Below are 115343 nucleotides of genomic sequence, written 5' to 3'. Positions count from 1 at the left end.
GCAGCAGCGGGGAGCCGATTCCGACCGCACAGGCGCCCGCGCCCAGGTAGTCCCGCGCCTCGTCGATGCCGACGCCGCCGACGGCGACGAGGGGGATGTCGGGCAGGGGCGCTCGCAGTTGGCGCAGGTGGGCGGGGCCGCCCGTGCTCGCGGGGAACAGCTTGACGGCGGCGGCCCCGGCCCGCCACGCCTGGGACACCTCGGTCGGTGTCCAGGCCCCCGGGTAGCACGGGACATCCCGGTTCGCCGCGTCGCGGACGACGTCGGTGTCCACGACGGGGGCGACCAGGAATTCCGCTCCCGCCGCCAGGGCGTCCCTGGCCTGGTCGCCGGTGATCACGGTGCCCGCGCCGACCGCTACGGCGGGGCCGAGTTCCGACCGGACGGCGGCCAGCGCGTCGAGCGCCCCGGCGGTGGTCAGGGTGATCTCCAGGCAGGTGACGCCGCCTGCCGCGAGCGCCCGGGCCACGGCGGGCAGTCCTGCGGCGTCGGCCGACCTCAGAATGGCCATGACCCGTGTCCGGCCGAGCTGCGGAGTGAGGGCGGGACGCTCGGTCATGACCCCACCGCCGTGGGGGAGATGAGGATTCCCTGGGTGTCGGTCATGCGGTTCCTTTGCTGGCGGGGTGCGTCGGTGACGCGGATCGGAGGTGCGTCGGCAGGGCGGACCGGCCGGTTGCGGCGGTGAGGGTGGCTCAGCGGGTGCGTCGGTGGGGGTGGGTCACTTGAGTCCGGAGGTGGCGGCGCCGGTGACGAAGCCCCGCTGCACGATGAGGAACAACGCCAGCACCGGGACGACGTACATCACCGCGCCCGCGGCGACCAGGTTCCCGAGCGGTGCGCCGTGCGCGTTGTGGTAGCCGTAGGCGAGCTTGACCGCGAGCGTGGTGTGGGTGTCGTCCAGCAGCAGGGCGGGCGCGATGTAGTCGCCCCAGGTCCAGCTGAAGGACAGGATCAGGCTGGTGGCGATGACCGGCCAGGACTGCGGCAGGAAGATCCGCCAGAAGATGCGGATCTGCCCGCAGCCGTCCACGATCGCTGCCTCCTCCAGCTCCTTGGGCATGTTCGAGAAGAACTGCCGGAACAGGAAGATCAGGTACGGGGCTCCGCACAGGCCCCACAGCACCCACGGCACATAGGTGTTGGTGAGGTGCATCTTGGCGAACAGCAGATAGGTCGGGATGAGGGTGAGAACCTGCGGCAGCATCATCGTGGACAGCAGGACGGAGAAGATCAGCCGCTTGCCGGGCGCGTTGAGACGGGCGAAGCCGTACCCCGCCCACGCCGAGGCCAGGGTGACCAGGACGGCGTAGAGGGTGGCGATCGTCAGGGAGTTGCGGGCGTAGCCGAGGTAGTCGATCTGGGTCAGGGCGTCCCGGAAGTTGCTGAAACTGGGGTGGTGCGGCCACCAGTGGATGGGCAGCGCGCGCAGCTCCGAGGGATCCTTCAGGGCGGTGTCCAGCAGCCAGCCGAACGGGCCGAGGAAGAGGACGAGGGCGCCGACCAGCAGCATGTAGACGGCACTTCTGCGGGGGAACACCATCACTTGCCTCCGATCGTGCGCGGCCGGGACGGCTTGTCCGACTCCGGGGCGACGGAGTAGAAGACCGCGCCCCTGCTGAGCCTGAAGACGAGGAAGGTGACCGCGATGATGATCAGGAACAGCACCCAGAGCATCGCGGAGGCGTATCCGTAACGACCGTTGGCGAAGTACTGGGCGAACACGTGGATCATGAACAGGTAGTTGCCCTCGGGTACGGCCGTGACGCCCCTGGGGGTGGGGTCGAGGGAGATCAGCAGCGGCAGGAAGCTCTGCACGGCGGCGATGATGCCCGTGATGACCTGGAAGAACAGCACAGGGGAGAGCATCGGCAGGGTGATCTTGGTAAAGGACTGCCAGGTGTTCGCCCCGTCCATGCGGGCGGCCTCGTGGAGCTCTTTGGGGATTTCCTGGAGCCCCGCCAGCGAGATGATCATGGCGTTGCCGGCGCCCCACAGGGTCAGGGTGATCAGGACCCAGCGGGCGTAGGGGTCCATCAGCCAGCTGACGCCGTCGAGGCGCAGGGCGTCCAGGACGCCGTTGGCGGCGCCCGAGTCCCGGTCGAAGATGAGCTTGAAGGTGAGGGCGGCACCCACGGGCGGGACGACCGCGGGCAGGTACAGCAGGGTGCGGAACAGCCCGCGGGCCCGGATCGGCTGGTTGACCAGCACGGCGAGCAACAGCCCCGCCGCGATGGTCAGCGGCACGGTGACAGCGGTGAAGACGCCGGTACGGGCCAGGGAGGACATCGTCTCCGGGTCGCTGAGAACCTCCCGGTAGTTGTCCAGGCCGACGAAGCGGGAGTTGTTCGACAGTCCGTCGGCGTTGGTCAGGCTCAGCCACAGGGCGTAGCCGAGCGGGAAGGCCGTCAGGGTGAGGAAGCCCAGCACCCAGGGTCCGGCGAACACGTAGAAGGAGAGGGCCCGGCGGGTGGTCAGCGAGCGGGCTCTGCGACCGGCGTGTCGGCCGGCGCGGGGCCCGGGCCGGGCGGCCGTCTCCCCGGAGGGAGACTGCGCGCCCGGTACGGTGATCTGATCGGTGCTCACCCCACGAGCTCCTTGCCCTGGGCGAGCTGCTCGTTCATCCGGGAGTTGAGCTGGTCGGCGACCTTGCCCGCGGACGTCCCGGACTTCACGGCACCGGGAAGCACCTTGTTGAGCACGCCCTCCAGCGCGGCCTGCTGGGCGTACGGGGTGAAGCTGAGCACCGAAAAGTGCGGCAGTTCCTGCTCCTGCACCTTGAACGCCTGCTTCTGGAAGGCGTTGGTCTGAGGCATCTTCGAGCGCAGAGAGGTCAGCGAGGGGATGCCCCATCCGCTGGCGGCCCGCTCCTGCGCGGGCTTGCCGCCGAAGTACCACTCGAAGAACTTCCAGGCCGCGTCCTTGTTCTTGGCGTCCCTCGGGATCCAGAAGCCGGTGGCGCCGAAGCAGGAACTGACGCGGTTGCCGCCGAGCTGCGGCGCGGGCGCGAAGCGGGAGACGCCGGCGAGCTTGGGGTCGGCGCCGATCAGCCCGCCGAACCAGTAGCCGTTGCAGCTCATCGCCATCCGGTTGGCCTGGTAGGTGGGGCCGTCCCAGCCGTCCGGGTTGGGGTTGACGACGCTGGGGCCTATGTCGGCCTTCGCGTAGTCCAGGTACCACTGCAGTGCCTTGCGCGCCTCCGGGGAGGAGAAGTCCACCGTGGCCAGATCCTCGGCGAACAGGCTGCCGCCGGCGGAGGCGGTCATGCCCATGAGCTGCGGGAAGACACCCATGCCGGTGGCGTTCAGGCCGTACACCTTGACCTTGCCCAGGCGGCGCTTGACCAGCTTCTTGCCGAGGTCCAGCCACTCGTCGCAGGAGATCGGTTCGGTCGCACTGAGCGTGTCCAGCTTGGCGGCCTCGAACAGGTCGGTGCGGTACCAGAACATGGAGTCCTGGGAGTAGTCCTTGGCCATGCCGTAGCGCGGTCCGGCGCCCTGCTTCTTGCCGTCGTAGCGCCACACGTCGTTGACCGGGTCGAGGTCGGAGGGCTTCAGCACCGAGCTCTTGGCGAAGTACGGGTCCAGGTCCGTCATCAGGCCGCGGGCGGCGAAGTAGGGGGTCTCGGTGGCGCCGAAGCCGCGGACGACGTCCGGCGCGTTCTTCGCCGCCAGCATGGCGTTCAGCTTGGTGGCGTCCCAGATGATGACGTTGATGTTCATCCCCAGCGCCTCTTCGGCGGCCTTGAGGGTCTTCTTGTCCCACTCGTTCTCGACCGTCATGACGGTGAGCGTCGTCTTACCGCTACCGGATCCGCTCGCGCCGGTGCCGGCCGAGCCGGCGCAGGCGGACAGACCGGTCGCGGCGAGCGCGGTTCCGGCGGAGACGGCGAGGAAGCGCCGTCTGTCGAGAGAGGTCGTCGTCGACATGGGCATGCTGATGGGCCTTTCGTGGCGGGGCGTACGCGGCTACGGGACGTACGACGGGGTCCATTTGCGGCATGAGGGGATGCCGCGACGAGCGGACGTGAGGAACACGGCGGCCGGTGGAACACCGGCTCGCTCGGCAGCCCGTGTTGCTGCCCTGGACCGAGCGCGTCCGTCTGCGTGGACGAGTGCGTGCTCCGGTCCGGCGAACCGCGGGTGCGACGGTGGTCGCGTCGGCGGTGGGCTCGGGGTGCCCTTCGACCAGCTGACTCTGTGTCAGGTTTGGCCGATAGCTAGCAGTGCGGCTATGCCCGGTTTCTGGTGCTCTGGTTAGTTCTAGCGCTTATTTCCGTCTGAGGAAACCGGTTGACTGAAACTTTCGCGAACGTTAAGTTGCGTTTCCAGAAAGTGTCAAGAGGTACTTCCAAGTCACTCTCGGCCCGCGTCAGGGGGCCAGGAGGCGACATCTACCGAAGAGGGGGGCCCGTGCCGGAACAACCCGTCCGTGCCAGGCTCGTGGATGTGGCGCACGCGGCCGGAGTCTCGAAGGCCACCGTGTCCAAGGTGCTCAACGGCCGGCAGGACCTGTCCGTGCGGCCGGAGACACGCCGACGCGTCCATGAGGCCGCCGAGGAGCTCGGCTACCGGCCCCATTCCGGGGCCCGGGCCCTGGCCGGAGCCAGCACCCACGCGCTGGCCCTGCTGATCCCCGCCCTCGCCAACCCCACGTACGTCACCATCGCCCGCGGCGCCTATCAGCGTGCCCGCGAGCTGGGCTACCTCTCCCTGCTGGCGGAGGACTTCGACGGGCAGGAGGCCGACGACTCCTTCAACGACCTGGTGCAGGAGGGCAGGGTCGACGGACTGCTCATCGCCTCGGCCCGCCCCGGCCACCCCCTGCTGGACACCCTGAACCACAGTCCGGTCCCCCACGTGTTCCTCAACCGCTCCGTGGAGGGGTCCGGCCGCAACGTCACCATGGATGTCGCCCGCTCCAGCGTGACCGCGCTCGACCACCTGTACGGGCTCGGTCATCGCAGGGTCGGCCACATCGCGGGTCCCGCAGGGATCACCCCCAGCGAGGTCCGCAAGCAGGCGTTCCAGCGCCACGCCGAGGCCCTGGTACTGGACGCGGCTCCGATCGCGTCCGGGGACTTTACCGAGGACGGCGGCGGCTCCGCCGCGCGGGAGCTGCTGCGTCCCGCCGCCGGCAGTGCGCACCCGCCGGTCACCGCGCTCTACACCAGCTCGCTCGCCCAGGCGATAGGCGCCATGGCCGCGATCAGAAACCTCGGCCTCCGGATCCCGGAGGACGTCTCGGTGGTCGGCAACGACGACCTGCCCGTGGCCGCACACCTCCATCCCCCGCTGACCACCGTCGCGATGCCCCTGTACGAGCTGGGGACCGCTGCCGTGGACGCCTTGGTCGCCACCATCGAGGGCAGGCCGGTGGGAGACGTCGTCGTACCGACCGAGCCGCGGCTGGTGCTGCGCGGCTCCACGGCCAGACCCGCGGAACCAGGAGGAACGCCATGACCGTTGCCGCCGCACCGGCACGTTTCACCGGCCGGACGGCCCTGCTCACCGGGGCCGGCTCCGGCATCGGGGCGGCCACCGCCCGCCGACTGGCGGCCGAGGGGGCGTCCGTCCTCGTCACCGACGTGGACGCCGATGCCGCCCGGCGCGTGGCCGAGGGCATCCGCGCGGACGGCGGGCGGGCCCGGGACCGGCCCCTCGACGTGACCTCCCCGAGTCAGTGGGCCGCGGCCGTCGCCGAGGCCGAGTCCTGGACCGGGCGCCTCGATGTGCTCCACCTCAACGTGGGCCGCAACCTACCCGGAGCGGCGCACGAACTCGACGACGCCGCCTGGCACGACCAACTGCGGCTCTGCCTCGACTCGGTGTTCTACGGCGTCCGGGCCGGGGTGCCCCTCCTCGGGACGGTCACCGGCGCGGTGGTGATCACCTCGTCCGTGCACGCGGCCATCGGCTTCAAGGGCTTCCCCGCCTACGCCGCGGCCAAGGGCGGGATCGACGCCCTGGTACGCCAGTTGGCCGTCGAGTACGGAGGCCGGATCAGGTTCAACTCCGTCCTGCCCGGAGCCGTGGTGACCGCCCTGTGGGCCGACGCACCCGCGGAGTACAAAGCGCAGACCATCGCGCGCACGCCGGTCGGCCGGCTCGGTGCCCCCGAGGACATCGCCGCCGCCGTGGCCTACCTCGCCTCCGAGGACGCCTCCTTCGTCACCGGGCAGAACCTGCTCGTGGACGGCGGTCGCAGCATCAGCTCCCAGGAGTAGGCCCGGGGCCTCGGCTGATGGGGCCCACACCCCTGCCCCTGCCTGAGCCTGAGCCTGAGCCTGAGCCTCCGCACTCCTCGCACGCGGGCTTCCCGCGAACCAACGCCCCTTTCGTCCCGGCGAGCGGACAGTTTCCCGCGCCCGCTTTCGACCACGCCCCCCACCCCAGCCCTCAGCCCAGCCATCGAGCCGTACACAGCACAGGACCCGGAGGTCCATCACATGAAGATCACTGGATACGAACTCTTTCTCGTCGAACCGCGCTGGCTGTTCCTGCGCGTCGACACCGACGAGGGAATCTCCGGCTGGGGTGAGCCCATAGTCGAGGGCAAGGCCCACACCGTCGCCCGTTGTGTCGAGGAGATGTTCGACTACCTGCTCGGCCAGGACCCCGCCCGCATCGAGGAACACTGGCAGGTGCTCGCCAAGAGCGGCTTCTACCGCGGCGGAGTCGTCCTGAACAGCGCCCTGGCGGGAATCGACCAGGCATTGTGGGACATCGCGGGCAAGACTCACGGCGTCCCGGTCCACCAGCTCCTCGGCGGCCACGTACGCGACCGGGTCCGCGTCTACGGCTGGGTCGGCGGCGAAACCCCTGAGGAGCTGGCCGAATCGGCCGCAGAGCAGGTCGCCAAGGGCATGACGGCGGTCAAGCTGAACCCCTGCGGCCAGCTGGAGCCGCTCGCCACGCCCGCCGCGATCAACGCCATCGTGGACGGAGTGGCCGCGGTCCGCGAGGCCATCGGGCCGGAGCGTGATCTGGCGCTGGACTTCCACGGCCGGTTCAGCGGGGCGATGTCCCGTCGCGTCCTGCCCCATCTGGAGCCGCTTCTGCCGCTCTTCGTCGAAGAGCCCGTGCTTCCGGAGTTCTCCCGGGACCTCGGCGCCGTGGTGCGTTCCACATCCATCCCCATCGCCACCGGCGAACGGCTGTACTCGCGCTGGGACTTCCGCTCGGTGCTCTCCGACGGCATCGCCGTGGCCCAGCCCGACATCAGCCACGCCGGAGGAATCTCCGAGAGCCGCCGCATCGCCGCGATGGCCGAGGCGTACGACGTCCTGGTGGCACCGCACTGCCCGCTGGGCCCCATCGCCCTCGCGGCGAGTCTGCAGCTCGACTTCGCGATCCCCAACTTCCTCATCCAGGAACAGGCACTTGGCATCGGCTACGGCGACAGCAGCGGACTGCTGGACTACCTCGCCGACACGACGCCCTTCACGTTCCGCGACGGCTACATCGACCGCCCCACCGCGCCCGGTCTCGGCATCACCATCGACGAGGACGCGGTCCGGGCCGCCGCCGAACGAGGCCACCGCTGGCGCAATCCGGTCTGGCGCAACACGGACGGCTCACTGGCCTCCTGGTAGCCCGGCACAGGCTCCGGCCGGATGTCGCATCGCGCGCCTCCGGCCCCTGGCCCACGCCCGGCAGGTGCCGAGCCGTGGTCGAGGGACGTGGGGGCCGACCTGTGCGGTTGGCCTCGGCGGCCCACAGCCCACCTGGTAGCACAGGCTTGCCATCCGGCACTGGGACGTCTTCCGATTCGGCGCCGACCGGCTGTGGGGTGACGTTGTTCCATCCGCGATGCGCGATGCCCGGTGATGATGTCTGGCGAAGCCGGACGGGACGCAGGTCGATCGGCGAGCCGGTCCCCGCCGCCAGGGGCACCTCCACCCTTACTGTCAGTCGAGGGTGGTGGTGGCGCCGGACGGCGACCAGTGGGGCGTGTCGATCGGTGAGTAGTACGTGTCCTTCTCATCCAGGCGCTCCATCCGGCGTCCGGAGTGCTCCTGGAGCACCGCAGGGTCGAGCGGTGGCACGAACGCGTTGTTCACCAGGGTGTATTCGGCGGCGAGTCGTCCCACCGGAGCGATGGCACCGAAGTCGATCCGGCCGCCCACATAGAGGTCGTCCCTGATGTAGAAGCGCACCACATTGCCCCAGACGGCGTTGTTGAGTCCGTCGGGCGAGGAGAAGATGTGCTCGACGGTGCACTCGAACGCGACGGGCGCTCCCTTGATGCGGGGCGGGCGGACGGCCTCGGACGGCTCCTTCTCCAGCCCGACCGCGTCGAACTCGTCGACGTCGGGCTCGAACTCGAAGGCGCTGCGGTTCAACCCCTCGATCTGCGGCAGGGTGGCCATGTTTGTCACGAACTCGCCGGTGTCACGGATGTTGACGAAGCTGTCCTTGAGCGTGGCGCCGTCCGAGCGCGGCTGGAACGACAGCGAGATCCGGGGCGGCTTGCGTCCGACGACCGTGAAGAAGGAGATGGGGGCCAGGTTGCCCACACTCTCGGTGAACACGGTGCTCACCCAGGCGATGGGGCGGGGAATGACAGAGCCGATGAGCAGCATGTAGGCGGACTTCGCGTCCAGGTCCGCGGAATCGATGATCATGTGGTGTCCTCTGGCTGGCGGCGGGTGAGGGGGAGTGGGGGGATCAGCGGCCCTTGAAGGGGAGGACGGGCCGGGGGCGGCCCTCTTTGAGGGCCTTGGCGGCGGAGGCCAGGCCGTTCTTGACGTCCTCGGTCTCGAAGAGCGGGACGGCGAGGTCGAACAGGTGCTGGTCGGCGGCCGGGATGCCGCCTGTGGCCCAGGCGCGCAGCAACGCCTTGTGCACGACGTGCGCCCGGGTGGGGCCCTGGGCGATGCTCCGGGCGAAGGCCTCTGCCTCGGTGCGCAGTTCGGCGTCGGGGACGACGCGGTTGATGACCCCGGCGTCGGCCATGACCGAGGCGGGTACCTGCTCGGAGGTCAGTGCCCATTCGAAGGCGCGGGCCCGGCCGGCCCGTTCGGCCACGCGGTGGATGCCGCCGAGGAGGGTGACGATGCCGAGCGACTGCTCGGGATGGCCGAAGCGGGCGCTCTCGGCGGCGAGGATGATGTCGGCGCGCAGCGCGAGTTCGAACCCGCCGCCGAAGCACAGTCCCTGGACTGCGGCCACGACTGGTAGGGGAAGCTGTTCGAACCGGTTGATCGCCGCCCTGGAAGCCGCCCTGTGTCGTCCGGCCGCTGTACGCGCTGCCCACCGAGCGTTCTACCGCCGCCGAGCAGGCCGCACCGGTACGGGACACCGTCTTCGAGGTCGACCTGCGGCGCACGGGACGCACGGTCACGGTCACCCTGGGCGTCTCGGTGCTGGAGGCGGTACGCAGGGCCGGGGCGGAGGTGCTCGCCTCCTGTGAGCAGGGTACGTGCGGAAGGTGCCTCACCCCGGTCCTGGAAGGCCGTCCCGATCACCGCGACTCGCGCCTCGCCGATCACCAGAGGGCCGCGAAAGACTGCATGTTCCTGTGCGTGTCCCGCTCCTGCGGCGACCGCCTGACCCTCGACCTTGTGAGGACCCTGAGACCTCTGCGAGGCCGTCCGGTGGCAATCTGCTCGCTCTCTACGGCGCTGTGAAGAGCATCGGGAAGCGCAGGCCCAGCCACGGTTTGCGGCCCCAGACGACGACCTTGGCGCGGGCCATGACGGTGGGGGCGGTCCAGCGGCCCAGGGCGAGGAGGAGGAAGGCGACGGGGTCGATGGCTATCGTGCAATCGGGGCGCCTGGGCGGGGTGTCGGTGACCGTGGGCACGCCGTCCGCGAAGGTGACGGCGAAGCGGTCGCGGCCGATCCGCAACAGATAGCACGCATGGTGGCCGGCCGCGCCGGGGTTCACTACACGCGGCATGGCCAGTCGTATGAAGGGCAGGGTGAACGCGACCACTTCCCGGTCGACCATGTGCGGCCCGCGCAGCGCGACCGCGATGTCGTATCCGTGCCCGAGCAGGTGCGTGAGCAGGTACGAGCCCAGGGTGGCCCTGTCCATCGGCCCCATCGGCGTCAGCACCGCCTCCCGCGGACTGCAACCGGCCGCGGCCGCGACGAAGGCCCGGGCCCTGTCCGCGATCTCCGCGCCGAGGACCGCCGGATCCCGCTGCGGGAAGACGGCCAGAGCCGCACGGTTGGCCGCCGCGAGACCGCTCGGCGTCCCATCGCCGTACGGACGGTCCTCGCCCGCCCCGATGTCCGCCATCAGCTTCCCTGCCAGCGCGAGGTGCGCCGCCGCCTCCCCCACCGTCCACTCCGCGCCAGGCAACGGCGTCCGCGGGTCGGCTCCCGCCTCCAGCAGCACCGCGATCCGGTCGGCAGTGGCGACAATGGCCTCCTCGGGTGTCATGAGCACGATCGTGTACGCAGTCGGACGTCCTGTCCAGTGCCTTGTCGGTCCCGCTCCCCGCCTGGCCTGAAGAACCACTACTGACCTTTTCGGATTGTCTTCGGGCGTCTGAGGCAAGGGTCGGACCAGTTTCGGTGAGGCAGTCGTCGATGAGTTCGGGATGGCGCTGGATGTGGGCGAGGCCTCGGCGGATGGTACGGGCGAGGTGGTCGGGATCGCTGAATGCGGTGTTGGCCATCCACCCGCGCCGTAACAGGGACCAGACACCTTCCACCGGGTTCAAGTCCGGGCTGCAGGACGGAAGTTGGACGATGGTGGGTCAGTCGTGGTCGACTGCGTACTTCCTCATCCCGGCGGCACGATGGGTGTTCAAATCGTCCCGGACGACAACGATCGGGGCGCCGAGTTGCAGGTGCGCGCGGACCAGGAGGTTGCGGTAGTCCTGCCAGGCGAAACTCTTGCGTGCTCCTTTGAGGGGCGAGTGGAAGCGGGGCCGGTAGATCAGCCGAACCCGTCGCCGGGCCGGTAGCAGCACGGCGCGGCGACGGAGATCCGCCGCCGGGAGCGTCCCCGCGCTCTCACCACGGGAGTCTGCCCGCGCCGGCCCCGGGTGGGGGCGGGCGGCGTCATCGCGAATCCGGCCTCGTCCTCCAGGACGATCCAGGCCACGAGCGCCGCCGCGGTCCTTTCACCTGCGGAGGACAGCGAGAACGGGGTCACGCCCAAGCCGGTGGTCACTTCCTGACGGTGCACCCTCACTGATTCCTTCCGCCCTTGCCATGAGGAAACCGAGCGGTTTACAGTGGTCTGCGTGAGGATTGTTGAACGATCCTCCTGTCGCTCGTTTGTCGCGTATTGCGCTTGGACCGTGAAGGGGACCGATGTGAACAGGAACGAGATGAGCGTGCCCCGCTCCGTCCAAGAGGCGGTTCACGCCTGCGCCGTCCGGGCGACGCAGGGCTCGGCGGCCTTGGCCCGGGCGTCGGACGTGGAGATCGACACCGCGCTGCGGGCCATGGCGCAGCGGCTGCACACGGCAGGCGACGTGCTGACAGCGGCGAATCAGGAGGACCTGCGATCGGCCGCCTCGAGCGGGATGTCGGCGGCACTGCAGGATCGCCTGCGGCTGACCGGCCCGCGGCTGGGGGACATGGCCGCGGCGTTGCGCACGCTGGCGGACGTGCCGCACGAGCCGCGGGACACCGTCCTCGAGGAGCGTCCCGACGGCCTGGTCCTGCTGGAGCGCCGCCGCCCGGTGGGTGTCATCGGCGCGAACTTCGAGGCGCGCCCGAATGTGACACTCGACGTCGCCTCCCAGTTCCTCAAGTCCCGCAACGGCGGGGTACTGCGCACCGGTTCGGCGGCCCTGCGCTCCTCCCAGGCCTTGATCACTCACGTGATCACGCCCTCTCTCGCCGACGCGGGACTGAACCCGGACGCCATCCAGCTGGTGCCGAGCGAGGACCGAGCCGCGGCATACGCGCTGGTGTCGCTGCCCGAGACCGTCCCCCTGGTCATCCTGCGCGGCAGCGGCGACAGCACCCGAGAACTCGGCCGAGAGGCCGCCCGGCACGGTGTGCGCACGCTGGCCCACGCGGACGGCGGCGGTGTGCTCTATGTGGCCCGGGACGCCGACGAGAAGCTGGTGCACGAGTTGGTCACCAGCAGCCTGGACCGGCTGGGCGTCTGCAACCGGCTCAATCTGCTCCTCATCGACCGGGCTGTCCACGACAAGCTGCTGCCGGGCATTGTGAAGACCCTCGAAGACCTGGGTATTACGGCATCGCTACCGCCGCACGCCCACGCGCGCGGTTACGAGTGGTCTCTGGACTCCGAGCATGCGGCAACGGTGACGATCGACGAGGCGGACGGACCTGTTCAAGCCGCACGGATCGCCAACGAGGAGACCTCCGGCCTGGCCGCCGCCATCGCCACCCACGACCCGGACACCGCAGCCCAGTTCATGGACGCCTACGGTGGCTCAGGCGTCTTCTGGAACTCCACCACCCGCCTCCTCGACGGCTTCAAGCTCCTGCGCCTGCCGGAAACCGGCATCAACATCGACCGCGTCCCCGGCCCCCGCGGCCCCGTCACCTACCGAGACCTCTACCTGCGCCAGTACGTCGTGCGACCCGCGGCGTCCATGCACAGTTGAGCCGACGCCGCATCTAGGCGCGGCCAATGGCCTCGTCGTGCTTCATGTCGCCGGCACGCCGGCTGTTCTGTCCCCGAGACCCGGACGCCGCACCGCAACCCGCACCTCCCCAAGCACTACAGCCAACCGCCGATGTCATGGCCGACCGTGCCAAGTGGCGGGTGAACGTGGCCGCCATGTTCCGGAAGCGCTCCGCGAGGGAGAGAGGTGGCAGTCACCCGCCTGGAAAGGCGGTTCCAGCAGCAGCCGGAACCGCCTCCATTTCACGAGCCGGTTGAGACCGCGACCGGGTCGAGGTGCGTGCGGAACCACGACAGCGCGGCGCCGCTGGATTCCTCGAAGTGCACCTTGTAGGCGTCGAAGTGGCCGCCGGGCAGCAGCACCAGCTCTTTCGGGGACAACGCTCGCTCGAAGGCGGCCAGTTGGAGGTCGGCCGGGACCACCGTCTCGCCGGACGAGCGTGGTCTCGGTCATGGTCAGCGTGTGGCCGGCCTTCAGCCGCACGGCGGTCGGATCGGACACGGTCCTGGAGAGCCGCCGCCCGCGCATCTCGGGCCACTGGGAGGCGAGTTGCACGCCGTACGCCGTGGGGAACCACACCCGGGTCCGTCCGGCGGGCGGCAGGGTGATGCGGTCGACCAGACCCTCAACGCGCAGCCGGGCCAGCCGCCGCCGGGTCTGCTCGATACGCGCAGAGGGAGCGATCACCCGGTGCATCTTCTCGGTGGTGGCCATCCGGTACCGCGCCGGCACCCCCAGCGGGGATTTTCAGCCATGCCCCTACAACGTCGCGGCACGGAAAGGTACTTCCGTACAGGAGGACCCGTCTGACATCTTGCATCCACCACTCGTTTCGTACGGCCCGGCCGGTGCCATCAGCACGGTCGGGCCGTCTTCGGAGGACGCATTGATACCCCACATATCCAGCCGGTCCAGACGCACGCTGGTGCTGGCGGCCACGCTCGGCGCCGCCCTCGTGTTCGGCGCCCCGGGCGCCCTCGCGGGCACGCTCCCCGTCGTTCCCTCCACCGCGCCGGCCGCCAAGGCCCACGCTCCGGCCGCCACGCCGGCTTCCCAGAGTGCGGCCTGGGTGGCCGGCACGCGTGCCTACCTCGTGATCACCGCCCCCGGTGACAGTTCGGCGGTCCGCTCCGCGATCGAGGCCAACGGCGGCACCGTCTTTTCGAACTTCGACGCCATCGGCGTGATCGTCGCCCACTCGACGTCCAGCACATTCGCCGCCACCATGCGCGGCGTCGCCGGCGTGCAGCAGGTCGGCGCCACGCGCACCTCGGACGTCCCGGCCGACGCCTACACGCCGGCACTCCCGGCAAATCCGGCCCAGGCCTCGACCCCGGCCGGAGAACCGGTCCGCGCCGACATGAGCCAGATCAAGGCCGACCAGGCCTGGGCCGTGAACCCGGGCTCCGCCTCCGTCACGGTCGGCGTCCTGGACACCGGTGTGGATGACCAGCACCAGGACCTGGCGCCCAACTTCGACGCGGCTGACTCGGTCTCCTGCGCCTACGGCAAGCCCGACACCCGTGCCGGCGCCTGGCGGGACGTCGACACGCACGGCACCCACGTAGCGGGCACCATCGCCGCGGCCAAGAACGGTAAGGGCGTCGTCGGCGTGGCACCCGGGGTGAAGATCGCCGCGGTCCGGGTCGCCGAGCCGGGCAACGCCTTCTTCTTCGCCGAGAACACCATCTGCGGCTTCGTCTGGGCCGGTGACCACGGCTTCAAGGTCACCAACAACAGCTATTACACGGACCCGTGGCAGTTCAACTGCCCGGACAACATCGACCAGGCCGCCATCATCGAGGGCGTCAAGCGCGCCCAGGAGTACGCCGAGGGCAAGGGCTCCCTCCAGATCGCCGCCGCGGGCAACGAGAACTACGACCTCGCCCACAAGACGACCGACTCCGCGAGCCCGAACGACTCGACGCCGGTCACCCGCACCATCACCAACGCCTGCCTCGACATCCCGACCGAACTGCCGGGCGTGGTCACGGTCGCGGCCAACGGCACGGGCGTCACCAAGGCCTCGTTCTCCAACTACGGGCAGGGCGTCATCGACGTCGCGGCGCCGGGCAGCAGCGTGTACTCCACCGTCCCCGGCGGTGGCTACGGCAGCAAGAGCGGCACCTCGATGGCCACCCCGCACGTGGTCGGCGTGGCGGCACTCATCGCCAGCGCCAACCCGGGCATCACTCCGGCGGAGATCCGCGCCAAGCTGGCCGCCCAGGCCAACGACATCGCCTGCCCCTCGGACAGCCGCTGCACGGGCACGACGGCCAACAACTCGTTCTTCGGCGAGGGACAGACCGACGCTCTCAGGGCCGTCGGGACCACCCCGCCGCCCGGCACGTACTTCGAGAACCTCGCGGACTTCACCATCAACGACAACGCGACCGTGGAGAGCCCGATCGCTGTCACCGGCGTGACCGGCAACGCCCCGGCCACGCTCAAGGTGGGTGTGGACATCAAGCACACCTACATCGGTGACCTCAAGGTCGACCTGGTGGCGCCGGACGGCACCGTCTACACGCTGCACAACCACACCGGCGGCAGCGCCGACAACATCGCCCAGACCTACACCGTGAACGCCTCCTCGGAGGTCGCGAACGGCACCTGGAAGCTGCGCGTCAACGACAACGCCGCCTCCGACACAGGCAAGATCGACGCCTGGAACCTGACCTTCTAGCGCAGGGCCCGGCAACGCCCGCGTACAGCACGCACTGCGCCGGCGACAACTCCCCGCCCGCGGCCGCGGACAAGGCGGGCTGCGGTCTGTTCGGCCAGGGCTGCGAACTGCTGGGCGGCAGAGGGCATATGGGCCTCGGCGGCGGTGTACGCCGCGGTCGGGGCCCCCATGCCGGAGGCGTCCAGGAAGGCCGCGGACGGCCTGGGGCCGGTGTCCAGCTCACCGTGCGCCTCCCTGAGGAGCAGCAGGGCCGTGGTCGCGCTGACCGTACGGGCAGCGGGGCCGCGGCTGCGCGCGCCGCGGCCCCGAGGAGTACCAGCCGGCTCGAGCGGCGTGCCGCCGTCCCGGCCCGCGGAGGCGGCCTCGCCGCGGGAGGCCTACGCCTTGCGGTTGGCCAGCTCTCAGGGGCACGACGCAAAGACAACGTGGGCGAGGAGATCGGTGCCCTGGAAGACCCGGATGCCCATCAGGCCGCACCCGCCAGGGAGGCCGCCGGGTGCAGGGTGGCGTACTCCAGGGGCGCCGACGGGTCGATGGACAGGTCCAGCGGGGCGGGCTGCGTCCCGGCGCGTACGAGGAGGTCGCCGACGGCGGCGATCATCGCGCCGTTGTCCGTGCACAGCGACAGCGGCGGCACGCGCAGCTCGACGCCCGCCTCCCGGCAGCGTTCCTCGGCGAGCGACCGCACCCGGGAGTTCGCGGCGACCCCGCCGACCACAACCAGTGTGCCGACCCCGTGCTCGACGCAGGCCGCCACTGCCTTGCGGGTGAGTACGTCGGCGACCGCCTCCTGGAGCGAGGCCGCGCCGTCGGCGACCGGAAGCTCGCGGCCGGTGTGTCCCTCGGCCCAGCGCGCGGCGGCGGTCTTCAGTCCGGAGAAGGAGAAGGCGTACCGCTGATCGGGCGAGCCGGTCAGCGGGCGGGGGAAGGGGACCGCGCGCGGATCGCCCGCGCGGGCCGCCCGGTCGATGGCCGGACCGCCGGGATACGGCAGCCCGAAGACCCGCGCGACCTTGTCGAAGCACTCCCCGGCCGCGTCGTCGAGGGTGTCGCCGAGATGGGCGATCGGGTCACGGGCGAGGTCACGGACGAGGAGGAGAGAGGTGTGGCCGCCGGAGACGATCAGCACCATGCAGGGGCGGGCAGCGGACCGTGCTCCAGGGTGTCGGCGGCGACATGACCGGCGAGGTGGTGGACGCCGTACAGCGGGACCCCGAGCGCGTACGCGACGGTCTTCGCCCCGGCCAACCCCACCTGGGGCGCCCCCGCCAGGCCCGGCCCGGTGGTCGCCGCGACCGCGCCGACGTCGGCCAGGCGCAGCCCGGCGTCGTCCAGAGCCCGCTGGATCACCGGCCGTACGGCGTGCACGTGCGCGCGGGGGGCGATCTCGGGCACGACGCCGCCGAAGCGGACGTGCTCGTCCATGCTCGACGCCACCGCATGGCCCAGCAGCCGCCCGTCCCGGACCAAGCCCCGCGCCGGTCTCGTCACAGGACGACTCGATGCCCAGCACGATCGGAGAGCCCACACCAACCCCTTCCTGCACTAAATAAGCTATTGCGAGTAGTATGCAATAAAGGGTGGGTGATGGGTGCCCGAACGGAGGTGCAGGTCACCGCCGCCTCTGGGTCCTGCACGGCATTGCCGGGCGGCTGTTGGAGGCGGAGTCGCGGGGCCTGTGGGGGAAGCCCGAACCGGCGGTGCTGGAGGGGCTGCGGCAGGTGTACCTGGAGACGGAGGGGGGCCTGGAGGGCGGCGAGTGAGGCAGTCGCCCGCCGCCCGCCCCTATTACATGTAACTTGCAATAGCAGATCTATTGCAAGAAGAGTGGGCGCTGCGCGACACTGTGACGCGGGCGCGGGGCTTGTCCTGCCTGACACGTCCGATCCGCGGATGCCGCCCCGCGCCCCTTGTCGAGCTGCGGACCTGCCCCCTCATCCCTACAAATCGGTCTCGATCCCTGCCGGTGCTTGGGTACGGATCGTCGTCGGGCAATCATGTGGCAATGCGCCGGCCGCTCAGCCTCCACACCCCCGAGTGGTTCACGGCCGACGATTCGTCCCTGAACGTCGCGCTCGTGTACCCGATGCAGGGGCCTGCCGGGATCTTCGGTCCCGCCTGCGAGGCGTGCGCGCGGCTGGCCGCCGAGGAGATCAACAAGGCCGGCGGGGTACTGGGCAAGGAGCTGAAGCTGCTGGAGGTCGACGGCGGCGCCGAACCGCAGAAGGTCGCCGAGGAGGTCGAGGCCCTGGTGGCGACCGGCGCGGTGCACGGCGTCACCGGCTGGCATATCTCCTCGGTCCGGCAGGCGGTGGCGCCGCGCATCGCTCACCTGGTGCCGTACGTCTACACCGCTCTCTATGAGGGCGGGGAACGGACCGACGGCGTCTTCATGACCAGCGAGACGCCCGACTGGCAGCTGCTGCCCGCCATGCGGCTGCTCGCCGAGACGCGGCGGGTGCGCCGGTGGTTCGTCGTCGGCAACAACTACGTCTGGCCCCGGCGCACCGCCCGGGCCGCCCGCCGCTACGCCCGCGCGTTCCGGGGCGGACGGGTCTGCGGCGAGGCGTACCTGCCGCTGGGCGCCGAGGACTTCCGTGACGTGCTGCGGCGCATCGAGCACGCGGACGCGGACGGTGTGCTGATGCTCCTGGTCGGCAGTGACGCGGTCCGCTTCAACCGCGCCTTCGCCGCCTTCGGCCTCGACCAGCGGTGCCTCAGGCTGAGCACCCTGATGGACGAGAACATGCTGATGGCCAGCGGGCCGGAGGCGACCGGCGACCTTTACAGCACGGCCGGATTCTTCGCCTCACTGGCCAACCAGGACACCCTGGACTTCCACGGTCAGTACGCCGACCGCTTCGGCGTCGACGCTCCAGCCCCCGGCAGCCTTGGCGAATCCTGCTACGAGGGCGTGCTGCTGCTCGCCTCGCTCATAGAACGGGCCCGGACCGTGGACGTCTCGGCGATCTCGGCCACCGCTGAGACCGTCTCCTACGAAGGGCCGCGCGGCCTGCTCCGCCTCCACGACCGGCATGTCCGCCAGCGCATCTACCTCGCGGAGGCGGACGGCCTCGACTTCAACGTGCTCGCCCAACTGCGCGCTCCCCACGACCTGTCGTGACCTTGGCCGGACCGGTGGTGTCCCGGCCCTCCAGAGCCTCGGCCAGCCGGACGAGCAGGCCGTTCAGCTCCTCGTCCGGGAGCAGCTGCTCCAAGTCCCCCCAGTCGGCCCGCACTTCACGGACCATCACCTGCCAACGCTGCACGCCCCGTGGGGTGAGGTGGGCCAGGACGCGGCGGCGGTCGGCGGGGTCGACACGGCGGTAGACCAGGTTCTGGTCGACGAGCTGGTCGACCAGCTTGGTGAGGCTCGGCGCCGGCAGGAAGGCATGGTCGGCGAGGGCCGTCATGTTGTGTCCCTGCCCGTCGGAGAGCAGGTCGAGAACCCGCCACGCCTCCACCGAGCAGTCGAACTCGTCCAGTACGGACTGCACTCGGCGCACGGCGAGACGTTCGGCCCGTGTCAGCAGGTAGAGCAGTTCTTGGGGCCGTCTCGCCATCGCGCTCCTCCACTCGTGCTCGTCGGCTGGTGCCCGAGCCTACCGTCGATCACCGGGAACTTGACAAGGGGAACCAGGAAAACTGATCCTTTCCGCAGGAAGCATTAATTGCCGTTGCTGTGACGCCGCCAAGCAGGCGTCTCCAGCAGCGGCTTCTTTATGTTTTACCCGCCATTTTACTTTCGCTGGAAACTATCCCTCAATTGCTCCGAAACGCGGTTGAAACAGTTTCCTCGCAGGCTGTGGTCGCACTTCAGCGAACAGCCCGGACGCCACCCCGGAACGGCTGGGGACCGTGCGTCAAAGCCGCCGCCCTGAAGCGCGTCACATTCATTCCCTCCCGATGCTCCTCGTCGGAGCTCTTCCGCTCTTTCACATCGCCCTTCGGGGCAAGGAGGTTTTGTATGTCCGGGCTCAGCATCAGCAGACGCGGTCTCCTGGCCGGTATTTCGGCCGTCGGTGCGTCCGCCGCCCTCAGCGCCTGCGGCGCCAAGACGGGCGACAGCACGTCCACCGGTTCCGGCGCCAAGGCGGACACGTCCGGCGACACGGTCAAGGTCGGTCTGCTGAACTCGCTCTCGGGCACGATGGCGATCAGTGAAGTGACCGTCCACAACGCGCTGTTGCTCGCGGTCAAGGAGATCAACGCCGCCGGCGGTGTGCTGGGCAAGAAGCTGAAGCCCATCAGCCAGGACGGCGCCTCCGACTGGCCGACCTTCGCCGAGAAGGCCGAGGCCCTGATCACCGACGAAAAGGTCGTGGCCACCTTCGGCTGCTGGACCTCCGCCAGCCGTAAGGCCGTCAAGCCGGTCTTCGAGCGGTACAAGTCGCTGCTGTTCTACCCCGTGCAGTACGAGGGACTTGAGGAGTCGCCGTACATCTTCTACATCGGCGCGACCACCAACCAGCAGATCGTCCCGGCCCTCGACTACCTCAAGAAGCAGGGCCTGACCAAGCTCTACCTGGTCGGCAGCGACTACGTCTTCCCGCGCACCGCCAACAAGATCATCAAGGCGTACGCGAAGGCCAACGGCATGGAGGTCGTGGGTGAGGACTACGCGCCGCTGGGCTCCACGGAGTTCGGCACCATCACCAACAAGGTCAAGGACGCCGGCGCGGACGCGGTGTTCAACACCCTCAACGGCGACAGCAACGTGGCCTTCTTCAAGGAGTACAAGTCCGCGGGCCTGACCGCGAAGAGCCTGCCGGTGCTGTCGGTCTCCATCGCCGAGGAGGAGGTGAAGAGCATCGGCACCCAGTACCTGGAAGACCAGCTGACCGCCTGGAACTACTACGAGACCACCCCGGGCGCGGCGAACACGAAGTTCGTTGCGGCGTACCAGGCGGCGTACGGCAAGGACAAGCCGACCTCCGACCCGATGGAGGCCGCCTACATCTCCGTCTACCTGTGGAAGGAGATGGTCGAGAAGGCGGGCTCGTTCGACGTGGCGAAGGTGAAGGCCGCCTCGGACGGCATCGAACTCGACGCCCCCGAGGGCAAGGTCACCGTCGACGGCGCCACCCAGCACGTCTACAAGACCGCCCGGATCGGCAAGGTCGGCTCCGACGGCCTGATCACCGAGGTCTGGAACTCCGGCAAGCCGATCAAGCCGGACCCGTACCTCAAGGGCTACTCCTGGGCCTCCGGCCTCTCCTGAGCCACACCCTCACCGGCGGACCCGGCCCCGTCACGGGGCCGGGTCACGCCCATGGCAAGCCCGCACCCGCGCACGCACTCCCGTCCCCGACCCGGAGCCGCTCCATGACGGTCATCCTCAACCAGTCCTTCACCGGCATCAGCATCGGTGCCGTCCTCCTGCTCATCGCGCTCGGCCTGACCCTGACCTTCGGTCAGATGGGCGTGATCAACATGGCGCACGGCGAGTTCATCATGGCCGGCGCCTACACGACGTACGTCCTGCAGAAGTCCATTAGCAGCGCCGGTGTCTCGCTGCTGGTCGCGCTGCCGGTCGCCTTCCTGGTCGCCGGTGCCATGGGCGTGCTGCTGGAGTGGCTGCTCATCCGGCGCCTCTACGTCCGGCCGCTGGACACGCTGCTGGTCACCTGGGGCGTCTCGCTGATGCTCCAGCAGCTCGCCCGTGACATCTTCGGCGCCCCCAACGTGCAGACCACGGCCCCCGACCTACTCACCGGCAACATCTCGCTGGGCGGCGGCATCACCTTCGCCAACAGCCGGCTGTTCATCCTCGGCCTCGCCCTGCTGAGCGTCCTCGCCCTCACTGTGATCCTGCGGTTCACCCCGCTGGGCCGTCGCATCCGGGCGGTTGTCCAGAACCGGGACCTCGCCGAGGTGTCCGGCATCGCCACCGGCCAGGTCGACCGGCTGACCTTCTTCATCGGCTCGGGCCTCGCGGGCGTGGCCGGCGTCGCGCTCACCCTCGTCGGCCCGATCGGCCCGACGATGGGCACCAACTACATCGTCGACGCCTTCCTGGTCGTCGTCGTGGGCGGCATCGGACGGCTCAAGGGCAGCGTGATCACCGCCTTCGCGCTCGGCGTGCTGCAGTCGGTCCTGGAGTACTCGACGACGGTCAGCGTCGCGAAGGTCATGGTGCTCGTGGCGATCGTCGCCTTCCTCCAGTGGCGACCCCAGGGCCTGTACACACTGCGCACCCGGAGCCTGGCATGACGACGACCACGACCACCGTCACGGCGCCCCCCGTGTCCCTGCTGGAACGCCTCCGGGTGCCCGGCGGCTTCGTCCTGGGCGCCGTCCTCCTACTCGGCGTCGCACCCGTCGCCCTCTCCGACTTCCGCCTCTCCCTCCTTGCGAAGTACCTGTGCTACGCGATCGTGGCCATCGGCGTCAGCCTGGCCTGGGGCCGGGGCGGACTCATGGTGCTCGGCCAGGGCGTCTTCTTCGGCCTCGGCGGCTACGCCATGGCCATGCACCTCAAGCTCACCGACGCCGCCGCGACCGGCGAGACACTGCCCGACTTCATGCAGCTCTACGGCACCGGCGACGCCCTGCCCTGGTGGTGGAAACCCTTCGCCAACCCGGCGTTCGCGCTCGCCATGACGGTCCTGCTGCCGATGGCGGTTGCCGCGGTGCTCGGCTTCTTCGTCTTCCAACGCCGGGTGAAGGGCGCCTACTTCGCGATCCTCAGCCAGGCCCTGGCCGCCGCCCTGGCCATCTGGCTGATCGGCCAGCAGGCCACCACCGGCGGCACCAACGGCCTGACCGACATCCAGGGTTTCTTCGGCTACTCACTGGACGACCCGGTCAACCAGCGGATGGTGTACTTCGTCATCGCCGCCGTCCTGCTCCTGCTGATGGCTCTGGCCCGGCAGCTGTTCGTCAGCCGCTACGGCGAACTCCTCATCGCCGTACGGGACTCCGAGGAGCGGGTCCGCTTCCTCGGCTACAACCCGGCCAACGTCAAGCTCGTCGCCTACGTCGTCGCCGCCGGCATGGCGGGCCTGGCCGGGGCCCTGTTCGTCCCGGCGGTCGGCATCATCTCGCCAGCCTTGATCGGGATCGTGCCATCCATCGGCTTCGTCATCGGCGCTGCGGTCGGCGGGCGGGCCTCGCTGGTGGGCGCGGTGCTCGGGGCGATCGCGGTGGCCTGGGCGCAGAGCACGCTCTCGGACGCCTTCCCCGCCGCGTGGACCTACCTCCAGGGCCTGCTGTTCGTCGTGGCGGTCGGCTTCCTGCCCGGCGGCCTCGCCTCCCTGTGGGCCGTCCTGCGCAAGCGCCGCACCCGTACCGGTACTCCTGCGACTGGAGAGACAGCATGAGCGGCGAGGGACTGACCGTCCGTGACCTGCGGGTCACCTTCGACGGGTTCACAGCCGTCGACGGCGTCGACCTGGACATCCGCCCCGGCGACCTGCGCTTCCTCATCGGCCCGAACGGCGCCGGCAAGACAACCCTCGTCGACGCGGTCACCGGCCTGGTCAAGGCGACCGGCTCGGTCCGCTTCGGCGACCAGGACCTGCTGGGCAAGCCCGTGCAGAAGATCGCACGGCTGGGCATCGGCCGTACGTTCCAGACGGCCACCGTCTTCGAGGAGCTGACCGTCCTGCAGAACCTCGACATCGCCGCAGGCGCCGGACGGGGCGTGTGGACGATGCTGCGACGACGCAAGGACATCCCCGAGCCGGTCGCGAAGGCCCTGGAGACCACCGGACTGACCGAGCTGCGCGACCGCCCGGCGGGCGTCCTCGCCCACGGGCAGAAGCAGTGGCTGGAGATCGGCATGCTGCTCGTCCAGGACGTGAAACTCCTCCTCCTCGACGAGCCCGTCGCCGGCATGAGCCACGACGAACGCGAGGCCACCGGCGAGCTGTTGCAACGGGTGAGCGAGGACCACACGGTCGTCGTCATCGAGCACGACATGGACTTCATGCGCTCCTTCGCACGCAGCGTCAGCGTCCTGCACGTCGGCAAGGTCCTCAGCGAGGGCTCGGTCGCCGAGGTCCAGGCCGACCCCCGCGTCCAGGAGGTCTACCTCGGGCGTGCCTCCGAACCCTCGGTATCCGAATCCGCCCCCGCCACCGCTGTGGCCGTCGCCGAGGAGGCGTGAGACCCATGCTGGAACTGAGCAGCGTCCAGGCCGGATATGACCGCACCACGGTGCTGCACCGCGTCACGGTCTCGGTCCCGAAGGACGGCGTCGCCACCGTCCTGGGCCACAACGGCGCCGGAAAGAGCACCCTGCTGCGCGCCGCCATGGGCCTGATCAAACCGAAGAGCGGCACCATCCTGCTCGACGGCGAGGACATCACCCGCCTCGTCCCGCACCAGCGCGTCGCCCGCGGCATGGCCTACGTCCCGCAGGGCCAGCAGTCCTTCCCGCACCTGACCGCCGCCGAGAACCTCCAACTCGTCGCCGACGGCCGCGCGGACGGCAAGGAGGCCATCGCCGAGGCCCTGGACCTCTTCCCCGTGCTGCGCGAGCTGTCCGGCCGCCGCGCCGGACTGCTCTCCGGCGGCCAGCGCCAGCAACTCGCCATCGCCCGCGCACTGATCACCCGTCCGAGACTCCTCCTCCTCGACGAACCCACCGAGGGCATCCAGCCCTCCGTCGTCGCCGAGATCGAGGAGACGATCCTCGCCCTGACCCGGCGCGGCGGACTGTCCGTCCTCCTCGTCGAACAGCACGTCGGCTTCGCGATGCGCGCGGCCCAGCACTACTACGTGCTGGAGGCGGGCCGAGTGACGTCCTCCGGCGAGGGCGGAACGGGCGCCGAACAGACCGTGAGGGCCGCGCTCAGCGTGTGAGAGCCGGTCCAGCCGGTCACTGAAACGGGCCCGCGACGGCGAGACTTCGGTCTCCGTCGGGGGCCCGTTCGCCGTGCGGGCACGGCAGCGGATGAGGCTCAGGTGCTGCACGGGGCGCATCGGCCGTAGACCATCAGCGACCCCGAGGCGTCCGGACGTAGCCGGGTCAGCTCCTCGATGCTGCCCACCGCCCCCGTCAGGCGCTCGTGGGGGAGGGCCGCCACCTGACCGCAGTCCTGACAGACGACGTGGTGGTGCGGGTTCCCCCGGACGCAGTAGCGCGTCGGGCCGGGTCCGTGCACGGCGTGGGTCAGGCCGACCGTAGTGAGAGTCTCCAGGGTGCGGTAGATCGTGGTGGGGTGGACGGCAGGCCCCGTCCGGCTCAGCTCCTCCCACGCCTCCGCGACGGAGAGGTGACGGGCAGAAGCGGCGAACAGCGCCACTATCTGCACGCGGCCCGGCGTGCAGCGCAGCCCGTGCCGCCGCAACAGATCACGGGGGTTATGCCGGTGCTGTCACGCCGTCGCGAACCGTCGACGTGCCCCCGCTCACCTCGCTGCCCCTTTCGGAGTGCCGAATCCCGGCGAAGAGAAGGTCGATCATTGCTTCGCTGAGGTCTGTGGCGGCTCTGCTGCACCCCGTTGCCGCATCGCGCAACGCGGGGTCGATGAACTGGAGGGGTCGTCGCTCAGGGCGTCGGCCGCTTCGTGGAGGAGCCTGTTGACTCGGCCGCTGACAACGAAGAAATCCTGAGTGCGCAGCGTTTTGATCCAGTCGGCGTATGGAGGCAACACGTCCAAGATCCGCGCGGCCCCACACTCACGCCCCGCCATTCCCCGGCACCCGGCAGCCTGAGCCTTCACCACCACCCAGGCGGCACACCGCCACCGGGACGAGGGAGAGAGTGCGCGTGCCCGACACCGACCGCCTGTACGCCCTGTCCAGCGCCTACAACAACCCCTGGTGGCCCAACGACCCCGGCCCCGGGCTGCTGATCAACGACGCGGTCGTGGCGATGCGGTGGTACCTGACAAACGAGCGGGAGGAAAACCTCGCCGTGACCGGGCACGTCAGCCACGACGACGGCACCACCTGGCAGCCCCTGCTCCCCAGCGAGCTCCTGGCTGACGCCGAGCGTGCCGTCGAGCGCGCGGCAGTGACCTCCGGCGACGAGCCGCGGCGAACCGCAGCTCTGCTGCGGGACGCGCTGATCGCCGAAGCCGCCGACTGGCTCGACCACCGCCTCCGGTACGTGCAGCCTGACGACCCCTTCCCCTACCCGCCCGCGACGCCCACCCTGCTCTCATGGCAGCGCGGCGGCCAGATCTGGGCCCTCGCCCTGGGCAAGGTCCCTCCCGAAGAGGTCCTGACGCACCTCATGGCTTCGTTCACGTCCCGCGACAGCACTTGTGTATGAGTTTGGACGGCAGTTTGTGATCAATGCAGCCGGAGATGTTCACGAGAAACGACGGCACTGCGGTATCGACGTGACGCGCGTACCTCGCAAGACCTGGCCCCGGTCAGATGGCCCGGCCCTTCGCTGGCAGCAGCGCCAGTACCGCAACGACGGCCCGATGGTCCGTACCCGGCAGGGTGCGCTCGCCGACGGAGATCCCCACCAAGCCGGAGCCGTGCAGGACGTGGTCCAGTTGGATCATAGGTGGGACGAGGGCATGGCCGACGGGCCATGTGCGGGCCCATCCGTGGCCGAGTTCGGCGTGGGTATCCGTGAGGCCGGCCGCCAGCAGCCTTCGCATCGGGGTGTGGTCGAGGGAAGCGTTGAAGTCGCCCAAAAATACGGCGTCCGGGCCGCTGCGCCGGGCCATGGAGGTAAGGGCAGTCATGTCTCGCGTCCAGCGCTTCGCGTCTCCGAGTGGGTAGTAGGTGTGAACCGCCACGAGCTGTACCCTGCGCCCGCCGACTGCGACCTCGGCGGTGGTCTGGGGCCAGGCGGTATCGACCTGCGTCGTGCCGGCGTGAGACAGCGGGTGCCGTGAGTAGATCGAGGAGTCGTATTCGGGGTGGAGTTCTTGGTACGGCATCAGCGCACCCAGGCCCGCCTTGTCGAGCGCGTCCACACCGTCCGACGGCATTTGCTCGACAGCCAGCACATCGATCCGCTCGGTGCGGACCAGTTCCACCAATGCACGGGGATCGGCGCCGCCGACATTGGCGTTGATGGTGGCGACACGCAGCTCAACTGAGTCCGACGGCACATGTCGGCTTGCAGGTACGAACCGTGGTACCAGCAGCGCCAGGTGGGCGACCACCAGAGCCGCGACGACGGCCAAAGCCCATCGCGACCGTAGGGCAGAAACGGCGACCATCACGCCCAGCACCAGCACACCGAGAACGGCCGAATAGGGAAAGAGGACCATGGGCATCGCGAGCGGCGTTCCCGCGTCGAGTCCCGTCAGCCGAACGACGAGCAGCGCGGCGGGTGCGGCAAGCACGATGCCACAACCCAGCAGCCCCCACGCTCGCCCGCGCCGGCCGCGTGTCCGCCGCCGGTCCGCGGTACGCGGGGCGTCAGTAATAGTGCACGTCATTCGTCCCCACCCTGGAATCGTGCCCGGCGAGATGATCGTGATCACCGGTTCCCGGTACGGGGACGTCGGCACGGGCGCGCACGGTTCCGGGTGCCGACGGCTGCCAGGCACTATCGCCAGAGCATCCCGATGCCGCCCTGGCAAGTACCCCCGTGCTGTCAAAACTCGTGAACACCACCCGACCGTGGCTCGGGGCGCCTCCCAAACCCGTGAACAGCTGACGTCACGACTCGTGAATAAGACGTCGTCTCATTTGGCGAGTCTGCGGTAGCAGATGAGGCTGCAGGCAATGGCGGTGAAGGCCAGGAAGTGTTCGGCCTTGCGTTCGTAGCGGCGGTGCAGACGGCGGCAGCCGCCCAGCCATGACATCGTGCGCTCGATAGTCCAACGGTGTCGGCCGAGTCGCGTGGAGGACTCGATGCCCTTGCGGGCGATGCGGTGCCGGATACCTCGCTTGCGTAGCCATCGGCGCAGGTGGTCGTAGTCGTAGCCTTTGTCCGCGTGCAGCTTGGCCGGCCGGCGTCTGCGCGGGCCGCGGCGGGAGCGGATCGGCGGGATGCCGCGCACCAGCGGCTCGAGTGCCTGGCTGTCATGCAGGTTCGCGCCGGAGATCCCGACCGAGAGGGGTAAACCGGTCCGCTCGGTGATCAAGTGGACCTTCGAGCCCTTCTTGCCCCGGTCTACAGGATTCGGACCTGTCAGGTCCCCCCTTTCAGGGCCCGCATGTTCACCGAGTCGATCGCGCAACGTGACCAGTCCAACTCTCCGCGCGAGCCCAGTTCGTCGAGGATGACGCGGTGCAGCTTCGCCCAGACCCGGGCGGCGGTCCACTCGGTGAAGCGCCGGTGCGCGGTCGGCCCCGAGGGGCCGAAGACCGGCGGCAACTGCCGCCAGGTGCAACCCGTCGTGGCCACGAAGATGATCGCGGCCAGCACCTCACGATCCCCGTACCGCCGCCGACCGCCGCCCTGCGGCCGCGATGGAGCAGGCGGGACCACCCACTGGAACAGTTCCCACAACTCGTCCGGCACCATGCGCTCGACCATCACCACATCGTGCAGACTACCCAGCACTCCAAATGAGACGACGTCTTAGTCGCAGGTCAGCAGGGCTTCCCAGGCTGGGAAACACGAGCTTCCCAAGCTGAGAGCTTTGAGGGGTGAATACCCTCCGGCGTTGTCTTCACGGACCGGCCGTCGCGGCCTGCTCTGGCCGACGACACCGGCAGCGTGGCTGAGGCCAGTGGGGGTGCAGCGAGACACACGCGCGCCCGGTCGGGCGGCCGACCCACCGCTGTGGCTGGCTGTCGTCGGCTGAGGCTCAGACGGGCCGCATCGGAAGTGCCCCGCCGTCAGTTGAACGCGGGCCTGCACCGATTGAAGTTCCGGCGGGCGTGGGCGCCTGAAGGGCGGTCCTGAACATGCCGAGCTCGGTTCGGAGATGGCCATCGCAGGCGCGTCGGTCGGGATTTAGACGTCGTCTCATTTGGAGTGCTGGGTAGTCTGCACGATGTGGTGATGGTCGAGCGCATGGTGCCGGACGAGTTGTGGGAACTGTTCCAGTGGGTGGTCCCGCCTGCTCCATCGCGGCCGCAGGGCGGCGGTCGGCGGCGGTACGGGGATCGTGAGGTGCTGGCCGCGATCATCTTCGTGGCCACGACGGGTTGCACCTGGCGGCAGTTGCCGCCGGTCTTCGGCCCCTCGGGGCCGACCGCGCACCGGCGCTTCACCGAGTGGACCGCCGCCCGGGTCTGGGCGAAGCTGCACCGCGTCATCCTCGACGAACTGGGCTCGCGCGGAGAGTTGGACTGGTCACGTTGCGCGATCGACTCGGTGAACATGCGGGCCCTGAAAGGGGGGACCTGACAGGTCCGAATCCTGTAGACCGGGGCAAGAAGGGCTCGAAGGTCCACTTGATCACCGAGCGGACCGGTTTACCCCTCTCGGTCGGGATCTCCGGCGCGAACCTGCATGACAGCCAGGCACTCGAGCCGCTGGTGCGCGGCATCCCGCCGATCCGCTCCCGCCGCGGCCCGCGCAGACGCCGGCCGGCCAAGCTGCACGCGGACAAAGGCTACGACTACGACCACCTGCGCCGATGGCTACGCAAGCGAGGTATCCGGCACCGCATCGCCCGCAAGGGCATCGAGTCCTCCACGCGACTCGGCCGACACCGTTGGACTATCGAGCGCACGATGTCATGGCTGGGCGGCTGCCGCCGTCTGCACCGCCGCTACGAACGCAAGGCCGAACACTTCCTGGCCTTCACCGCCATTGCCTGCAGCCTCATCTGCTACCGCAGACTCGCCAAATGAGACGACGTCTAAAGCCAGCGTACTGTCCCGAGCCGACGATCCATCCCGACGAACCGCTGCCAGTGGTCGTCGAGCGGGTGCTCCGTTCGTCGGTCCCGCCCGATGAAGCTCCTGCGCTGACATGTCGTGTATGCGGAAACCGGGACAACACCAGCGCCTGGCACGACGGCGTCTTCCGGATCCATCAGCTGTGCAGGGAATGCGGGGTCAGCCTCGCGGTGCAGCGGGCCGACGCGCCCGACCCGCTGTTGGCGGCCGATCACGCCCGGCAGTGGAAGGAAATCTGGAGGCTGCGCAATGAATCTCCTCGCCACCCGAGCTGAGTTTCGGCACGGGGGCGGCATCACTGTGGGGTGAGAATCCGTGCTCGGAGGAGTGTGAAGGATGCGCGGCCGTACATGCTCCGAGCTGGAGTTCCGCACCGTGAAGCCGGACCTGGTGGCCGAGTTCGCCGCCGTCTCCGCCGTCGACGCCGGCCGCTACCGCCACCCGGTCCGTTTCGTACGGCTGCGCGACGACCTCACCCCGCACGAGATGCCGCCCTTCACCACCTGACCGCCTTCACGGACGAGGATCCCTCGCAGACCACGGCTTCTTCCCTGCGGGCTACGGGTGGGCCCCGCCGCCGGTCGCGGGCACCGGTGTCCCCGGCGGGGTGAAGGCGGCGAGCACCGTGGCCGTGATGTGGCCGGCGGCGCGGTCGGAGGTCAGGCGGCCGGCGCGGATCTCCTCTGCGGCGCTGTGCATGACCGCGTGCAGGACATTGACCATCCAGGCGATGGGCAGGTCGGTGCGGAAGACCCCCTCGGCACGACCGCGGGCGACCAGCGCCTCGACCCGGGCGGCGGGCCCGGCATGCAGTTCGAGGATGCGCCCGGCGGACAGCTCCCGCTGCGCGGCGGCGAGCAGCGCCCGCGCCTGGTCCACCAGGTGCCAGCCAGCCTCGATGTACCGGGCCAGGGCGAGCCTCGGGTCACCGGCCATATCCACCGTGTCCAGGACTTCGTTGCCCCGGTCGAGCGCGCGGCTCATCGCCGCGTCGACGACCTCCGCCCGGGAGGCGAAATGGCCATACAGCGTCACCCGGCCCACGCCGGCGGCCCGCGCGATCTCGCTCAGGCTCGCTTCCGGGTTCCGCCCGAGGCATTCGGCGGCGGCCTGCACGATCGCCTCGATGCTGCGCAGCGCGTCGGCGCGCTTGGTAGTTGTGGGGTTCTTGCTCGCCATGCGCCCACCTTACCTCGCTAAGCCGTACACACCTGTTTGGCTTATACCCCCGGGGCGTATAACGTGAACAGCCTTGTACGAGTTATCGAGGAGGGGTGAGCGTCATGAGCGACACGGAATCCACCACCACCCGGGCGCCGGATGCACCGCATCCGCTGCGCTGGACGGCCCTGGGACTGCTGGGGCTGGCCCAGTTGATGCTGATCCTCGACATCACGGTCGTCGCGATCGCCCTGCCGGACATGGGCGCCGAACTGGGCCTGAACCGCGCGGCCTTGACCTGGGTGGTCAGCGGCTACGCCCTCACGTTCGGGAGCATGATGCTGCTCGGCGGCCGGGCCGCGGACCTGTTCGGGCCCAAGCGGGTTGTCCTGGCCGGGCTCGCCGTGTTCACCGCCGCGTCCCTGGCCGCCGGACTCGCCACCGGCGCCCCGCTGCTGCTCGCCGCGCGAATCGCCCAGGGGGCGGGGGCCGCGCTGCTCTCGCCCGCCGCGCTGTCGGTGGTGGTGCGGCTGTTCGACGGCGAGGAGCGCAACCGGGCGCTGGGTATCTGGTCGGCGCTCGGCGGCGGAGGTGCCGCCCTCGGGGTGCTGCTGGGCGGGCTGATCACGGCGGGGCCGGGTTGGGCTTGGGTCTTCTTCGTCAACGTCCCGGTCGGCCTGGTCGTCCTCGTCTCGCTCGCCCGGATCCTGCCCCACCTGCCCCGCGCGGGCACCGGCTCCCTCGACATACCCGGCGCTGTCCTGGTCGCCGCCGCGACCGGCGCCCTCATCTACGCCCTGATCCGTGCCGGTGACCATGGCTGGCTCGACCTGGTCACCGTGGCCCTGGCCTTCGCTGCGGCAGCCGGCTACGCGGCCTTCGCTCTGTGGCAGCGCCGGGCGGCGGCACCGCTGATGGACCTGCGGCTGCTTACCCGGCGGCCGGTGGTGGCGGGCACCTTCGTCATTGCCGTCACGACGGCGCTGATGGTGGGGGCCTTCTTCCTCGGCTCTTTCTACCTGCAGAACCTTCGGGGCCACGGGGCGCTGATGACCGGGGTGCTGTTCCTGCCGGTGGCGCTGCTGACCATGGCCGCGGCCGCAGCCGCCGGCCGCGTGATCGGCTCGCTGGGAGCCCGGCTGCTGGCGGTGATCTCCCTGGCCGTGGCGGCCGCCGGGTTCCTCGTGCCGGTGCTGTGGTCCGGAACGGCCGCGATGGTGACCGGGGTGAGCCTGGCCGCGGCGGGACTGGGCGGCCTGTTCGTGGTCGCCTCAGTCACCGCCCTCGCCAGCGTCGCCTCCCACGAGGCCGGGGTCGCGTCGGGCATCGTGAGCACCTTCCACGAGTTCGGCGCCTCCGCCGGCGCGGCGGCCGTCTCCAGCGCCGCCGCCACGAGTATCGCCGCCCGCACCGGTGCCCAGAGCGCCTCCGGCTTCGACGACGCGTTTCTCGTCGCCACCGGCCTGGCCGCCGTCTCCGCTGTCATCGTCTGGTGGCTGATCCCCGCCAAACAGCAGTAAGCCCAGGCCACACGCCGGATCCCACCCACAGCGAAGCGGGCACACCACCCGCCCCTGGACGTGCTCACGGAAGGCACACGATGAACGTCGCACAGCGCCGGCTGCTGACGGCCGGTATCACCACAGCCTGCATCGGCGCGGCCCTGGGGGCAGCCTTGTGGATCGGCGGCCCCCAACAAGACGGCGGCGAGGGGCAGACCAGTCGGAAGGAAGCGGTCGCCGAACGCGGCCGGTCAGTGATGCCCTTCGACCTCGAAGAGACCACCCACCACTTCACCCCGACCGACACAGGCGGCGTCCAGGACGTCGTCGCCGACCAGCCCGACGACGACAAGCAGATCGCCCTCATCCGCACCCACCTGAAGCAGGAGGCCAAGGCATTCGCCCAGGGTGACTTCGGCGACCCCGCCCAGATCCACGGCGACAGCATGCCGGGACTGGCCGCACTGGCGGAGGGCTACGAGCGCGTCGAAGTCCGCTACAAGGAGCGGTCCGACGGAGCCACCCTGACGTACACCACCGACGAGCCCGCCTTGGTCGACGCCCTGCATGACTGGTTCGAAGCCCAGCTCAGCGACCACGGCGACCACGCCGAAACCGGCCACTGACCCACCAGCCGAACACCATGGCAACCTCTTCACCGCACACGACGCACGATCGGAAGTGGACAGCGTGAACGACCCGTACGAGTTGAGCGTCGGGGTACCCTCCGTCGAGGTCTTCCGCCGCCTGCGCACCGACGCCGGCCTCTCCGACAAAGACCCCGAAGCGGTCGCGCACGCCCTGCCGAACACATGGCACGGGGTGGTCCTCCACCACGAAGGGGAGCCTGTCGGCATGGGACGGATCATCGGGGACGGCGGCACCGCCTTCCAGATCGTCGACATGTGCGTCAACCCCGCCCACCAAGGCCGCGGTTTCGGCAAGCGCATCATGGCCGCGCTCACCGAGGAACTGGAACGCCGGGCGCCCGCCACCGCCTACGTCTCACTGATCGCCGACGGCCCGGCCCGCTTCCTCTACGAGAAGTTCGGCTTCGCCGACACCGCCACCCACGATTCGATCGGCATGTACCGCGTCATCAGCAAACCCCCTGGGGCCGGCCGATCACAGGCGCAGCCCTAGACGTTGCCGGCCCCGTGATCGCGGCTCCCACCGGGCCTACCCGTCCGGTGACCGCGCTGGCCGGGCGAGGGCACCGCACCCCCGCCCGGCCGATCGTGAACATCTCGTTGCAGGTCACCTCGCTGTCCTGCGAGGCGTTGATACTGGCCAGGCGAGCAACGGGCAGGGGGCGACGGTGGACTGGACAGTGCCAGCAGGCCTGGTCGCCGGGCTGCTGATCGCGACCGTGACCGCACCGGTCGGCGTGTCCGGCGCAGTGTTCCTCCTCCCGGTCCAGCTGAGCGTCTTCGGCGTGCCCAACCCGGCCGTCACCCCGACGAACCTGCTGTTCAACGTCGTCGCCGGACCCGGCGCCCTGTGGCGCTACCGCAACGACGGCGCCCTGCGCGGCGGCCTCGCCCGGCGCCTGGTGCTGGGCACCCTGCCCGGCGTCGTCATCGGCGCCGCCCTCCGCGTCTTCGCCCTCCCCGGCCCCGGCGTCTTCCGCCTCCTGATCGCCGCACTGCTGCTGCCACTCGGCCTGTGGCTGTGCCTGCGCACCCTCATCCCGTCCCGACACCGGCCTTCGCCCACAGGCGAGTTGGCCCCGCGCACCCTGACCGGCCTCGCCCTGGCGGTCGGCGTAGTCGGCGGCATCTACGGTATCGGCGGCGGCTCCCTCCTGGGCCCGATCCTCGTCGGCCGCGGCCTGCCCGTCGCCCGTGTGGCGCCGGCCGCGCTCGCCGCCACCTTCGCCACGTCCCTCGTCGGCGCCGCAACCTATGCGCTGCTGTCCCTCGTCAGCCCCGGAGACGTCGCCCCCGATTGGGGGCTCGGACTCGCCTGCGGCACCGGCGGCCTGATCGGCGGCTACCTCGGCGCCCGCCTCCAACCCCGCCTGCCCGAACGCGCCCTACGCCTCCTCCTCGGCACCCTCGCCACTGCCCTCGGGGCCCTGTACGCAGCCCAGACCCTGACCTGAGCACCCGGCTGCGGATCACGAACGAGGGGCTCCCCAAGCGGAGTTCGCTATGGACAACGGACAAGAAGAAGCCCCGTCCATAACTTGATCTCGTAAGCCCACGACGGACCCTTCGGCAGCTGCGTCACGGGCCGCGCGAGGGCGACGTTCACCGGCCACTCCACCCCCTCAGCCCGCGCCTTCGGGACCCCGGCCGCCTGCTGGCGTACTCCCGCACGGCCAGCAGGCGGCCCGGGCGGCACAGCTGTTGCGGTACAGCTCGCGCCGCCGCACGGCGCGAGCCCGGCCGCGCAGCGCGACCGGGCCCTGAAGTGGTCTGTGGTGTTCTCGACTCTCTGCTGAGCGTCTCGCCGAACCGCCCGGCTGTCATCACCCACACGGGCGGCGCTCGCTCACACCGCGGCGGCCTCCTTCTCCTGACGGGGTTGTCTTGGGGTGTTTGCCCTGGTGGGAGGTCGGCGGTGGCTGATTCGCCGAGAGAAGGCTGTGCATGATCAGCATCACCTGTGTTGGCTGGAACCTTTCTTCTGGTTGGCCTGTTCACGGCATATTCACAGCAGCTACTGCCCACGTTCGCTGATCCAATTCAGGAACGAGTCATTCGGTTTCCGTGCTGGGGAGCGCGGTCGACCCTGCCCTGATGCCGACGGTCTGTACATGTGAGCCGCGGCCCGCGCGTTGACGCGGTCCGCATGGGGCGGGGGGTTCGAGTGGCTGCTCGGCGCGCGCGTTTTGTCTCGGTCGGCCTTGCGAGGGGCCGCCCGGGTGTGCCGGGCCGGGCCGGGGTGATGGAGCGCGTGAGCGGGATTGAGGACCGCCTCGCCCGTGTCGAGCACGAGCTGTATCCCAACAGCGGTGGGAGCCTGCGGGACGCCGTCGACCTGGCGAATGCACGGCTCGCGCAGCTCCTGCCGGACGAGGAGGAGCCGACCGCTCCGCCGGGCGCGGCCCCCGCGTCCCCTTGATCGAACGCCCGCCCACCGCTCCGGGGCGGGCGTTCTGCTGTCTTTGTGATGCTGAGGGCATAACGCCTGATCCGGACCTTGATGCATTCTTCGCCCGGCTGCCGCAGAAGTCGCCGACCGAGATGTGGGCGGAGCTGGACGCCGCGCGCCGGGCGGCCGAAGCGGCGCCGCCGCCCGAGCCGAGCATCATTCCTATGCCTGACTACCCGTACGGCTTCGGGCACCCGCTGTCAGGGACGATTCGCTTCTCGTGTCACTCGGCTGCGGCTGGCACCATGACGAGAATCCGAGCCGCGAGCCGGTCGCGCCGTTCTTCGTGCCCCTGGACCCGGCAAAGCTCGACGAGGCGCTCACCGCGCAGGCGAACGCCCGCCATGAGGTGTTCCGCAGACGCGTCGAGGCACCGATCACCGAGCACTATGCGACCACCCACCCGGGTCTGGAGCCAGGCGATGTCAGACCCGGTTCGTAGGGTGACGGAGTCCACGAGTTGATGCTGCTACTCGGATGACCCTGACGCCCCGCCCGGCCTGGAAATCGGGCGGGGTGTCGCCGTCTACGCGGCTTGTACGACGTCGTCGCGGAAGACCTCGGCCCACTCGACGAGGAGCCGGGCGTAGGCCTCGGTGCGCTCGTCCCCGGCGGGCTCGTCCATGAGTCGGCGGATGCGTTCGTTGACCTGGTCGAGGGCAGGCGTCATCCGGCCGTGAGGCCAGAGGGAGTGGGGCATGGGTCCACGGTACGGCGAGGCACTGACACCGGGGCCCAGCCGCCGTGTTCTATTTTGCGTTCGAGCGCGACATCGCCGCCCGTCGCCCATGAGGAAGAGGGGCACACCCGATGGCCACGCCCGCGCCCCCGATCACCGAGCCGGACCCCTCGGCGCTGACGTCCAGTGGCGACCAGGTCGGCCCTTGCACGGTGTGCCACCGGAAGACCCGGCGGTACGGACACGGCGGATGCCCGCTGTGCTCCTACTGCTTCGCGGACGCGTCGGCGAAGTGGGGGCGGGCGTGAGGCAGAAAGCCTCCGCCGCCTGACCGCTCACCCGGAGACGGCGGCGGCCCGCCCCCCATGGGGTGGGCCGCTCGGTTGGCGCCGGTCAGCGGCTGGCGCCGTCCGGCCACACGATGCGCACCGGTACACCGGTCCGCTCGGCGTACGCGACCGCATCCGCTGTTCCGCCGTACCCCCGGGCTGGTTTCCCGTCCCACACCGCAATGAGCTCGTCGACGAGGCCCACAAGGATTTCACTGCCGGCCTGGTGCGCCTCAGAGGTGGACTCGGTCATGCCGGTCTCGTGGACGTCGGCCGCGCTGCTGTACAGCTCGTCATAGACGGGGTGGTGCCACTCCGGGAGGCTCTCGCGGTACTCGGTGGCGGGTAGGACAACTTCGAGCTGTCCGCCGTGCTTCAGTACCGCTTGGGCGAACCAGGCATCGGGGCCGTCGGCGATGCACGACACGGCCGTTAGATCGTCGGCGGCAAAGCCGTGTACGGCCTCAACGAGCATCGCGCGCACCCGTTGCTCTACTTCCTTGCTGAGTCCGCGGTGGCCGGTGATCCCTACGCGCATGCCGTGATCCCCTCTCCTACAGGTAGACGTCGTGGAGGCGGTCGTCGAAGTCCCGCACCATCTTGGGTGGTGAGGCGGTTGTGAGGGTACGGCGCACGGCGCGGGCGCGCTCCACGATTCGCCCGGACCGGTACGTCAGGCCGGCATCGAGGGCGCGCGAGGCGAGGGCGAACGCGGCCTCCACCCTGCCGGCGGCGAGGTAACCGGCGGCGATGTCCAGTACCAGCAGGGCGCGTTGCTTGGCGTGGCCGGTGGCCAGGGCTTCTACGTCATCGCTGATCACCCAGTCCGAGAGGCCGAGCCGTGCGCCGCACGTCACCCGGCAGGCGGCCACCTTGTCCGGGGTGAAGGAGAACACCCACGGCCAGGGAGGAGGCTCCTCGGATGCCTTCAGGGCCTCTGCCCCGGCCCGGCTCGCGGTCAGGGCTTTGTCGGCCGCCCGTCGGTCTCCGGCTGCCGCGTGGCCGAGCGCTTCGACGCTGGCGAGCCACGCATCCGCGACGGCCGGACGCCGGTCGCCGAGCGCGCGCCGTGCCCGGCGGGCGAGGTTGAGTGCCTCCACACCGTTTCCGGCGTGTGCCTCGAACTGGGCGAGCGTGCCGGTCTGGTAGGCGGCGAGCAAGGGGTTACCGGCCGACTTGGCGGCCTTGATCGCTGCGCCGTACCAGGAACGGGCGGAGCCGTTGTCGCCCTTGTCCCACGCGAGTCAGCCCGCGAAGGAGGCAGCTTCGCTGCCCACTGCTGCCAGCCGTGTCCGGTCGCCGTCGCTGTTCGCGGATCGGGTGATGCTCTGGATGAGCCGGATGTGAGACTCGACGGTGTCGTACAGGTCGCGGGACGGGGTGGAGCCGTCGAGCCGTCTGTAGGCGCTGGTGGACAGGCGCAGGGCGGCGGCCTGCCCGCCGCCACCGTCGGTGGCATCAGCGGCAGGAGTAGGAGATATGACCGGGGTCGCCGCGGCTGCGACGACCCCGCCTAGAAGAGTCCTGCGGTGCATGTCGTCTGACCCGTCTTTCACCTGCAATCGGGTCAACCCGGTACCACTTCGAGCTGGCCGAAGGCGGATGGATCGAAGGCTTCCCCCACGGACGCGTGATCGTCCGCCGCAGCGGTTCGCACAAGCCCATCCGCACCTTCACGCTCACCGCCCGCACCAGCCGCAAGGCCATCGCCCGGTTCGTCAGCTCCCTGTGATCCGCGCGCCAGCACGCCGCGCCGATCGGCCCCGTACCCCGGACAGCCGCTCCGGAGTGCGGGGCCGCCCGCATGCCCGCCCGCGAATATGCTCCGTCGCGGTCGTGTTCTTGCCCGCCTAGGACCTGTCCGGCCGGTCAAGTCGCAGGAAACCTCGGTGCCTGGCCAGTGCCGGTGTGCGTGCCACACCCCGCGTCTGCGGCATGATCGGCCGGACAGGTCCCTAGGTGGACCATGTCCTGGGCCACGTGCTCTACGGCACGGTGAAGGACCTGCGGGAACTGGGCGCCTTCGTGAGCTTTGCAACGAGCTCTACCACCGCCTCGAAGGGCTGATCGAGGACCCCGGCCCGACCCGGAACGTCACCATCCGGGTGCTCATCCCCGACTTCGCCCAGGCCATGACGGTCGCGTCGAGGGTCGGCGAGAGGGGTGTCCCCGTGGACGCCCCCCTCGAAGGGGCCGAGGACTCCAAGGCCCTCATCGCCACGTGGAACAGGCACCCCGACAATCTCTGGACGCCGGCCGCACCCCCGCCTGAACCGTGCCCCGGCCGCCGTAGGCTCCCCTTCATGAGGGACGTGAGCGGGACCGGGCTGCGTGAGCTGAAGAGGCGGCGGATGTATCAGGAGGTGTCGGAGATCGCCGTTCGGCTCTTCCTGGAGCGGGGGTTCGACGCGGTGTCCGTCGCCGAGGTGGCCGCCGCGGCCGAGATCTCCAAGCCGACGCTCTTCCGGTACTTCCCGTCGAAGGAGGACCTGGTCCTGCACCAGATCGCCGACCACGAGGAGGAGTCCGCCCGGGTCGTCGTCGCGCGGGAGGAGGGGGTCGGGCCCCTTCCCGCCCTGCGCCGGCACTTCCTCGCCGGGCTCGCCGCCTGCGATCCCGTCACCGGGCTCAACGACCATCCGGCCGTCCGCGCCTTCTACGACATGCTCTACGGCACCCCTTCCCTCGTCGCCCGTCTCCACGGCTACCTGGAGCGCTCGGAGACGGCCCTGGCGGAGGTGCTCGGCGGCGGTCTCGACGCCCGACTGGCAGCCGGCCAGATCATCGCCGTACGGCGGATCCTCGCGGAGGAGAACTGGCGGCGGATCGTGGCGGGGGAGGCGGTGGAGGACGTACGGCGGGACGCGGAGGCGGCGGCTGAGCGGGCGTTCGCGGTGCTGGAGGCGGGGCTGCCGGGTCTCCGCCGAGCGTAACTCGGTAAAAGATGTAACTCAGTTACGGATTTTGCCCTTGCCGTATGACGTCCGCCGATCCCACCGCCCGCGAGGACCTCACCGCCGCCCTGCACCGCGAACGCGCCCACCACGACGTCTGCCGTGCCGCCCTCGCCGCGATGATCGAGGGCGCCGATCAGCAGGTGGTCGTCGGGGAGGACGTCTCCGCGTCCGGGGCGGACGCCGAGGTTCTCGGGTACGGGTTGCGCAGCCGCGCCAAGGAACTGCACGAGCTGCCCGAGGGGCCGTTGTTCTTCGGGCGGCTGGACTTCGTGGGGCAGGGCCCCGGGCATCACATCGGCCGGCTCCGGATCAGCACGCACCCCGCCGCCCCGCCCCTCGTCGTCGACTGGCGCGCCCCTGTCTCCCGTGCTTTCTACCAGGCCGGCACCCACGACCCCCAGGGCGTCGCGATCCGCCGCCGCTTCGGCTGGGCCATCGCCCGCCGCGTCCGCTTCGGCTCGCTCACGGTGCTCGGCGACCTCGCGCAGGGCACCACCCCCTGGGCCGCCCGCTCCTGGCCGCTCCAACTGGCCCACCTGGGCAAGCCGGACGCGACGGTCGTCCCGCTGACCGTCGGCTTCCGCGTCCCCGGCGCGGTCCTCGCCCTCGCCGACCGCCTCCTCGACCGCCTCGGCACCGACGTACCCCGCGCCCGTTCGCTCCGCCGCGACGGCGCCCTGCGCATCCGCCACGCGGACGGCGCCGCCGACCCGGTCGCCACCGTCGTACGGGAGGCGCTCGCGCACGAGGGTTCGGTAGGGGGCGTGGCCGCGGACGCCGAGGCGTCCCGTGTGCGCGAGGCCCTCGACGCAGCCGGTCTCACCCCCTCCCCGCGGATCACCGTCATCCCCGCCACCCTCGTCAAGGGCCTGGAGTACGACCATGTCGTCGCCGTCGAGCCGGCGGCCATCGCGGAGGCCGAGCCGCGCGGCCTAAACCGGCCGTACGTCGTCCTGACCCGCGCGGTGTCCCGGCTGGACGTGGTGCACGCCCGCGCGCTTCCCTGGTGACGTACGGGACGCCCGGGGCTGATGTGACGTAGGTCACCGGAACTCGCCTGCTCCGACAGTCAGTTCATAACGTGACCACAGATATGCGAACCCGGGTGCGAACCGGAGATCCGAACGCGTTTGCGGAACTCTTCGACGACCATGCCCGCGCCGTGTACAACCACGCCTTCAGGCTGACCGCCGACTGGTCCGCGGCCGAGGACGTCATGTCGACGACGTTCATGGAGGCGTGGCGGCGCCGTGCGTCGGTCGAGGCCGAAGGGGGTTCGCTGCGGCCCTGGCTGCTGGGTATCGCCACCAACGTGGCCCGCGCCCAGTACCGCAGCAACCGGCGCTACCGGAACGCCGCGAGCGCGGCAGCCGCCGCGAACGCCGCGGACGAGCACGTCGAGGACCACGCCGAGGAGACCGCAGGCCGGCTGGACGACCGGCGCCGCATCAGCGCCACGCTCACCGCGCTCAGTTCGCTCAAGCGCCCCGAACGCGAGGTCCTGACCCTGTGCCTGTGCGAGGGCATGGAGTACGCCGAGGCCGCCCGCGCCCTCGGCATCCCCGTCGGCACCGTCCGCTCCCGGCTGTCCCGCGCCCGCGGCAAGCTGCGAAAACTCGCCGACGCGGAACTGCTCAGAAAAAAAAGCGAACTCAGCGGGAAAAAAATGGAACTCACCCGCACAGACCGGCAGATAACAGGTGATCGCGGATACGTGATCCGGTCCGCACAGGAAGGAAACCGATGAACGCCAACCCCTCCCAGCCGCACCCGGCTGAGTGGACGGAGACCCAGGACCTCCTGCCCTCCGTCGAGCGGGATCTGCCGGCGGGCCGCCACCAGTTCCACAAGGAGCACATGATGGCCCAGATCCACGAAGACCTCCGCGGCAGCCGCACCCCCGGCCCGCAGCGGCAGCGCAACCCGTTCCTGCGCCGCGCGATCCTGGTGCCCGCCGCCGCCTTCGCCGTGGCCGGCGCGGTCGTGGCCGGCCTCGCCCTGTCCGGCGGCAACGGAGACGGCGGCAAGACCGCCGTGGCCACCGGCCCCGCCCTGACCACCCAGATCGGCGCCGCCGACGCCAAGGGCGCCCCCCAACTGCTCGACCGCATCTCGCTCGCCGCCGCCGACACCTCCGGACCGACGGCGCACGACGGCCAGTACATCTACATCGCCTCGAAGGTGGCCAGCACCCACTCCAGGACCGTCGACGACAAGACCACGATCGTCAGCAAGGAGCTGCACTCCCGTCAGGTCTGGGTGTCCACCGACGGGAAGGACGGCTGGCTGATCGAGAAGGGCGAGGAGGACATCACCCTGGCCGGGGACACCCCGCTCACCGGGGCGTACGACAGCCTGGTCAAGCTGCCCACCGACCCCGACGTACTGCTGAAGCAGATCTACAAGGAGTCGGACGCCGTCCGGGACCCCGAAGTCCCCCGCGACCAGGCGGCCTTCGTCGCCATCGGCGATCTGCTGAACGAGAGCTACCCGCCCGCGGACGTGGCCGTCGCCCTGTACAAGGCCGCCGCCAAGATCCCGGGGGTCGTCGCGGTGGACGACGCGGTCGACGCCTTGGGCCGCCACGGGGTCGCCATCGCGCGGCAGAACGACACCGACGGCCAGCGCACCGAGTGGATCTTCGACAAGAAGACCCTCCAGTTGCTCGGCGACCGCACCGTCCAGGTCAAGGCCGAAAAGGACGGGGAGTTCAAGCCCGGCACCGTCCTGTTCACCTCCGCGATCACCCAGCGCGCGGTCGTCGACGCCAACAAGCAGGTCCCCGGGAAGGCGAGCTGACGTGCGCCTCGGTTCCTCTTCGGCGGCGCTGGCCGCCCTGCTGGTCGCGGGAGTGATGACGGGCGTCTCGGTGTCGGCCACCGGCTCCGGCCTCGGCGTGCGGACCGCCGCGGCGGCCACCGCCGCCCGGCCGGACACCGGCTCCCCGGCCCGGTACGTCACCCTCGTCACCGGCGACCGGGTCCAACTGGATGCCCGGGGCCAGGTGACCGGCGTCCGGCGGGCCCCTGGCCGTGGACACGTCCCGTTGTCCGTTCGCCGCCTCGGCGACGACCAGTACGTCATCCCCGCCGACGCCGCCGCCCTCATCGGCCAAGGCGTCCTGGACAAGCGGCTGTTCGACGTCAGCGGTCTGATACGGGCCGGCTACGACGACACCCGGCGCGGCACACTCCCCCTGATCGTGTCGTACGAGGGGAAGGCCGCCCAGCGCAGGAACACCCAAAGGTCGCTGCTCGCGGACGGACAAGGGGCCGTCACCGTCCGCCGTGAACTGCCCAGCGTGGACGGCGCCGCGCTCAGCGTCCGCAAGGAGGAGGCCGAGGGCACCTGGCAGGCCCTCACATCCGCACAGGGCGTCGAACGGGTCTGGCTGGACGGCCGGTTCAAAGCGGCTGCTGCTCAGGGTGACAGTGACAAGGTCAGCGACAACGTCATGCGGATCGGCGCGCCGACCGCCTGGAACGCCGGGTACGACGGCAAGGGCGTCAAGGTCGCCGTCCTGGACACCGGCATCGACACCACGCACCCGGACCTCGCCTCGGTGGTGACGGAGTCGAAGGACTTCAGCGGCACCGGCAGCACGGACGACAGGGTCGGCCACGGCACGCACGTCGCGGCGACGGTGGCCGGCTCGGGCGCCAGATCCGACGGCCTCTACAAGGGCGTCGCACCGGGCGCGCGGCTCCTCAACGCCAAGGTGCTGAACGACGACGGCGAGGGCACCGACTCCAGCGTCATCGCCGGCCTGGAGTGGGCCGCCGCGCAGGGCGCCGAGGTGGCCAACCTCAGCCTCGGCCAGACGGACGCCCCGGGGGCAGACCCGGTGGAGACGGCCGTGAACGCCCTCTCCGAGAGCACCGGCATGCTCACCGTCGCCGCGGCCGGCAACGAGGGCCCGGGCGCCGGGACCGTCGGCTCCCCGGGCGCCGCGGAGTCGGCGCTCACCGTGGGAGCGGTCGACGGCGAGGACCGGATCGCCGAGTTCTCCAGCATCGGCCCGACCGCCGACAGCGCGCTGAAGCCGGACCTCACCGCGCCGGGCGTCGACATCGTCGCGGCGAAGGCGGCGAACGGCGTTTTGGGCGACCCGGCCGCCGACGGCTACGTCTCCATGTCCGGTACGTCGATGGCGACACCGCATGCCGCGGGCGCCGCCGCGATCCTGGCGCAACGGCACCCGGACTGGACGGGGGCGCGGATCAAGCAGGCACTCACCGCGTCCACCACGCCGACCGCCGGCCTGACCGGCTACCAGCAGGGCACCGGCAGGCTCGACGTGGCCCGGGCGCTCGTCCAGAGCGTGGTCGGCGAGCAGATGTCGGTGTCCTTCGGCAAGCAGCTGTGGCCCCACACCGACGACCGGCCGGCCACCCGGCGGGTCACCTACCGCAACGACGGCGACCGCCCCGTCACCCTGGACCTGACGGCCACCGCGACCGGCCCCGGGGGCAGCACCGCCCCCGACGGCATGTTCACGCTCAGCACACGGCAGCTCACCGTCCCCGCGGGCGGCACCGCGAGCGTCGACCTCACCTCGGACACCCGCACCGAGGCGGCGGACGGCGCGTACTCGGGCACGGTCGCCGCCACCGCGCAGGGCGACGGCGACGGCAGGTCCGTGCGGACCTCCTTCGGCGTGATCCGCGAGGCGGAGGCGTACGAGCTCACCCTGAAGTTCCTCGACCGTGGCGGCAAGCCCGTCAGCTCGCCGCTGACCGAGATCATCGGCTACTCGGGTGAGTACGAGACCAATGTCCTGGAGGACTCCCAGCAGATCGCCAAGGGCGTCTACAAGGTGCGCGTCCCGCGCGGCGACTACGTCCTGGACACGCTGATCGGCGACGGCGCCAGCGAGGGCACCTCGGCGCTCGTCCGGCCGAAGCTCTCGCTCACCGAGGACACCACGGTCACCTTCGACGCCCGTAAGACCAAGCCGGTCCGGATCACCGCCCCCGGCGGCGCGAAGATGTCGGCCGGCTACCTCAACTACCGCATGGACACCGGCGGCACCCGCTACAACACCACCCTCCTGTTCTCGGACTCCTTCACCGACCTGCGCACCGCGAGCCTGGGCCCGGCGCCCGCCGCGGGGAGGCTCAGCACCCAGCTCAGCGGCCTGTGGCAGAAGGGCAGCACCACCTACAACCTGCTCTACAACCTGCCCGACCGCTTCCCCACCGGCTACCAGCACACGGCGCGGATGAGCGAACTGGCCCTGCTGAAGCGGAACATCGGCTCCTCCGTCGCCCACCGCAAGGGTTCCGTCAACGCCCTGTGGTACGGCCCCGAGCTGGGGCTGGGCACGATCAGCGACCCGTTCCCGCTGCCGACGACGGCGAAGACGTACGTCACCACGCCCAAGGGCTTCCGGTGGACGGTCAACGTCGGCCAGCTGAACGCCGCCGGTGAAGAGACCGACGTTTTCTACGACGACCAACGGGTGTCCTACCGGGCGGGCCGGACGTACGAGTCGACGTACAACGTCGGCGTCTTCAGCCCCATGGTCGGCCAGGGGTGGGGCGCGCAGCGGGTCGGCGACACCCTCGACCTGTGTGTCCCCGACCTCGTCGACGGCGCCGGACACCCCGCGTCCTCCGTCGCCGCACGGCACACGACGGTCACCGCGGGCGGCCGTACCCTGCTCGACAACGACGGCGACCTCTGCCAGACGGTGGAGAACCTCCCGGCGGCGTCCACCCGCTACACGATCCGCACGGACCTGACCCGCCCGGCCACGGTCGTCGGCACCACCAGCCGTCTGACCGCGGCCTGGACCTTCACCTCGAAGCAGCCCGCCCAGCCGGCCGACTCGAAGGCGATGCCCCTCTCCACCGTCCGCTTCCACCCGAAGCTGACCCCGGTCGGCACGGCCCGCGCCGGCCACCGCACCACGGTCCCCCTCTCCATCGAGGGCCCGGCCGCCGCCCACCTCAAGTCCCTCGCGGTGAAGGTCTCCTACAACGGCGGAACGACCTGGTCCAACGCCCCGGTCACCACCAGGAACGCCAAGAAGACCCTCACCCTGACCCACCCGAAGACGGCCAGGTCGGTCTCCTTGAAGGCCACCCTGACCGACACCACCGGCAACACGTACACGGTGACGATCCTGAAGGCATACCTCCTGACATAGGTCCTCCCGTAGGTTCCATGGCATGGCTGACGAACCTGACGAATGCTTCGGGAATCCACGCCTCGCCGAGATCTACGACGCCCTCGACCCCGATCGCGGCGACCTCGACCCCTACCTCCGGATGGCGGAGGGGGTCGGGGCTCGCCGCGTTCTGGACATCGGCTGCGGGACCGGTGTCCTCGCGCTGCTGCTGGCCGACCGCGGCATCGAGGTCGTCGGCGTCGATCCCGCCGGGGCCTCCCTCGACGGGCGCTGTCACGTTGTTGGGTGGGTAGGTGTCTGATGGCGTCGCGCGTGGTGCAGCTCGGTTCCGGGCTGTGCTCAGGCAGCGTTGGCGAGGCCGGCGACGCCGGTGATCTGCTCCCAGATTGCGAAGCGGATGCTCATCTCGGCTCGGTGGGCGGCAGCGGTCATCAGGTGTCGGCGGGGCCGGAAGTGGGGCGAGATACCGCTGAACGCGGACAGGAACCGCTGGGCCCCGCCCACTGAGCGGAAGCCCTTCATCGCCCGTTCGCGCTGTCCGGTGGGCTGGGTGGCTGTTCTCGGCTCGGTTGTTGAGGTACTTCGACTGCCGGTGCTCGACGGAGGGCATGACCTCGCGGTGGGCGGCGCCGTAGGAGCGGAGCTTGTCGGTGACGATCACCCGCGGCACCGCGTGCGTCTTCTTCATCAGGCGGCGGAAGAAGCGCCTGGCCGCGGCCTTGTCCCGCCGGTTCTGCACCAGGATGTCCAGCACGATGCCGTCCTGGTCGACGGCCCGCCACAGGTACTTCTGTTCTCCATTGATCTTGATGAAGACCTCGTCCAGGTGCCATTTGTCACCAGGCCGGAGCTGCCGGCGGCGCAGCGCGCCTGCGTACCGCTGCCCGAACTTGGCGCACCAGCGGCGCACCGTCTCGTACGAGACGACGATCCCGCGCTCGAGCATCAGCTCCTCGACCTCGCGGAACGACAGCGGGAAGCGGAAGTACAGCCACACGCAGTGGGAGATGACCTCGACCGGGTACCGGTGCCCCTTGTACGACGGCGACACGGTCCCCACGGACAGCCCCCTCCAGCACGATCAACCAGAGAAGATCATCCCACCCGGCTAACCAACGTGACAGCGCCCTCCCGACGGCGGCCGAGGACCGCCACCGCACGCTCCCTCTTCGGGGAACGCGCGTGCGGTCGCCCGGCCGATGCCGGTGCCGGATCCCATGACCAGGATGACCTGGCCTTGGTAGGGGTAGGTGGTTCAGGCGATCACGACTGCAGCGACTCCTGGAGGGCCGCGGCGGCGGCCTTGAGTACTTCGGCTGCCACGGCGACACCCTCGACGGGGCCGAGTTCGGTGTCCTCGTGCTCGATGTTGACCATCATGTCCGGGTCGACCTCGTGCAGGGCGCGTAGGAACTCGGTCCAGTAGGCGACGTCATGGCCCTTGCCGAGGGCGACGAAGTCCCACGCGGATGCCTTGGGCCACTCGTTGGCCCACTCGTCGCCGCCGAGGTTGGTGCGAGGCTCCTCGGGCGACAGACGGCGGAAGCTGTTGTCGAGCACGCCGTTGAGTGCTGCGTGTTCGGGGTTGATGCGGACGTCCTTGGCGGCGGCGTGGAAGACGAGTTCGCCGAGGTGGCGGACGACCGCGACGGGGTCCATCTGCTGCCAGAACAGGTGCGAGGCGTCCAGTTCGACGCCCACGTGGGTCGCGCCGGTGAGGTCGATGAGCTTGTGCACGTCGGCGGAGTTGAACACGACGTTCTGCGGGTGCAGTTCGAGGGCGACCTTGACGTCGTGGTCACGGGCGAGCCGGTCGGTCTCGCGCCAGAAGTCGGCGACGATCTTCCACTGGTGGTCCAGCACGTCCAGGGCCGCGGAGTTCCATGCGTTGACGATCCAGTTCGGGCGGGTGGCGCCGGGCTCGCCGCCGGGCAGACCCGACATGGTCACGAGGCGGTGCTGTCCGAGCCGTTCGGCCAGGCGGATGGAGCGGCGGATGTCCTCGGCGTGCTTTTCACCGATGACCGGGTTCGGGTGGAGTGGGTTGCCGTTGGCGTTCAGGCCGGCGATGGAGACGCCGGTGCCCTCGAAGAGACCGAGGAAGTCGTCCCGGGCGGTGTCACTGACGAGGATGTCGTCGAACTTCGGTACATGCACGGCGGGCAGGAAGCCACCGGTGTTGATCTCTATGCCCGTCAGGCCCAGGTCGGCGATGACTTTGATCGCCTCCGGAAGCGGCCGGTCGTGCAGGATCGCGTTGTACAGTCCCAGCTTCATTTCGTAATTCCTCGGTCCTTCTCGATGATGACGGTGGTGCCGCTGACGAGGGCGGAGGAGCTCGTGCGAGCTCCCGCGTACGCAGGGCTGTGCCTGGCGTATACGGCACGGGTGGTGGGCAGCCCTGCAGTGGCGGTTCTCCTGCCGGAGAGCTGAACGGAAGGGGGCAAGCCGAGCCGACCTCACTGGACGGTGACGGCCTGTCCGCCGGCGTCGGCGGAGGCGACGATCGCATCGATGACGCGCAGGTTGTGCAGCCCGTCGGCAAGGGTGGGGCAGGACGGCAGCCCGTTCAGACCTGCGATCTGCTCCAGGAAGGCCCGGGCCTGCCAGACGAAGAACTCGTGCTGGCCGTGACCCACGCTGGGAAAGTCCATGGGCAGACCACCGGCGATGTAGGGGTGGCCGGGGCCGACCACGGTGCGCCGGTAGCCGTCCACAGGGGCGGAGGCCGCCGAGTCCACGATGGTGAACTCTGCGGGACGTGACAGTTCGAAGGTGGCCGCGCCGCCCTTCGTGAACACCTCGAAGCCGAGGGAGTTGGCCAGACCGCGGGCGATTCGTGAGACGGAGAAGGTGCCGACGGCGCCGGAGGCGAAGGTCGCGGTGAAGGTGGCTATGTCGTCGTTCTCGACGAGCTCGCGTTCCTGGCTCACCTGTACGTCGGCCGAGTGGCCCACCGCGGTGCCCAGTGGCAGAGGTCGCTCGTGCACCTGGGTGGAGAGCACGGCGCCCTGAACGCTCTGCACCGGACCGCAGAAGTACTCGCCGAGATCGATGAGGTGGCTGCCGATGTCGGACAGTGCCCCGGAGCCGGGTCCGCCCCGGTAACGCCAGCTCATCGGTGCCTCGGGGTTGTGGCCGTAGTCGCACCAGTAGTGTCCGTTGAAGTGTTGTACCGGCCCGAGCGTGCCCTCCCGCACCTGCTGCCGGATGGCGTTGATGGCGGGGGAGCGGCGGAAGGTAAAGCCTGTGGCCGCCACCAGGCCGGTGCCTTCGGCCGCCGCCACCATGGCCTGCGCGTCTGCCACACTCGGCGCGAGCGGCTTCTCGCACAGCACGTGCTTGCCCGCCGCCAGCAGGGCTTCGACGATCTCGCGGTGCAGGTGGTTGGCGACCACGACGCTGACCGCGTCGATGTCGTCGGCCTCGACGATTGCCCGCCAGTCGGTCTCGGCCCGCTCGTAGCCGTAGCGGCGGGCGGCGTCCTGGGCGAAGGGCTCATGGGCGTCGGCGACAGCGACCAGGCGGATCCCGGGCAGCCCGTCGCCGTACAGCGTCGAGGCCTGTCTGTAGCCGTTGAGGTGGGCCCGGCCTGCCATTCCGGCCCCGATGACCGCCACCCCGATCGGTCGTGTGCTCATGGTGATTCCTCTCCGGCGCGCCGTTGTGCCGTGACTAGGGGGATGGGGACCGAGCGTCGTGGGCGCGGGTTTCACCTCGGGATCTACCAGCCAAGACCTCGTTTAAAGCGCTTTAAGCACTGGTACTATCGGCGGCGTTACGGGCGTATGTCAAGCGGTGCCGTAAATCCACGGGAGACCGCGTGGGCGACTTTGGCCCGGCTGCCCCCGCAGGCCTGGACGGCGCGATACCGCGTCCCCGATCGGAGGACGTCACCGCGTGCGTCCACCGTCCTGCCCCAGCCGCCGGTGCTGTGGCCGGCCCGTCGTTTCGAGGGCTGCAGGATCACCGGTGCCAACTCGACGTCGTGTGCGGTGCTGGACGGCGACGGTGTCGACCGGGCCGTCGACGCCCTGGTGGGCCTCGGTAATCGTGCGGTCGCCACGGCAGCTGGAGCGAGGTTGTCATCGCCGCCGACCGTCGCCGCGGATACCGGAGCGCCATGCGCCGCCACGGCCTCGTCTCGCTGACCGGGATCCTCCATGGTGCCAATGAGGAATCCGGCAGCGGGGCCGGGTCGGCATCCCGTCGGCGGACGGCGCTCTGTCGGCCGACGTCGTGACGCTCCATGACCGGAGTGCTCTGGCCTCGCTGACTGCCTTCCGGCGGGCGGAGGAGAGGTTCCCGGCGCCGGTCCGTCGCGGGCTGCGGTGCTCTTGTCCCCGCTGTGCTGCTTCATCCGACCGCGGTCGGCCAGAATGCCGAGGAGCAGGCCCCGTCAGGCCGTCATCGCCGTGGTCGTACGCCTTGATCGGGGTGGTATCGCGTCCCGCGAGACATCTTGCCTCCTCCCTCCTCCTGCGTGGAACCACATCGCAGCCGCGCTGATCGGGCGAACCGCTTGGTGCGTTCCGGCCACCGCCGGCCGCCGGCCGCGTGGGCGCCAAATGTGTGCCCTATGCAGCCTTTTGCGGTCAGTGGTGGCACAGTGTGCACTCTTCCGCGAAAAGACCCTTGACACGTTTCGGAAACACAAGCATGCTCTGGCCATCACTTAAAGCGATTTAAAAGATCACGAATACGAATCCGCACTCACCAATCCGTCCGGCGTTGCCGTGATCGCCGCAGCACCCTCCTGGCGAGCTCTTCCGTCGCTCGCCCATGCCTGTAAGCCCAATCACGCGAATACCCGGTACTGCGGACGTGCCCGGTCTTCCCCGCGCAATCGCGCGCCCCGGTTCGTACGCGTCACCGTCGCACCACCACCCCGAGACATGCCTGGCCTCGCTCACACGCGCCTCGGCATCACTCAAAGGAGCACCCCGCACATGGATCACACCCAGTCCCGGCGACTGCTCGGTCGCCGTCCTGCCCGAAGAGCTCTGACCGCGGTGAGCCTGCTCGCCGTCATGGCGGTCGCCACGACCGGATGCGCCAGCGGTAAGGCCTCGGGCGGCGATGGCGACCAGTCGTCCGCGCCTGCCGAGGGCGGATCGACGTCCGCCGCGAAGAACGGCAAGAACGCCATCTACGTCATAGGCGGCAAGCCCGACGACCCGTTCTGGTCCGCGGTCAAGCGGGGCGGCGAAGACGCGGCGAAGCTCGTGAAGTCCGGCGGCGGTTCTGTGACATTCCTCGGCCCCAAGACGTACGACAACCTCGGCCCGGACGCCGCCAAGCTGACGCTCACCGCGCTGTCGCAGAACCCGTCGGCGATCGTCGTACCGGACTGGGTGCCCGAGAACCAGGACGACGCGATCAAGCAGGCCGTGAAGCAGGGCGTGCCCGTCTTCATCTACAACGCGGGCGGTGTCGACGCGGCCGAGAAGACCGGGTCGCTCAAGTACATCGGATCGGACGACTACGAGGCCGGCAAGGCCGGTGGCGCCAAGTTCGCCGAAGAAGGCGCGAAGAACATCCTGTGCGTCAACACCGTGCCCGGCGCGGCGAATTCGGAGGCCCGCTGCGACGGCATCGCCGACGGTGCCAAGAGCAACGGGGCCAAGTCCAAGCAACTGCCCCTGCCCTCCTCCAACTTCGGCAACCCCTCCGCGGTGACCCAGGCCATCAAGGGCGCCCTGCTGAAGGACGACACCATTGACGCCCTCGTGACGATCGGCGTCCAGGACGCGGACAGCGCGGCCGCCGCGATCGACCAGGCGAGCGCCGCCGACAAAGTGAAGCTGGGCACCTTCGACCTCTCGGACAGCCAGCTCAACCGGATCAAGGCCGGCAAGCAGCTGTTCGCCATCGACCAGCAGCCTTACCTACAGGGCTTCTACGCGGTGTCGATAGCCAACCAGTACCTGTCCTACGGCGTGATCCCGCCGCAGAACCCGCTGCTGACCGGCCCGCTCCTGGTCACCAAGGACAACGTCGCCGAGGCGATCGCGGGCACGAAGGCCGGCGTCCGCTAGTCGGCGGAGGACCGCTCCCGGCCCGAGTCGCTCATCCCTCGTTCACCGTCCCGCGTTTCCCGCTCCGCGTTCCGCGTGGAGGTGCCGGGCCCCGGCCCGGGCGCGGCACCTCTCGCAGGCGCACGACGCGCCGCACTCCGAGATCCACAAAGGTGGTACCAGACCGATGACAACCTCCCTCCCGAAGACGACGGCCGGCCCGGAGACCGCCGTCATACCGGCGAAGCAATCCGAGAGTCGGCTGGGGCAGCTGCGCCATCGCCCCGAGGCTGGAGCGCTCATCGGAACACTGAGTGTCTTCGTCTTCTTCGCGATCTTCGGCGGTGAGAAGTTCCTCGCCCAGGCGGGGGCAGCGAGCTGGCTGAACATCGCCGCAGAACTCGGCATCATCGCCATCCCCGTCGGGCTGCTGATGATCGCCGGCGAACTCGACGTGTCCGTGGGCTCGGTGCTCGCGGGCAGCTCGATGACGCTGGCCATCGTGTCCGGGCACTGGGGCGCGCCGATGATCGTCGGCATCGTGATCGCACTCGCGCTGGGTCTGCTCACCGGCCTGATCAACGGAATTCTCGTCACCAGGAGCAACGTCCCCTCCCTGGTCGTCACCCTGGCCACCCTGTTCGCGCTCTCCGGGCTCACCCTCGGCCTGTCCCGGTTCACGACCGGTACCACCAGCGTCGCCATCGCCCCCGACCCCACCTCCAAGGCGATCTTCGGACAACTGATCGGCGGCCAGTTCGAGGTCGCGATCTTCTGGTGGATCGCCGTGGCCGTCGCCGTCACCGTGCTGCTGCAGGCCATGCCGTACGGCAACTGGATCTTCGCCATCGGCGGTGACAAGGAGAGCGCCCGCGCCAACGGCATCCCCGTCGCCCGCGTGAAGATCTCCCTGTACATGGCCAGCGGATTCTGCGCCGCCCTCGTCGGCGTGATCCAGACCATCCTCTACAACGGCGCCCAGGTCGCCAACGGCCAGTCCTTCGTCTTCAACTCCATCATCGCCGTGGTCATCGGCGGCGTACTGCTCCAGGGCGGCTACGGCTCGGTCGTCGGCGTCGTACTGGGAACCCTCACCTTCGCCATCGTCAACCAGGGCATCTACTTCACCGGCTGGAACTCCGACTGGGCCGCCCTGATCCTCGGCGTCCTCATCCTTGCGGCGGTGCTGATGAACAACACGTTCCGCCGGCTCGCCCTGTCCCACAAGCCCCGCTCCGCGAAGAAGGCCTGACCATGACCACACCCCTTCTGCGCCTGGAAGGCGTCAGCAAGTCCTTCCTCGGCACCCACGCGCTGCAGGACATCTCCCTGGAGGTGGACGCCGGAAAGGTGCTGTGCCTACTCGGCGACAACGGTGCCGGCAAGTCGACCCTCATCAAGATCCTCTCCGGGTTCCACAAGCCGACCACCGGCACCATCGAGGTCAACGGCGCCCCGGCCGTCTTCGACAGTCCGCGCGACGCCAGCGCCCAGGGCATCGCCACCGTCCACCAGTTCGGCGGTACGTTCCCGTTGATGGGCGTCGGCCGCTGCTTCTTCGTCGGGGCCGAACCCACCAAGGGCTGGGGCCCGTTCAAGTTGTTCGACAAGAAACTGGCGGGCGAGATCGCCGTCCGCGAGATGCAGTCCCTCGGCATCACCCGCGTCACCGACGGCGCCCGCCTGGTCGGCAGCCTCTCCGGCGGCGAGCGCCAGGCCCTGGCCATCGCCCGCGCCGTCTACTTCGGCGCCAACGTCCTCATCCTCGACGAACCCACCGCCGCCCTCGGTGTCAAGGAAGCCGCCCACGTCCTGCGCATCATCATGCAGGCCCGCGCCAAGGGCGTCGCCGTCATCCTCGTCACCCACAACGTGCGCCACGCCATGATGGTCGGCGACCACTTCGCCGTCCTCATCCGCGGCCAGAAGGCCGACGACTTCCGCAAGGGCGAACGGACCCGCGAGGAGATCACCGACCTCATGGCCGGCGGCGAGGCCATGGCCGACCTCGAGGCCGAACTCGCGGAGCTTCAGGCCGGCGCCTGAGCCCAGCGCTCCGAGCCCGACCACCCGCTTCGGCCACCGACTTCGCGTCCCTCCCCCGCGAGCCGGAGGCCGAGATACGCGGCGCGACCGGAAACGGTACGCGCTGCCCCCAGCCCGTACCGGGTGGAGCTCACTCTCCGCCCGGTACGGGCGCGACCGCGGTCGACCCGGCGGGTCTGGGCACGGCAGGTGACGTCGTGCATGGGCAGACGGCCCGTGAGTAGGGATGCAGGGCGCCTGGCGAGTGCCGGGCGCCCTGGCATGAGCCATCCTTGGATGCGAGAGAAGAATGGGCGTATCGCACCCTGAGTGGGGGAGCGGCTGGGGTCGTCGCGACTCTGGTGGAGGTGAGACGGTGGGGAGACGGCGGAATCACCCACGACGCCGAACTGTCGAACCGCGTCGACACGTCCGGCGACTCACGGACGGCGCGTGCCGTTGAAGACCAACACGGTGTGATCGCCGAGTGGAAGGAGGGCGCTCGTCGCCTACTCGGCTATGCGTCTGCGAAGGGACGAAGAGATCTCCGCGGAGGCACTGCGTCGACTTCCGAGCCTGCCGAGGTGGAGCGGGAGGGTCCGGCTGCGGCACCACGACGGATACCAGGAAGTCCGGTACAGGTCGCCGGAGAGATCCGCAAGCAGGCTCCTTTGGCGAGGGCGATCTGTTGCCGGCCGAGGAGATCACCGCCCGGGCCGCGGTCTGCATCGACAGTCCTGCGGGTGTCGTCGATCTCATGGATACCGGCCGGTCCCCCGTTGGGACTGGGCGGGTTGCCGTTCGAGACCACCGAGATCACTCTTCCTGAGGGAAGCCTGCTCGCTCTCCATACCGATGGGGCTGGTCGACTCCCGGGAACAGGACCTCGACGAGGGAACCGCGCGCCTGTGCAGCGCCCCCGCCCGTCCCGCGTTGTACGGTCCGCGTCCTCTGGACGATCTTTGTCACGACGTGCTCGCCACCGTGCCACCCGAGCACCCAGCCGACGACATCGCCTGCTCATCGCCCGCGCCCAGGGCACGCAAGCTGGTCACCGCGCAGCTCGATGCGTGGAATGTGTCGGAGGCGTCCTTCGCCATGGAGCGTTTTCAGCTTGATCTAGCGCGGAACCCCGGGCGTTCACGCCCGGGAGGAAGCGCTTCTCTGGATCGCTCTGACCCGCAGGTGTCCACGGGCCTGCACTGTTGACCTCAGCCAGGTCGCTTCTGGTTCTCGATGTACTCCTTGATGATCTCCAGCGGTGCTCCGCCGCACGAGGCGGCGAAGTACGAAGGCGACCAGAAGTGGTCACCCCACAGGTACTTGCGGATATGGGCTGGGAACTCCTGACGGAGCCGCCGGGCGGAGACACCCTTGAGGGAGCCGACCAGCCGGGACAAGGCGACTTTGGGCGGGTAGTGCACCAGCAGGTGGACGTGGTCCCTCTCCCCGTTGAACTCCACCAGCTCGGTGTTGAAGTCCGCGCACACGTCACGCATGACTTCCTCGCAGCGCCGAAGGATCTCATCAGTGAACGGGCCGCGCCGATACCTGGGTGTGAAGACCAAGTGTGCGTGAAGGGTGTAGACGACTGTTCTGCCCCTGCGAATATTGGGGTTTGGCTCCCAGCGTGGTGACATAGATCAACGATACGATCACGCCTGTGAAACTCGTTGTGCAGGTGAAGCTGATGCCGGAGGCCGAGCAGGCCGCCGCACTTCTCGCGACCCTGCGCACGGTCAACGAGGCCGCGAACCGGGTGTCGGCGGTGGCGTTCGAGCAGGGTGTGCCGCGCGAGTACGAGCTGCGCAAGCACACCTACGCGGAGTTGAAGTCGAGAGGGCTGGGGGCGCAAGCGGCCCAGCACACCATCAAGAAGGTCCGCGACGCTTACACGACGCTCAAGGCCAACATCAAGGCCGGGAACCTCGGCAGACCGGGCTCGAAGCGGCGCAGGAAGGCCGAGTCCAAGCCCATCGCCTTTCGGCCCGAGGCAGCCCAGCCGTACGACGACCGGTGCCTGAGCTGGCAGTACGACGCGCAGACGGTGTCCATCTGGACCACCGCCGGACGCATCCGGGGTGTGCGGTTCGCCTGCTCCGCCAACGGCCTCAAGATGCTGCGCGAACACCGTCAGGGCGAATCGGATCTGGTGGAACGCGACGGCGTGTTCTACCTGATCGCCACCTGCGAGGTCCCCGAAGAGAAGAGTTACGAGCCCGACGGGTTCATCGGCGTCGACCTCGGCATCGTCAACATCGCCACCACGTCCACCGGCTACCAGGCCGCCGGGCGCGACCTGAACCGGCATCGCAAACGCCACGGCGATCTACGCGCCAAGCTCCAGCGCAAGGGCACCAAGTCCGCCAAGCGGCTACTGAAGAAGCGCAACCGGCGCGAGCAGCGCCATGTCTCCAACACCAACCACGTCATCGCGAAACGAATCGTGGCCGAGGCTGAACGCACCTCGGCCGGAATCGCCCTGGAAGACCTGGGCGGCATCCGGCAGAGGGTACGGCTCCGCAAGCCCCAACGGGTCACGCTCCATTCCTGGGCCTTCGCTCAGCTCGGAGAGTTCATCGCGTACAAGGCACGCCGCGCAGGCGTGCCCGTGGTTCACGTCGACCCCGCCTACACCTCGCAGACGTGCTGCGAGTGCGGGCACGTCGACAAGAAGAACCGGGTCGACCAGGCCCTCTTCATCTGCCGGAACTGCGGGGTCGTTGCCCACGCGGACCGGAACGCTTCCCACAACATCGCCCAACGTGGCGCCGTGGTGTGGAACGCGGGGCGTGAGTCACGCGTCCCTGCCACCCCGTAAGGGGTGTCTGGACGGAGGAGCCCACCCAGCAGCCAGCTGGGCACTACTTCCAAGCCCGGTCCTTCAGGACCGGGTCAAGTTGACTACGGCCACTGATCGTGTGACGTCGATGGGTGCGCAGCGCACGAGGCTCCCGTGCCGTTGGGGGAGGTGTTCGAAGTCTCAACCCACTGGCATAGGAGCCGCGTTGGTTCCGCAGTTCTGCCGCACTCGACCTGCCTCACGCCCGGGTCGAGTCGGTGACGATGCTCATCGTCACCCACGAGGGTGACCGCCGTTGCAAGCTCCCGCCGCACCAGCGTGCGCTGGTCAGGTTGGTGTACCTGCGCGCCGGCGGAGCGTGTCCCGATAGGGGTCTTGGCCTCGAAGACACCGTCACAGTTCTGACCGTTCCACCGACCGGCGCTGACTATCGGTACGTCGTCGAACAGGAGCACCGTGATCACCCTCTGCATGCCTGCGGCCTTTCCTGCTGCCCACGCTGTCGAGGCCGCGGCCGAGCCGCGCGTGGTGGTGCTCGGCGTCGACACTCACAAGGACGCGCACGTCGCCGTCCTTGACCACCTTGGCGGACTGCTGAGCAGTGGGGAGTTCCCGGCCACCGCGGTCGGCTACGGCCAGCTTCTTGACTGGACACGTCAGTGCGGGACGGTGCTGCGGGCTGGGTTGGAGTGCACCGGCTCCTACGGTGCGGGACTGGCCCGCTACCTCGCGACCCAGCAGGTTTGCGGTGGTGGAGGTCAATCAGCCTGATCGATCCACCCGGCGCCGGCGCGGCAAGACCGACGCCGTCGACGCCGAGGCTGCCGCCCTGGCCGTGCTGTCCGGCATCGCACGGGCGCTACCGAAGAGCGGCGACGGGCAAGTGGAAGCGCTGCGGATGCTCCGGTTGGCGTAGAACTCCGCGGTCGAAGCAAGGAAGTCGAGAGCGGCTCCAGCTCCTCGCGTAGGGCGGAGGGAGCGTTGACCCCGACACCCCGACACCCCGACACCCCGACACCCCGGAACAGCTGGCCGGCGAGGCATCCCTCGCCGCCCTGTGCGGCGTCAGTCCTGTTGAGAAGTCCTCAGGGAAGAGCCGGCGCCGTCGGCTCAACCGCGGCGGAGACAGGCAGGCCAACGCCGCGCTGCACCGCATCGTGGTCACCCGCCTACCATCTACCGGACGGAGTGGAGGCACACGCCCGGACGGCCCGCCTGGCCGCCACACGCGGCCGAGAACGGATCTCGGCCCGCATGCGGCGCGTGGGGGCGACGCCCTCGACGAACACACGTTGTGAAGGGCCCCGCGCGCACCTGTCGGCGGGCGGGGCCTCTCAAGGGGTTCTGTGAGGCGGCTGGCGACGCCGCGTGCAGATTCGGGCTCTACGAGCTCCGGCTCTTCGGTGGTCAGGCGGTGGGCGGGACCGTGACGGCGGCGCCGCCGGCCTGGGAGGACTCGACGACGGCCTTGATGATCTCCATCGTCCGCAGCGCGTCGGCGAACGTGGCGCAGGCCGGCAGCGGCTCGGCCACCCCCGCGACCTGGTCGAGGAAGGCGCGGGCCTGGTAGGTGAAGTTGTCGCCGTTGCTGGCGCCCACACCCGGCGCCTCCATCGGGACACCGCCCGCGAAGTACGGCATCTGCGGGCCGGCGATGATCTGCCGGGCGCCGCGTGTACGGGCGTCGGGCTGGGCGTCGTCGAAGAGGTACTCGGCGGGCCGGTGCTGGTCGAACGCGGCCCGGCCGCCGAGGCCCAGGACGTCGAAGAACAGCCCGTTGGGCAGGCCGAAGCCGGTGCGCGTCACCGAGAAGGTGCCCACGAGCCCGGACTCGAAGCGGGCCGTGAACGACGCGGTGTCCTCGTTCTCGACCTCGCCGAACTCGTCGGAGACGGGAGCCGCGTTGTGGCCGACGACCGCGCCCAGCGGCAGCGGACGCTTGGGGATCTGCGTCGACAGCGCGGCACCGGAGACGGAGGCGATGGGCCCGGCCACGTACTCGGCGGCGTCGATGACGTGCGAGCCGACGTCACCCAGCGCGCCGGAACCCGGGCCGCCCTTGAAGCGCCAGCTCAGCGGGCCGTTCGGGTCGGTCGCGTAGTCGCACCAGTACCGGCCGCTGAACAGGGTCAGGTCACCCAGCTCACCGCGCCGCACATGGTCGCGGATCGCGGCGATACCGGGGGAGCGGCGGAAGGTGTAGCCCACGGCCGTCACGACCTCGGCGGAACGCTCCAACCCGGCCATCGCGCGGGCGTCTTCCAGCGACCCGGCGAGCGGCTTCTCGCACAGCACGTGCTTGCCTGCCGCGACCAGGGCCTCCGCGATCGGCCGGTGCAGGGCGTTGCCCACGACGATGCTGACGGCGTCGATCGTCGGGTCCTCGACGACGGCCTCCCAGCTGGGGAGCGCCTTCTCGAACCCGTAACGGCGGGCGGCGTCCTCGGCGAGTGCGACATTGGCGTCGGCTATCGCGGCCAGCCGCACCGGCGGCAGACCGGCGCCGAAGACCGTGTTGACATTGCGGTAACCGGCGGCGTGGCTGCGGCCGGCCATACCGGCACCGATCACGGCGACTGACAGAGGCTTGGCGGACGTGGTCATGGGGGTGCCTTTCGAAGAGCTCTGAGAACAGCGGGAGGGACTGGTCAGGTGGCGTACTGTCCGCGGAAGTGGGACTCGATGGCTTCCATCGAGCGCCCCCGGGTCTCGGGAACGGTGCGCAGGTAATGGAGGAAGGTGGCGGCGTTGATCGCGGCGAAGATCAGGAAGGTAAACCCGCCGATCGCGTCGATCAGCGGCGGGAACACCAGGGTCACCAGGAAGTTCGCCATCCAGGTGCCGAAGACGGCCGTACCCATCGCGAAGCCGCGCAGCCGGAGCGGGAAGATCTCCGAGAGCATCAGCCAGAACACGGTCGCGATGCACCCCTGCATGAACAGCAGGAACGTCAGCATCGACGCGAGCACGAGGTAGCTGCGCGCGGTCGACTCGGGCAGGACCAGGAAGCAGAACGCGATCAGCACGAGCGAGACGGTGACGCCGATCTGACCGGTGAGCAGCATTGGGCGTCGGCCGTACCGGCCGAGCAGATACATGCCCGTCGAGACCGAGAGCACGGCCACGACCCCGTTCGCGATCGTCGCGGTCAGGGCGGCCTGTGTACCCAGACCGGTGTCCAGCAGGATCGTCGGCGCAAAGTACATGATCGAGTTGACGCCGGTCAGTTGGGTCAGGGCGGCAAGCCCGAACCCGAACGTCACGATGCGCCGGATCCACGGGGTGCGCAGGTCACCCCAGCCGGCCCGGGGCTCGCGGGCGTCGGCGACGACCCGCTCCTTGATCGCCGCGAACTCCACGGCGACGACATCCGCGTCACGGACGAGGCCCAGCGTGCGTTCGGCCTCCTCGTACCGGCCGCGCGAGGCCAGCCAGCGCGGCGACTCGGGCACGAACAGCATGCCGGCCCAGAGCAGCACGGCGGGCACCGAGGCGATCGCGAGCATCCAGCGCCACACGCCCCCCTCGCCCACGGTCTCGGCGATGACCGCGTTCGAGGTGTAGGCCAGCAGCTGACCCGTCACGATCATCAGCTCGTTCTGGGTCACCAGACGCCCTCGGCGCTCGGCCGGAGCCAGCTCCGCGAGGAACACCGGCACCGTCGCCGACGCCCCGCCGACGGCCAGCCCGAGCAGCACCCGGAAGAGGACCATCACCCAGAGGTCCGGGGCGAGCGCGGTGCCGAGCGCGCCGACGAAGAACAGCACGGCGAGCCCGAGGATCGTCCGCCTGCGCCCATGGTGGTCGCAGAGCCGGCCGCCGAACAGTGCGCCGAACGCCGCGCCGAGCACGAGGGACGAGGCGACGACGCCTTCGGTCAGCGGGGTGAGGCCGAGCCCGCCCTCCCCGGGCGAGAGGGCCATGAAGGGCAGTGCTCCGGAGATGACTCCGGTGTCGTAGCCGAAGAGGAGCCCACCGAAGGTCGCGATGACCGTGATGGTCCGCAGCCTCCGGTAGACCTTCGGCGAGGTGTCGCCCATGGCGGCGGTGCTCGGTGCGGGGGCCTGAGTCGCGTCGTCCCTGACGCCCATGGCCACCTCCTAGCGGTCGATGTGGGGGGACGGGATCAACTCAGGTGCTGGTGGGGAAGTTGAAGCCGGCGTTCACTTGCTGGGCGGGCTGGGGCCAGCGTGTGGTGACGACCTTGGGGCGGGTGTAGAAGCGGATGCCTTCGGGGCCGTGGATGGGGGAGTCGCCGATGAGGGAGTCCTTCCAGCCGCCGAAGGAGTAGTACGACATCGGCACGGGCACGGGGACGTTGATGCCGATCATGCCGACCTTGATGGTGCGCTGGAAGCGGCGGGCGGCTTCGCCGGAGGCGGTGAAGAGGGCGGTGCCGTTGCCGTAGGGGTTGGCGTTGATGAGGTCGATGGCGTGGTCGAGGGAGTCGGTGCGGATGACGGCGAGGACGGGGCCGAACAGCTCTTCCTTGTAGGCGTCCATGTCGGTGGTGACGTGGTCGAGGAGGGAGGGGCCGGTGAAGAAGCCGTCCTCGTGGCCGTCGATCTTGAGGCCGCGTCCGTCGACGACGACGGTGGCCCCTTGGGTGGCGGCGCCGCCGACCGCGTTCTCGACGCGTTCCTGGGCGGTCTTGGTGACGAGTGGGCCCATGTCGATGCCGGGCTGGTCGCCGGGGCCGACCTTCACCTCGCGGGCCTTGCGCTGGAGGATCTCGACGAGCTTGTCGGCGGCGTCGCCGACGGCGATGGCGACGGAGACGGCCATACAGCGTTCGCCGGCGGAGCCGTAGGCGCCGGCGGTGATGTGGTTGGCGGCGAATTCGAGGTCGGCGTCGGGGAGGACGACGGCGTGGTTCTTGGCGCCGCCGAGGGCCTGGACGCGTTTGCCGTGGGCGGTCGCGGTCTCGTGGACGTACTTGGCGATGGGGGTGGAGCCGACGAAGGAGACGGCTTCGATGCCGGGGTGGGTGAGGATCGCGTCGACGGCCGGCTTGCCGCCGTGGACGACGTTGAAGACGCCGTCGGGGAGGCCGGCTTTCTGGTAGAGCTCGGCGACGAAGTTCGCCGCCGACGGGTCGCGTTCGCTGGGCTTGAGGATGAAGGTGTTGCCGGTGGCGATGGCGATGGGGTGCATCCACAGGGGCACCATGGCGGGGAAGTTGAAGGGGGTGATGCCGGCGACGACGCCGAGGGGCTGGCGGAAGTTGTGCACGTCCACGCCGCGTGAGACCTGGTCGGAGAAGGAGCCCTTCAGCACGTCGCCGAGGCCGCAGGCGAACTCCACGACCTCGCGGCCGCGGGTGATCTCGCCGCGTGCGTCGTCGACGGTCTTGCCGTGCTCGGCGGAGATGATCCGCCCGAGTTCCTCCTCGTGCTCGACGAGCAACTGGCGGAAGGCGAACATCACCTGGGTGCGCTGGCTGAGCGAGGACTCCGACCAGGTCTCGAACGCGGCGGAAGCAGCTGCGACGGCGGTGTCCACGTCGGCGGTGCCGCCCAGGACCACCTGTGCCTGCTCGGCACCGGTGGCCGGGTTGAACACCGGCTGGGTGTTGGCGGCGGAGCCCGGGGTGGGGCTGCCGTTGATCCAGTGCTGGATGGTAGTCACGGTGCGGGTTTCCTTTGCGGGGACGGGACTTACAGGTAGTGCCGCTGGGTGCGCTTGTGGGCGGCGTATGTCTCGTACGCGGTGCGGGTGGTGTCGAGGGCGGAGGTCTGGCTGACGGGGACGTCCCACCAGCCGTGGCCGGGTGGGTTGGGCCCGTAGAGGTCGGTCTCGACGTGCACGACCGTGGTGTGGGTGGCGGCTTTCGCCTTCTCCATCGCGGTGCGGAATTCGTCGACGGTGGTGGCGTGCAGGACGTCCGCGCCGAGGGAGGCGGCGTTGGCGGCGAGGTCGACGGGGAGGATGCCGCCGTCGAGGCGGCCCGAGTCCTCGTCGCGGAAGCGGTACTTGGTGCCGAAGCGCTGCGAGCCGAGGGACTCCGACAGGGCGCCGATGGAGGCGAAGCCGTGGTTCTGGACGAGGACGATGATGACCTTCAGTCCTTCGGAGACCATGGTGACGATCTCCTGGGCCATCATCAGATAGGAGCCGTCGCCGACCAGGACGACGACCTCGCGCGAGGGGTCGGCCATCTTGGCGCCGACGCCGGCGGCGACCTCGTAGCCCATGCAGGAGTAGGCGTACTCGACGTGGTAGGCCTTCGGGTCCCTCGCCCGCCACAGCTGTTGCAGGTCGCCGGGCATGGAGCCTGCCGCGTTGATGACCACGTCACGGTCGCCGAGCACGTCGTTGAGGGCGCCCAGGATCTGGGTCTGAGCGGGGAGGTCGCCGGTGCTGCGGTCCGGGGCGAAGCATTCCTCCTCGATCTTCCTTGTACGGGCGATTAGTTGGCGTGTCCGGTCGCGGTACTCCTGGTCCACCTCCCAGTCCGTCAGCGCGCCCGCGAGGGCCTGGATGCCGAGCCGGGCGTCCGCGACCAGGGGTTCGGCGGAGTGCTTCACGGCGTCCAGGCGGGCGACGTTGAGGTTGACGAAGGTGGCGTCGGGGTTGGCGAAGACGGTGTGGCTGGCGGTGGTGAAGTCGGAGTAGCGGGTGCCGATCCCGAGGATCACATCGGCCTCGCGTGCCAGCTCGTTCGCGGCGTACGAACCGGTCGAGCCGATCCCGCCGACCGCGTACGGGTGGTCCCAGGCGACGGCGCCCTTGCCGGCGTGGGTGTCGGCGACGGGGATGCCGGTGGCTTCGGCGAAGGCCCGCAGCTGAGTCTCGGCACCGGAGTAGACGGTGCCGCCTCCTGCGACGATCAGCGGCTTGCGGGCGCCTCGCAGCAGGGCGGCGGCGCGCTCGACGGCGGCCGGCTCCGGAACCGGGCGGCCCACATGCCACACCCGGCGCCGGAAGAACGAGACGGGCCAGTCGTACGCTTCGGCCTGCACGTCCTGCGGGAGGGCGAGGGTGACGGCGCCGGTCTCGACGGGGTCGGTCAGTACCCGCATCGCGGCGAGTGCGGCCGGGATCAGCTGCTCGGGACGCGAGATGCGGTCGAAGTACTTGGATACGGCGCGGAAGGTGTCGTTGACGGTGACGTCGCCGCCCCGGGTGTCCTCCAGCTGCTGGAGGACGGGGTCGGCGGCGCGGGTGGCGAACATGTCGGAGGGCAGCAGCAGCACCGGGATGCGGTTGGTGGTGGCGAGCGCCGCGCCGGTGATCATGTTGGTGGAGCCGGGGCCGGTGGAGGCGGTGCAGGCGAAGGTGGCCAGCCGGTCACGCATCTTGGCGTAGGCGACGGAGGCGTGGACCATGCCCTGTTCGTTGCGGGCGAGGTAGTAGGGCAGGTCGGCTTCGCCGGTCGTGGCTGCCTGCAACAGTGCCTGGCCGATGCCGGCGACGTTGCCGTGCCCGAAGATGCCCCACACACCGGGGATGAGACGGTGTTCCTGGCCGTCGCGTTCGCTGTACTGGTGGGCCAGGAAGCGTACGAGCGCCTGGGCGGTGGTGAGTCGGATGGTGTTCATTGCTCGGTGGGCCCTTCGAAGGGAAGCCGGTCGTCGACGTCCTGGGACTCCCAGGTGGAACGCACCCAGCCGTGGGCGGGGTCGTCGCAGATCAGCCAGGCGCGGTCCTGCCCCGGACCGGCCATGACGTTGAGGTAGTACAGGTCGTAGCCGGGGGCCGCGATCGACGGGCCGTGCCAGCCGTGCGGAATGAGGACGGCGTCGCTGGAGCGCACCTCGGCGAGCACCTCGATGGGCCGGTCGGTGGTGCCGTAGACCCGCTGGTAGCCGAAGCCGTTCCCGTCGCCGGAGACCTCGAAGTAGTAGATCTCCTCCAGCTCTGACTCGACCGGGTTGCCGGCCTCGTCGGTGCGTACCTCGTCGTGCTTGTGCGGCGGGTACGAGGACCAGTTCCCGCCGGGGGTGAGCACCTCGCACACCAGCAGCTGCTCGGCGTCGAACGTGCCGGGCAGGCAGTAGTTGTTGACCTGCCGCGAGCACGCCCCGGCACCCCGCAGCTCGACAGGGACGTCCTCCTTGCGCCCGTACCGAGCCGGTTGACCTCCCCGCTCGGTACGGGCGGAGGGCAGCGCGAACCGTCCCCCGGCCGCGCTGCTGATGAGAGCCTCCGACTCGCGCGGGAGATACACGAAGTCGGTGGTGGAGGCGAACACGCCTGTCCGGCCGACGAGTTCGAAGGACTTGCCGTCCGTGGTGACGGTGCAGGAGCCCGTCAGCGGCAGGACCAGGAACTCGGAATCCCCGGTGGACAGGGCGTGCGCCTCGCCCGGAGCCAGGGTCAGGATCCTGAGTCCGGAGTATCCCCAGCCCGCCGACTCCGGCGTGATCAGGAGGTCGTAGGGGCCGTCGGCCGATGTGCCCCTGGGCAGGTGGTACTTGCTCGTGTCGCTCACAGCAGGCTCACCGCCCGGTCCACCGCCCCGGCGACATCGCCGTCCGAGGGGTAGAGCAGGGAGCGGCCCACGACCAGACCCTGAGCGGTGGGCTGCTTCAGTGCCTTGCCCCAGGAGGCGAAGGCCGCGGCGGCGTCCTTGACCTCGCCGCCCAGCAGCAGCGCGGGCAGCGTGGAGGAGGCGAGGACGCGCTCCATGTCGTCGACGACCGGCAGCTTCAGCCAGGTGTAGGCGGTGCGGCGGCCCAGCCCGGAGGCGATGGTGATCGACTTGACGACAGCGTCGGTGGAGAGGTCGTTGCGGATCTTCCCGTCCTGCCAGAGGGAGAGGAACGGCTCGACCATGGCTATGAGCTGCCGGTCGTTCAGCTCGTCGACCGCGCGGGCGGTGTTCTCCAGGACCGACGGGGTGGCCGGGTCGTCGAGGGCGATGCGGGTGAGCATCTTGCCGCCGTCGAAGCCCATCGCCGCGATCGTCTCGGCGTCGTACCCGGTGAACCGGTCGTCGATCTCGAACACCGAACCCGCCAGCCCACCGCGGTTCATGGAACCGAAGACGCTCTTGCCGTCGAGGACGCCGAGCAGCAGCAGGTCCTCCAGGATGTCGGCGGTGGCCAGGACGCCGGTCACTCCGGGCCGTTCCAGCGCCACGCACAGGCGGTCGAGCAGCTTGAAGCGGTCGGCCATGGCGGTCGGGTCGCCGCCTACGCCGTTGGCCCCTCGCGCCGGATGGTCGGCGGCGATGATCATGGCTTTACCGTGCTCGCCGAGCAGCGAGGTCGCCCTCACACGGCGGGCGGCGGCCGCCGCGATGGCACCGGGGTCGTTGACGCGGGCCCCCACGATCCGGCTCACATTGTCGGGCAGCATGGCGTCACACCTCTCGTTCATCGGATGCGAGGGCTGCCTCGCGGAGCTTGGCCGCGACCTCGGCCTCGGTGGGCATGGCGTCGGAGCAGGACAGCCGGCCCGCCACGATCGCGCCGGCGGCATTGGCGAAGGACACCGTGCGGCGCGTGTCCCAGCCGGACAGCAGCCCGTGGCACAGCGCGCCGCCGAAGGCGTCACCCGCGCCCAGACCGTTGACGACGTCGACGGGCACCGGCGGGATCTCGGCGGTCGAGCCGTCCCGGGTCATGGCCAGCACGCCCTTGGGGCCCTGCTTGACCACGGCGAGCTCGACCCCGGCGGCGAGCAGTGCCTTCGCGGCGGCGTACGGCTCCCGCTCCCCGGTCGCCACCTCGCACTCGTCGAGGTTCCCGACGGCCACGGTCGTATGACGCAGAGCCTCGGCGTAGTACGCCCGCGCCCCGGACGGGTCCGCCCAGAACATCGGCCGCCAGTCCAGGTCGAAGACCGTCGTGCCCGCCTTGGCCCGGTGCGCCAGGGCGGCCAGCGTCGCCGAGCGGCTCGGCTCCTCGCTCAGCCCCGTCCCGGTCATCCAGAAGACACTGGCGTCGCGCACGGCGTCCAGGTCGAGCTCGTCGGGACGGATGTCCAGGTCAGGGGCCTTGGGCAGGCGGTAGAAGTACAGCGGGAAGTCGTCCGGCGGGAAGATCTCGCAGAACGTCACCGGCGTCGGCGCGATGTCCGACGTCCCCACGAAGCCGGCGTCGACGCCGTATCCCTCCAGCGCCTGCCGGACGAAGTCCCCGAACGGGTCGCGGCCCGTCTTGGTGACGACGCTCGCGGTGTGCCCGTAACGGGCGGCGGCCACCGCGACGTTGGTGGGGCTGCCGCCGAGGTACTTGCCGAATGACGTGACCTCGGCCAGCCCCACACCGGTCTGAAGCGGATACACATCCACCCCCACACGGCCCATGGTCAGCACTTCGAACGGCATAACGGCAGCTCCCCTTCTTCCTTAAAGCGCTTTAAGCGACTGCAGCGAGAACGATGCCTTCCGACATATGTCATGTCAATAGGTTGTTAGGTCAATCGATGTCAGGACCAAGTGGCCAGGTACTCGTCGATCTTCTTCCGCATGAAGACGGACGACTCTTTCGCGCGGTCTTCCCAGGCGAAGACGCAGGACGTGAGAGTGCCGTCGAAGCCGTTCGCGCGCAGTTCGCGGAAGAGCTCGTCGAAGTCGACCTCGCCCTGACCCATGTCGAGGTGCTGGTGGACGCGTGCCGTCGTGCCGGGCGGGTTGAGGATGTAGCGGTTGCCCGAGGAGGCCGTGTGGTCGAGGACGTCGGCCAGATGAACATGGGTGAGCAGATCGCCCGCGTGCTTGATGATGCCGGGGGCGTCGTTGCCGATGTGGAAGGTGTGCGGGGCGCAGTAGAGGAAACTGACGCTGGGGTGGTTGATCCCGCGGATCAGGTTCACCGCGTCGTGGCCGTCCTCGATGAAGTCGTCCGGGTGCGGCTCCAGGGCGAGCTTGACGCCCTCCCGCTCGAAGAGCGGAAGGAGTTCGTCCATCGACTTCCAGAACTGGGCCTCGCTGCGGTCCGGGTCCTCGGGGCGCCCGTTGAACTCGGAGATCATGCTGTCCACACCGAGGTCCGAGCAGATCTGGATGGACCGCTTCCAGTAGCGGACGGCGGCCTGCCGCGCGTCCTCGTCGGGGCCGGACCAGCGGAAGAGGGGCAGGAGGGAGGAGATCCCGACGCCCGCCGCGTCCAGCGCCTTGCGGAACTTCCGTACGGTGGCGTCGTCCACGCGCGGATGGCGGAAGAAGGGGATGAAGTCCTCTCGGGGGGAGAGCTCGATCCATTCGTAGCCCAACTCGGCGACCACTGCGGGCAGTTCGAGGAGCGGGACATTGCGGATCATGTATGGGTCGAGGGCGATCTTCACGACGGGGTACCTTCCGGGGTGTCAGGGGAGGACGGTGGAGCGTCGGGGCCGGTTCACGCAGCCCCGTCCTTCGAGGTGGCCACGGGTGCGGTGAGGTCGTCCTCCTCGGGGAGTTCCTCGACGTCGACGCCGCGTACTTGGGCCAGTTCGTGTTTGAGGGCGGCGAGTTCGGTGCCCCCGGCCATGTGGTTGGTGAGTTCTTCGAGGCTGACCTGGTCGCGGGCGGCGCTCAGTTCGAGGGTGCCCAGGCGCAGGACGCTGAAGTGGTCGCCGACCATGTAGGCGTGGTGGGGGTTGTGGGTGATGAAGATGACGCCCAGACCGCGGTCGCGGGCGGCGGCGATGTACTTCAGCACCACACCCGACTGCTTCACGCCGAGGGCGGCGGTGGGCTCGTCGAGGATGAGGACGCGGGCACCGAAGTAGACGGCGCGGGCGATGGCCACGCACTGGCGCTGGCCGCCGGAGAGGGTGCCGATGGGCTGGTCGAGGTCGTCCAGGACGATGCCCATGTTCCGCAGTTCCTCGTCCGCGGTCCTCTTCATCTTCGCGATGTCGAGGCGGCGGACGGGCCAGGGGCCGCGGGTGAATTCGGAGCCGAGGAAGAAGTTGCGCCACACCGGCATCAGGGGCACGGTCGCCAGGTCCTGGTAGACGGTGGCGATGCCGGCGTCCAGCGCCTCACGGGGGGTGGAGAAGCGCACCGGCTTGCCGTCGACGAGGACGTCGCCCTCGGTGTGCTGGTGCAGGCCGGAGATGATTTTGATGAGGGTGGACTTGCCGGCGCCGTTGTCGCCCAGGACACAGGTGACGCGGCCGGGGTGGACGCTGAGGTTCACGCTGTGCAGGGCGCGGACATTGCCGTAGGCCTTGCCGGTGCCGCGCAGTTCTACGACGGGGGTGTCGTTCTGGGATTCGGTGTCCGTGACGATAGCCGTGTTGGTGTTGGTCATGGGGTGGTTCACCTCCGGGTCGCTTGGCTGCGGACCCACAGATTGACGAGGGCGGCGATCAGGAGCATCACGCCGAGGAAGGCCTTGAACCAGTCGGGGTTCCAGTTGGCGTAGACGATGCCCTGGGAGACCATGCCGAAGATGAAGGCACCGATCACCGGGCCCACGGCCGAGCCGTAACCGCCGGTCAGCAGACAGCCGCCGATCACCGCGGCGATGATGTACAGGAACTCGTTGCCCACGCCCTCGCCGGACTGGACCGTGTTGAACGAGAACAGCAGGTGCATGCCGACGAACCAGGCCCCGGCGCCGACGCCCGTGAACAGCGCGACCTTCGTGAAGTTGACGGGGACACCCACCGCGCGGGCGGAGTCCTTGTTGCCGCCGACGGCGAAGATCCAGTTGCCGAACTTGGTGCGCAGCAGCAGCCAGGTCGCGATCGCGGCGAAGACGAGCCAGTAGAAGATCGTGATTTTGAAGTCGACGCCGCCGATCGACACCTCGGACGCGAAGATGCTCTTGGCCTGGTCGAAGCCGTCCATGTCGGCGATCGAGTCACTGGCGACATTGCCGGTGAAGATCTTCGTGACGGCGAGGTTGGAGCCCTGGAGGATCAGGAACGAGCCCAGCGTGACGAGGAAGCTCGGCAGGCCGGTCTTGATGAGCAGCCAGCCGTTGAACGCGCCGACGGCGAGGGACACGATGAGCGCGACGATCACGCCGGTCCACACGTTCACCGTCAGCTGGAAGCTGAGGATTGCCGCTGTCAGGGCGGAGGTGGTGACCGCGACGCCGGCGGACAGGTCGAACTCGCCGCCGATCATCAGCAGGGCCACCGGCAGGGCCATGATGCCCATCACCGAGGCCTGGTAGAGCACCGTCGCCAGCGAACTGGCCTCGCGGAACGAGGGGGCCACGGAGAAGAAGAACGCGTAGACGCCGATCGCGGCTATGAGCGCGCCGACCTCGGGGCGGGCCAGCAGCCTGCGCCCCAGCGAACGCTGTACGGTGCGGCCGTCCTTGTGGGCGGCCGGCGGAGCCGGCGACGAAGGTGAGCTCGCCGCCGGTGCCGTTGCTTGGGTCATGATCAGATCACCGGGTGCCCTTCGAGGCGAACTTGGCGATCGTGTCGACGTTGTCCTTGTCGACGAAGGCCGGGCCTGTCAGCACCGGCTCCTCGCCACCGCCGCTGTAGTTTCCGTTGTTCTTGTAGAGCCAGAGCGAGTCCACGGCCAGGTAGCCCTGCAGGTAGGGCTGCTGGTCGACGGCGAACTCGATGTCGCCCGCCTTGATGGCGTCCGTGAGCTCCTTGTTCAGGTCGAATGTGGCGACCTTCGCCTTGCTGCCCGCGTCCGAGATCGACTCCACCGCCGTCAGCGCGAACGGGGCGCCGAGCGTGACGACCTGGTCGATCGAGGAGTCCTGCTTGAGCTTGGCCGAGATGGTCGACTTGGTCGCGGGCATGTCGTTGCCGTTGACGTAGAGGTTCTCGGTCTTGCCCTTGAAGGTCTTCTTCACGCCGGCGCAGCGCTGCTCCAGGCCGACGTGCCCCTGGACCTGGACGACGCAGAGCGCGTGCTTGGCGCCGGTCTCGTTGAGCTTGTTGCCGAAGGCCTGGCCGGAGACGGCCTCGTCCTGGCCGAAGAAGGAGAGCAGCCCCTGCTCCTTCCAGACGTCCATGCCGGAGTTGAAGCCGACGACGGGGATGCCGGCCTTCTGTGCCTTGGCGATGGCGTCCTTGAGGGCGTCGGGTTTGGCGAGGGTGACGGCGATGCCGTCGACCTTCTGGTCGATCGCGTTCTGGATCAGCGTCGCCTGGCCGCTGGCGCTCTCGTCGTTGGAGTAGATCAGCTCGACGTTGTCCTTGGCGGCGGCGGCCTGGGCGCCCTTGCGGATGATGTCCCAGAACGTGTCGCCGGACGGCGCGTGAGTGACCATCGCGACCTTCATACGGGGCGTGTCGGCCTTGCCGGCCGCGGCGTCCGCCCCGCCCTCCTCGGCCTCCTTGCCGCCGGAGCTGCTGGAGCAGCCCGCGAGGACCAGGGTGGCCACGGCGGCCACGGCCACGACGGAGGCTGTTCTGCGAGAGCGGGGAAGGGAGGTTCGGTTCATGATTCGTGCACCTCACTGTGCAACTGGGAGGGTCGGTGGAACGGCGGCCGTAGGGGTGGATGGTGGGTGTGGCGGCCTCGATGTCCTGAGCGAGCGCCTTGTGGGCGTCGTCGCCGACGACCGAGCCGGAGAACACGATCCGCGCGGACCGCGCTTTCGAGCTGGCTTAGTCGGAACATCAGCACAATTTAAAACGCTTTAAGTTCTGGTACTATCGGATTGTTTCGCGAGCGTGTCAAGGGTGTTGTGCCAGCAGATTTCCGCAGGGGAGGCGCAAGTGGGCGACGGTGATCCCGTACGTCACCGGAATGGCGCGAACAAGCGTCCCCGGCTGGAGGACGTGGCCGCGCGGGTGGGCCTGTCCACCGCGTCGGTGTCCCTCGTGCTGCGTGGGGTGGCCGGTCCCAGTGAGCGGACGCGGCAGCGTGTCCTCAGGGCCGCCGCAGACCTCGGCTATCAGGTGGACCGTACGGCCAGCGTGCTCGCGAGCCGCCGCAGCCGTCTGCTGGGCGTCATGATCGACATCTACAGCCCGTTCCACGCCGAGTTGGTCGACCATCTGCATGTGGCGGCCGAGGAGGTCGGCTATGACCTGGTGCTCAGCACCCTGACGCGCACCCGCGACGAGCACACGGCCGTCGAGACGCTGCTCGCCTACCGCAGCGAGGCCCTGATCCTGCTCGGCCCGACCGCCCCCGCCGCGACCCTCGCCGCGCTGGACCGCAAGTCTCCGGTCATCGCCGTCGGCCGCCGGATCTCCGACGCGGCCCTGGACGTCGTGCGCACCGCTGACGACGACGGGGTCGGCCAGATCGTCGACCATCTCGTCGGGCTCGGCCATCGTGCGATCACCTACGTCGACGGCGGCAAGGGCGTGATCGCCACCGATCGGCGCCGGGGTTACCGCACCGCCATGCGCCGCCACGGCCTGGACGAACACATCAGCGTCCTGCGCGGCGACCACACCGAAGCGGCCGGCGAGCGCGCCGCGGGCCAGCTACTCGAAGCCGGCGATCTTCCCACCGCCGTCGTCGCCTTCAACGACCAGTGCGCCATCGGCGTCCTGGCCGCCCTGACCCGCGCCGGGGTCGAGATCCCTGGCCGGGTGTCCGTGGTCGGCTACGACGACGACACCCACTCGCGGCTGAGCTGCTTCAATCTGACCACGGTCAGCCAGGGGGCCGAGGCGCAGGCGCGGCATGCGGTGACCGCGGCCGTCGAGCGCCTCGACCAGGACCGGACCGAACCCCGCGAGGTCGTCCTCACCCCGCGTCTCGTCCTCCGGGGGACGACGGCGAAGCCCGTCTGACGTATACGTCGTGCCAGGGCGTGCCCGAGCGGTTTGATGCAGATCAGCGGTTGGATCTTGTCGGCCGCTGTGGACACGGTTCGTGCCTGCGCCGCTGTAGGGCTGACCCGCCTCCCGGTTGATCCCGTCGCCAACAGCGGGGAAGCCAGCCAGGACTGGTGAGTTTTGCGGAGGCTTGTCAGCTTGTCTCTTACCCTCTGAGGCTGTCGCGCTCGATAATGCTCTCGGGTCGCCTGGTCGTTTTCCCAACGTCATAGTGGGTCGCGGGGCGGCGATTCTTGCAGCCAAGTGGTCTTCCTGGGCCGGGTGTTGAGAGGCTCGGTGCACCGGCCGGGCAGTGTGCGGGTGCGGGCGGAGGTTCCGAATCCCCGGCGGACGCGGGCCGGGGTGAGTCGTGCGGGCTCGGTCGGCCTGGGGCTTGACCCAAGGCCGGGTAGTTAGCGTATTTCCGCTGGTGGCGAGGGAGTTCGGTGTCGGGTAGGAACGCGGGCAACGGGGCCGCGTTGGTCAGGTAGTCCGCCAAGACTTCCGGCCGTTGAGGAGCCCCGTTGCCCACGCGTCATTGTGTCCTGCCACCCGGTCTGGCGAGGGTCACCCGTGAGTTCATCGTGGCCGAGGGGCGGTTCGCGCCCGGTCATCTGGGCGAGTTGACGCAGGTCATACCGTTCGACCTCGTCGATGCCGTTCTGGATGAAACTCGTTGCGTGCAGCGCCGGTTACGGGATCTGCCCTCGCGGGTCGGGGTCTACTTCCTTCTCGCGATGTGCCTGTTCCCGGAGGTCGGCTACCGGCTGGTCTGGCACAAGCTGACCGCAGCCCTTACGGGCGTCGGGATCGAGGTCGCGGAGCCAACTGCGAAAGCCTTACGTGACCTGCGCAGACGGCTCGGTGCAGAACCGATGAAGCGCGTGTTCGAGACCCTGGCCGGCCCGCTCGCCCAGCCGGTGACTCCCGGAGTGCGGTTCGGGCCGTTCCGAATGGTCTCCTTCGACGGCTGCACCTCGATCAAGCTCCCCGATACCGAGCGCAACGTGGAGTGGTTCGGACCCGGCAGCCGTGGCGGGTATCCGATGCTGGAACTGATGACCCTGGTGGAGACCGGCACCCGTGCCCTGATCGGCGCCGTGTTCGGCACTCCCAGCGACGGGGAGACCTCCTACGCTCGCAGGCTCCTGCACCACCTGGGCCCCGGCATGCTGGTCCTGTGGGACAAGGGTTTCGACGCCAACGCCTTCCTCGCCGCCGTGCACGACACCGGAGCCAGTTTCCTGGGCCGGCTGCGCGCCAACCGACGCACCCCGGTCCTGAGCCGACTCACCGATGGCTCCTACCTCTCGGTCATCGGCACCGTCCCGGTACGCGTCGTGGAAGCGCAGATCACCGTGGCCTATGACGACTGCTCGTTCACCAACTCCTACCGGCTGGTCACGACGCTGACCGATGCTCGTCGTTACCCCGCCCCGGCCCTCGTTGCCCTTTACCACCAGCGGTGGGAGCACGAGTCGGCGTATTTTGCTCTGCGTCACACGATCACAGACGGCCGGGTCCTGCGTTCAGGCGACCCGGTCGGGGTCGAGCAGGAGATGTGGGCCCTACTCGCCCTCTACCAGGCACTTCGGACCGTGATGGTGGAGGCCGCCGAGTCCCGGCCGGGCACCGACCCGGACCGCTGCGGCTTCACCATAGCCATCCAGACCGCCCGCGACCTCGTGGTCCAGGCCGCCGACGTCATCAAGCCCGACGCCCTGGGCAACCGCACCACCGGCGTCATCGGCAACCGGGTCCTGGCCGGGCTCCTCCCGCACCGGCGCCCCCGCATCAGCACCCGAAAAGTCAGGTCACCGGTCTCCCGGTACGCCGAACGCCAAGACGACGGCCGCCCCGACACAAGCCGCCTGGTCACCGACCTCGACGTCACCATCCTCGAACCCGATCCCGACCTGCCCACCGTCTCGCACGACGATCGGCACACACCGGCCGCCGACCGGCGCAGACAGCGCGTCCTGGACCTCCTTCATGCAGAACCCGACCGCCAGTGGCACACCCGCGACCTCGCCCGCCACCTCGGCGACATCACCCTCGGCACGATGTACCGACAGCTCGATAGATGGGCCGTAAACGGACTCATCGCCAAGACCGGCCCCGCCACCTACAGCAGCCCGAGAACTCGCTCAACCCTCTTGCCACCAGCGGAAATACGCTAACTACCCGGCCTTGGGGCTTGACCCGGAATCTTGGACACGGGCTATGCGGCTTGGGCCAGGGTAGTTGATGTTGTGTCGAGTGCTGTCTCGTAGGCGATGGCTCGACCTTGTTCTTCTTCGCCCAGCGGCGGATGTCGGTGCCCTTGTGGGCGGAGAGGTTGTCCAGGATCACGTAGATCGGGGCGCCGTCGGGCCGGGCAGCGCGGATGGACTTCAGCGCGGCCAGCGTGTTGGCGGCGCCCTTCTTGCGCCTGTTGACGCCCCATAGCCGGTCGTCGCCGACCGAGTAGCAGCCGTGGAAGTACCGCACGCCGTGGGGGCGGTGGTAGGTGGCGGGCAGCCGGTCGGGGCGTTTGCGCGCGGCCCAGCCCGAGCCTGCGGTGGGGCGGATGCCGAGCGGGCCGAACTCGTCGAAAGCGAAGACCCGGTCCGGGAAGCGGTCGAGGACTTCCTAGATCCGGTCCAGCTTCGCCTCGCGTTCGGGGTCCGGGGATTCCTTCCAGGTCTTGGTGCGCTGGAAGGTGACGCCGCGGCGGGCGAGCAGGCAGCGTAACGCCTCGCGGCCGATGAGGATCATCCGGCCGTGGACTTTGCGCAGGTAGGCGACGAGTTTGCGCAGGGACCAGCGGGTGAAGGGCTGGCCGAGCTTGGTGGGGCGGGTGGTGGCCGTCTGGATGACGAAGTCCTCGTCGTCAGGGGTGAGCAGGCGGGGACGGCCTCCCGCCCACTGAGGGTCCAGGCAGGCCAAGCCGATCTCGTTGAACCGATGAATCACATCGCGCACGGTGTCCTCATCGGCCTGCACCAGCTGGGCGATCGGCGGAACCCGGTTTTCGCCGGCCGAGGCCAGCAGCATCATCGCGCGCCGATAGCGCACCGAACTGGTGCTGCCCCGGCGCACGATCTGCTGCAGCTTCTGCCCTTCCTGATCGGTCAGTCTGCGCACACGGACGGGCTCAACCACCGCGCCTCCAGCGGTCGGATCGGACGTCACCCCACATCCAACCGTCACGACCGCCAACCCGGCGAACCTATGCGGTCACAGCACAGGGCGGCGAGCTGGTCGTAGGCGGTGGGCTGGTTGGTCTTGATGACGGCGATGTAGTGGGCCTTCTTCGTCTCGACCAGCCAGGTGATGTTGGCCTTCACCGAGTGGAGGGCATCGAAGGTGACGACGGTGCCGGCGAGGTCGAGTGGTGCCAGCAGGGGCTTGAAGTGGCGCACTTCGTTGGTTTTCACACCGACCTCGACCTGGGCGATCGTGGCGACGCGGTCGTGGGTGACCGCCGAGAGCAGGTGACGGCGCGGCGTGTCCGGGCGGGCTGAGCCCTTGAGGGCCTTGCCGTCCACGGCGATGGCCTGCCGCGATCGGGCTGCGGGCACGTCCGCGGACGCGGTGATGCGGTGCCGGTTGGCCAGGTAGGCGCCCACGGCCTGGTCCAGGGCGTCGCCGTCAAGTGCCTGAAGGACGCGTCCGATAGTGACCGGCTTGGGGCTGCGTCGCCAGCCGAGCAGGCGACGGCGTATCCCGAGGGAGGCCAGCAGCGAGTTCGTGGCCCGTTCGCCGAACTCGGCGAGTTCGTCGATGCTCTTCGCGCCGCAGACGGCCGCGCAGGCACACACCAGCAAGATCGCCGTCAGCGCGTACCACCGGCCCCGGCGTGAGCGCGGATCCGGAACCGATTCGAGGTAGGGACGCAGGTCAGCGATCCGGTCCGCATCCAGCGGACCCAGCACGGCAGGGATGGGGGAAGATGCAACAGCAGGCACGGGACGTCCTCGTGATCATCTGGCTTCGACACCACAATGATCACGAACCCCCGTGCCTGCTCTGCTATCCGCCCCTACCGGTCTGATCGCCAACCCTCCACGCAATCAGGGAACTTGACGGAGCACTGGTCGGGGACGGCGATCGGGTATGACCGCCGTCCCTCGCCAGCAGTGGTTGATCAGTGGATCTTGATGGCGTCTATGCGGACCCCGCCGGGGTTGTTTCCCCAGACGAAGTAGGTCCACTTGTTGATCGGGCTATCGGGCTGCCACCTTCCGTCCCCGTGCCACTGGACCCGGTTGTTGCCGGTGCTGATGTAATCCACCCACTGAGTCCCCAGCGCGTCGATACTCGCTTCTCCGGCGTTGGCGTAACAATTCTTCCAGTGTTCTACCACCCCGGCGCCGATGCTGGTGTGCCCTCCTACTTGGAGGAAATCGCCGCTGTTGCAGGAGACCAGATTGATCGCGGATGCCTGCGTCGTGGTGGCGACGGTGAGTGAGGCTGCTGCCATGACAGCTGTCAGCGCGGACAGGACCACTCGTTTGGCTTTTTGATTCATGGGAGTTTCTCCTCTTTCTTGTCGTGCTGGGGGCCGGACGGTGGTGCGCTCTGGCGCGGTGCCGTCCGGAGTCGAGAGGTGAGGACCGTCGTGGTGCGGCTCGTCGCCGAACAAGTCGGCAGTGATGACGAGCGCTTCGCCGAGTACGGAGCACGCTCGGGGCGGCGAACCAGCCAGCCGCTGTTGCCCACCGCCGAAGGCTCCGAATCCGCTCGCTCACACGCCAGCGGCACTGCGGTCAACAGATCCTTGAGGGCCTTGGCGAATGGCCCTGCGCATTGAGGACGGCGATCGGGCGGGACCGCCGCCCCCACCGGCGCGGCTGTTTCAGAGGATCCTGATGTGGTCTATGCGGACCCCGTCGGGGTGGTTCGGCCAGGTGAAGGTGACCCACTTCTCGATCGGGGCATTGGGCTGCCACCTGTCGTCCCCGTGCCACTGGACCCGGTTGTTGCCGGTGGCGATTGTTGTAACCCAGTCACGAAGCCCCGTGTTCGGGTCAATCTTCGCTTCTCCGGCGTTGGCGTAACACGTAGTCCAGTAAGGGTTGACGGGTACCGGGTCGGAATGGCCCTGCACCCAGAGGAAATCGGGCCGGTTGCAGGGGACTTCATTGATCGCGGACGCCTGCGGCGCGGTGGCGACGGTGAGTGAGGCCGCCGCCATGACGGCTGTCAGCGCGGACAGCGCCAGTCGCTTGGCTCGTCGAGTCACGTACGTTCTCCTGTTCTCGCTGTTTCTTGTCGTGCTGAGGGACCGGACGGCAACGCGAGGGGACAACGCGCCGTCCGGAGTCGAGGGGTGAGGGTGTTCAGGCCGTGTCGGAGGCGGCCAGTAGTTGCTCCGCCCGGTCGACCTGTTCCTGGACCTGCTTCTTGTAGCCGGTCAGGACTTCGGTGTTCGCGGAGATGAGCTGCTTCTGATATCCGGTGAGGACCGCGAAGTAGACGCCGGCCAGGTTCGACGACCGGGTGCACTTCTCGTCGGCGGTGGCGGCGGCAATTTCCTTCGGGGTCGTCTTCTTGGCGCTCATGAAGCCCTCGGACAGCTTCTGGGGGTCGTCGGCCGGGTGTCCCGCTTCGCCCATACAGGACGACCAGCTCTTGCGCGCGGCGACGACCCGGCTGTCCGAGGCCGCCTTCTGGAATGACCGGCCGAACAAGTCCTGGGTCAGTTTCCAGCCCTTGCCGCCGGTGGGAGACGGCACCTGCTTGTCCGCCTTGTCCCAGCAGACGTTGTAGTCCTTCAGTTCCCGGCCTTTCGGGCCTTTGGAGACCGGAGGAGTGATCGCGACGTGGAAACCGAGACGCTTCGCGGTGCCGGCGCCGATATAGCCCCAGGCGTCGGCCGGGCGGATGGCTTCCCGTTCCGCTTTCGTCTTCGTGTCGTCCTGGGCCTTCTTCCGGCCCGAATAGTTTTTGTATCCGAGGCTGTTCATGCAGCGGGCGACCAGCGCCTCGTTCGTCCGGAACAGCAGGATGTCCTCCTGCTGGGAGGTGCCGTAGGCGGACAGTGGCAGCCCCGTCAGTCCGTCGTAGCCGGTGACGGGAGCCGCCGGCTCGGCCGCGATGTCCGGCAGAGCCATGTCCGTGTCGCCGCCGGTGAGTTCCGCGGAGCAGCCGGTGGTCAGCAGGCCGACGGCGGCCACCACCGCACAAGTCATGCCCATGACAGGGCGTGTCCGCTTGGTGATGGGTGCGGCAGGGGCTGATGCCATTGCTGGACATGCCTTTCGGAGCGGATGCGGGGTGGCGGCCCACGAGGCGTCAACCCGCACGGTCATCGGCGTTGCGGCGGACCGGGGAGTGCCGTGCGGAGCCTTACTGCTGCTCCGCCGGCGTCTCACCGGCTGCCGACACGCACGATCGTGGCATGGGGAAACAGCCGATTCCGCTTCGTGGGCGCCGCACAGGCTAAGCACAGGGAAAACTGACGCGAACCGGCGGACGCACTGCCCCGACGCGCCTGACACCGACGGATGCTGTCAGAAGGAGCCGGTCAGTACGGCGGTGACGACCTCGGTGCGGGAGCGCAGGCCGGTGCGGCTGAACAGGCGGGACAGGCGCTGGGCGACGGCGTCCTCGTTGAGCCGGAGGACGCAGGCGATCTCGTGGTTGGTGAGTCCCTCGGCGATGAGGGTGGCCAGGAGGTGGTCGTTCTCGACGGTGGTCCGTTTACGGTCGGGGACGGGGAGTCGGGCCGCACGCAGGGCGGTCCGGGTGTGGTGGCGCCACAGAGCGGCACCGATCGTGCCGAACAGTTCGTACGCCTCGTGCAGCAGCCCGGCCGGGACCGCGCCCGCGGTGGCGGCCGTGAGCAGGGTAGTCGCCGTTTCGAAGGGCAGGCCGCGGACCCGGGCGAGGTCCACGGCCTCGCGCAGGTCGCGACGGGCGGTGTCGGGTGCGTCCGGTCGCGGGACCCGGGCCGAGACCAGCAGGTGCAGCAGAGCGGACCGGTCGTTGCCGGTCCGGTCGGCGATCCGCTGAAGGTGCTCCCGGCAGGCGCTCGCCTCGGCAGCGCGTCCCAGCCTGGTCGTGGTCTCCGCCAGCAGGGCCCACAGTTCGTCCGTGCCGTAGACCTGGCCGTGCGCCCGCGCCGTGCCCAGACCGTGGCGCAGTGTCCTCTCGGCCGCGTCCAGATCGCCGAGCAGCATGCGCGCCTCCGCTTCGGACGCGTGCAGTGCGCACTGCGGCGGACTGCCGTCGGGGGCGCGCATGTCCTCGACAGTCTGGAGGGCGCTGGTGACCCGGCCCTGGGCGAGGAGCACGGCCGCCGTACGTGCCGGGAGCAGGGAGCTGTCCGACACCGGGGTGGAATAGACCTCGCTGTTGGCCAGCAGCCGGCGGGCCGATTCCAGGGCCCGGTCCCACCGGCCGGTCACGTGGTCGTACAGGAACCTGCTGAGCGGGGGCAGCACGTCCACGGGCAGGCCGGTGGTCTCCAGCAGGGTGCGGGCCGAGTCGAGGTCGTAGGAGGTGAGCAGGTCGTCGAACAGGCCGCCGGTCAGTGAGTACACCTTGCCCGGCGGCAGTTCGGGGGCATCGGTCATGGCCAGTGCCCGCCGGCACCGTTCCGGGCGGCCCATGGCCAGTTCGGCCATGGCGTGGAAGATGGCGGGTGTCACACGGGCACGGGGGCTCGTGTTCCACACCTCCTCGGTGCGTTCGAGGAGTTCCGCCGTCTCCTGCCATCGTGAGAGGTGGCACAGGGCCAGGGCCCGGCCGGTCACCTTGGCCAGGACGGGGACCGGCAGTCCGTCCCACCAGTGGGCGGTCGCGAGCCGGGACATGGTGGGCCAGTCGCGCTGGTTGGCCGTGACCGCCACGACCAGGCAGGCCGCCTCCTGGAGGTCGAGTTCGTCCAGCGTCGGCCCGGGGTCGCGGAGCAGCAGCTCCCCGACAGCGCGTCCGGTGGGGTAGTCGCACGCCAGGTAGGCGGCGGCAGCGTACTGCTGGAGGACGCGATCGCGGGCGTCGGCGTGCTCGGTCAGGTCACGGGCGGACCGCAGCCACCGCAGGACCCGCCCGTCGTCTGTCCCCGGCCTCATCCGCCGGGCGGCGGCCGTCAGTTCGGCCACCGCGCGTTCCCGGTCGACCAGGCTGCCCGCCTCCGCGATCCGGTCGGCCCGGTAGGCCGGCCCGTTCGTCTCGTCGAGAAGGCCCGGCGCCGGGAGAGTCGCGGGTCCGGTGCCTGGCGAGTCCGTGGGCTTCCAGAGGACCTCAACCGCCGCGGCGGACAGCCGGCCGCGTTCCACCGGGCTCAGCCGTTCTCGGACGGTGTGCGCGGTCAGCGGAAGACGGAAGGCCCAGCCCCCTGCGGCCGTTCCGTCCGGTCCTGGCAATTCGTCGACGATGCCTGCCTCGACCAGGCTGCGGACGGCGTCGCCGACCGCGGCGGGGGACAGACCGGTCCGGACCGCGGTCAGCTCAAGGGCCACCGGGCCGAGCGATCCCAGAACGCTCAGCGCGGCGGCCACCGCGCGCGACGGCCCGCCCAGTCGGTCCAGAGCCGCGACAAACCGGTCGTCATCGGGCAGCACCGGCACCTGGGCTCTCACACCGAGAAAGGCGTGACCGTCGGCGATCCGGATGTCGCCCCGGCGGGTCCAGCCGGTGAGCAGGGCATCGACCGCCCCCGGAACCCCGCGTGTCAGCTCGGCCGTCCGCCCGGCCAGGGCGGCATCGGGCTCGGCCCGCAACCACCGCGCCGCCAGCGCGGTGATGTCGTGCGCTCCCAACGGGCTCAGGACGATCGTGCGCGCCCCCTCGACGCCGTCCAGCCGGTCCACGGCTCCGGCACCGCCCGGTACGGCGTGCCGTGCCGCCGACATCACCAACCGGACACCGGCAGCGCCCCTGGGCCATTCCATCCGGCTGAGCACGTCCAGAGAGTCGGGATCGGCATGCTGAACGTCGTCGACCAGGACCGCCACCGGGGCGCCACGGGTGAGAGCGGTGCGCAACAGCGCCTCCATCGCGGCCTGATCACGCTGGTCGACGGCCAACAAGGCCCGGGCGACCGGCCCTTGGGCCGACGGGCGCTGTTCCGTGCCGGAGGGGCGCTCCTCCAGCGCCATGATCAGTCGCAGCACCAGCAGCAGCGGCCGCTCGCCGTCGCCGGAGACACAGAGCACTGTGCGGACGGCCGCTCCCCGGGCTCCCAGGCGCTCACCAGTCGCGTGCAGGAACGCGCTTCGGCCCACGCCGGGTTCGCCTCGCACGAGGACCAGCCGCGGGCCTTGGGGGGCGCCCAGCAGGGCGTCGATCTGCTCCGACTCGTGTTCGCGGTCGAGCAGCCGGCGGTCGGTTCGGTCCATACGCGCCGGTGTGCCCCAGCGGACCAGTTCGTCGGTGCCCGACCACCACACAGCCACTGTCCCGTACATCCTTCGTCTCGGAGATCCGCCCGGGCGGGTGAAGACACGTTGTCACCGGCCTTGTACCCGCGCCCGGTCCTTCGTCGGTGCGCTGCCAGTATGAGCGGCGTCGTCACGTGTGACCTGCCAGGCCCTCTCCGCACGAACTCCCGCTGCTGAACGTGACGTTGATTTCCGCTCCGATAAGACAACGGTAAGAGGACGGGTGTCATCTCTCCTCCCGGGGGAGGAGCGACGAACGAGGTGGCACCGTGCGGGACCGACGTGGAACGGTCATCGGCAGAGAAAGCATCGTCCGCGAGTTGGCGGACACCCTGCGCACCACCGGAGAGGCGGCGCGCGTCCTGCTGCTCGTCGCCGGGGCGGGCATGGGCAAGACAGCCGTGCTGGAGGAGGCGCGACGTGCCGCGGCCGGGGACGGAGCGGCAGTGCTCCGGCTCGGCTGGCACGACGAGGACCCGGAAGAAGCGGCGGAGACGGCATCGGACGAACCGCCGGACGAGGACGCCACGGCTCTTGCCGACGCGATCGTCGTCACCGCCGGATGCGGCCTGTTCCTCGCCGACCCCGACGACTGTCTGTTGCCGCTGCCCACCGCCCACCGGACACGGCTAGCAGCCGCGGCGCGCAAGGGCGGCGTGAACGGACTGGCCGCGTTCTCCGACGCACTGGCCACGGCGGCCCGCCGATTACCGTTCGCGCTCCTCGTCGACGGCGTCGAGCGCATGCCGGAGCACATCGCCAGCATCTTGGAACTCCTCTTGCGGATCTTCCGCCCGCACGGCGTCCCAGTGGTGCTGGCCGGAAGACCCCGCCCCCCGGCGGACCACGGTCAGGCCCGGCTGACGGCCGCAGCCGACCGGGTCCTCGAACTGCCACAATTACGGCCGACGGACGCCGCCGCGCTCGTCGACCTCCACATCACCCGGCGGTTCGGCCACGCGGCCGAACCCACGCTGGCGGACGCCGTGGCGCGGGCCCTGGGCACACTGGCGGGCAACCCGCGCGCCGTACTGTCGGTCCTCGACACCCTCAACGCAGAAGACCTGCTGGAACTCGACGGCCGGATGTGTCTCACCCGTGCGGAGAAGCTGCTGCGGCTGACCACCACGGACGCCTTCCTCCTCGGGCTGGGGCGGCCCCACTCGCTCCCGTACCCCCCGATCCTCAACGCGGCGATCGTCACCGCCCACGTGCTGAACCACGCCGACGTGCACATCGACGACGCGTTCAGGATGACGCCGTCGGCAGGCGCCCGAGTCCTTGAGCACGCACTGGATCGCCTCATCACGGACCGCGTTCTGACCGCCGATCCGCGGGGCTGGCTGTCGTTCGCCGTTCCGGCGCTCGCCGCGGCCTTGCGGACCCTGCCCTTCCAACGCGATGTGCAGGGCAACTCCGCCCGGTACGTCACGCGGTTGGCGGGCAGGCTCGGCCCCGAGGCCACCGGCCGCGGCTATCCGCGGCTGGCCGATCGCGTCGCGGCCTCCGGCCCGCTCGTGGACGACGATCTCGCGATACCGCTGCTGCTCGCCGCAGCCCGTGAGGAAGCCAGGGCCGACTGGCCCCGGTCGGCCCGCGCCTACGCGGCGGCACTTCGCCGGCTCGCACCGCGGGACGAGCGCACCCCCGGCGTGCTCCAGGAGGCGAGCGAGCTGAGCCTGCGGCACGGCGACCACGACGGACTCCTGGCCCTCGCCGAGCCACTGCTCGCCCACGCGGACACACCGCGCGCCGAACACACCGAGGAGGGGAAGGAACCAACCGGCCTGCACGGCATCGGCGTCGCATGGACGTGGGCGGCGCTGCACGAACACCGAGTTCTCCACGCCGACGACCACCGCGCCCTCTGCCGCGGGCGGACGGACGCCCGACTCCCGTCCGCGGCTGAGCTGGCGGCACTGGGCGGCCTGTACGGCATCGGCCCACTGACGCCTCGGCCCTCGACAGCCGCGGGCCCCACCCCTCACTCCGACCCCGGTCACCGCCGTACGCCATTGCCCTCACCCGCCGAACTGCGACTGGTGGCCGCCTCGGTGGGCAGCCACGCCGAACTGGGCCGCGCGCGGCGGAACCTGCCCCCCGACGCCATCGACGACCAGGCACTGGACCGGCTGCGCCACGCCGCCGCGTACGCGGACCTCACCGGCGCGCTCGCCGCCGTCCTCGGCGACCGGTACACCGCGGCCCCCGACTGCGTCGCCGTCCAGTACCAGGGCATGGTGCGCGACTACCTGGCGGGGAACTGGGACGCCGCGCTCACGACCGCCCGACGCGTCGAAGTACGCTGCCGGACCCACAGCACGGCGGGCGACCCGCACCTGCCACGTGTGCTGGCCGCGGAGATCCACTGCGCTCGCGGGGACCTCACACGCGCCCAGGCATGGCTCGATCTGGTCCCCGACGCCCTCGACCATCCTCTGGCGGCACGCGCCCGCCTGGCCTTCCGGTACTGGTCGGGCCGGAAGGAGGAGGCATCGGAGAGGGCCTGGCGCGACGCCCGGCAGGCCCGCAAGAACGGCCAACTCGCCGGCACCGAACGGCTTTTGCTGCGCATCCTGTCACTCTCCGCCCGGCAGCACCGGTCGCCCCTGACCCAGCGGGCACTGGAGGAACTGGAAACCCTGCATGACGAGGCCGCTACACCCATGACGTACGAGACCCTCCTCATCGCCCGGGGTATCGCCCACCACGACACAGACAGCGCACTGACCGCCCACCGCTCGATCCAGCGCCGCGAAGACGTCCACCTGAGCGTCGTCTCCGGCATGTGCCTGACACGCATCGCCGACGACCCCCGCGCCTGGCTGACCGAGGTCATGTGCAACGCCCAACTCCTCGGCCTCGGACGTCCCTTCCGCACCGCCGTCACCCATGCCGCACAGCTGCGCGGGATTCCCCTGCCGAGGCTCCGCCAAGCCCGGCAGAAGCTCACCGAACCCGACATCATCCTGGTGCGCATGGTCAGCAACGGCGCGACCAACCGGCAGATCGCGGCGGAACTCGCCTGCAGCACCAAGACCGTGGAACAGCGGCTGACACGGCTGTTCCAGCACACCAGTGCCCGCTCCCGGTCAGAACTGGCCGCCGCCTGGCTGAACGGCACCCTCGGCAACGAGACCTGACCGCGAAACGACTGCGGCCCGCCGAGGAAAACCCTCGGCGGGCTGTGTCGTTCGTCCGCACTGCTATGTCATTTCCCGCCCGTGGTGGCCGCCTTCAGCACGGTGCACTCGGAGTCCCACCACGGAAGGTCCCCGCGGACCTCGCTCAGCCGGCGCTCCGAGTAGTCCGGCGGAGCGTCGGGGATTCCCTCGGCGTCGAGGAGGTGGAAGTCCGCCGCGGCGCCGGTGAGGCTCAGCCGTCCGTCCGGGAAGAGGCCGAGGTCCATCCACCACCCCTTTCCGGCCGCCGAGGGCGTGCTCGACATGATCGCGAAGGGCAGCAGCTCACGCTCCAGCGGCTTGTCGCTCCACTGGAGCGACCCCAGCCCGCGGCAGGGCGGCGTTCCCCGTGCGGTACTGCAGGGCCGTACGCATGACGGGCAGCAGTCCGGCCCTGCCGGTGAGGGGGCACACCCGGCAGTCGAGGAGGCAGACATCCTGCAGCGCGTCGGGCTCTCGCAGGGGATCCCAGTCGAAGGGGTCCGCGGATGTGCCGTTGCCGGTGAAGAGGTCTTCGACGGAGGTCATGGGATCGGGATGTGGTACTCAGGTTGAACTCGTGGAGTCCGCGGGTGCGCCTTGAGGCGGCCGAGCGGTTTGCTCGTGGTGAGAAGACCGATGTTGTCGCGAGGGAGCTTCGGGTGACGTCGCGGTCGGTGCGACGTTGGCGGCGGGAGTGGGAGCAGGGCGGTGCGGACGCCCTGCGCTCGAAGGGGCCGGCCTCGGTGGAACGGCTCAGTTCCCGGCAATGGGAGCGGCTGGAGCGGGAGTTGAAGCGGGGTCCGCTCACGCACGGCTGGGACGACGAGTTCCAGGGGTGGACGCTGAAGCGGGTCAGGCTGCTGATCGGGCGGATGTTCCACGTCGGGTACACGGTCCAGGGTGTGTGGAAGCTGTTGCGGCGGCACGGCTGGTCCGCGCAGGTGCCCTTGCGGAGGGTGATCGAACGCGACGACGAGGTGATCGAGGTGTGGAAGGCAGAGGTGTGGCCGCAGGTAAAAGGACCGCGGCGGACCTGGGCGCCCACATCTGCTTCGAGGACGAGGCAGGCCAGGGGCTGAGGCCGCCGAAGGGACGCACCTGGGCACCGCGCGGAGCCCGGCCGGTGGTCAGGTCTTGATCAAGTTCCTTGAGGAGCTGCGGCGGCTGCGCAAGCAGAGTGCCGAGCAGCAGAAGACGATCGAGATCCTGAAAAAGCGGCAGCCTTCTTCGCCAAGGACAGCGAGTGAGCGAGGTCTACCGGTTCATCGCTGCGGAGAAGGCCGTCTACCCGGTGACCCTGCTGTGCCGTGTCCTGGGCGTGGTCCGCTCCTCGTACTACGCCTGGCTGGAGGCGGAGGAGGCCCGGCAGGTCCGGGCCCGGGCGGATGACGCGCTCGCTCACCAGATCACCGTGATCCACCTGGCCTCGAAGGGGGCCTGCGGTGTTCCGCGCGTCACCTTGCGCACCGTGGCCCGCGTCTGCCACACCTCCGACGCGACGATCACCCGCCACCACGTCCCGCACCTGCGCGGCCTGGAAGAGCCCAGCCTGCACGCGCAACTCGCCGCCCACATCGTTCCGTACGCCCGTAAAGCCTGGCTGGACCTGCAGCACCCCGACGACGGCGGCGTCCGCTTCGACCACGACCACTACCTCAAGATCTGGGCCCTCACCCAGCCGAAGATCGACGCCGACTTCCTGCTCCTGGACGAAGCCCAGGACACCAACCCTGTCGTCGAACAGATCTTCCTCGCCCAACACGACCGCGCCCAACTGGTCATGGTCGGCGACTCCGCCCAGGCCATCTACCACTGGCGCGGCGCCAAAGACGTCATGACCGGCTTCGACGGCACCCAGCTTGCCCTGTCCCGGTCCTTCCGCTTCGGCCCCCGCCTCGCCGAGGAAGCCAACCGCTGGCTGCACCTGGCCGACGCCCCCATCCGTCTCACCGGCGTCGACGCCGTGCCCACCGAACTCGGCCCCGTCACCCGGCCCGACGCGGTGCTGTGCCGTACCAACGTCGGCGCCATGGCCCAGGTCATGGAGCCGCTGTCCGGCGGACACCGGGTCGCGCTGGCCGGGGGAGGAGACAGCCTGCGCGCTCTGGCCCTGGCCGCCCGCGACCTCAAAGAAGGACGCCGCACCACCCACCCCGAACTGGTGCTGTTCACCACCTGGGGCGACCTGCAGGACTATGCCGCCTACGACCCCGCCGGACGCGACCTCCAACCCCTGGTCGACCTGGTCGACCCCCATGGCACCGACGCCATCCTGGCCGCCGTCACACATCTCGTCACCGAAGACCGGGCTGAGGTGACCGTCTCCACTGCGCACAAGGCCAAAGGCCGTGAGTGGCCGCTGGTGAAAATCGCTGACGACTTCACCCCGCCAATGGCCGACGGCCCACCGGGCAACACGGCTCCGAGGGCGGCACGCCCGATCGATGACAAGGAAGCCTGTCTGGCCTACGTAGCCGTCACCCGCACCCGGCACCGCCTCGACATCGGTGGCCTGTCCTGGATCAACGAGCATCCGGAAAGTTCCGTGGCCAGTCCCCGGTCGCCGCAGTGATCACACAGAGTGGCAATACCGAGGCAGGCGGAGGGGGCGCAGCACTTCTTCGGCAGCAGGGCCAGGGCCGCCGGTAGGACAGCGCTCGTCTCAGCTGCGGTATCCGCGGTCGAAGTCGGCTCCCCGCCGACTCTCTTCCTCTTCGAGGACGTCGAGGTCGTGCAGGGTGTCGGTGGCGAAGGCGCGGACAGCGGCGTTCGGATCGGTCAGTAGCGGAGCCAAGGAATTCATCCGCAACCACCAGACGCGCTACCGCGACCAGGTCATACCCACCGCCTGGTCAACAGCACCCTCATTGGATCTACACCCAACCGCGTTTCGCCAGGCCGACGCGCCCGCCTGGGAGTTGGTAAGCCACTCAAGGGATCAGAGCGGCGATCAATAGGGTAAGGGGCAGAAAAATTAGGGGAGTTGCCATCACCCAGCCCATGCGCGAGGACGTTTTCGCACCGACAAGGATGCAGAACGGTGCCATGAGGAGCACGTAGAAGAAGAATGCAAAGATCATGACGCCTGCGCCCACGATGTCCTCCTAGCGGTGCCTGCCGCGTGTTCGCGCCAGCTGCTGCACGGTCACCCGCACAGAGCTATTTGAACACGTTCAACTTCGATCGGTGTTGTCACGGCCCGGGATGCCTCGCGGGCACGAAAGCGTGCACACGTGCACGAGCACACGCGTGCAACGAGACGTGACGGCAGGACGGGAAGCCGTCGATGGTTCCCGGGAGGGTCCCGACGCGTGCCGCGTGGCGGGCGTGGCGCGGGTGTGAGGTGCCGCAGACGCCCAGCGCCCACGTCGGCCGCGTGACTACGATGGTGGTCAGTCCGGATGGCTCCTGGCTCGCTACCGCCAGTCGAGACGGGACCGCGCGTATCTGGGACGCCGCGACCGGACAAGAACTGCACATCCTGACCGTGCACACGGCTTCGGTGTTCGCAGTGGTGGTCAGTCCGGATGGCTCCTGGCTCGCTACCGCCAGTCGAGACGGGACCGCGCGTATCTGGGACGCCGCCACTGGACAAGAACTGCACACGCTGGACATCTTCGCGGTGGACGCGATGGTGGTCAGTCCCGACGGCGCCTGGATCGCCACGACGAGCTTCCGTACCGACACCATGCGGATCTGGGACGCCATCACCGGGCAAGAACTGCGCACGCTGACGCGTCACCCATACGGGGTGACCGGAACGGCGTTCAGTCCGGACGGCACCTTGCTCGCCATCACCAGCGTCGACGGAACGATACGGATTTGCAGTCCTGAGACCGGCTTGACGTTAACCATGATGCGCACCGACAGCCCCTTGCTCTCTTGTGCCTGGACTCCCGACGGGCGGTGCCTGCTTGTGGGCGGGCTCGAAGGAATCTTTGGATACACCTTTCGCCTGGCTTCCAACGGACCTCATTAGGCCCTTGAGCCTGCCACCGACGCACGGTGTGACAGCGCGGAAGCCAGCAAAAAATAGCTCCTGACCTGCGGATTCGCAGTCCTTGCTTCAGTCAACACGCCGATTCCGGTGCAGCTCTACGCGGCTACCGAAGAGCACACCGTGCGGCTCCATGAGATCCATACCGCCGACGGCAGCCGTGTCCAGCACCGCCGCTTCTGTGCTGCGGAAGGGCGGGAGATCAGCAATTCCGAGGTCGGTCGGGGCGTCGCCCTCCCGGACGGCCGCATGCTGCCGCTCTCCGAGGACGACCTCGCCCGCCTGCCGCTGCCGACCAAGCGCACGATCACGGTGATGGGATTCATCGACCCGCAGGGCGTGATCCCGATCAGCTACGACCGGCCGTACTACGTCGCTCCCGCCGCAGGGACCGCAGACCGGCCGTACGCTCTGCTGCGTTCCCTGATGCTTGAGCGTGTTCAAGCATCAGGAGAGGTGTGCATTGAGTACGTGGCATGTGGTGCGGGTGCCGGATCCGGAGCGGTGGGGGCCGCTGCCGACTGATGGCGTCCTGGGGGTACGGGACCTGCCGGGGGCGGTGGCCCGTATCGGGCTGAGGCCGGGCGATCCGGTGTTTGTACGGCCGGACGGCATGGTCGATGCGGAGCTGCTCGATTTCGTCCGCTCCGGCGAATTCAGGAATCTGGAACGGGAATCGAAGCGGAACTACGCGACGGACTACCGAATCCTTCTGGAGTTCCTGTCCTCGCGCAGGCTGTCGTGGAGAGAGGCCACTGAGCAGGATCTCGCGGACTTCCGTGACTGGCGCTGCCGGGCCCCGGAGAACCCGCAGCGGATCGGCGGGACGAAGTGGAACCGTGAGGCGGCGGCGTTCACGAAACTGTTCAAGTGGGGGAAGGTCCACCCGCTGCCGGTGGACGTCGCACGGCGGGTGGACCGGGCCGCGGACTCGGTGAGTGCGCGGGTGTCGTGGTTGACGCCGCGGACCTGGGGCCTGTGGTCGGACGTCGGGCTGCGCGGTCACACACGGGCCAGGGCGGCGGCGCCGGGGTGGGAGTCACGGACGGAGATGCGCAACACGAGTTTCGTGCAGTTGCTGCTGAGCTCGGGCCTGCGCCGGCAGGAGGGCGGTTCGCTGCTGACGTTCGAGCTCCCGACACAGCAGCTGCGGCACGGGCGTTACATGCACGGTCGCATCGCGGGTGCCGTGACGAGGTCGAAGAACACCCGCACGTTCTACGCGTCGGTGGACGCCGTCGGCCAAGTTGAGGCTTACGTCCAGTCGGAGCGGGCCTGGGCCGTTCAACGGGCCCAGGAGAAGAGCACCTACGACCGGCTGCCGTTGGTGCGGCTGATCACGAAGGTGACGCGCGGACTGAAGCCGAAGATCGAGTGGGTGGACGCCGACGGCGTTGTCGGCGGGCAGGAACTGAGCCGGCTGGGGTGGAGGGAACGTCAGTGGCTGTTCCTGGAAGGGCCGGACGGGCCGGAGCCGGCGTGGTTGTGGCTGACCGAGCAGGGCCTGCCGATGGCCCCTGACCGGTGGAACGGCGTGTTCAGGAGCGCGAACCTGCGTTGCGAGGAGGTCCTGCTCACCGAGGAGGAACGGAAGATCGAGCGGAGCTTCCGGCTTGCGGAGGTGCGCGGGAAGACTCCGTACGCGACCCCGCACTCTGCCAGGCACTCGATGGCCCTCTACACGCTGATCCTGCTCAACGAGCTGTTCGAGTCCCGCTACGGGCTCACGAGGCAGGACCGGCAGGACTTCGCCCAACTGTTCGGCGACCCGTGGTGGCTGGTCAAGACGGTCTTGGGGCACTCGGACGTGGAGACGACGAAACGGCACTATCTCGCGCCCGTTTCCCACCTGCAGCTGGAGTCGATCCTCGCCGCGGCGGAGACCGCCGACGAGGGCCAGGACGTCGAGGACCTGGACGACGTCTTCTCCCGGCTGGCCCGGGAGACGGTCGGCATCCAGGACATCGACGCTCTCCTCGAGGCAGCCGGATGAGCGGGCGGGGACGGCGGGCCGTCCTGCCGCCGGCCGACCACCGCACCGAGCCCCCGACAGCCCCGGACGGGCTGGTCGTCACCATCGTGAACAAGGCTGGGCACAAGCAGGCTTACGACTTCGCCGACTTGCCGGTTGCGGAGCCTGTGCAACGTTCCCTGGCCGCTGCCTTCGCCGCGCAGTCCCGCCTCTGGAACAGTCACAGAACCGCGGGGAACCACTGGGGCAGGCTGCTGGTGTTCGCGCGGTTCTTGTCCGATCTGGAGCATCCTCCCCAGGACCTGAGCGAGCTGACCGCCGCCACGCTCAAGCGCTGGCGCGCCCAGCACATCAGCACCAACTACGGCAGGAGCACTTTGCGGCCCGTACGCACCCTCCTGCAGAACGCTCCGCAGCTCGGCACCGGGCCGGTGGCCGAAGAGCTTGCCCGCCGCGTCCCCAGCCCGAGGCCCAGCAAGCAGTCCTATGAGGAATCGGACCGGGAGCGGGTGCTGCGGGTCGCGCGACAGCAGTTCCGGAGCGCGTGGATGCGCATCCGCGAGAACACCCTGCTGCTGGAGAGCTGGCGGGCCGCCGCGCTGAAGGAAGGCAGCCGTGAGTGGCGGATCGGTAAGATCCTCGATCACCTTGCCCGCACCGGTGACGTCCCTCGCACCGCATCGTCGGGCGGGAAGCACCACGTGACGAATCGCAGGCTGTTGGGCGGCAAGAGCCCCGACGGCACGTGGGGCAGGCTGTTCCTGACGCGCATGGAGGTCACGGCGCTGGCCGTCTTGCTGACCGACCGGTTCGCCTGGAACCTGTCCGTTTATGACCGGATGCCGGCCCCGACCTCGACGCCGTCGGTTGGAGAGACGGCCTCGGTGACCTACGAGGTCCAGGTGGAAAAGCGCAGAGCGGGCGGGGGCCGGTGGTTCTCCACAGAGAACATCACCGACTCCGGGGCTGACTCCCCAGGACGGCTGATCACGCAGGCGCTGGAGGCCACCGCTCCTGGTCGTGCGCTGGCTGCCCGCCTGGCGCCAGGGTCCGATTTGCTGATGGTCTCGCGCACGCACAGCCTCAGCGGGGCGGACTTTCAGGACTTGGACCGGCCCCGCCCGGTGGGTCTTTTGTCCTTCGGTGTCGCCGACTACGACGCGAAATGGTGGGCTCACACCAACGGGCTGGGAGGGTCGCCGTTCCAGAGGGCTCGCCGGACCACGGTGACGCGGGAGGGCCGGCCCATGCAGCACACGCGGGGCACCCACGAGAGCACCTATGTTCTGCCCGACCAGCGTGTTCAGCGCGCTTCCCGGGACGTCTTCGAAGCCGGTGCCCGCGAGGCCCTGGAACAGGCCAAAGCCGTTGTCTTCGCCGGGAACATCTCGGACATGCCGGATCCGGATCATCAGGAGACCGCCACGGTTGACTGCGCGGACGACACCGCCAGCCCCTGGCCGGCTCCGCAGGGCGGATGCGGGGCGGACTTCCTGCTCTGCCTGGCCTGCCGCAACGCGCACGTTCATCCCGGCCATCACTCGCGGCTCGCTCATCTGCACGAGCAGCTGCGGAGCCTGCGGTCTGTTCTGGACGACCGCGCCTTCAGCGAGCGCTGGAGCGATCATCTTCTGCGGCTGGATGACCTGCGTGACAAGGTCGGCCAGTCCGTCTGGAGGGTGGCTCAAGACCGCACCGACGACACCGACCGGGCTGTTGTCCAACTCTTGGTGAAGGGAGAGCTCGCCCCGTGACCACCGCTGCGGTCTCCGAGAGCGACCCGTACAGGCTGCCCATGCCCGCCCCGGACTCGCTCGTGGTGCTGCCCCGGTGGATCAGCGCTGGCAATACGCACCCGAACTCCCGTTATCAAGATCCCGTCTGGTCCCTTGCCCCACTCATCGACAACCCCAGCACCTGCCTGATCGCGATCCGGTGGAAGCACTGTCCGCCACCCCTGCTCGGCCAGCTGAAACTGGTGGTCTGGACGGTGATCAACGGCCAGCTTCGTCCCACCTACCTCAAGACCCGCGGACACGGGGCAAGGCCCCGGACATCGAGCCTGGACATGCGGGACACGTGCTACGAGTGGATGCGGCTCGCGCGTTGGCTGCATGAACGCGGTATCGACAGCCTCGCCGCCTGTAGCGCCAAGGAGTGGCAAGCCTATGCAAGCGAGCGCTGGGACAGCGGTGTCAACCGCGACACCGCAGAGGCCATCTGCGCAAACCTGACGGATCTTTGGGCATTCGACCAGCTCAGCGCCCGCCCTACGGGCATCACCCGGCCTCCGTGGGACACCCTGGGCTTCGACGACTTCCTCCCCGCGGCCGACGGCACGGCCCGGGGAGAGAACTCGACGGAGCCGTTGGACCCGCAGGTCCTCGGACCGCTGCTGGTCTGGGCTATCCGGTTCGTCGAGGACTTCGCCGATGACATCCTCGCCGCCTGGACCGAGCGATGCCGTCTCACCGCCCTGGCCACCGCCAACACGCCAACTGCCGAGGGCCGGGCCGCACTTCAGGAGTTCCTGCTGAGTCGAGTCCGAGCTGGCGCGTGCCTGCCCAGCACCTCAAACAGAGGGAGGCTGGGGCTGGCCGTTACCTACGTCGCAGCCGTCACCGGCGCCAGCCGCACCCAAGTCGACCACTTCAAAGAACGACATGGCCTCTCGGCCCTGGCCGCCCAGCGACCGGGGCCGTGTCCGATGCGGGTGCCGGTCACCGGGCAGATCAACGGCAAAGCCTGGCGCGAGCACCTGGATTTCAACGAGGCCGCCGAGCTGATGCGGCATCTCGGCACCGCCGCCATGATCACCTGCCTCTATTTGACCGGCATGCGACCGCAGGAAGTCCAGGGCCTGCGGTCCGGGTGCTGCCCCGACCCCGAACCCGCCGCCGACGGCACCGTCGGACGACACCTGATCCGCAGCCGCCACTACAAGAACGTCACCGACGATGACGGCAACCACGTCTCCGACGGCGAGGAACGTGAGGTCCCCTGGGTCGCCATCACGCCGGTTGTCCAGGCCATCCGCGTTCTGGAACTCATGGTGCCCGAGGGGGAACTCCTGCTCAGCGCCGCTTACCACGACTTCCCCGACTCGCGCGGCTACCACGGCACGTTGAAGAAGAACGCCCTGAGTAACCGGGTCGAGAGATTCGTGGCTTGGGTGAATCATGAAGCCGAGGAGCAGGGCCTGCCCGGACAGGCAATCCCCGAGGACCCGCACGGCGCGATCGGCCTGAGACGGTTCAGAAGGAGTCTGGCCTGGCACATCGCCCGCCGTCCGGGCGGACTGATCGCGCTCGCGATTCAGTACGGGCACATGCGCACCATCCTGGATGTGCGCACCTCCAGTGGCTACGGGTCCCGCAGTCGCGGCGGCATCCACAGCGAGCTCGACATCGAGACCGCTCTCGCCGCAGCCGACACCGCCGCCCGTCTGCGCGACCGCCTCGCCGCCGGGGAGAAGGTCTCCGGCCCCGGCGCCCGACGGGCCCTCACCGCTGCCGCCCAGACCCCGCGCTTCGAGGGACGCATCGTCCCTGGGACGTTCGCGAGGAAGGCCGCCAAGTTCCTCGCCCGGGACGGCGTGGTGCTCTATGACAACCCCGACGCGTTCTTGATCTGCGCGTTCAAACACGACACCGCCCTCTGCGAACCCGAGCCCGGCGCGACGGCCCCGCGGCAGTACGACTGCCGGCCCGGCTGCGGCAACACCGTCCGCACCGACACCCATGCCCACCAAATGCGGGAACGCGCCAGCGAGATCGATCAGCTCGCCGCCTACGCCCCCGGCCCGGTCGGCAAGCGGCTACGAGCCAACGCCGACAAACTCCGCAGGACGGCCGACACCCACGACTCGACCGCCCAGACCACCGAGGCACTGGCATGAACCACCAGCACCAGGACGAGCGCTCCCGCATCCGGGAGGCCATGGACCGGCTCCTGACCGGACAAGCCACCGCCTCCAACGGCAGCCTCACCGTCGTTGCCCTCGCCGCAGAGGCAGGCGTCCACCGCATGGCCCTCCAAAAGCGGCATGCCGACCTCAAGAACGAGTTCTACGAGCGTGTCCGCACCGAGACACGACAGGTCCCAGAATCCGAAAGACGCCTTCGTGAGACCGTCACCAAGCTCAAGGAGACCGTCGCCAACCAGAGAGCCGAGATCAAGGAGCTGCGCCAACTGGTCACCAGGCTCACGTTGGCCAGCGCCGTGCTCACCCGAGATGATTATCAGCAGGCGCAGGGCCCACCTGCCGCCGACAACGTCGTGCCGTTCCGCCGGTCGACATCCTGAAGGTGGACGTCCTCGACCGGTTGGGCCCGGCGCACCGCCCGGAAGGGCAGGCTGCCGGTGTCGGCAGGGATATGCCACGACCGAGGACTTCCCCGCTCTGGAGAGCAGAAGGCCGAGGGCCTGGGCTCGGATGACCGTGCTGGTGCCGTCAGGGGTGCCGAGCTTGGCGCGCAGGTTCTCCGCGTGCTTGTCGACGGTGCGCCGGGTGATGTGGCCCACCCAGAACGCACGGCCAAGCTGCCGCAGTAGAACCAGGCGCATGCATCCTGCCGACACTGCCGGTCAGCCATCCTCAGCGTTTCCGCGGTACGCCATAGAGGGCGAGAAGGTTGTCTATCAGGAGGCCCGGGTGACCGGGCTGCGTCGGCCGAGTGGGTCCACGACGACGAGGTCGTAGTGCGTACCAGCCGGGACAGGGGCGGCGTCCTTCCATGAGAAGGCGGCAGCTTCGACGGCGAGGACCGCCCGTTCCTGCGGTGCGCTACCGGGCGTGCCCCGGTAGATCTCCAGTCGGTACGGTGTGCCCGACGCGGGGTGTGCTGTCGGCAGGCCGCTGAGGGCGAGGGTGACTGAGCCGTCGGCCGCCGTGGTGAGCACCGGAGCAGCCGGAGCCGCGGGGGGAAAAGGCGAGACAAGCAGGGACGCGGCTGGCAGCGAGGGTTCGCTCCACACCCCCTCCGCCTCGTCCCCAATCGCACCCCAGACGGGTTCCACGCCGCCGTCGACGGGTTCGGAGGGCGTGCCGGGAAGCAGGGGCGGCTCGGCCGGGTAGCGCACTTCGGCGTACCAGTCGGTACGGACGAAGGGGCTGAGCCCGCTCGCCGGGACGGTCACAGTCGCCGTCCACGGCCCGCCGCCGTCCGGCATCGTCAGTTTCCCGCCGGTCCACACCGGGGCGAAGTGACGGTCGGCGCCCGTACGGGTGCGGCGGACCCGGAACTCGGGTGCCTTGCCCGCCCCTGCGTCGAGCAGCTCGGGCCGCATTCCTTGGGCGCGTACGGTCAGGGTGAGTCCGCCGTCGGGCGCGGTGACGGCGTCCAGCAGGGGCGGCGGCGGCCGGTCGGCGCTGGGGATGGCGACCGGTACGAGCCCGCAGGCGGCGAACGCCGTCTCGGCGCCGCCCGCCGTGAGCGGAACGATCCGCACGAACTGGACGCTGCGCAGCCCTCCGGGGACACGGGTGGAGAAGTGGACCAGGCCGTCGGAGTCCGCAGTGCCCCCGGTCTCGCCGAGAAAGGTGAACACCCCCTTGTCGGTGAGGCGGCCGCGTGCGGCATGCAGCGGCTCGGCTTGCGCGGCCCTGACCGGACTCGTGGGCAGGGCGAGGGCTGGGGTGAGCGAGCCGGCGAGGCGGCGAGCGTCACCGAGGTAGACCCGGTAGCGGGTGGCGCCGGTAGGCGGCGGCCAGCGCAGCGACAGCTCGGCCATGCCCGTGGAGTCCATCCGGCCGGTCCAGATGACCACGGGCGAGGTGGGGATGGCCTGCGGTGCTCGGGCGTCATGGGCGAGGACATGGGTCGTGGGCTTCTCCGACAAGGTGCCGGTCGTGTCGACGAACCAGGCGACGACCGGCACTGGCCGCTGCCCTCCGACTGTGAACGCCTGGGGCTGCGCCTCGACGAGCACCGTCTGGTTCTGGACGACTGGCCGCGGCGGGAGCGCAACCCCGTCGACCTCGACCCACAGTTCGGCGATGGGTGCGCTGCCCGGGGCCGTGTGCCCGGGACCCGGGACGGTGCAGCGGAGCCGGAGCGTGCCGGGCACGCGCGCGCTGCTCGTACCGTCGTCCGGGGTCGCGTCGAAGGTGCCCTCGAGCACGGGCCAGGGTGGCGCGGGCCGGGCGGGCAGCGGTGCGGTGAGATCGTATGCGCCAACATCGGCGCCGTGGGACCACTGGCCGAACTCGTCGGCGCTCCAGACCCGCCAGCTTGCGCCGTCCGCGTCCACGGGCGCGGCGCTGTCCTCCACGACGCGGCGGTTGTTGCCGGCCCAGTTCGGCACGAGCGGCATGGCACGGCTGACGTAGCCGTGGCCGGGTGGCGGCTCGAAGCGGTGCAGCGCCACGGGCTTTCCCGGTCCCGTCCGGGCGAAGCCGACCATGCCGCGGGCCGGTTCATCGCCGAGGGAGACCGTCTGCCGCCAGGTCTCTGGGCCCGGGTGTTGCGGGTCGGCGTGCGGGTTCCAGGTGCCGGGGGTATCGGCGGCGAGGGGGAAGGGGTCGGGCGGGTCTGGCTGCGCGTCGCCTGAGGCGACCGCCAGCGCGAGCAGTGTCCGGCAGCTCCAAGGGCCGGACTCGCCGCCCGGCCGATAGGGAAGGTCGGCGATGATGCCGGGCGCGTCGGGAAAGAGGCGGTCGAGGGTGTGGTCGAGGCCGCCGGGCAGGGACGGCTGCGGTCCGAGGACGTCGCCCAGGGTGATCGGGAAGCCGAACGGGCTGCCCGGCGCATGGACGACGCGGTGCCGCTGCACGGCCCAGCGGGCCGCGATGAGCCAGATGTTGCAGTCCTCGACCGGTGCGGTGGAGCCGTATGGCACGAGGGTGGCGAGCCCGAGATAGCGGGCGATCTGCGGGTCGACGGCCATCGTCAGGAGCGACGGTGTCACCAGGGCCGTGGCCCGGCCGGTCCGTCCGTCGGCCAGAGTGAGCGTGTCGCTGAAGGCGGCGACGGCTGGCGCGGTGGCGGGATCGCCCCAGCCGCTGGTGAGCCACGGGTCGACGAACCCGGGCCCGATCCGATCCATGATCCGCTCCGTCTCGGCGGTCGGGTCGATGCCGCCGGGGGCGTCCGGCCCGAGTTCGTCCGGCGGGCTGAGCCGGGGCGGGACGGCCGAGGCGACACGGTCCCGGCCGGCGTCCTGCGGGTGTGTCTTCGGATCGGGGGCGTACCAGTATTCCGGCAACCGGATCGGCAGCCCGAAGATCAGGTCGGGGTCGCCGAGCTCGGACAGGTACACGTACGACTGGCGTACCCCGGTCGTCTCGCCGATGGTTCCCTTACCGGTCGCCCTTAGTCGGACGACGGGGGTGTGGCCGAAGCGGTAGGGCCCCGCGGTCCGGGTGGCGAGGACACGGTCACCGCCGCCCGCCGTCCGGTTGCCGTCCAGCAGGTCCACACGCAGCCCCCGGTCGTCGGGCACGGAGACCTCAGCCCAGATGTACGGGTCGTCCACGGGGACGCCGAATAGGCACCCCTCCGCCTGCCCGTCGGCGTCCTCTAGGTGGAAGGGGACGGACAGTCGATGTCCGTGGGCATCGCGCCACACGATCCGCACCCGCTCCGTCTTGGCGCCGGAGGCCCGCCAGGCGGCGAAGGGATGCAGCGGGAAGCCGATCCACGGGCTGACCTTCAGCCGCAGGTGGAAGCCCTCGGCCAGCCATGTCGTGTCGCGCGCGGCGAGGGCGCTCGCCCGGAACAGGGTGGGCGGGGCGATGGGAGTGGTCATGGCAGGTCCTTCGCGAACGCCGGCTTCGGCGGTACGGGGCAGGTGACATCGGCCGTGTTCGCAACCGTGGCGCGCTCCAGGGGCACGTCCTGCACGGTCACGGACAGGACGAGCGGGGCGGCCGGTGCGAAGGGACTGGTCGTGAGGAAGAGGATTCGGTCCCCGGAGCCGCTGCGGATCACTGTGTTGAAGGCGTGGGAGCCACAGAGCAGGCTGTTCACTCGCAGCCTGCCGCTGTATCCCACGATCCCGAGGGAGTCGGTCCGGTGGATAGGTTCGGGTGCTTCCAGCAGTACGCCGTGGAGGGCCCAGGTGCCTCCCTGATCTGTCCACAGCGCGCTCGTGCGTCCCGCGCGGGTAGGCGCAAGCCAGCCGATCCCGAGCTGGGCCAGGGCCAGTTCGAGGCCGCCGTCCGCGATGGTTTCGCCGGCGGGCATCGTGATCCGTGTGGCCTGCAGGTCACCGGGGAGCCCGTCGCCGCCAGCGCCGCCCTGGGCGAATCCGAGGTCCGTCAGGAGCGCGGCGGGGCCGCTGTAGCGGGAGGTGCTGAAGATCCCGCCGCGGATCGCCGCGCCGCCCGAGTTCCCGGAGCTTCCGGAGTCGAGGAACGGGAAGGCGAGGGAGAGTTCGTATGTGCACTGCGGCTGGAGCGTGGGCCTGCCGCCGAGCGTGGCGCCCGGCTTTGGATATGGGCAGGCCCCGGACGCGGCCGTCTCTTTCTGGAGCAGTAGATCGGCTTTGGGCTGCGCCTGCGAGACGACGGCCTGCCACATGTGGTGCGCCGCGGGGAACGCCTGTTCCTCGAACGGGTCGGGTCGACCCTTCGTCGGGTCCGTACGGCGGACACGGACGACCGTGTCGTGGTCGTAGACAGCTGCGAGATCGGGAACGTGGTTGACCTCCAGCTGCACGCCGACGGGGTCGCCGAGGAACCAGTCGCGGGTCTTGTCGCGGGGCGTCCAGGACAGCAGATAGCGCTGCAGATACACCGGGTCGAAGCGGTCCGTTTTTTGGTGGACGGTGGTGGCGGCGACGAAAGAGTCGTAGTGGGCCTTGGCTACAGCGGGCGTGCTGCCCTGCAGGTACTGCGCGTTCTTGCTGGGGGCGGGCCCTGACATATCGGCGGTGCGGAACCAGTAGCGGTCCGTGTGGTGGACCACGTTTCCGTCCTTGCCCTCGCGGCGGCCCAGGCCGTCGACGCCGATGTCTACGCGGTAGACGGTGCCGGGCCGTAGCATCGGCCGTGGCGTGACGGCTGCAGCCTTCGCCGCCGCCAGGCTGCCGGCCTGCTGGGCCGCCGAAGTGGCGGCGTCGGCGGCGTCCCAGGACTTCTCGGTGATGGCCCGGAGACCGAGTACCTGCGGAGCGAGCGCCGGGTGGTACCTCAGGGCGACCCCCTTGTAGACCCCGTCCTGCCGTTCGTAGCGGCGGACGAACGCGTCACCGATGCCCGGCTCGTCACCCGTGGGCGGAAACGGCGTGGACGAACCGTCGGGCTTGATCAGACGGACCTCCATCTGGTCGGCAAACCCATCGGGCCATGCGGGCAGATGCAGGCCGAGACACGGCTCGCGAAGCTCCTGGGAGAAGGCGAGGACGACGTCGAACCACACCTCGCCGATCCCGGGGGCGATCTCGTCCGGGGCAACGTCGAGAGGCAGCCCCTCCACGTGCGGGAGGGTGAAGGCGCCCGTGAAACGGCGCTCGATCGCGTCCAGCGGCTCGCCGAAGGAGACGGGCGTTCCAAGCCGCAGCGGGAAGGTGTACGGGAACAGGCCGACGGTCGGGTCGTCGATGGGGAGTTGGCTCCAAGTGGCCTCGACGGCGACGTTGAACTCCGAGGCGAACGCGCCGGACGCGGGCTCGGTCGGCAGCCGCCAGGGGCTTCCCGGGCTGTGCCGGCCACCGAGGCTGCCGAGAGCCCATCCGGGGTCGGCCGAGTGCCGTGTACGGCAGCGGCGCGCGATCTTCCGGGCGGGGTTGTTCGGGTCGCAGGCGCCGCCGTCGGCCAGTTTGCGGGTCCACAGGGCCGACTCCCAGGTGAGGAGCGCCAGTTCGCGGGCGCCCCGCTGGCCGGGCGCCCCGGCCTTGATTTCCTGCCAGGCGGCGTCGAGCGGCCCGCCGACCAGTGTCTCGGCCCCGGTGGCGGGGTCGACCGCGGTCAGGCTGAGCGAGGTGAGCGTGTACGTGTGGCTCACTCGGTCGTTGCCGACGACACCGTCCCCGATCTCCGTGGCGTTCCAGGCGAGCCGGTCGGTGAACGGGCCCGGCTGGAGGCCGTTGGCCGGGCCGTTGGTGAACTGCAGGAGGGGAATGGCGTCCGGCCAGACGACCGGGAGGGAGTTTGTCGGCGGCCGGGTCTCGGATCGGAGGGCGTCGGCCGTCTTGGTGTAGCGGTGGTCGGCGAGGCAGACCGATTCGAGCGGCCAGTCGGCGGGGGCGGGAATCGTGCCGCTCTTCTCGCCGAGTTCGACGGTGACACAGCCCTGCAGGCTGAAGAAGAAGAGGTCGACCTCGCCGCAGACTTTGAACTCGACCCAGGTGTCGCCGAGATCGGGGGCGACCTGAAAGGCCACGTCCGCGCTGGCGCCGATGGAGACCGGCCCCAGGTGCAGGCTGCCGGAGAGGTGTCCGACGCCGGCGAGCAGGACCGGGCGGGTGCCGAGGGCCAGCAGGACCGACGCGCTGACGTCGACGTGGATGAGCGGGATGCCGTACCGCGCGGTGAACCCGGCGCCGAAGCCGAGGGAGAACCCGGTCGGCGAGAGCGTCAGCTCGCCGCCGAGCTGCGGGATGCCGTTGCCTTCCACCATCAGGAACGCCCAGGCACCGACATCGAGGAAGTCCGGCAGCACCCGCACCTGGAGGGGGCCGGGCCCGCGGTCGAGCACGTTGTCTGAGCCGAGCCGGACATTCCACTTGTTGTCCCGGGCGGGGAACCGTGCGCCGAAGGGCGCGTCGACGGTGAACAGGACCGGCACCTCGTAGTGCCCGCGCAGCGCGGCAGTGACGCCGTCCCCATCGACGGTGAGCGCGCCGATGAGGCTGCCGCCCGCGGTCGGTGGCCCCAGGTTCTCGGTCATCTGGACACGGGGCGACAGGATGCGGCCCTGGAGGCTCGCGCGGACGGCGACGTCCGGCAGCCCGATCACCAGGACGCCCTTGGCGCTGAAGGTGAAGCCGAGGTCGGGGGCGGTGCCGACGACCGCGCCGAGACCGAACACGCTGCCGTCGGCGCAGGTGTACGCGCTGGTCTTGAACGGGTCGAGGCCGAGCTGGAAGAGGACCGGGTCGTCGCTTGGGCCGGGGCGGGGCAGCGCCGCGTGGACGCCGAAGACGCCGCCGAGCCAGTAGAGGCCGAGTCCGCTGTTGGCCAGTGGGATCGGTCCCGGCAGATCGGTCCGCAGTGAGAGGACCAGCTGGTTGACGCCTGAGCCGCAGGGTTTGTAAGTGAGCCCGGCGGCTGCGGCGACGTTGAGAGGGACGATCCTGGCGGCCAGAGCAAGGTCCAGTTGGCCCGCGCCGAGCGATGCCTTGCCCTCGCCCTCGAACAGCTCCGGCATCTCCAGGGCAGCGTCGAGCCCGCGCAGCTCGGGACGGAGAGCACCGTTCGCCCCGAGCGTTACACGGACCGTCGCCCCGCTGACCTTGACCGGGCCAAGATCGAGGGCGAAGCGGAGGTCGATCTCGAACCACTGCGAGCCGCGGCCGGAGCGGCTGCCGAGCACGTCGAAGAGGTTCTTGAGTGTTCCGTCCGACTCGACTTGCCAGCCCCCGGGGTCTTCCACGTCCACGTCGGCCTCGCCATACGAGAGGTGGAAGCGCTCGAGTCCCGACTGGGCGAAGTCGACGAGGAGCCGCACGTTGCGGTAGCGCAGGCGCATCGGAACCGTCGGATTCATGCTGATGCTCATGAACCCGAGGTTGATGGTCCTGACCAGGACGTCGACGCTGTAGTCGACCCGGAGGGAGAGTTTGGTGCCTGCGGGGGAGAAGCCGGAGTCCACCTCAACGGCGTGAACGGTGATCGTACCGTCGTTGAGGAAGGCGCTGAGTCCCGCAGCCGCCACGAGCAGCATATGGAGCGTCGCGCCGAAGCCGTCGTACGCGGTCTGCTGCGGTGCCGGCTTGGCGGCGTCGGCCATGAACGCGGTGGCGAGGGCCGCGGCGGTGACGACGACCTTGCCGGCCGCGTTCTGGGCCTTTACGGAGAGCAGCCCTTGGTCGCCGCCGGCCTCCACTACGAGGCCGAAGTCGAAGTCGCTCGTGCCCGACCTTCGGGTGAACCGGCCGGTCACGCGCAGCGGGCGCCCGCCGAGCAGCTCGATCGTGCCAACCTGCGGCGGTCCCGGGGCCTTGTCCAGGCTCCAGGAAGTGCGGATCTCGATCATGGTCGGCAATGCGGAGTCGAGTGAGGTGGCACCCGGGTCGTCCCAGACGACGGTTGCGTCGAAGGCCGGGCGTGACCCGTCGGCCGGGATGTGGGCCTCGGTCCGTCCGTAGAGGCCGGCCGGCATGCCGAGGTCGAGATCGACGGGGATCGGACCCGAGCCGACGAGCGGGGTCGTCTCGGGTAGGAAGAGCTCGGCTCCGCGGATAGCGATGCCCTGCCAAGCTGGCGCTGCGGATGGCGGCGGCCCGCCGGTCCCGCCGGTGCCAGCAACGAGCGGCGGGGGCGCGAGCGTTGCCGACGAGTCGACCGTGAGCCCGCCCGGCACATGGAGCCCGAAACCCTGGCCGCCCAGCAGGAAAGCGGCCGGTGCGGTGCCGACGGTCAGCATGCCCTGCCCCGCCGCATCGAGGGCGACGATGCCCTGCCGCGCGGCCTGTCCGGCACTGCCCTCGATCCGCACGGCCAATGGATCGGTGCCATTGAGGGTGATAGCGACCCTGTCGGCGGCTGGTGCCGCGACGATCCGGCGCTTGCCGGTGGCGGTGTCCAGCTGGACCGTGGCCGGGCCACAGGAAGCAGGCAGTTTCAGCAGCCCGCTCGCCGGTGTGAGGTCGAGCTGGAAGCCGGTGGGCGCGGCCGCCGGTCCGGTCAGCCGGAGGGCAAAGGGGATCGCGGGGCCGAGCGGAGCCATCGAGAACTGGGCGAAGCCGCCGGCCGTGTCGTCGGCCGTCGCCTTGAGCTTCCCCGAGAACGGGCCGCTGGCAGGCCCGGACGGCACGGGCAGATCGGTCGTGAGGTGCTCGAGGAGCCCCTGTACGGCGGCCGGGAAAACAATGCGGTCGTACGCTCCCGCGAGTAGAGGCTTGAGGAAGCTAAGCATCGAAATGGCCATAGGGAGCCCATCCTTCGCGGTGCTGAGCGGCGAAAGAGCCGACTGTGGGGTTGCCCCTATCGGGGCTCTTCGCAGATCACGTCGAGCTCACGACGCCTTGAGCTATGTCCGTCGGCGACTTCGTAGGCGCAGGTGGCGCATTCGGCTGCAGGTCGACGATCGAACCTTCGCCTGTGGCGACCCATTCCGTGCCCCCGAAGGTGCTGGTCCGTTCCTGGAGGCCCGTCGAGCGGATCGTCAGCGACACGAGATCGCTCGGGCGCAAGACCGAGTAGCGCTCCGTGGCAGCCATGTCAGACGCTCCTAGTGTCTCGTGATTCCGTCAGCGTTACTTGATCTTGTGTGGCAGGGTCGCTTGGTGTGGAGCTCTCTGTGGAACAGGCCGCCGTGTTGCGGGAGTTGGTGAACAGCCGGGACGTGCCTGCCGACATGGCGACGCGGGGCCGGATCGTGCTGTGGTCGAGTGAAGGCCGTCGACGCAAGGACATTGCCGAGCTGCTTGGCGTATCGCTGCCGACGGTGGACCGCTGGAAGCGGCGTTATGCCGAGTTCGGACTGGCCGGGCTGGAAGGCGACCGGCCCGGCGGAGCCCGGGAACAGGTGCCGGCGCGGGTGCGGGCCCGCGTGATCGCGCTGACGCGCATGACGCCGCCGGACGGCACCGGCCTTTCGCACTGGTCCACACGCGAGTTGGCGAAGTACCTGAAGCAGGTCGAGAACATCACTGTGTCCTGGCACTACGTCGCGCGGATCTGGCGGGAGGAGAGCCTGAAGCCGCACCGGTCCGGCACTTTCAAGCTTTCCAAAGACCCCGCGTTCGCGGAGAAGGTGGCCGATGTGATCGGCCTGTATCTGGCCCCGCCGGGCGGCGCGGTGGTCCTCTCGATCGACGAGAAGACGCAGATCCAGGCGCTGGACCGGACCCAGCCGGTGCTGCCGGTCGCCTTCGCGGTGAGCGAGCAGCGCACCGCCGACTACCTCCGGCATGGCACCACGAACCTGTTCGCCGCCCTGAACGTGACCACCGGCGAAGTACTCGGCGAGTGCAGGCCGACCCGGAACGGCAAGGATTTCCTCGCCTTCTTGAAGAAGGCGGTGAAGCCGCACGCCGGGAAGGACATCCATGTGGTCCTGGACAACCTCTCGACGCACACCACCCCGGAGGTCAAAGAGTGGCTGGCGAAGAACCCGCACGTCCACTTCCATTTCACTCCCGTCGGCTCCTCGTGGCTGAACCAGATCGAGATCTGGTTCGGAATCCTCACCCGGCAGTCCATCCGCCGCGGCACATTCGCCAGCGTCAACGTCCTGATCAAACAGATCCGCGACTACATCAACTCCTGGAACACGACGGCGAAACCGTTCACCTGGACCGCGACCGCCGGCGAGGTCCTCGCGAAGGTCCGACTCGTCGCGACCAACGTGAAGAAACTCGTCAATAACAACTCGAACTGACATGAACAGGATCACGAGACACTAGCTGTCCGAGGCTGCGGTGGCCTAGGGCCTGTTGCGAAAGTGGCGCCTGCCGCGCGACGCCCGGCACGCTCCCCCACTCTCGGCTTCGCTCGAGCGGGAGGTGCCCCCACCGCCGCACCGCCCGAAAGCCCGAGTACACCCAGTACGAGGGCTTTCGGGCGGCACGCCGAGAGCACGCACCGGACGCCGCGCGGCCGCCCTTCGGGCGACGACGCCACTTTCGCAACAGGCCCTAGGCGCTCGCGGACTCCGGAACTTGCGAGCGATGCAGCACGCCGAGCCGCGTCAAGCGCCAGACTGGCTCCGGCGGCGAGCCGTCCTGCCAGAACTGGATCGGGACGACCGTCTCCGGGGCCGATGCCTCCAGGTCCAGGAAGAACTGATAGAGGTCGACCCCCTGGTACTGCCCACCGGGCGCCCCACCGATGATCTCGACCAGGGCCATGTGCAGGTGGGGGGACACCCCGGCGCGCTCGTGCACGGTACCCAGGAGCTGGCCGCGCGAGACCTCCGCCCCTACGAAGACCGAGCCTGGCACGTCGGTCAGGTGGGTGCAGAAGGCGCCCATCATGTCGTTCTTGGAGCGCATGAAGATCTCGGCTCCGTACACCTTCTGCGTGTCCTGCGCCGGATTGTGCGGCTTGAACTTGGTGACGTGGCCGTCGAACGCGGCATACACCGGCGTGCCTCGCTTGCCGCCAATATCCATCCCGTAGCGGATGTACCAGTTCGCGCCGACATGGCCGCCCTGGCCGGGGCCGCCGTGCCCCTGGGTGAATCCCGAGGGGGCGACCGGGGCGGAGACATCGATCGTGAAGGAATCGCTAGCCTGCACGAGGGCGCGGGGGCGACCAACTTTCCACCCGCCCGCTGGCAGCAGGTCCGAGATCTCGGTGGGGATCTCGTCGGAGTCCCAGGTCAGGCTCGCACCGGGGATGGCGCCCTCGACCTCCTGGATCTTGTTCTGCATGACGGCCATCTGGGAGTCGTCGAGGTCGCCGACCCTGGTCGAAACCGAGATCCCTAGGGCTGCCGCCACAGAGTTCGCATAGGCGACCGGATTGTTTCCGTCGGACGCGGGCGCGTACTTCTTGAACGCCTCGAGAATAGACAGGTTCTTGTAGAGATTGCTCCGCAAGAGCTTGGCAATCGCGTACCAGCCGTCTGCCCACGTCGGGAAGATCAGGAAGTTGTGCCAGTTGAACTTGCCGGGATACTGCCCAAAATCGGGGCCGCCGGGTTGCCCGGTGATGTTACCGGGATTGTTGTTCAACCAAGCGTAGCTGCCCTCGTAGTTACGCATGTGCGGTCGTCCGCGGGCGATCTCATCGGCATGGACGACGAAGTTGTAGATCTCCTTGCCGCGCCCTTGGTAGTCGGTCGGATTATTCGGATCCGATCCTGGGAACCAGACCGCTCGCGGGATGTTCTTGTCGAAGGAGATTTTATGGTTCCAGTACCACACGTGGTCGCCGAGTTCGAGAGCCATCCTTGACCTCCAGTGCGAGACGTAATTCTCGTTGGGTTGAGAAGAGGCAACAAGAGCCTAGTGGTTCACACCTCAACAACAATGTGTTCAATTCACCTCCGCGCTGCTCTCAGCGGCAAGTTGGACCACCTGAGCGTCGGTTCATTCCAGGGGGCCCAAGGGTCCGCCCGATCCCAACTCAATGGCCACGATTGCCTCGGCCGATAATTCGTCGAAGGGGAGCGCAATGCAGCCCAGGGTGTCAGTGCAGTCCTTCGCAGGAAAATGTGCCCCAGTACACCAACGACTGATGGCTTGATGAATTAATGGCTCGCCCGGTGCTGAGTCATCTCAGACATGCCTGTTCTTCTAGACCAGCACACTCAGGCGCTGCTTGCACCTTTTCATGAGAGAACGGACGCGGTGCCTCCAGGGAGCGCCCGGTGGAGTGAACCTCGCGGCGGCATTGCGCTGAACGCGATAGCCGTCGAGGGTTTCCCGTTGCAGGGTGAAATCGACCAACTTGGCGTTGTCCATGAGACAATCCACCCGAAGTGTTAGGAGATAAACCATGTCTGACACCCTCGGAAATCTGGATCCCGCGGACATCTCGGTGGACGACGAGGGCCGGATCACCGCCGCGGACTGGAGATCGCCGTCTCGGCGGACGACGAGCCTGGCCAGGCGGGGTTCCTCCGCACGATGATCCCTCTGTCGACGCAGCGCCTGTCTGACGGTCTGTCTGGCTGCGTACTGCCGGACGCGGCATCCATGCTCGCCACCCTGCGTGCCACCACCTGCTACACCGAGATCCTGCGGTCCACCGGCGGCCCGCCGGGCCGTCGGCACCCCGCCTTCGACGATCTGCGGAGCACCGTCGCGGCGGTCCTGGCGCCTACCACGGACGCCCGGACGGCTGATCTGACCGCCAGTGCCTGAACGACCCGATTCCTGAAAGGTCTTGGAGGTCATCCCGCTCTACCACTTCATCTGGGCGGACGCCGACCCCGACGACCTCCCCTTCGCCGACCAGCACGCAGCCCACAGCAACTTCCGCAACTGGGCCGGGCCGTCGGCGTCGATGTCCTTGAGCACGGTGCGATAGCTCCCGATCAGAGCCTCGGTGATCTTCCGCGCGGCGACGCCGTCCATCCACACCGCGCTGTCGCCCAGGCCGTCCAGCCACTCCATGAGTTCGGTCGAGGGGACGGCTCAGCGGTCAGCTCCGCGGCCCTCGCGACCGCCAGCCGCACCGAGGTGAACGCCTCAATCTGCCTGGGCATCCACGACAGCATGAGCCCCCTTCGGCGGGCGGAGCTGCTGCGGCTGCTGGAGGAGCGCGACGCGGACAGCACGACGCTGTTCAACCTGCAAGGGCGCATCGCTGAGACTGAACAGAAGAACTTGACAGGGAAGTTGGTGGAGGTCCTCGCCCGGACGAAGCTGGTGGCCATGGCCAAGGTCGCGATCCGCAGCCGCGAACGCAAGGCGGTACTCCGGCCGTACCGCGGACTGCTGCTGTTGCAGAACCTGCGCTGGAGCGATGAGATCCGCGACCCCGGCGACCTCGCCCACCTGGTCCCCGCCGTCCCGCTCAGCGACCGTGAGCGACGGCTCGCGGAGGTGCTGGTGCAGGAGATGATCGGCGTCGACGACAGCGTGGACCACGACGGGTACGCCCACGCCCTGGAGCAGCTGGTCGACGCCGTCGCCTCGGGAGATGAGCTGGCCGAACCGCCTCCTCAGCCCGAGCCTGCCGTCGATCTCATGACCGCGCTGCAGCAGAGCGTCGATGAGGCACGAGCCGCCCGGCACCCCACGAAGCGCCCTTCGAAGGCCGACCGGCAGGGGAGGTGATCAGCCCGCCCACCCGATGTCACGGACCTCGATCAGGAACTCGCCCTGGAACAGCGGGGTGCTGGCCGCCGTCCGCCAGGCTCTGCCGGACCGGTCGCCCAGCTTCTGGGACATGACGATCCTCGCCTACTGGGCCTGGTCCGCCTTCGACGCCCGCCGCCCCAACACCATGCACTCCGCGCAGGGCGCGGGCGGCCTCGGCTACGCCTTCCCGGCGGCGATCGGCGGCGCGGTCGCCGACCCCACCCAGCCGGTCCTCGCGGTCTCCGGCGACGGCGGCGCGCTGTACTCCATCGCCGAACTGGCCACCGCCAGGCAGCACGACCTGAACGTGACCTGGCTCCGTCGACGACGGCGGTTACGGCATCCTGCGCGAGTACATGACGGACGCCTTCGGCCGGTCCACGGCGACCGAGCTGTCCCGCCCGGACTTCGTGGCGCTCGCGGAGTCCTTCGGCGTCCCCGGCGTACGCACCACCCCGGACTCCCTGGCCGACGACCTCGCCAAGTCCCTCGCCACGCCCGGCCCTTCGGTGGTCGTGCTGCCTGCGGTGCTGCGGATGTTCGCGCCGACGCACCTGGACCGAGGCGGTGAGGCGGCCCGCGCACCTCGGCCGAAGCCGGCTCGCCCCGGCCGGGCATGACGGTGGGGCGGCACCAGGCCGCCCCACCGAACCCCCGTTGCCCGATCGGCTCGCTCAGCGCAGGAGCGCGCCGAAGCGGGCGCCCGTGGCGGGCGCCGAGAGGTCGCCGGCGCCGAACGCGAGGGACGACGTGGCCGTGAGACCGGTCGCCGTGCCGCGCAGCACCCAGACCGCGCCGTTCCAGCTGTTCTCGGCCAGGGAACCGGCCGCGAGGTCGGCGTGGCCGTCACCGTCGACGTCCAGCAGCGCGCTGCTCGCGCCGAACTGGTCGTCGTTCTCGGCGACTCCGGGTACCCCGGCGGTGTCCTGGTGGAAGGTCTGCGTACCGGCGCCCGTGACACCGGAGGCGCTGCCGGGGACCAGGGCGACGGACCCGGCATCGGTGATGTCGCCGATGTCCTCGCCCGGGATGCCGAGCGCGATGTCGCCGAAGCCGTCACCGTTGACGTCCGCCACCGAGACCGTGGAGCCGATCCCGTCGCCCTCCTCCTCCACGCCGGGGAAGCCGGGCAGGTCCTGGTCGAAGGTCTGTACACGCTCCTCGGACAGGCCGGAGGCCGACCCGAACGCGATCTGGACCTTGCCGCCGTTCCAGTAGTTGCCCACCACGACGTCGTCGAACCCGTCGTTGTTGACGTCCCCGATGCCGGTGCCCGTACCGGTCGCCGTGCCGTCCGAGGGGACCCAGCCGCTGGTGAAGCCCGTGCTGCCGCCGCCGAGGAACAGACGGTTGCCCCACTGGCCGTCGCCCGCGTACTTCCAGGCGACGATGTCGTCCTTGCCGTCGCCGTTGACGTCGCCGGTCCGGGTGGAGCGGATGGGCCCGCTGATCGAGTCGCCGTCCTCCTGGCAGCCGCCGTTGGTGGCGCAGGACGCGTCGCCTGCGTCGTAGCCCCACCAGTCGGCCTTGTCCAGCAGCGGCAGGGTGGCGGTGGGCTGTCCGGCACGGGTGACCGGGCCCTTCCACACGGTGGCGTCGCCGCTCGCCGGGTCGTCGCCCGCGCCGGATAGGTAGGAGAACAGGGCGAGGTCCGTCTTGCCGTCCCCGTCGAAGTCGCCGGTCGTGGGGGACTGCCCGTACCCGGGTATGGCCGTGCCGCCGGTGAGTCCGGAGGCGGAGCCCCAGAGGATGACGGAGCCGGGACTGCCGCCCGAGATCACCAGGTCGCTGAAGCCGTCGCCGTCCAGGTCGCCCTTGGTGAAGTTGGTCCCGAAGCGCTGGTTCGCGGTGGCGGAGCCGGGAACGCCGCTGGTGGAGCGGCTGATGAGCTTCTTGTTGGCGGCGGAGACCCCATTGGCGGAGCCGTACGTGACGGCCACGTAGCCCGCCTTGGCCTTGCTGGAGATCGTGGCGTCCGGAGCCGACACGACCAGGTCGGCGTATCCGTCGCCGTTGAAGTCGTCCTGCGTGTCCGCGGACCCGGTGGCCGCCAGCGCCGGGCCGCCGGTGAGAGCCATGGCGCCGAATCCTCCGGCGAGCAGCACCGCGGCTGTCAGGGGTGCGGTGAGCGCGGTACGGGTTCGGCGGTCTGCTCGGGACATGCGTGAGCCTTTCGAGTCGGTCGGTTCTGTACGCGGAAGGCCGCGTTCAGTGGGTACGACTCGAGCCGGGCGATCCCAGTTGTACGTCCCAATGTCATGGATTCGTAACCGAGGAGACAGATGTGGCGCTGAACTCCCTTGTTTTCACAGGGAGTTCAGCGCGGGTAACCGTCGGTCTACCAGATCGCCTCGACCCACTCGGGGTGGTCGATGAACGGCTTCTGCACACCGTCCTGGAGAGCGGACTGCAGCCCGAGTCCATCGGCGACGTCGTCACCCGCGCCGGCGAACGCGCCGGGATCGAGATCCGCTTCACCGGCCACAGCCCCCGCCGCGGGCTCGCCACCTCCTCCCGCCTGAAAGGCCACGACCAGATCGTCATCGCCAAGCAGGGCGGCTGGGCCCCGCACTCCAAGGTCCTCGCCGGCTACCTCGAGCAACCAGTCCCGGCCTGCGCCGGGAGATCCACGGCGGCCTCCAGGTCGTCGAGAACTGGAATTCGGCGAACACCGTGCTCCACTACGGCAAGGACGGCGCCCTGACCGGCCCGGACAAGGAGCACGCCGAGACCTCCATGCTCGCCCTGCACGTGCTCCAGTCCGCGCTCGTGCACGTCAACACCCTGCTGCTCCAGCACGTTCTCGCCGAACCGGAATGGGCCAGGAAACTCGGCGCAGAGGGCCGGCGCGGGCTGACTGCACTGTTCTGGTCGAACATCAACCCCTACGGAACCTTCCGGCTTGGGATGGACAAGCGGCTGATCTCGGGGTGCCTGCGGTTGTGGTACCCAGTCCTCGCACATCGTCGGCCTCCGGAGATCCCCGCATGGAGGCGAGGTGAAGGAAAACAGTAGAGGGCCTGTGGGCTGCTCTGTTACGGTCCTGGGGCCGGCCGCGGGACTTCGGTGCGACTTCCGGAAAATGCCATTTCAGCAATGATTCGCAGCTCGTGCCCCCATTCCCCGGCCGGCATCCGCACTCTTGAGGAAAGAACGGGATGGATTCGTACGGGGACCTCGTCGCAGCCGACGATGTACTGCTCTTCGTCAACGCGGCAACCACCTCCACCGGCCAACGTGAATTCCACAGCGACGCGGGCGAGCAGCGGCTGTCCTTGGACTTCCTCCATGCATACATGCTGGGTAACTACCGTGACCTGTACGCCGGAGTACTTGCGCTCGACATCAACGACCACAACGCAGTCCTCATCATCAGACAGTTGCTGGAGACCACCGGTGAGGCCACTGCCGACCAGCGTCGCAGCGAGGGCCGACTGATCGCGTGCCGTCTGGCGACGCTGCCGCCACAGCGCGTGTACGGGCTGTTCAACGCCTTACGCCGGGCCGGGGTGAACAACCGTCGCACTCGCGCGATCATGCGTGACTGGCTGTCCGCCCGCCCGGACCTGGCGTTCGATGCCGTGAAGTACCGCAGCGGCCTCAAGCGAGCCCTTCGCCATGCACACCTGGCCCCTGCCACCGAAGAGCTAGGGGCGTTTGTATTTGCGCCGCTGACCCGCAAGCACTACGCGACACCTCTCTTGGAGACGTGGCGCCGCGCACACTACGAGCAGGCCGCCCTGTACGAGCTGCCCTATACGGCTGCCGAGGGCTTCGCCGCCAAGCACAAGATCCCCCGGAAGGTTTTCCTGGAGCGCATAGCCCCGCGGATGACCCGCCTGGAGACCTTACGGTTGCAGGAGTCCGCGCACAAGATCGGGATCGCAGGAGTACAGGCAGACCTGTCCCGGATGCCGCTGACCCGGTTGGCAACCTATGTGCTTTCGCTGCCGGTCGAGGACCGCCTGCGCCGACGTGCCGAGCTGACCCACGCCCTGGAATCGGCCGCCGACCGGGTGGCCGGCTCCCACCGAGGGAGCTGGGGCAAGGTCACCGCCGTCCTGGACGACAGCTTTTCCGCCTTCGGTTCGGTTCACAAGCGTCGTCGACCGCTGGCCGTGGCACTGGCCTGCCACTATCTGCTCGCGGCCCTTGCCGACACCTACACCGGGCTGTGGACGTCCGGGCGGACCGACGCACTGCTGACCCGCCCGTACGGGCCGACGCCGTTGGGTCGGCGGATCCTCGACGCGCTGGACACCACACCGTCCAGGCTGGTGATCGTTTCCGACGGATGGGACAACGCACCTCCCGGCCTGGCCGCCGAGGTGCTGCGCATCTGGCGCACTCGGCTCGACCCCAAGCGTCGCACCAGCATCGTCCATCTCAACCCCGTCTACGACGCGGCCGATTTCGACGTACGTCGGCTGTCCTCGACGGTGCCCACCGCGGGTATCCGTGACGCCGAGGACCTTCCCGCCCTGGTGGAACTCGCCCAGTTCGCGGAAGGCCGGACCGGTCTGGCCGAACTGGTCACGTACATGAACACCCGTGCCGCTCAAATGCTGAGCGGACACCAGCAGGAGCAGGCGCGATGACCACACTGGACCTGACCGGCCTGACCGCCCGCCCCTCACAGGTCTGGGGTGCCGTCCGTCTGGTGCCGCTCGTACGTGACGAACCTGTCGTCGACCTCCGCCTGCGCTCTCAGCTCTACGGCGGTGCGACCGGTCTGGTCGAGGTCGGCCCACGCGCTGTCTATACCTCCTACATCCCCCATGGATTCGTCGCTACATGGACTGACGATGGCACGCCGGCAGCCGCCTACGGCACCCAGCTTTCCACTGACGGCAACGCGGCGCCCGCCGCCACCATGGGCCTGCACATCCACCGCAGGATGGCCCGCCGCCAGGCCAGAGACCGGCTGCGGTTCCTCCCCATGAACCTGGCACTGGAAGGCTACCTGGCACTGCACTTCGGCGGCCCCTCCATCGCATGGGAGGAGTGGTCGCAGCGTGCAATCAGCCAAGGGCTCTCCCCGCGCGTCGAGGAAGCCTTTGTGGGTGCCGAAGTAAGCGGACTCGCCGACGCACTGCGCATCTTCGAGATCCACCCCAATCAATGCGGTGTGATGCTCTACGTCGGCGACGCACTCGCGTCCGCCTTCGTGGTCCCGCATCCCGACGACTACCGCGCCCTCCACCCAACACTCCTGCAGGACCTGTACGGCGAACTGATCTACACCTACGCCATGCTGATGCCACCGGTACAGGATTTCCGGGCCCGCATCTCTGACTCGCAGATCCGCTCCCTGGCCCACCTGCGCACGGCAGTTGCCGAGCAGGAACATGATTGGACATGTTTTCACGACACAACCATGGCGGCCGGCCTGCTGGAGCACGCGTATACCTGGCAGTCGGTCTACCGGATGCGGCGCTTCACGCTCTCCCGCTTCCTGCCGCAGTTCCGTCTTCAGCAGGAGAACTACATCGGTGAGGCCATCACCGACGACAGGGGCAGGATCGCCTACCTCAAGACGTTTCGTCTGTCGGAGACCCAGGTCCGTCGCGGTCACCTTCTCAGCAGGCTTGCCGCCAACGACTGGCACCTGGCGAACACCGCACACGAACTTGGCATCGAGTGCTATCAGCTGGGGATACGCCTGTCGTCTGTCGGCTTCAATTTCCTGCTCCGCCAGGACGTTATGGATGGATACCGCAAGCAAGGACGAACCCGGACCGGCCGGGCGCGACACGATCAACCGGCCCGCCGCAGCAAGTAACGGATTTACTGCGGCAGAGCCCCTACCGAGATCACCGTGACCTGCGGCGGACCAATCCGGGCCGCCGGGGCGAGGTGTAACGCATTTACTGCGGCACTATCGGAAGGGCGGGGCGGCGTGACGATCGAACCGGTGACCGAACTCGGGAGCGGGGGCGCACTCGGTTGCCGCGCGCTCGGGTCGTACCCCTGTCCGCCGCCCCGCCGTCGTCGTACACCGCGGCGGTCGAGCGGTACCTCACCGGCGCGGGCATCGCGAAGTCCTCCGCGCGGATCTACCGGATCTCCCTCACGACGTGGGGAGGGATGCTCGCCGGCGAACCGCCGCCGACCGGACCCGCCCGCCGAGGCGCGAAACCGCCTGTCTTCCCCGTCGCCGTGATCGACGACCCGGCGCTGCCGGAGGTCTTGGCCGAGCTGGCGGCGGCGCGGGCGGACGAGATGGACGCCGACACCGTCAACCGGGAACTGTCCTGACGCTCGGAGGGGGGCTTGTTGGTGTACGGGGCGGCGGCTGGCCTGGTGTGTTGCTGGTTCGTTGAGAGGCGGGGTGGGCGGCTTAGGTGGGGAGGTCGGGGTGTGTGAGCTGGGTTTGTGTCTTGTGTGCTGAGCGGGACTGGGTTCGTTGAAGGTAGCTCTGGCGTGAAAGGGCTCGGCGTGTTTTTGTGCTGGTCAGGGCTGTTGTGCTGGTGGGGTGGGGTGGGGTGGGGTGGGGTGGGGTCAGCGGGTCCGTGTGGGGCGGTGATGGGTTTCGGCGAGGTGGTCGAGACGGATGGCCTCGAGTGATTGCTTGGTGATGCGTTCGGTGCCGTCGCAGATGGCGGTGATGGCGGCTTGGGTGTAGCTCGTCCTGAGTGAGGGCATGCCCGATGCGAGTGGGCTGCGACGGCTGCTGGTCAGCCACGAAGTGTCAGTACTGTCTCCTAATATCCGCACCATGCGTAGGTTCTTCATGGTGGGTAGGCGGAGGCTGTCGTATCTGGACTTCGGGGGTCCGGGAAGGCCGCTTCTGGCCCTGCACGGGCATTACAACGAAGCGTCGGCGTTCGCGCCGTTGGCTGCGGCACTGACCCCACGGTGGAGAGTGATCGCGCTCGATCAACGCGGGCATGGAGAGTCCGACCGTGCTCGCAGTTACGAGCGGGACGAGTACGTGGCCGATGTGGCTGCCTTTCACCGGCATCTGCGAGTCGGCCCTGTGGCGGTGCTGGGCCACTCACTGGGCGGAGTGAACGCCTACCAGTTCGCGGCCCGGCACGCGGACAAGGTCAGCGCGTTGATCGTCGAGGACATCGGTGCGGTCGTGGACTGCGACTGGTCGTTCACCACACGCCTTCCCGGCGTCACGCCGTCCCGGGAAGCGCTGGTCGCGGCTCTGGGCACGACGGCGCCCTATCTGGAGTGTTCCTTCCGGCAGACAGCCCAGGGCTGGGGGTTCTCATTCGACATCGCTGACACCGTGGCGTCCCAGAAGGCTCTCAACGGTGATCACTGGAACGACTGGATATCGGTGTCCTGCCCCACGCTGCTGGTCCATGGAACGCGCAGCAACGAATTGGCGGCCGATCACGCCAAAGACATGGTCGCCCGTTGTGCCGACAGAGTCCGCCTTGCCGAGCTGCCCGCCGGTCACGTCGTGCATCACGATGTTCCAGCGCAGTTCGCCGATGCGGTCACCGTCTTTCTCTCCGAACCCTGCTGAACCACAGTCCCTCAGGCTGCCAGGCGATATCCGTCCTGGTCATGGTCCCCATGGGTTCGGTGGTGTTCGCGGGCCAGGTGATAGCGCCAGTACGCTGGGAAGTCGCCGTTGCTGATGAGTGCGCGCAGCTTGAGGACGGCTTCGGCGCCTGTCAGGTGTCAGCGGTCACGTAATTCCCCACGAT

General features: G+C 69.3%; 101 protein-coding genes and 11 pseudogenes (1 of these 112 cut by a window edge). 58 read left to right on the top strand and 54 right to left on the bottom strand.

Annotation, left to right across the window (positions count from 1 at the left end; genetic code table 11):
• The 4 genes from SGFS_RS03900 to SGFS_RS03885 all read right to left on the bottom strand — a co-directional run.
• Positions 1-559 carry the 5' portion of a bifunctional 4-hydroxy-2-oxoglutarate aldolase/2-dehydro-3-deoxy-phosphogluconate aldolase gene (locus tag SGFS_RS03900; RefSeq protein WP_286247631.1) on the bottom strand. It extends 101 nt beyond the left edge of the window, so 559 of the gene's 660 nt are visible here — the first part of the coding sequence; the start codon lies at positions 557-559; its stop codon lies beyond the left edge, outside the window.
• A gap of 162 nt (positions 560-721) precedes the next feature.
• Entirely contained in the window at positions 722-1543 is an 822-nt protein-coding gene (locus SGFS_RS03895; RefSeq protein WP_286247629.1) for a carbohydrate ABC transporter permease, read from the bottom strand.
• The gene (locus SGFS_RS03890; protein WP_286247627.1) at positions 1543-2586 is read right to left on the bottom strand and encodes a carbohydrate ABC transporter permease; all 1044 of its coding nucleotides are present in this window, start codon (positions 2584-2586) and stop codon (positions 1543-1545) included. Before SGFS_RS03890 ends, SGFS_RS03895 begins: the two co-directional genes overlap by 1 nt.
• The gene (locus SGFS_RS03885; RefSeq protein WP_350283969.1) at positions 2583-3929 is read right to left on the bottom strand and encodes an extracellular solute-binding protein; all 1347 of its coding nucleotides are present in this window, start codon (positions 3927-3929) and stop codon (positions 2583-2585) included. Before SGFS_RS03885 ends, SGFS_RS03890 begins: the two co-directional genes overlap by 4 nt.
• 483 nt (positions 3930-4412) lie before the next feature.
• Here SGFS_RS03885 and SGFS_RS03880 point away from each other — a divergent pair, with 483 nt between their 5' ends.
• The 3 genes from SGFS_RS03880 to dgoD all read left to right on the top strand — a co-directional run bounded on the left by SGFS_RS03880 (position 4413) and on the right by dgoD (position 7594).
• Positions 4413-5462 (top strand): LacI family DNA-binding transcriptional regulator, encoded by a 1050-nt coding sequence (locus SGFS_RS03880; RefSeq protein WP_286247624.1) that lies wholly within the window; start codon positions 4413-4415, stop codon positions 5460-5462.
• Positions 5459-6226, top strand: coding sequence for an SDR family NAD(P)-dependent oxidoreductase (locus tag SGFS_RS03875; protein WP_286247622.1), 768 nt, complete (start codon positions 5459-5461; stop codon positions 6224-6226). Before SGFS_RS03880 ends, SGFS_RS03875 begins: the two co-directional genes overlap by 4 nt.
• A gap of 222 nt (positions 6227-6448) precedes the next feature.
• The gene (gene dgoD, locus SGFS_RS03870; protein ID WP_286247620.1) at positions 6449-7594 is read left to right on the top strand and encodes a galactonate dehydratase; all 1146 of its coding nucleotides are present in this window, start codon (positions 6449-6451) and stop codon (positions 7592-7594) included.
• 315 nt (positions 7595-7909) lie between these two features.
• Here the strand turns inward: dgoD and SGFS_RS03865 are convergent, their stop codons facing one another.
• Both SGFS_RS03865 and SGFS_RS03860 read right to left on the bottom strand, forming a co-directional pair.
• Positions 7910-8626, bottom strand: a complete 717-nt coding sequence (locus SGFS_RS03865) for a flavin reductase family protein (protein WP_286247618.1) — start codon at positions 8624-8626, stop codon at positions 7910-7912.
• Between the two features lie 43 nt (positions 8627-8669).
• On the bottom strand, positions 8670-9173 hold the full coding sequence (locus SGFS_RS03860) for an enoyl-CoA hydratase/isomerase family protein (RefSeq protein WP_434026151.1): 504 nt from the start codon (positions 9171-9173) through the stop codon (positions 8670-8672).
• Positions 9174-9364: 191 nt separating this feature from the next.
• Between SGFS_RS03860 and SGFS_RS03855 the strand changes: the two genes are divergently transcribed.
• Positions 9365-9631 carry a 2Fe-2S iron-sulfur cluster-binding protein gene (locus SGFS_RS03855; RefSeq protein ID WP_434026149.1) on the top strand — a complete coding sequence of 89 codons (267 nt, stop codon included), beginning with the start codon at positions 9365-9367 and terminating at the stop codon, positions 9629-9631.
• Here SGFS_RS03855 and SGFS_RS03850 read toward each other — a convergent pair.
• Entirely contained in the window at positions 9618-10391 is a 774-nt protein-coding gene (locus SGFS_RS03850; RefSeq protein ID WP_286247616.1) for a maleylpyruvate isomerase family mycothiol-dependent enzyme, read from the bottom strand. The two genes, SGFS_RS03855 and SGFS_RS03850, sit on opposite strands and share 14 nt — an antisense overlap.
• A 115-nt stretch (positions 10392-10506) precedes the next feature.
• Positions 10507-11078, bottom strand: a pseudogene (locus tag SGFS_RS03845) (transposase); the annotation flags it as partial.
• 196 nt (positions 11079-11274) lie between these two features.
• Here SGFS_RS03845 and SGFS_RS03840 point away from each other — a divergent pair.
• Positions 11275-12546, top strand: coding sequence for an aldehyde dehydrogenase family protein (locus SGFS_RS03840; protein WP_286247614.1), 1272 nt, complete (start codon positions 11275-11277; stop codon positions 12544-12546).
• Positions 12547-12809: 263 nt separating this feature from the next.
• Here the strand turns inward: SGFS_RS03840 and SGFS_RS03835 are convergent, their stop codons facing one another.
• Positions 12810-12989: a hypothetical protein gene (locus tag SGFS_RS03835; protein ID WP_286260450.1), complete on the bottom strand. Its 180-nt coding sequence runs from the start codon at positions 12987-12989 to the stop codon at positions 12810-12812.
• Between the two features lie 31 nt (positions 12990-13020).
• A pseudogene (locus SGFS_RS03830) lies at positions 13021-13281 on the bottom strand (replication-relaxation family protein); the annotation flags it as partial.
• A gap of 211 nt (positions 13282-13492) precedes the next feature.
• Here SGFS_RS03830 and SGFS_RS03825 point away from each other — a divergent pair.
• The gene (locus SGFS_RS03825) at positions 13493-15253 is read left to right on the top strand and encodes a S8 family peptidase (RefSeq protein WP_286247613.1); all 1761 of its coding nucleotides are present in this window, start codon (positions 13493-13495) and stop codon (positions 15251-15253) included.
• A gap of 466 nt (positions 15254-15719) precedes the next feature.
• On the opposite strand, the pseudogene tsaD reads toward SGFS_RS03825, so the two are convergent.
• Positions 15720-16781, bottom strand: a pseudogene (gene tsaD, locus SGFS_RS03820) (tRNA (adenosine(37)-N6)-threonylcarbamoyltransferase complex transferase subunit TsaD).
• Between the two features lie 52 nt (positions 16782-16833).
• Here tsaD and SGFS_RS03815 point away from each other — a divergent pair.
• Together SGFS_RS03815 and SGFS_RS03810 are read left to right on the top strand one after the other, a co-directional pair.
• A complete protein-coding gene (locus SGFS_RS03815) occupies positions 16834-17016 on the top strand; it encodes a hypothetical protein (RefSeq protein WP_286247612.1) in 183 nt (60 codons plus the stop codon).
• Positions 17017-17258: 242 nt separating this feature from the next.
• Positions 17259-18377, top strand: coding sequence for a substrate-binding domain-containing protein (locus tag SGFS_RS03810; RefSeq protein ID WP_286247611.1), 1119 nt, complete (start codon positions 17259-17261; stop codon positions 18375-18377).
• On the opposite strand, the gene SGFS_RS03805 is transcribed toward SGFS_RS03810, so the two are convergent.
• Positions 18334-18816 carry a MarR family winged helix-turn-helix transcriptional regulator gene (locus SGFS_RS03805; RefSeq protein ID WP_286247609.1) on the bottom strand — a complete coding sequence of 161 codons (483 nt, stop codon included), beginning with the start codon at positions 18814-18816 and terminating at the stop codon, positions 18334-18336. The two genes, SGFS_RS03810 and SGFS_RS03805, sit on opposite strands and share 44 nt — an antisense overlap.
• Before the next feature lie 404 nt (positions 18817-19220).
• On the opposite strand from SGFS_RS03805, the gene urtA reads away from it, so the two are divergent.
• The 5 genes from urtA to urtE all read left to right on the top strand — a co-directional run bounded on the left by urtA (position 19221) and on the right by urtE (position 24061).
• The gene (urtA, locus tag SGFS_RS03800) at positions 19221-20474 is read left to right on the top strand and encodes an urea ABC transporter substrate-binding protein (RefSeq protein WP_286247607.1); all 1254 of its coding nucleotides are present in this window, start codon (positions 19221-19223) and stop codon (positions 20472-20474) included.
• A gap of 104 nt (positions 20475-20578) precedes the next feature.
• Positions 20579-21466 (top strand): urea ABC transporter permease subunit UrtB, encoded by an 888-nt coding sequence (gene urtB, locus SGFS_RS03795; protein ID WP_286247605.1) that lies wholly within the window; start codon positions 20579-20581, stop codon positions 21464-21466.
• Positions 21463-22575 (top strand): urea ABC transporter permease subunit UrtC, encoded by a 1113-nt coding sequence (urtC, locus tag SGFS_RS03790; protein WP_286247603.1) that lies wholly within the window; start codon positions 21463-21465, stop codon positions 22573-22575. Before urtB ends, urtC begins: the two co-directional genes overlap by 4 nt.
• Positions 22572-23363: an urea ABC transporter ATP-binding protein UrtD gene (gene urtD / locus SGFS_RS03785; RefSeq protein ID WP_286247601.1), complete on the top strand. Its 792-nt coding sequence runs from the start codon at positions 22572-22574 to the stop codon at positions 23361-23363. Before urtC ends, urtD begins: the two co-directional genes overlap by 4 nt.
• 5 nt (positions 23364-23368) lie before the next feature.
• A complete protein-coding gene (urtE, locus tag SGFS_RS03780) occupies positions 23369-24061 on the top strand; it encodes an urea ABC transporter ATP-binding subunit UrtE (RefSeq protein ID WP_286247599.1) in 693 nt (230 codons plus the stop codon).
• A gap of 98 nt (positions 24062-24159) precedes the next feature.
• Here urtE and SGFS_RS03775 read toward each other — a convergent pair whose 3' ends face one another.
• On the bottom strand, positions 24160-24552 hold the full coding sequence (locus SGFS_RS03775) for a Fur family transcriptional regulator (RefSeq protein ID WP_434028180.1): 393 nt from the start codon (positions 24550-24552) through the stop codon (positions 24160-24162).
• A gap of 419 nt (positions 24553-24971) precedes the next feature.
• Between SGFS_RS03775 and SGFS_RS03770 the strand changes: the two genes are divergently transcribed.
• A complete protein-coding gene (locus SGFS_RS03770) occupies positions 24972-25478 on the top strand; it encodes a hypothetical protein (protein ID WP_286247596.1) in 507 nt (168 codons plus the stop codon).
• Between the two features lie 103 nt (positions 25479-25581).
• On the opposite strand, the gene SGFS_RS03765 is transcribed toward SGFS_RS03770, so the two are convergent.
• The gene (locus tag SGFS_RS03765; protein WP_434028179.1) at positions 25582-26610 is read right to left on the bottom strand and encodes an endonuclease/exonuclease/phosphatase family protein; all 1029 of its coding nucleotides are present in this window, start codon (positions 26608-26610) and stop codon (positions 25582-25584) included.
• A 249-nt stretch (positions 26611-26859) separates the two neighbouring features.
• Positions 26860-27656 (bottom strand): IS5 family transposase gene (locus SGFS_RS03760; protein ID WP_434025902.1). Its coding sequence is split into 2 segments (ribosomal slippage): positions 26860-27318 and positions 27321-27656, totalling 795 coding nucleotides; the frame shifts between segments, so codons are not numbered across the junction.
• 471 nt (positions 27657-28127) lie between these two features.
• Between SGFS_RS03760 and SGFS_RS03755 the strand changes: the two genes are divergently transcribed.
• Together SGFS_RS03755 and SGFS_RS03750 are read left to right on the top strand one after the other, a co-directional pair.
• A protein-coding gene (locus SGFS_RS03755) for an IS5 family transposase (protein ID WP_434025902.1) occupies positions 28128-28924 on the top strand; the annotation gives its coding sequence in 2 pieces (ribosomal slippage) (positions 28128-28463 and positions 28466-28924; 795 coding nt in all).
• A 384-nt stretch (positions 28925-29308) separates the two neighbouring features.
• Positions 29309-29479, top strand: a complete 171-nt coding sequence (locus SGFS_RS03750) for a hypothetical protein (protein WP_286247592.1) — start codon at positions 29309-29311, stop codon at positions 29477-29479.
• A gap of 51 nt (positions 29480-29530) precedes the next feature.
• On the opposite strand, the gene SGFS_RS03745 is transcribed toward SGFS_RS03750, so the two are convergent.
• Positions 29531-30151: a TetR/AcrR family transcriptional regulator gene (locus tag SGFS_RS03745; RefSeq protein WP_286247590.1), complete on the bottom strand. Its 621-nt coding sequence runs from the start codon at positions 30149-30151 to the stop codon at positions 29531-29533.
• A gap of 104 nt (positions 30152-30255) precedes the next feature.
• Here SGFS_RS03745 and SGFS_RS03740 point away from each other — a divergent pair, with 104 nt between their 5' ends.
• The 6 genes from SGFS_RS03740 to SGFS_RS03715 all read left to right on the top strand — a co-directional run bounded on the left by SGFS_RS03740 (position 30256) and on the right by SGFS_RS03715 (position 35176).
• A complete protein-coding gene (locus SGFS_RS03740; RefSeq protein ID WP_286247588.1) occupies positions 30256-31653 on the top strand; it encodes an MFS transporter in 1398 nt (465 codons plus the stop codon).
• A gap of 80 nt (positions 31654-31733) precedes the next feature.
• The gene (locus tag SGFS_RS03735; RefSeq protein ID WP_286247586.1) at positions 31734-32261 is read left to right on the top strand and encodes an aspartate carbamoyltransferase; all 528 of its coding nucleotides are present in this window, start codon (positions 31734-31736) and stop codon (positions 32259-32261) included.
• A gap of 55 nt (positions 32262-32316) precedes the next feature.
• Positions 32317-32778: a GNAT family N-acetyltransferase gene (locus tag SGFS_RS03730; RefSeq protein ID WP_286247583.1), complete on the top strand. Its 462-nt coding sequence runs from the start codon at positions 32317-32319 to the stop codon at positions 32776-32778.
• 175 nt (positions 32779-32953) lie between these two features.
• Positions 32954-33739 carry a sulfite exporter TauE/SafE family protein gene (locus SGFS_RS03725; protein ID WP_286247580.1) on the top strand — a complete coding sequence of 262 codons (786 nt, stop codon included), beginning with the start codon at positions 32954-32956 and terminating at the stop codon, positions 33737-33739.
• A gap of 797 nt (positions 33740-34536) precedes the next feature.
• Positions 34537-34704 (top strand): hypothetical protein, encoded by a 168-nt coding sequence (locus SGFS_RS03720; protein ID WP_286247578.1) that lies wholly within the window; start codon positions 34537-34539, stop codon positions 34702-34704.
• Between the two features lie 250 nt (positions 34705-34954).
• Entirely contained in the window at positions 34955-35176 is a 222-nt protein-coding gene (locus SGFS_RS03715) for a hypothetical protein (RefSeq protein WP_286247576.1), read from the top strand.
• Between the two features lie 84 nt (positions 35177-35260).
• On the opposite strand, the gene SGFS_RS03710 is transcribed toward SGFS_RS03715, so the two are convergent.
• Positions 35261-35434 carry a hypothetical protein gene (locus SGFS_RS03710; RefSeq protein ID WP_286247574.1) on the bottom strand — a complete coding sequence of 58 codons (174 nt, stop codon included), beginning with the start codon at positions 35432-35434 and terminating at the stop codon, positions 35261-35263.
• 110 nt (positions 35435-35544) lie between these two features.
• Here SGFS_RS03710 and SGFS_RS03705 point away from each other — a divergent pair, with 110 nt between their 5' ends.
• A complete protein-coding gene (locus SGFS_RS03705) occupies positions 35545-35721 on the top strand; it encodes a hypothetical protein (protein ID WP_286247573.1) in 177 nt (58 codons plus the stop codon).
• A gap of 85 nt (positions 35722-35806) precedes the next feature.
• On the opposite strand, the gene SGFS_RS03700 is transcribed toward SGFS_RS03705, so the two are convergent.
• From SGFS_RS03700 to SGFS_RS03690, 3 genes are all read right to left on the bottom strand, one after another.
• On the bottom strand, positions 35807-36280 hold the full coding sequence (locus SGFS_RS03700; protein ID WP_286247571.1) for a hypothetical protein: 474 nt from the start codon (positions 36278-36280) through the stop codon (positions 35807-35809).
• Between the two features lie 16 nt (positions 36281-36296).
• Entirely contained in the window at positions 36297-36902 is a 606-nt protein-coding gene (locus SGFS_RS03695; RefSeq protein ID WP_286247569.1) for a DNA-binding protein, read from the bottom strand.
• An 84-nt stretch (positions 36903-36986) separates the two neighbouring features.
• Positions 36987-37277 (bottom strand): hypothetical protein, encoded by a 291-nt coding sequence (locus SGFS_RS03690; RefSeq protein WP_286247568.1) that lies wholly within the window; start codon positions 37275-37277, stop codon positions 36987-36989.
• 777 nt (positions 37278-38054) lie between these two features.
• On the opposite strand from SGFS_RS03690, the gene SGFS_RS03685 reads away from it, so the two are divergent.
• The 6 genes and pseudogenes from SGFS_RS03685 to SGFS_RS03660 form a co-directional block, all read left to right on the top strand.
• Positions 38055-38675: a TetR/AcrR family transcriptional regulator gene (locus tag SGFS_RS03685; protein WP_286259778.1), complete on the top strand. Its 621-nt coding sequence runs from the start codon at positions 38055-38057 to the stop codon at positions 38673-38675.
• 44 nt (positions 38676-38719) lie between these two features.
• Complete coding sequence (locus tag SGFS_RS03680; RefSeq protein ID WP_286247567.1) at positions 38720-39709, top strand: helicase domain-containing protein; 990 nt, start codon at positions 38720-38722, stop codon at positions 39707-39709.
• Between the two features lie 71 nt (positions 39710-39780).
• The gene (locus SGFS_RS03675) at positions 39781-40446 is read left to right on the top strand and encodes an RNA polymerase sigma factor (RefSeq protein WP_286247566.1); all 666 of its coding nucleotides are present in this window, start codon (positions 39781-39783) and stop codon (positions 40444-40446) included.
• Positions 40443-41498 (top strand): CU044_5270 family protein, encoded by a 1056-nt coding sequence (locus tag SGFS_RS03670; protein ID WP_286247565.1) that lies wholly within the window; start codon positions 40443-40445, stop codon positions 41496-41498. Before SGFS_RS03675 ends, SGFS_RS03670 begins: the two co-directional genes overlap by 4 nt.
• A 1-nt stretch (position 41499) precedes the next feature.
• Positions 41500-44850, top strand: a complete 3351-nt coding sequence (locus SGFS_RS03665) for a S8 family peptidase (protein WP_286247564.1) — start codon at positions 41500-41502, stop codon at positions 44848-44850.
• A gap of 22 nt (positions 44851-44872) precedes the next feature.
• A pseudogene (locus SGFS_RS03660) lies at positions 44873-45097 on the top strand (class I SAM-dependent methyltransferase); the annotation flags it as partial.
• Positions 45098-45171: 74 nt separating this feature from the next.
• Here SGFS_RS03660 and SGFS_RS03655 read toward each other — a convergent pair.
• The 3 genes and pseudogenes from SGFS_RS03655 to SGFS_RS03645 all read right to left on the bottom strand — a co-directional run bounded on the left by SGFS_RS03655 (position 45172) and on the right by SGFS_RS03645 (position 48473).
• Positions 45172-45892, bottom strand: a pseudogene (locus SGFS_RS03655) (IS6 family transposase).
• A gap of 203 nt (positions 45893-46095) precedes the next feature.
• Entirely contained in the window at positions 46096-47109 is a 1014-nt protein-coding gene (locus SGFS_RS03650) for a sugar phosphate isomerase/epimerase family protein (RefSeq protein ID WP_286247563.1), read from the bottom strand.
• 182 nt (positions 47110-47291) lie between these two features.
• The gene (locus SGFS_RS03645) at positions 47292-48473 is read right to left on the bottom strand and encodes a Gfo/Idh/MocA family protein (RefSeq protein WP_286247562.1); all 1182 of its coding nucleotides are present in this window, start codon (positions 48471-48473) and stop codon (positions 47292-47294) included.
• A gap of 1308 nt (positions 48474-49781) precedes the next feature.
• Between SGFS_RS03645 and SGFS_RS03640 the strand changes: the two genes are divergently transcribed.
• The 3 genes from SGFS_RS03640 to SGFS_RS03630 all read left to right on the top strand — a co-directional run bounded on the left by SGFS_RS03640 (position 49782) and on the right by SGFS_RS03630 (position 52895).
• Positions 49782-50870, top strand: a complete 1089-nt coding sequence (locus SGFS_RS03640; protein ID WP_286247560.1) for a sugar ABC transporter substrate-binding protein — start codon at positions 49782-49784, stop codon at positions 50868-50870.
• A gap of 166 nt (positions 50871-51036) precedes the next feature.
• On the top strand, positions 51037-52101 hold the full coding sequence (locus tag SGFS_RS03635; RefSeq protein WP_286247558.1) for an ABC transporter permease: 1065 nt from the start codon (positions 51037-51039) through the stop codon (positions 52099-52101).
• Between the two features lie 2 nt (positions 52102-52103).
• Positions 52104-52895, top strand: a complete 792-nt coding sequence (locus tag SGFS_RS03630; protein WP_086749514.1) for an ATP-binding cassette domain-containing protein — start codon at positions 52104-52106, stop codon at positions 52893-52895.
• A 1190-nt stretch (positions 52896-54085) separates the two neighbouring features.
• Here the strand turns inward: SGFS_RS03630 and tnpA are convergent.
• Positions 54086-54514 (bottom strand): IS200/IS605 family transposase, encoded by a 429-nt coding sequence (gene tnpA, locus SGFS_RS03620; protein WP_286247550.1) that lies wholly within the window; start codon positions 54512-54514, stop codon positions 54086-54088.
• Positions 54515-54537: 23 nt separating this feature from the next.
• On the opposite strand from tnpA, the gene SGFS_RS03615 reads away from it, so the two are divergent.
• The 5 genes and pseudogenes from SGFS_RS03615 to SGFS_RS51740 all read left to right on the top strand — a co-directional run.
• Positions 54538-55695 carry an RNA-guided endonuclease InsQ/TnpB family protein gene (locus SGFS_RS03615; protein ID WP_434026132.1) on the top strand — a complete coding sequence of 386 codons (1158 nt, stop codon included), beginning with the start codon at positions 54538-54540 and terminating at the stop codon, positions 55693-55695.
• Positions 55696-55940: 245 nt separating this feature from the next.
• Positions 55941-56024 (top strand): annotated as a pseudogene (locus SGFS_RS03610) (IS5/IS1182 family transposase); the annotation flags it as partial.
• Between the two features lie 109 nt (positions 56025-56133).
• A complete protein-coding gene (locus SGFS_RS03605; RefSeq protein WP_286260449.1) occupies positions 56134-56448 on the top strand; it encodes an IS110 family transposase in 315 nt (104 codons plus the stop codon).
• Positions 56429-56593: a hypothetical protein gene (locus SGFS_RS03600; RefSeq protein WP_286247549.1), complete on the top strand. Its 165-nt coding sequence runs from the start codon at positions 56429-56431 to the stop codon at positions 56591-56593. The genes SGFS_RS03605 and SGFS_RS03600 overlap by 20 nt, the downstream gene beginning before the upstream one ends.
• 97 nt (positions 56594-56690) lie before the next feature.
• Positions 56691-56867: pseudogene (locus tag SGFS_RS51740) on the top strand (transposase); the annotation flags it as partial.
• A 217-nt stretch (positions 56868-57084) separates the two neighbouring features.
• Here SGFS_RS51740 and SGFS_RS03590 read toward each other — a convergent pair.
• The 11 genes from SGFS_RS03590 to SGFS_RS03540 form a co-directional block, all read right to left on the bottom strand.
• Positions 57085-58281, bottom strand: a complete 1197-nt coding sequence (locus tag SGFS_RS03590) for a Gfo/Idh/MocA family protein (RefSeq protein WP_220650682.1) — start codon at positions 58279-58281, stop codon at positions 57085-57087.
• Positions 58282-58325: 44 nt separating this feature from the next.
• Entirely contained in the window at positions 58326-59768 is a 1443-nt protein-coding gene (locus SGFS_RS03585; RefSeq protein WP_286247540.1) for a sugar porter family MFS transporter, read from the bottom strand.
• Between the two features lie 40 nt (positions 59769-59808).
• Positions 59809-61305, bottom strand: a complete 1497-nt coding sequence (locus SGFS_RS03580) for a CoA-acylating methylmalonate-semialdehyde dehydrogenase (RefSeq protein WP_286247537.1) — start codon at positions 61303-61305, stop codon at positions 59809-59811.
• A 29-nt stretch (positions 61306-61334) separates the two neighbouring features.
• Entirely contained in the window at positions 61335-63218 is a 1884-nt protein-coding gene (gene iolD / locus SGFS_RS03575) for a 3D-(3,5/4)-trihydroxycyclohexane-1,2-dione acylhydrolase (decyclizing) (protein WP_286247535.1), read from the bottom strand.
• Complete coding sequence (iolB, locus tag SGFS_RS03570) at positions 63215-64111, bottom strand: 5-deoxy-glucuronate isomerase (RefSeq protein ID WP_286247532.1); 897 nt, start codon at positions 64109-64111, stop codon at positions 63215-63217. Before iolB ends, iolD begins: the two co-directional genes overlap by 4 nt.
• Complete coding sequence (locus SGFS_RS03565) at positions 64108-64980, bottom strand: Cgl0159 family (beta/alpha)8-fold protein (RefSeq protein WP_286247530.1); 873 nt, start codon at positions 64978-64980, stop codon at positions 64108-64110. Before SGFS_RS03565 ends, iolB begins: the two co-directional genes overlap by 4 nt.
• A 4-nt stretch (positions 64981-64984) precedes the next feature.
• Positions 64985-65953, bottom strand: a complete 969-nt coding sequence (gene iolC / locus SGFS_RS03560) for a 5-dehydro-2-deoxygluconokinase (protein ID WP_286247528.1) — start codon at positions 65951-65953, stop codon at positions 64985-64987.
• Positions 65954-66054: 101 nt separating this feature from the next.
• On the bottom strand, positions 66055-66912 hold the full coding sequence (locus SGFS_RS03555; RefSeq protein WP_286247526.1) for a sugar phosphate isomerase/epimerase family protein: 858 nt from the start codon (positions 66910-66912) through the stop codon (positions 66055-66057).
• Positions 66913-66965: 53 nt separating this feature from the next.
• Positions 66966-67865, bottom strand: coding sequence for an ATP-binding cassette domain-containing protein (locus tag SGFS_RS03550; protein WP_286247525.1), 900 nt, complete (start codon positions 67863-67865; stop codon positions 66966-66968).
• An 8-nt stretch (positions 67866-67873) separates the two neighbouring features.
• Positions 67874-68950, bottom strand: coding sequence for an ABC transporter permease (locus SGFS_RS03545; protein ID WP_286247523.1), 1077 nt, complete (start codon positions 68948-68950; stop codon positions 67874-67876).
• Between the two features lie 7 nt (positions 68951-68957).
• Positions 68958-69977, bottom strand: coding sequence for a sugar ABC transporter substrate-binding protein (locus tag SGFS_RS03540; RefSeq protein ID WP_286247521.1), 1020 nt, complete (start codon positions 69975-69977; stop codon positions 68958-68960).
• Positions 69978-70254: 277 nt separating this feature from the next.
• Between SGFS_RS03540 and SGFS_RS03535 the strand changes: the two genes are divergently transcribed.
• Positions 70255-71286 (top strand): LacI family DNA-binding transcriptional regulator, encoded by a 1032-nt coding sequence (locus tag SGFS_RS03535; protein WP_286247519.1) that lies wholly within the window; start codon positions 70255-70257, stop codon positions 71284-71286.
• Positions 71287-71476: 190 nt separating this feature from the next.
• On the opposite strand, the pseudogene SGFS_RS03530 reads toward SGFS_RS03535, so the two are convergent.
• Positions 71477-71699, bottom strand: a pseudogene (locus SGFS_RS03530) (NF041680 family putative transposase); the annotation flags it as partial.
• Between the two features lie 135 nt (positions 71700-71834).
• Between SGFS_RS03530 and SGFS_RS03525 the strand changes: the two are divergent.
• Positions 71835-73490: an IS4 family transposase gene (locus SGFS_RS03525; RefSeq protein WP_286247517.1), complete on the top strand. Its 1656-nt coding sequence runs from the start codon at positions 71835-71837 to the stop codon at positions 73488-73490.
• Between the two features lie 100 nt (positions 73491-73590).
• Here SGFS_RS03525 and SGFS_RS03520 read toward each other — a convergent pair.
• The 6 genes and pseudogenes from SGFS_RS03520 to SGFS_RS03495 form a co-directional block, all read right to left on the bottom strand.
• Positions 73591-74454 (bottom strand): annotated as a pseudogene (locus SGFS_RS03520) (IS630 family transposase); the annotation flags it as partial.
• A gap of 44 nt (positions 74455-74498) precedes the next feature.
• On the bottom strand, positions 74499-75260 hold the full coding sequence (locus SGFS_RS03515; protein WP_286247516.1) for an ISAs1 family transposase: 762 nt from the start codon (positions 75258-75260) through the stop codon (positions 74499-74501).
• A 179-nt stretch (positions 75261-75439) separates the two neighbouring features.
• On the bottom strand, positions 75440-75823 hold the full coding sequence (locus SGFS_RS03510; protein ID WP_286247515.1) for a beta/gamma crystallin domain-containing protein: 384 nt from the start codon (positions 75821-75823) through the stop codon (positions 75440-75442).
• Between the two features lie 327 nt (positions 75824-76150).
• On the bottom strand, positions 76151-76537 hold the full coding sequence (locus tag SGFS_RS03505) for a beta/gamma crystallin domain-containing protein (RefSeq protein WP_286247514.1): 387 nt from the start codon (positions 76535-76537) through the stop codon (positions 76151-76153).
• 97 nt (positions 76538-76634) lie between these two features.
• Complete coding sequence (locus SGFS_RS03500) at positions 76635-77492, bottom strand: hypothetical protein (protein WP_286247513.1); 858 nt, start codon at positions 77490-77492, stop codon at positions 76635-76637.
• Positions 77493-77807: 315 nt separating this feature from the next.
• Positions 77808-80639: an AAA family ATPase gene (locus SGFS_RS03495; RefSeq protein ID WP_286247512.1), complete on the bottom strand. Its 2832-nt coding sequence runs from the start codon at positions 80637-80639 to the stop codon at positions 77808-77810.
• A 311-nt stretch (positions 80640-80950) separates the two neighbouring features.
• Between SGFS_RS03495 and SGFS_RS03490 the strand changes: the two genes are divergently transcribed.
• Positions 80951-83824, top strand: a complete 2874-nt coding sequence (locus SGFS_RS03490) for a helix-turn-helix transcriptional regulator (RefSeq protein ID WP_286247510.1) — start codon at positions 80951-80953, stop codon at positions 83822-83824.
• Between the two features lie 68 nt (positions 83825-83892).
• On the opposite strand, the gene SGFS_RS03485 is transcribed toward SGFS_RS03490, so the two are convergent.
• Both SGFS_RS03485 and SGFS_RS03480 read right to left on the bottom strand, forming a co-directional pair.
• Complete coding sequence (locus SGFS_RS03485) at positions 83893-84129, bottom strand: hypothetical protein (RefSeq protein WP_286247508.1); 237 nt, start codon at positions 84127-84129, stop codon at positions 83893-83895.
• 19 nt (positions 84130-84148) lie between these two features.
• Positions 84149-84391 carry a hypothetical protein gene (locus SGFS_RS03480; protein ID WP_286247506.1) on the bottom strand — a complete coding sequence of 81 codons (243 nt, stop codon included), beginning with the start codon at positions 84389-84391 and terminating at the stop codon, positions 84149-84151.
• A gap of 11 nt (positions 84392-84402) precedes the next feature.
• Between SGFS_RS03480 and SGFS_RS03475 the strand changes: the two are divergent.
• A pseudogene (locus tag SGFS_RS03475) lies at positions 84403-84977 on the top strand (winged helix-turn-helix domain-containing protein); the annotation flags it as partial.
• A gap of 111 nt (positions 84978-85088) precedes the next feature.
• Positions 85089-86417 (top strand): UvrD-helicase domain-containing protein, encoded by a 1329-nt coding sequence (locus SGFS_RS03470; RefSeq protein WP_286247503.1) that lies wholly within the window; start codon positions 85089-85091, stop codon positions 86415-86417.
• A gap of 90 nt (positions 86418-86507) precedes the next feature.
• On the opposite strand, the gene SGFS_RS03465 is transcribed toward SGFS_RS03470, so the two are convergent.
• A complete protein-coding gene (locus SGFS_RS03465) occupies positions 86508-86639 on the bottom strand; it encodes a hypothetical protein (RefSeq protein ID WP_286247501.1) in 132 nt (43 codons plus the stop codon).
• Positions 86640-86775: 136 nt separating this feature from the next.
• Positions 86776-86940: a hypothetical protein gene (locus SGFS_RS03460; RefSeq protein ID WP_286247499.1), complete on the bottom strand. Its 165-nt coding sequence runs from the start codon at positions 86938-86940 to the stop codon at positions 86776-86778.
• 191 nt (positions 86941-87131) lie between these two features.
• Between SGFS_RS03460 and SGFS_RS03455 the strand changes: the two genes are divergently transcribed.
• From SGFS_RS03455 to SGFS_RS03430, 6 genes are all read left to right on the top strand, one after another.
• The gene (locus SGFS_RS03455) at positions 87132-87824 is read left to right on the top strand and encodes a WD40 repeat domain-containing protein (protein WP_286247497.1); all 693 of its coding nucleotides are present in this window, start codon (positions 87132-87134) and stop codon (positions 87822-87824) included.
• A 108-nt stretch (positions 87825-87932) separates the two neighbouring features.
• Complete coding sequence (locus tag SGFS_RS03450; RefSeq protein WP_286247495.1) at positions 87933-88367, top strand: Ku protein; 435 nt, start codon at positions 87933-87935, stop codon at positions 88365-88367.
• On the top strand, positions 88306-89835 hold the full coding sequence (locus SGFS_RS03445) for an integrase (protein WP_286247493.1): 1530 nt from the start codon (positions 88306-88308) through the stop codon (positions 89833-89835). Before SGFS_RS03450 ends, SGFS_RS03445 begins: the two co-directional genes overlap by 62 nt.
• Positions 89832-91568, top strand: a complete 1737-nt coding sequence (locus SGFS_RS03440) for a hypothetical protein (protein WP_286247491.1) — start codon at positions 89832-89834, stop codon at positions 91566-91568. Before SGFS_RS03445 ends, SGFS_RS03440 begins: the two co-directional genes overlap by 4 nt.
• A gap of 41 nt (positions 91569-91609) precedes the next feature.
• A complete protein-coding gene (locus tag SGFS_RS03435) occupies positions 91610-93712 on the top strand; it encodes an integrase (protein WP_286259775.1) in 2103 nt (700 codons plus the stop codon).
• Positions 93709-94119, top strand: coding sequence for a hypothetical protein (locus tag SGFS_RS03430; RefSeq protein ID WP_286247489.1), 411 nt, complete (start codon positions 93709-93711; stop codon positions 94117-94119). The genes SGFS_RS03435 and SGFS_RS03430 overlap by 4 nt, the downstream gene beginning before the upstream one ends.
• 336 nt (positions 94120-94455) lie before the next feature.
• Here SGFS_RS03430 and SGFS_RS03425 read toward each other — a convergent pair whose 3' ends face one another.
• The 3 genes from SGFS_RS03425 to SGFS_RS03415 all read right to left on the bottom strand — a co-directional run bounded on the left by SGFS_RS03425 (position 94456) and on the right by SGFS_RS03415 (position 103140).
• A complete protein-coding gene (locus SGFS_RS03425) occupies positions 94456-97563 on the bottom strand; it encodes a hypothetical protein (RefSeq protein WP_286247487.1) in 3108 nt (1035 codons plus the stop codon).
• The gene (locus SGFS_RS03420) at positions 97560-102836 is read right to left on the bottom strand and encodes a hypothetical protein (protein WP_286247484.1); all 5277 of its coding nucleotides are present in this window, start codon (positions 102834-102836) and stop codon (positions 97560-97562) included. Before SGFS_RS03420 ends, SGFS_RS03425 begins: the two co-directional genes overlap by 4 nt.
• A gap of 88 nt (positions 102837-102924) precedes the next feature.
• Positions 102925-103140 (bottom strand): hypothetical protein, encoded by a 216-nt coding sequence (locus tag SGFS_RS03415; protein ID WP_286247481.1) that lies wholly within the window; start codon positions 103138-103140, stop codon positions 102925-102927.
• 68 nt (positions 103141-103208) lie between these two features.
• On the opposite strand from SGFS_RS03415, the gene SGFS_RS03410 reads away from it, so the two are divergent.
• Complete coding sequence (locus tag SGFS_RS03410; RefSeq protein ID WP_286247479.1) at positions 103209-104303, top strand: IS630 family transposase; 1095 nt, start codon at positions 103209-103211, stop codon at positions 104301-104303.
• Positions 104304-104559: 256 nt separating this feature from the next.
• Here SGFS_RS03410 and SGFS_RS03405 read toward each other — a convergent pair whose 3' ends face one another.
• The gene (locus SGFS_RS03405) at positions 104560-105816 is read right to left on the bottom strand and encodes a peptidoglycan DD-metalloendopeptidase family protein (RefSeq protein ID WP_286247478.1); all 1257 of its coding nucleotides are present in this window, start codon (positions 105814-105816) and stop codon (positions 104560-104562) included.
• Positions 105817-106366: 550 nt separating this feature from the next.
• On the opposite strand from SGFS_RS03405, the gene SGFS_RS03400 reads away from it, so the two are divergent.
• Positions 106367-106501, top strand: coding sequence for a hypothetical protein (locus SGFS_RS03400; protein ID WP_286247476.1), 135 nt, complete (start codon positions 106367-106369; stop codon positions 106499-106501).
• 65 nt (positions 106502-106566) lie between these two features.
• Positions 106567-106734, top strand: a complete 168-nt coding sequence (locus tag SGFS_RS03395; protein WP_286247473.1) for a hypothetical protein — start codon at positions 106567-106569, stop codon at positions 106732-106734.
• A 39-nt stretch (positions 106735-106773) separates the two neighbouring features.
• On the opposite strand, the gene SGFS_RS03390 is transcribed toward SGFS_RS03395, so the two are convergent.
• Positions 106774-106986 (bottom strand): hypothetical protein, encoded by a 213-nt coding sequence (locus SGFS_RS03390; RefSeq protein WP_286247471.1) that lies wholly within the window; start codon positions 106984-106986, stop codon positions 106774-106776.
• Positions 106987-107088: 102 nt separating this feature from the next.
• On the opposite strand from SGFS_RS03390, the gene SGFS_RS03385 reads away from it, so the two are divergent.
• Both SGFS_RS03385 and SGFS_RS03380 read left to right on the top strand, forming a co-directional pair.
• Positions 107089-107652 carry a Ku protein gene (locus SGFS_RS03385; protein WP_286247469.1) on the top strand — a complete coding sequence of 188 codons (564 nt, stop codon included), beginning with the start codon at positions 107089-107091 and terminating at the stop codon, positions 107650-107652.
• A 33-nt stretch (positions 107653-107685) separates the two neighbouring features.
• Positions 107686-108296, top strand: a pseudogene (locus SGFS_RS03380) (thiamine pyrophosphate-dependent enzyme); the annotation flags it as partial.
• Between the two features lie 54 nt (positions 108297-108350).
• Here SGFS_RS03380 and SGFS_RS03375 read toward each other — a convergent pair.
• Together SGFS_RS03375 and SGFS_RS03370 are read right to left on the bottom strand one after the other, a co-directional pair.
• Positions 108351-109838: an FG-GAP and VCBS repeat-containing protein gene (locus SGFS_RS03375; protein ID WP_286247467.1), complete on the bottom strand. Its 1488-nt coding sequence runs from the start codon at positions 109836-109838 to the stop codon at positions 108351-108353.
• A 176-nt stretch (positions 109839-110014) separates the two neighbouring features.
• Complete coding sequence (locus SGFS_RS03370) at positions 110015-110206, bottom strand: hypothetical protein (RefSeq protein ID WP_286247465.1); 192 nt, start codon at positions 110204-110206, stop codon at positions 110015-110017.
• Between the two features lie 29 nt (positions 110207-110235).
• Between SGFS_RS03370 and SGFS_RS03365 the strand changes: the two genes are divergently transcribed.
• From SGFS_RS03365 to SGFS_RS03350, 4 genes are all read left to right on the top strand, one after another.
• Positions 110236-110691 carry a Tn3 family transposase gene (locus SGFS_RS03365; RefSeq protein ID WP_350284072.1) on the top strand — a complete coding sequence of 152 codons (456 nt, stop codon included), beginning with the start codon at positions 110236-110238 and terminating at the stop codon, positions 110689-110691.
• A gap of 143 nt (positions 110692-110834) precedes the next feature.
• Positions 110835-112274, top strand: coding sequence for a hypothetical protein (locus SGFS_RS03360; protein WP_286247463.1), 1440 nt, complete (start codon positions 110835-110837; stop codon positions 112272-112274).
• Positions 112271-113458, top strand: coding sequence for an ARPP-2 domain-containing protein (locus tag SGFS_RS03355; RefSeq protein WP_286247461.1), 1188 nt, complete (start codon positions 112271-112273; stop codon positions 113456-113458). The genes SGFS_RS03360 and SGFS_RS03355 overlap by 4 nt, the downstream gene beginning before the upstream one ends.
• Positions 113459-113622: 164 nt before the next feature.
• Positions 113623-113934 carry a hypothetical protein gene (locus SGFS_RS03350; protein ID WP_286247459.1) on the top strand — a complete coding sequence of 104 codons (312 nt, stop codon included), beginning with the start codon at positions 113623-113625 and terminating at the stop codon, positions 113932-113934.
• A gap of 243 nt (positions 113935-114177) precedes the next feature.
• Here SGFS_RS03350 and SGFS_RS03345 read toward each other — a convergent pair whose 3' ends face one another.
• Positions 114178-114321, bottom strand: a complete 144-nt coding sequence (locus SGFS_RS03345) for a hypothetical protein (RefSeq protein WP_434026109.1) — start codon at positions 114319-114321, stop codon at positions 114178-114180.
• Positions 114322-114394: 73 nt separating this feature from the next.
• On the opposite strand from SGFS_RS03345, the gene SGFS_RS03340 reads away from it, so the two are divergent.
• Positions 114395-115159, top strand: a complete 765-nt coding sequence (locus SGFS_RS03340) for an alpha/beta fold hydrolase (protein WP_286247457.1) — start codon at positions 114395-114397, stop codon at positions 115157-115159.
• Positions 115160-115343 lie beyond the last annotated feature (184 nt).

This window comes from Streptomyces graminofaciens, assembly GCF_030294945.1.
Classification (GTDB): domain Bacteria; phylum Actinomycetota; class Actinomycetes; order Streptomycetales; family Streptomycetaceae; genus Streptomyces; species Streptomyces graminofaciens.
This window is presented reverse-complemented; position numbering and strand designations above follow the sequence as displayed.

Coding starts and splice junctions, on each gene's coding strand:
- SGFS_RS03495 (WP_286247512.1), bottom strand. CDS start 80,639: ATGGACCGAACCGACCGCCGGCTGCTCGACCGCGAACACGAGTCGGAG.
- SGFS_RS03640 (WP_286247560.1), top strand. CDS start 49,782: ATGGATCACACCCAGTCCCGGCGACTGCTCGGTCGCCGTCCTGCCCGA.
- iolC (WP_286247528.1), bottom strand. CDS start 65,953: ATGCCGTTCGAAGTGCTGACCATGGGCCGTGTGGGGGTGGATGTGTAT.
- SGFS_RS03480 (WP_286247506.1), bottom strand. CDS start 84,391: ATGACCTCCGTCGAAGACCTCTTCACCGGCAACGGCACATCCGCGGAC.
- SGFS_RS03435 (WP_286259775.1), top strand. CDS start 91,610: ATGCCCGCCCCGGACTCGCTCGTGGTGCTGCCCCGGTGGATCAGCGCT.
- tnpA (WP_286247550.1), bottom strand. CDS start 54,514: ATGTCACCACGCTGGGAGCCAAACCCCAATATTCGCAGGGGCAGAACA.
- SGFS_RS03670 (WP_286247565.1), top strand. CDS start 40,443: ATGAACGCCAACCCCTCCCAGCCGCACCCGGCTGAGTGGACGGAGACC.
- dgoD (WP_286247620.1), top strand. CDS start 6,449: ATGAAGATCACTGGATACGAACTCTTTCTCGTCGAACCGCGCTGGCTG.
- SGFS_RS03385 (WP_286247469.1), top strand. CDS start 107,089: ATGAGCCCCCTTCGGCGGGCGGAGCTGCTGCGGCTGCTGGAGGAGCGC.
- urtA (WP_286247607.1), top strand. CDS start 19,221: ATGTCCGGGCTCAGCATCAGCAGACGCGGTCTCCTGGCCGGTATTTCG.
- SGFS_RS03865 (WP_286247618.1), bottom strand. CDS start 8,626: ATGATCATCGATTCCGCGGACCTGGACGCGAAGTCCGCCTACATGCTG.
- SGFS_RS03565 (WP_286247530.1), bottom strand. CDS start 64,980: ATGCTGCCCGACAATGTGAGCCGGATCGTGGGGGCCCGCGTCAACGAC.
- SGFS_RS03740 (WP_286247588.1), top strand. CDS start 30,256: ATGAGCGACACGGAATCCACCACCACCCGGGCGCCGGATGCACCGCAT.
- SGFS_RS03805 (WP_286247609.1), bottom strand. CDS start 18,816: ATGGCGAGACGGCCCCAAGAACTGCTCTACCTGCTGACACGGGCCGAA.
- SGFS_RS03680 (WP_286247567.1), top strand. CDS start 38,720: ATGACGTCCGCCGATCCCACCGCCCGCGAGGACCTCACCGCCGCCCTG.
- iolD (WP_286247535.1), bottom strand. CDS start 63,218: ATGAACACCATCCGACTCACCACCGCCCAGGCGCTCGTACGCTTCCTG.
- SGFS_RS03500 (WP_286247513.1), bottom strand. CDS start 77,492: ATGGGCATGACTTGTGCGGTGGTGGCCGCCGTCGGCCTGCTGACCACC.
- SGFS_RS03405 (WP_286247478.1), bottom strand. CDS start 105,816: ATGGCTCTCGAACTCGGCGACCACGTGTGGTACTGGAACCATAAAATC.
- SGFS_RS03635 (WP_286247558.1), top strand. CDS start 51,037: ATGACAACCTCCCTCCCGAAGACGACGGCCGGCCCGGAGACCGCCGTC.
- SGFS_RS03745 (WP_286247590.1), bottom strand. CDS start 30,151: ATGGCGAGCAAGAACCCCACAACTACCAAGCGCGCCGACGCGCTGCGC.
- SGFS_RS03425 (WP_286247487.1), bottom strand. CDS start 97,563: ATGACCACTCCCATCGCCCCGCCCACCCTGTTCCGGGCGAGCGCCCTC.
- SGFS_RS03455 (WP_286247497.1), top strand. CDS start 87,132: ATGGTTCCCGGGAGGGTCCCGACGCGTGCCGCGTGGCGGGCGTGGCGC.
- urtC (WP_286247603.1), top strand. CDS start 21,463: ATGACGACGACCACGACCACCGTCACGGCGCCCCCCGTGTCCCTGCTG.
- urtE (WP_286247599.1), top strand. CDS start 23,369: ATGCTGGAACTGAGCAGCGTCCAGGCCGGATATGACCGCACCACGGTG.
- SGFS_RS03375 (WP_286247467.1), bottom strand. CDS start 109,838: ATGTCCCGAGCAGACCGCCGAACCCGTACCGCGCTCACCGCACCCCTG.
- SGFS_RS03395 (WP_286247473.1), top strand. CDS start 106,567: ATGCTCGCCACCCTGCGTGCCACCACCTGCTACACCGAGATCCTGCGG.
- SGFS_RS03885 (WP_350283969.1), bottom strand. CDS start 3,929: ATGTCGACGACGACCTCTCTCGACAGACGGCGCTTCCTCGCCGTCTCC.
- SGFS_RS03850 (WP_286247616.1), bottom strand. CDS start 10,391: ATGACACCCGAGGAGGCCATTGTCGCCACTGCCGACCGGATCGCGGTG.
- urtD (WP_286247601.1), top strand. CDS start 22,572: ATGAGCGGCGAGGGACTGACCGTCCGTGACCTGCGGGTCACCTTCGAC.
- SGFS_RS03550 (WP_286247525.1), bottom strand. CDS start 67,865: ATGACCAACACCAACACGGCTATCGTCACGGACACCGAATCCCAGAAC.
- SGFS_RS03340 (WP_286247457.1), top strand. CDS start 114,395: ATGCGTAGGTTCTTCATGGTGGGTAGGCGGAGGCTGTCGTATCTGGAC.
- SGFS_RS03440 (WP_286247491.1), top strand. CDS start 89,832: ATGAGCGGGCGGGGACGGCGGGCCGTCCTGCCGCCGGCCGACCACCGC.
- SGFS_RS03810 (WP_286247611.1), top strand. CDS start 17,259: ATGCGCCGGCCGCTCAGCCTCCACACCCCCGAGTGGTTCACGGCCGAC.
- SGFS_RS03400 (WP_286247476.1), top strand. CDS start 106,367: ATGTCTGACACCCTCGGAAATCTGGATCCCGCGGACATCTCGGTGGAC.
- SGFS_RS03630 (WP_086749514.1), top strand. CDS start 52,104: ATGACCACACCCCTTCTGCGCCTGGAAGGCGTCAGCAAGTCCTTCCTC.
- SGFS_RS03650 (WP_286247563.1), bottom strand. CDS start 47,109: ATGAAGCTGGGACTGTACAACGCGATCCTGCACGACCGGCCGCTTCCG.
- SGFS_RS03485 (WP_286247508.1), bottom strand. CDS start 84,129: ATGTCGAGCACGCCCTCGGCGGCCGGAAAGGGGTGGTGGATGGACCTC.
- urtB (WP_286247605.1), top strand. CDS start 20,579: ATGACGGTCATCCTCAACCAGTCCTTCACCGGCATCAGCATCGGTGCC.
- SGFS_RS03875 (WP_286247622.1), top strand. CDS start 5,459: ATGACCGTTGCCGCCGCACCGGCACGTTTCACCGGCCGGACGGCCCTG.
- SGFS_RS03390 (WP_286247471.1), bottom strand. CDS start 106,986: ATGGAGTGGCTGGACGGCCTGGGCGACAGCGCGGTGTGGATGGACGGC.
- SGFS_RS03700 (WP_286247571.1), bottom strand. CDS start 36,280: ATGCGCGTAGGGATCACCGGCCACCGCGGACTCAGCAAGGAAGTAGAG.
- SGFS_RS03345 (WP_434026109.1), bottom strand. CDS start 114,321: ATGCCCTCACTCAGGACGAGCTACACCCAAGCCGCCATCACCGCCATC.
- SGFS_RS03750 (WP_286247592.1), top strand. CDS start 29,309: ATGCGCGGCCGTACATGCTCCGAGCTGGAGTTCCGCACCGTGAAGCCG.
- SGFS_RS03415 (WP_286247481.1), bottom strand. CDS start 103,140: ATGGCTGCCACGGAGCGCTACTCGGTCTTGCGCCCGAGCGATCTCGTG.
- SGFS_RS03510 (WP_286247515.1), bottom strand. CDS start 75,823: ATGAATCAAAAAGCCAAACGAGTGGTCCTGTCCGCGCTGACAGCTGTC.
- SGFS_RS03705 (WP_286247573.1), top strand. CDS start 35,545: ATGGCCACGCCCGCGCCCCCGATCACCGAGCCGGACCCCTCGGCGCTG.
- SGFS_RS03355 (WP_286247461.1), top strand. CDS start 112,271: ATGACCACACTGGACCTGACCGGCCTGACCGCCCGCCCCTCACAGGTC.
- SGFS_RS03590 (WP_220650682.1), bottom strand. CDS start 58,281: ATGACCACGTCCGCCAAGCCTCTGTCAGTCGCCGTGATCGGTGCCGGT.
- SGFS_RS03735 (WP_286247586.1), top strand. CDS start 31,734: ATGAACGTCGCACAGCGCCGGCTGCTGACGGCCGGTATCACCACAGCC.
- SGFS_RS03545 (WP_286247523.1), bottom strand. CDS start 68,950: ATGACCCAAGCAACGGCACCGGCGGCGAGCTCACCTTCGTCGCCGGCT.
- SGFS_RS03645 (WP_286247562.1), bottom strand. CDS start 48,473: ATGAGCACACGACCGATCGGGGTGGCGGTCATCGGGGCCGGAATGGCA.
- SGFS_RS03765 (WP_434028179.1), bottom strand. CDS start 26,610: ATGACGTGCACTATTACTGACGCCCCGCGTACCGCGGACCGGCGGCGG.
- SGFS_RS03690 (WP_286247568.1), bottom strand. CDS start 37,277: ATGCACCGCAGGACTCTTCTAGGCGGGGTCGTCGCAGCCGCGGCGACC.
- SGFS_RS03585 (WP_286247540.1), bottom strand. CDS start 59,768: ATGGGCGTCAGGGACGACGCGACTCAGGCCCCCGCACCGAGCACCGCC.
- SGFS_RS03895 (WP_286247629.1), bottom strand. CDS start 1,543: ATGGTGTTCCCCCGCAGAAGTGCCGTCTACATGCTGCTGGTCGGCGCC.
- SGFS_RS03420 (WP_286247484.1), bottom strand. CDS start 102,836: ATGCTTAGCTTCCTCAAGCCTCTACTCGCGGGAGCGTACGACCGCATT.
- SGFS_RS03540 (WP_286247521.1), bottom strand. CDS start 69,977: ATGAACCGAACCTCCCTTCCCCGCTCTCGCAGAACAGCCTCCGTCGTG.
- SGFS_RS03360 (WP_286247463.1), top strand. CDS start 110,835: ATGGATTCGTACGGGGACCTCGTCGCAGCCGACGATGTACTGCTCTTC.
- SGFS_RS03430 (WP_286247489.1), top strand. CDS start 93,709: ATGAACCACCAGCACCAGGACGAGCGCTCCCGCATCCGGGAGGCCATG.
- SGFS_RS03710 (WP_286247574.1), bottom strand. CDS start 35,434: ATGCCCCACTCCCTCTGGCCTCACGGCCGGATGACGCCTGCCCTCGAC.